This window comes from Variovorax raffinosi (assembly GCF_051216615.1).
GTDB lineage: Bacteria > Pseudomonadota > Gammaproteobacteria > Burkholderiales > Burkholderiaceae_C > Variovorax.
The window spans coordinates 57,672-171,935 of record NZ_JBPJZR010000013.1; the positions used below are offsets into that span (position 1 = coordinate 57,672).

97 protein-coding genes (2 of these 97 running past the window's edge) are annotated in these 114,264 nt (G+C 66.6%); 69 read left to right on the top strand and 28 right to left on the bottom strand.

Annotated elements, in window-relative coordinates; translation table 11 throughout:
* Positions 1-346, bottom strand: the 5' portion of a protein-coding gene (locus ACSFB7_RS30210) for an ABC transporter substrate-binding protein (RefSeq protein WP_435476013.1). Its footprint begins 728 nt before the window's first position; 346 of the gene's 1,074 nt are visible here — the first part of the coding sequence; the start codon lies at positions 344-346; its stop codon lies beyond the left edge, outside the window.
* A 348-nt stretch (positions 347-694) separates the two neighbouring features.
* On the opposite strand from ACSFB7_RS30210, the gene ACSFB7_RS30215 reads away from it, so the two are divergent.
* From ACSFB7_RS30215 to ACSFB7_RS30230, 4 genes are all read left to right on the top strand, one after another.
* Positions 695-2,317: a thiamine pyrophosphate-binding protein gene (locus ACSFB7_RS30215; RefSeq protein ID WP_435476014.1), complete on the top strand. Its 1,623-nt coding sequence runs from the start codon at positions 695-697 to the stop codon at positions 2,315-2,317.
* Positions 2,318-2,450: 133 nt separating this feature from the next.
* Entirely contained in the window at positions 2,451-3,269 is an 819-nt protein-coding gene (locus ACSFB7_RS30220; protein WP_435476015.1) for a MetQ/NlpA family ABC transporter substrate-binding protein, read from the top strand.
* Positions 3,266-4,354, top strand: a complete 1,089-nt coding sequence (locus tag ACSFB7_RS30225) for a methionine ABC transporter ATP-binding protein (RefSeq protein WP_435476165.1) — start codon at positions 3,266-3,268, stop codon at positions 4,352-4,354. The genes ACSFB7_RS30220 and ACSFB7_RS30225 overlap by 4 nt, the downstream gene beginning before the upstream one ends.
* Entirely contained in the window at positions 4,335-4,991 is a 657-nt protein-coding gene (locus tag ACSFB7_RS30230) for a methionine ABC transporter permease (protein ID WP_435476016.1), read from the top strand. Before ACSFB7_RS30225 ends, ACSFB7_RS30230 begins: the two co-directional genes overlap by 20 nt.
* Positions 4,992-4,997: 6 nt before the next feature.
* On the opposite strand, the gene ACSFB7_RS30235 is transcribed toward ACSFB7_RS30230, so the two are convergent.
* Both ACSFB7_RS30235 and ACSFB7_RS30240 read right to left on the bottom strand, forming a co-directional pair.
* Positions 4,998-6,368, bottom strand: a complete 1,371-nt coding sequence (locus ACSFB7_RS30235) for an LLM class flavin-dependent oxidoreductase (RefSeq protein WP_435476017.1) — start codon at positions 6,366-6,368, stop codon at positions 4,998-5,000.
* A 211-nt stretch (positions 6,369-6,579) separates the two neighbouring features.
* A complete protein-coding gene (locus tag ACSFB7_RS30240; protein WP_435476018.1) occupies positions 6,580-8,361 on the bottom strand; it encodes a tannase/feruloyl esterase family alpha/beta hydrolase in 1,782 nt (593 codons plus the stop codon).
* A gap of 238 nt (positions 8,362-8,599) precedes the next feature.
* Here ACSFB7_RS30240 and ACSFB7_RS30245 point away from each other — a divergent pair, with 238 nt between their 5' ends.
* Genes ACSFB7_RS30245 through ACSFB7_RS30260 form a run of 4 tightly spaced genes read left to right on the top strand, consistent with a single transcriptional unit; the run spans position 8,600 to position 12,354 of the window.
* Positions 8,600-9,775, top strand: coding sequence for an alpha/beta hydrolase family protein (locus ACSFB7_RS30245; RefSeq protein ID WP_435476019.1), 1,176 nt, complete (start codon positions 8,600-8,602; stop codon positions 9,773-9,775).
* A complete protein-coding gene (locus ACSFB7_RS30250) occupies positions 9,772-10,503 on the top strand; it encodes an enoyl-CoA hydratase/isomerase family protein (RefSeq protein ID WP_435476020.1) in 732 nt (243 codons plus the stop codon). Before ACSFB7_RS30245 ends, ACSFB7_RS30250 begins: the two co-directional genes overlap by 4 nt.
* Positions 10,504-10,556: 53 nt before the next feature.
* Positions 10,557-11,540, top strand: coding sequence for a Bug family tripartite tricarboxylate transporter substrate binding protein (locus tag ACSFB7_RS30255; protein ID WP_435476021.1), 984 nt, complete (start codon positions 10,557-10,559; stop codon positions 11,538-11,540).
* Between the two features lie 46 nt (positions 11,541-11,586).
* Positions 11,587-12,354 (top strand): alpha/beta fold hydrolase, encoded by a 768-nt coding sequence (locus ACSFB7_RS30260; RefSeq protein WP_435476022.1) that lies wholly within the window; start codon positions 11,587-11,589, stop codon positions 12,352-12,354.
* Between the two features lie 16 nt (positions 12,355-12,370).
* Here the strand turns inward: ACSFB7_RS30260 and ACSFB7_RS30265 are convergent, their stop codons facing one another.
* Complete coding sequence (locus ACSFB7_RS30265; RefSeq protein WP_435476023.1) at positions 12,371-13,144, bottom strand: IclR family transcriptional regulator; 774 nt, start codon at positions 13,142-13,144, stop codon at positions 12,371-12,373.
* A 180-nt stretch (positions 13,145-13,324) separates the two neighbouring features.
* On the opposite strand from ACSFB7_RS30265, the gene ACSFB7_RS30270 reads away from it, so the two are divergent.
* Genes ACSFB7_RS30270 through ACSFB7_RS30295 form a run of 6 tightly spaced genes read left to right on the top strand, consistent with a single transcriptional unit; the run spans position 13,325 to position 18,383 of the window.
* Positions 13,325-14,089 (top strand): SDR family NAD(P)-dependent oxidoreductase, encoded by a 765-nt coding sequence (locus ACSFB7_RS30270; RefSeq protein ID WP_435476024.1) that lies wholly within the window; start codon positions 13,325-13,327, stop codon positions 14,087-14,089.
* Positions 14,090-14,106: 17 nt separating this feature from the next.
* The gene (locus tag ACSFB7_RS30275; protein ID WP_435476025.1) at positions 14,107-14,430 is read left to right on the top strand and encodes an NIPSNAP family protein; all 324 of its coding nucleotides are present in this window, start codon (positions 14,107-14,109) and stop codon (positions 14,428-14,430) included.
* 22 nt (positions 14,431-14,452) lie between these two features.
* Entirely contained in the window at positions 14,453-15,763 is a 1,311-nt protein-coding gene (gene hmgA, locus ACSFB7_RS30280) for a homogentisate 1,2-dioxygenase (RefSeq protein WP_435476026.1), read from the top strand.
* A 25-nt stretch (positions 15,764-15,788) separates the two neighbouring features.
* Entirely contained in the window at positions 15,789-16,760 is a 972-nt protein-coding gene (locus ACSFB7_RS30285; protein ID WP_435476027.1) for a tripartite tricarboxylate transporter substrate binding protein, read from the top strand.
* Positions 16,757-17,356, top strand: coding sequence for an NADPH-dependent FMN reductase (locus ACSFB7_RS30290; protein ID WP_435476028.1), 600 nt, complete (start codon positions 16,757-16,759; stop codon positions 17,354-17,356). The genes ACSFB7_RS30285 and ACSFB7_RS30290 overlap by 4 nt, the downstream gene beginning before the upstream one ends.
* Positions 17,357-17,405: 49 nt before the next feature.
* A complete protein-coding gene (locus tag ACSFB7_RS30295) occupies positions 17,406-18,383 on the top strand; it encodes a Kelch repeat-containing protein (protein ID WP_435476029.1) in 978 nt (325 codons plus the stop codon).
* Positions 18,384-18,407: 24 nt separating this feature from the next.
* Here ACSFB7_RS30295 and ACSFB7_RS30300 read toward each other — a convergent pair whose 3' ends face one another.
* On the bottom strand, positions 18,408-19,988 hold the full coding sequence (locus ACSFB7_RS30300; protein WP_435476030.1) for a class I adenylate-forming enzyme family protein: 1,581 nt from the start codon (positions 19,986-19,988) through the stop codon (positions 18,408-18,410).
* Between the two features lie 32 nt (positions 19,989-20,020).
* On the bottom strand, positions 20,021-20,842 hold the full coding sequence (locus ACSFB7_RS30305) for an SDR family oxidoreductase (RefSeq protein WP_435476031.1): 822 nt from the start codon (positions 20,840-20,842) through the stop codon (positions 20,021-20,023).
* A 173-nt stretch (positions 20,843-21,015) separates the two neighbouring features.
* Between ACSFB7_RS30305 and ACSFB7_RS30310 the strand changes: the two genes are divergently transcribed.
* Entirely contained in the window at positions 21,016-21,717 is a 702-nt protein-coding gene (locus ACSFB7_RS30310; protein WP_435476032.1) for a glutathione S-transferase family protein, read from the top strand.
* 96 nt (positions 21,718-21,813) lie between these two features.
* Here ACSFB7_RS30310 and ACSFB7_RS30315 read toward each other — a convergent pair whose 3' ends face one another.
* The 6 genes from ACSFB7_RS30315 to ACSFB7_RS30340 form a co-directional block, all read right to left on the bottom strand.
* Complete coding sequence (locus ACSFB7_RS30315) at positions 21,814-22,788, bottom strand: tripartite tricarboxylate transporter substrate-binding protein (protein ID WP_435476033.1); 975 nt, start codon at positions 22,786-22,788, stop codon at positions 21,814-21,816.
* A gap of 24 nt (positions 22,789-22,812) precedes the next feature.
* The gene (locus ACSFB7_RS30320) at positions 22,813-24,180 is read right to left on the bottom strand and encodes an arylsulfatase (protein ID WP_435476034.1); all 1,368 of its coding nucleotides are present in this window, start codon (positions 24,178-24,180) and stop codon (positions 22,813-22,815) included.
* Between the two features lie 84 nt (positions 24,181-24,264).
* A complete protein-coding gene (locus ACSFB7_RS30325) occupies positions 24,265-25,176 on the bottom strand; it encodes a LysR family transcriptional regulator (protein ID WP_435476036.1) in 912 nt (303 codons plus the stop codon).
* Positions 25,177-25,247: 71 nt separating this feature from the next.
* Positions 25,248-26,555, bottom strand: coding sequence for a c-type cytochrome (locus tag ACSFB7_RS30330; RefSeq protein WP_435476037.1), 1,308 nt, complete (start codon positions 26,553-26,555; stop codon positions 25,248-25,250).
* Positions 26,552-28,813 (bottom strand): xanthine dehydrogenase family protein molybdopterin-binding subunit, encoded by a 2,262-nt coding sequence (locus ACSFB7_RS30335; RefSeq protein WP_435476038.1) that lies wholly within the window; start codon positions 28,811-28,813, stop codon positions 26,552-26,554. Before ACSFB7_RS30335 ends, ACSFB7_RS30330 begins: the two co-directional genes overlap by 4 nt.
* On the bottom strand, positions 28,810-29,313 hold the full coding sequence (locus ACSFB7_RS30340; protein ID WP_435476039.1) for a (2Fe-2S)-binding protein: 504 nt from the start codon (positions 29,311-29,313) through the stop codon (positions 28,810-28,812). The genes ACSFB7_RS30335 and ACSFB7_RS30340 overlap by 4 nt, the downstream gene beginning before the upstream one ends.
* Positions 29,314-29,440: 127 nt before the next feature.
* On the opposite strand from ACSFB7_RS30340, the gene ACSFB7_RS30345 reads away from it, so the two are divergent.
* Positions 29,441-29,869: a DUF2721 domain-containing protein gene (locus tag ACSFB7_RS30345; RefSeq protein ID WP_435476040.1), complete on the top strand. Its 429-nt coding sequence runs from the start codon at positions 29,441-29,443 to the stop codon at positions 29,867-29,869.
* A gap of 34 nt (positions 29,870-29,903) precedes the next feature.
* Here ACSFB7_RS30345 and ACSFB7_RS30350 read toward each other — a convergent pair whose 3' ends face one another.
* Both ACSFB7_RS30350 and ACSFB7_RS30355 read right to left on the bottom strand, forming a co-directional pair.
* Positions 29,904-30,374: a hypothetical protein gene (locus ACSFB7_RS30350; protein WP_435476041.1), complete on the bottom strand. Its 471-nt coding sequence runs from the start codon at positions 30,372-30,374 to the stop codon at positions 29,904-29,906.
* Positions 30,375-30,511: 137 nt separating this feature from the next.
* Positions 30,512-31,525 carry a LysR family transcriptional regulator gene (locus ACSFB7_RS30355; RefSeq protein WP_435476042.1) on the bottom strand — a complete coding sequence of 338 codons (1,014 nt, stop codon included), beginning with the start codon at positions 31,523-31,525 and terminating at the stop codon, positions 30,512-30,514.
* Between the two features lie 73 nt (positions 31,526-31,598).
* On the opposite strand from ACSFB7_RS30355, the gene ACSFB7_RS30360 reads away from it, so the two are divergent.
* From ACSFB7_RS30360 to ACSFB7_RS30390, 7 genes are all read left to right on the top strand, one after another.
* Positions 31,599-32,123, top strand: a complete 525-nt coding sequence (locus tag ACSFB7_RS30360) for a GAF domain-containing protein (RefSeq protein ID WP_435476043.1) — start codon at positions 31,599-31,601, stop codon at positions 32,121-32,123.
* A 12-nt stretch (positions 32,124-32,135) separates the two neighbouring features.
* Positions 32,136-32,543 (top strand): VOC family protein, encoded by a 408-nt coding sequence (locus ACSFB7_RS30365; protein ID WP_435476044.1) that lies wholly within the window; start codon positions 32,136-32,138, stop codon positions 32,541-32,543.
* Entirely contained in the window at positions 32,540-33,334 is a 795-nt protein-coding gene (locus ACSFB7_RS30370) for an alpha/beta fold hydrolase (RefSeq protein WP_435476046.1), read from the top strand. The genes ACSFB7_RS30365 and ACSFB7_RS30370 overlap by 4 nt, the downstream gene beginning before the upstream one ends.
* Positions 33,331-34,116, top strand: coding sequence for an ABC transporter ATP-binding protein (locus ACSFB7_RS30375; RefSeq protein ID WP_435476047.1), 786 nt, complete (start codon positions 33,331-33,333; stop codon positions 34,114-34,116). Before ACSFB7_RS30370 ends, ACSFB7_RS30375 begins: the two co-directional genes overlap by 4 nt.
* A 12-nt stretch (positions 34,117-34,128) precedes the next feature.
* On the top strand, positions 34,129-35,007 hold the full coding sequence (locus ACSFB7_RS30380) for an ABC transporter permease (RefSeq protein WP_435476048.1): 879 nt from the start codon (positions 34,129-34,131) through the stop codon (positions 35,005-35,007).
* 43 nt (positions 35,008-35,050) lie between these two features.
* Complete coding sequence (locus ACSFB7_RS30385) at positions 35,051-36,148, top strand: ABC transporter substrate-binding protein (RefSeq protein ID WP_435476049.1); 1,098 nt, start codon at positions 35,051-35,053, stop codon at positions 36,146-36,148.
* A gap of 61 nt (positions 36,149-36,209) precedes the next feature.
* Positions 36,210-37,352, top strand: a complete 1,143-nt coding sequence (locus ACSFB7_RS30390; protein ID WP_435476050.1) for an FAD-dependent monooxygenase — start codon at positions 36,210-36,212, stop codon at positions 37,350-37,352.
* A gap of 40 nt (positions 37,353-37,392) precedes the next feature.
* On the opposite strand, the gene ACSFB7_RS30395 is transcribed toward ACSFB7_RS30390, so the two are convergent.
* Positions 37,393-38,325, bottom strand: coding sequence for a LysR family transcriptional regulator (locus tag ACSFB7_RS30395; RefSeq protein ID WP_435476051.1), 933 nt, complete (start codon positions 38,323-38,325; stop codon positions 37,393-37,395).
* Positions 38,326-38,431: 106 nt separating this feature from the next.
* Between ACSFB7_RS30395 and ACSFB7_RS30400 the strand changes: the two genes are divergently transcribed.
* The 13 genes from ACSFB7_RS30400 (at position 38,432) to ACSFB7_RS30460 (ending at position 49,575) form a co-directional block, all read left to right on the top strand.
* Positions 38,432-38,968: a thiamine pyrophosphate-binding protein gene (locus ACSFB7_RS30400; RefSeq protein WP_435476052.1), complete on the top strand. Its 537-nt coding sequence runs from the start codon at positions 38,432-38,434 to the stop codon at positions 38,966-38,968.
* Between the two features lie 14 nt (positions 38,969-38,982).
* On the top strand, positions 38,983-39,564 hold the full coding sequence (locus ACSFB7_RS30405; protein WP_435476053.1) for a thiamine pyrophosphate-dependent enzyme: 582 nt from the start codon (positions 38,983-38,985) through the stop codon (positions 39,562-39,564).
* Complete coding sequence (locus ACSFB7_RS30410) at positions 39,564-41,042, top strand: aldehyde dehydrogenase (protein WP_435476054.1); 1,479 nt, start codon at positions 39,564-39,566, stop codon at positions 41,040-41,042. The genes ACSFB7_RS30405 and ACSFB7_RS30410 overlap by 1 nt, the downstream gene beginning before the upstream one ends.
* Before the next feature lie 43 nt (positions 41,043-41,085).
* The gene (locus ACSFB7_RS30415; RefSeq protein WP_435476055.1) at positions 41,086-41,892 is read left to right on the top strand and encodes an AraC family transcriptional regulator; all 807 of its coding nucleotides are present in this window, start codon (positions 41,086-41,088) and stop codon (positions 41,890-41,892) included.
* A 33-nt stretch (positions 41,893-41,925) separates the two neighbouring features.
* Complete coding sequence (locus ACSFB7_RS30420; RefSeq protein ID WP_435476056.1) at positions 41,926-42,744, top strand: NAD(P)H-dependent oxidoreductase; 819 nt, start codon at positions 41,926-41,928, stop codon at positions 42,742-42,744.
* 34 nt (positions 42,745-42,778) lie between these two features.
* Positions 42,779-43,954, top strand: coding sequence for an NAD(P)/FAD-dependent oxidoreductase (locus ACSFB7_RS30425; protein ID WP_435476057.1), 1,176 nt, complete (start codon positions 42,779-42,781; stop codon positions 43,952-43,954).
* Between the two features lie 16 nt (positions 43,955-43,970).
* Complete coding sequence (locus tag ACSFB7_RS30430) at positions 43,971-44,744, top strand: SDR family NAD(P)-dependent oxidoreductase (protein WP_435476058.1); 774 nt, start codon at positions 43,971-43,973, stop codon at positions 44,742-44,744.
* Between the two features lie 3 nt (positions 44,745-44,747).
* On the top strand, positions 44,748-45,200 hold the full coding sequence (locus ACSFB7_RS30435; protein ID WP_435476059.1) for a VOC family protein: 453 nt from the start codon (positions 44,748-44,750) through the stop codon (positions 45,198-45,200).
* Positions 45,201-45,224: 24 nt separating this feature from the next.
* Positions 45,225-45,983, top strand: coding sequence for a LamB/YcsF family protein (locus tag ACSFB7_RS30440; RefSeq protein ID WP_435476060.1), 759 nt, complete (start codon positions 45,225-45,227; stop codon positions 45,981-45,983).
* A gap of 21 nt (positions 45,984-46,004) precedes the next feature.
* The gene (locus ACSFB7_RS30445) at positions 46,005-46,706 is read left to right on the top strand and encodes a 5-oxoprolinase subunit B family protein (protein WP_435476061.1); all 702 of its coding nucleotides are present in this window, start codon (positions 46,005-46,007) and stop codon (positions 46,704-46,706) included.
* Between the two features lie 64 nt (positions 46,707-46,770).
* Positions 46,771-47,703 carry a 5-oxoprolinase subunit C family protein gene (locus ACSFB7_RS30450; RefSeq protein ID WP_435476166.1) on the top strand — a complete coding sequence of 311 codons (933 nt, stop codon included), beginning with the start codon at positions 46,771-46,773 and terminating at the stop codon, positions 47,701-47,703.
* A 435-nt stretch (positions 47,704-48,138) separates the two neighbouring features.
* Positions 48,139-48,318, top strand: coding sequence for a hypothetical protein (locus ACSFB7_RS30455; RefSeq protein WP_435476062.1), 180 nt, complete (start codon positions 48,139-48,141; stop codon positions 48,316-48,318).
* 93 nt (positions 48,319-48,411) lie between these two features.
* Positions 48,412-49,575: a calcium:cation antiporter gene (locus tag ACSFB7_RS30460; RefSeq protein WP_435476063.1), complete on the top strand. Its 1,164-nt coding sequence runs from the start codon at positions 48,412-48,414 to the stop codon at positions 49,573-49,575.
* Positions 49,576-49,589: 14 nt separating this feature from the next.
* Here the strand turns inward: ACSFB7_RS30460 and ACSFB7_RS30465 are convergent, their stop codons facing one another.
* The 3 genes from ACSFB7_RS30465 to ACSFB7_RS30475 form a co-directional block, all read right to left on the bottom strand.
* A complete protein-coding gene (locus tag ACSFB7_RS30465) occupies positions 49,590-50,036 on the bottom strand; it encodes an SRPBCC family protein (protein WP_435476064.1) in 447 nt (148 codons plus the stop codon).
* Between the two features lie 104 nt (positions 50,037-50,140).
* On the bottom strand, positions 50,141-51,106 hold the full coding sequence (locus ACSFB7_RS30470; protein ID WP_435476065.1) for a tripartite tricarboxylate transporter substrate binding protein: 966 nt from the start codon (positions 51,104-51,106) through the stop codon (positions 50,141-50,143).
* 123 nt (positions 51,107-51,229) lie between these two features.
* Positions 51,230-52,135: a LysR family transcriptional regulator gene (locus ACSFB7_RS30475; protein WP_435476066.1), complete on the bottom strand. Its 906-nt coding sequence runs from the start codon at positions 52,133-52,135 to the stop codon at positions 51,230-51,232.
* Between the two features lie 129 nt (positions 52,136-52,264).
* Between ACSFB7_RS30475 and ACSFB7_RS30480 the strand changes: the two genes are divergently transcribed.
* The 8 genes from ACSFB7_RS30480 (at position 52,265) to ACSFB7_RS30515 (ending at position 59,350) form a co-directional block, all read left to right on the top strand.
* Positions 52,265-53,173, top strand: a complete 909-nt coding sequence (locus tag ACSFB7_RS30480; RefSeq protein WP_435476067.1) for a ferritin family protein — start codon at positions 52,265-52,267, stop codon at positions 53,171-53,173.
* Positions 53,173-53,574, top strand: a complete 402-nt coding sequence (locus ACSFB7_RS30485) for a RidA family protein (RefSeq protein ID WP_435476068.1) — start codon at positions 53,173-53,175, stop codon at positions 53,572-53,574. Before ACSFB7_RS30480 ends, ACSFB7_RS30485 begins: the two co-directional genes overlap by 1 nt.
* A 13-nt stretch (positions 53,575-53,587) precedes the next feature.
* Positions 53,588-54,493: an alpha/beta hydrolase gene (locus ACSFB7_RS30490; RefSeq protein WP_435476069.1), complete on the top strand. Its 906-nt coding sequence runs from the start codon at positions 53,588-53,590 to the stop codon at positions 54,491-54,493.
* A gap of 168 nt (positions 54,494-54,661) precedes the next feature.
* A complete protein-coding gene (locus ACSFB7_RS30495; protein WP_435476070.1) occupies positions 54,662-55,306 on the top strand; it encodes a GntR family transcriptional regulator in 645 nt (214 codons plus the stop codon).
* A 118-nt stretch (positions 55,307-55,424) separates the two neighbouring features.
* A complete protein-coding gene (locus ACSFB7_RS30500) occupies positions 55,425-56,468 on the top strand; it encodes a taurine ABC transporter substrate-binding protein (protein ID WP_435476071.1) in 1,044 nt (347 codons plus the stop codon).
* 4 nt (positions 56,469-56,472) lie between these two features.
* On the top strand, positions 56,473-57,291 hold the full coding sequence (locus tag ACSFB7_RS30505; RefSeq protein ID WP_435476072.1) for an ABC transporter ATP-binding protein: 819 nt from the start codon (positions 56,473-56,475) through the stop codon (positions 57,289-57,291).
* On the top strand, positions 57,288-58,100 hold the full coding sequence (locus ACSFB7_RS30510) for an ABC transporter permease (RefSeq protein ID WP_435476073.1): 813 nt from the start codon (positions 57,288-57,290) through the stop codon (positions 58,098-58,100). Before ACSFB7_RS30505 ends, ACSFB7_RS30510 begins: the two co-directional genes overlap by 4 nt.
* 8 nt (positions 58,101-58,108) lie before the next feature.
* The gene (locus tag ACSFB7_RS30515) at positions 58,109-59,350 is read left to right on the top strand and encodes a pyridoxal phosphate-dependent decarboxylase family protein (RefSeq protein ID WP_435476074.1); all 1,242 of its coding nucleotides are present in this window, start codon (positions 58,109-58,111) and stop codon (positions 59,348-59,350) included.
* A gap of 3 nt (positions 59,351-59,353) precedes the next feature.
* Here ACSFB7_RS30515 and ACSFB7_RS30520 read toward each other — a convergent pair whose 3' ends face one another.
* Both ACSFB7_RS30520 and ACSFB7_RS30525 read right to left on the bottom strand, forming a co-directional pair.
* Positions 59,354-59,890: an SGNH/GDSL hydrolase family protein gene (locus ACSFB7_RS30520; protein ID WP_435476075.1), complete on the bottom strand. Its 537-nt coding sequence runs from the start codon at positions 59,888-59,890 to the stop codon at positions 59,354-59,356.
* Positions 59,891-59,898: 8 nt separating this feature from the next.
* Positions 59,899-60,537: a class I SAM-dependent methyltransferase gene (locus ACSFB7_RS30525; protein WP_435476076.1), complete on the bottom strand. Its 639-nt coding sequence runs from the start codon at positions 60,535-60,537 to the stop codon at positions 59,899-59,901.
* A gap of 219 nt (positions 60,538-60,756) precedes the next feature.
* On the opposite strand from ACSFB7_RS30525, the gene ACSFB7_RS30530 reads away from it, so the two are divergent.
* Positions 60,757-61,011 (top strand): hypothetical protein, encoded by a 255-nt coding sequence (locus ACSFB7_RS30530; RefSeq protein ID WP_435476077.1) that lies wholly within the window; start codon positions 60,757-60,759, stop codon positions 61,009-61,011.
* 148 nt (positions 61,012-61,159) lie between these two features.
* Here ACSFB7_RS30530 and ACSFB7_RS30535 read toward each other — a convergent pair whose 3' ends face one another.
* The gene (locus ACSFB7_RS30535) at positions 61,160-61,963 is read right to left on the bottom strand and encodes an alpha/beta hydrolase (RefSeq protein ID WP_435476078.1); all 804 of its coding nucleotides are present in this window, start codon (positions 61,961-61,963) and stop codon (positions 61,160-61,162) included.
* Positions 61,964-62,213: 250 nt separating this feature from the next.
* Here ACSFB7_RS30535 and ACSFB7_RS30540 point away from each other — a divergent pair, with 250 nt between their 5' ends.
* Positions 62,214-63,251: a cache domain-containing protein gene (locus ACSFB7_RS30540; RefSeq protein WP_435476079.1), complete on the top strand. Its 1,038-nt coding sequence runs from the start codon at positions 62,214-62,216 to the stop codon at positions 63,249-63,251.
* 324 nt (positions 63,252-63,575) lie between these two features.
* Here the strand turns inward: ACSFB7_RS30540 and ACSFB7_RS30545 are convergent, their stop codons facing one another.
* Entirely contained in the window at positions 63,576-63,797 is a 222-nt protein-coding gene (locus ACSFB7_RS30545; protein ID WP_435476080.1) for a hypothetical protein, read from the bottom strand.
* Here ACSFB7_RS30545 and ACSFB7_RS30550 point away from each other — a divergent pair.
* The 5 genes from ACSFB7_RS30550 (at position 63,781) to ACSFB7_RS30570 (ending at position 73,357) form a co-directional block, all read left to right on the top strand.
* A complete protein-coding gene (locus ACSFB7_RS30550) occupies positions 63,781-66,921 on the top strand; it encodes an autotransporter family protein (RefSeq protein WP_435476081.1) in 3,141 nt (1,046 codons plus the stop codon). The genes ACSFB7_RS30545 and ACSFB7_RS30550 overlap by 17 nt on opposite strands.
* A 761-nt stretch (positions 66,922-67,682) precedes the next feature.
* Positions 67,683-69,878 (top strand): hypothetical protein, encoded by a 2,196-nt coding sequence (locus tag ACSFB7_RS30555; RefSeq protein WP_435476082.1) that lies wholly within the window; start codon positions 67,683-67,685, stop codon positions 69,876-69,878.
* Between the two features lie 11 nt (positions 69,879-69,889).
* On the top strand, positions 69,890-70,186 hold the full coding sequence (locus ACSFB7_RS30560; protein ID WP_435476083.1) for a hypothetical protein: 297 nt from the start codon (positions 69,890-69,892) through the stop codon (positions 70,184-70,186).
* 49 nt (positions 70,187-70,235) lie between these two features.
* A complete protein-coding gene (locus ACSFB7_RS30565) occupies positions 70,236-72,386 on the top strand; it encodes a phosphocholine-specific phospholipase C (RefSeq protein WP_435476084.1) in 2,151 nt (716 codons plus the stop codon).
* 98 nt (positions 72,387-72,484) lie between these two features.
* Positions 72,485-73,357 (top strand): LysR substrate-binding domain-containing protein, encoded by an 873-nt coding sequence (locus ACSFB7_RS30570; protein ID WP_435476085.1) that lies wholly within the window; start codon positions 72,485-72,487, stop codon positions 73,355-73,357.
* Positions 73,358-73,387: 30 nt separating this feature from the next.
* Here the strand turns inward: ACSFB7_RS30570 and ACSFB7_RS30575 are convergent, their stop codons facing one another.
* Genes ACSFB7_RS30575 through ACSFB7_RS30585 form a run of 3 tightly spaced genes read right to left on the bottom strand, consistent with a single transcriptional unit; the run spans position 73,388 to position 76,310 of the window.
* The gene (locus ACSFB7_RS30575) at positions 73,388-74,074 is read right to left on the bottom strand and encodes an RraA family protein (protein WP_435476086.1); all 687 of its coding nucleotides are present in this window, start codon (positions 74,072-74,074) and stop codon (positions 73,388-73,390) included.
* Positions 74,075-74,088: 14 nt separating this feature from the next.
* Positions 74,089-75,084 carry a Bug family tripartite tricarboxylate transporter substrate binding protein gene (locus tag ACSFB7_RS30580; RefSeq protein WP_435476087.1) on the bottom strand — a complete coding sequence of 332 codons (996 nt, stop codon included), beginning with the start codon at positions 75,082-75,084 and terminating at the stop codon, positions 74,089-74,091.
* Positions 75,081-76,310, bottom strand: coding sequence for a pyridoxal phosphate-dependent aminotransferase (locus tag ACSFB7_RS30585; protein WP_435476088.1), 1,230 nt, complete (start codon positions 76,308-76,310; stop codon positions 75,081-75,083). Before ACSFB7_RS30585 ends, ACSFB7_RS30580 begins: the two co-directional genes overlap by 4 nt.
* Positions 76,311-76,391: 81 nt before the next feature.
* Between ACSFB7_RS30585 and ACSFB7_RS30590 the strand changes: the two genes are divergently transcribed.
* The 8 genes from ACSFB7_RS30590 (at position 76,392) to ACSFB7_RS30625 (ending at position 97,980) form a co-directional block, all read left to right on the top strand.
* Positions 76,392-77,420 carry a LysR family transcriptional regulator gene (locus ACSFB7_RS30590; RefSeq protein WP_435476089.1) on the top strand — a complete coding sequence of 343 codons (1,029 nt, stop codon included), beginning with the start codon at positions 76,392-76,394 and terminating at the stop codon, positions 77,418-77,420.
* Between the two features lie 212 nt (positions 77,421-77,632).
* Positions 77,633-78,382: a TonB family protein gene (locus ACSFB7_RS30595; protein WP_435476090.1), complete on the top strand. Its 750-nt coding sequence runs from the start codon at positions 77,633-77,635 to the stop codon at positions 78,380-78,382.
* Positions 78,383-78,394: 12 nt separating this feature from the next.
* On the top strand, positions 78,395-78,955 hold the full coding sequence (locus ACSFB7_RS30600; protein WP_435476091.1) for an RNA polymerase sigma factor: 561 nt from the start codon (positions 78,395-78,397) through the stop codon (positions 78,953-78,955).
* A 31-nt stretch (positions 78,956-78,986) separates the two neighbouring features.
* Positions 78,987-79,958, top strand: coding sequence for a FecR family protein (locus tag ACSFB7_RS30605; protein ID WP_435476092.1), 972 nt, complete (start codon positions 78,987-78,989; stop codon positions 79,956-79,958).
* 130 nt (positions 79,959-80,088) lie between these two features.
* A complete protein-coding gene (locus tag ACSFB7_RS30610) occupies positions 80,089-93,777 on the top strand; it encodes a filamentous haemagglutinin family protein (RefSeq protein ID WP_435476093.1) in 13,689 nt (4,562 codons plus the stop codon).
* 307 nt (positions 93,778-94,084) lie between these two features.
* Positions 94,085-95,926 (top strand): hypothetical protein, encoded by a 1,842-nt coding sequence (locus ACSFB7_RS30615; RefSeq protein ID WP_435476094.1) that lies wholly within the window; start codon positions 94,085-94,087, stop codon positions 95,924-95,926.
* A gap of 138 nt (positions 95,927-96,064) precedes the next feature.
* Complete coding sequence (locus tag ACSFB7_RS30620; RefSeq protein ID WP_435476095.1) at positions 96,065-96,604, top strand: hypothetical protein; 540 nt, start codon at positions 96,065-96,067, stop codon at positions 96,602-96,604.
* Between the two features lie 113 nt (positions 96,605-96,717).
* On the top strand, positions 96,718-97,980 hold the full coding sequence (locus tag ACSFB7_RS30625; protein WP_435476096.1) for an ankyrin repeat domain-containing protein: 1,263 nt from the start codon (positions 96,718-96,720) through the stop codon (positions 97,978-97,980).
* A gap of 198 nt (positions 97,981-98,178) precedes the next feature.
* On the opposite strand, the gene ACSFB7_RS30630 is transcribed toward ACSFB7_RS30625, so the two are convergent.
* Positions 98,179-98,826, bottom strand: a complete 648-nt coding sequence (locus ACSFB7_RS30630; protein ID WP_435476097.1) for a TetR/AcrR family transcriptional regulator — start codon at positions 98,824-98,826, stop codon at positions 98,179-98,181.
* Positions 98,827-99,121: 295 nt separating this feature from the next.
* Here ACSFB7_RS30630 and ACSFB7_RS30635 point away from each other — a divergent pair, with 295 nt between their 5' ends.
* The 7 genes from ACSFB7_RS30635 (at position 99,122) to ACSFB7_RS30665 (ending at position 108,707) form a co-directional block, all read left to right on the top strand.
* On the top strand, positions 99,122-100,936 hold the full coding sequence (locus tag ACSFB7_RS30635) for an ABC transporter ATP-binding protein (protein ID WP_435476098.1): 1,815 nt from the start codon (positions 99,122-99,124) through the stop codon (positions 100,934-100,936).
* Positions 100,930-102,699 (top strand): ABC transporter ATP-binding protein, encoded by a 1,770-nt coding sequence (locus tag ACSFB7_RS30640; protein ID WP_435476099.1) that lies wholly within the window; start codon positions 100,930-100,932, stop codon positions 102,697-102,699. Before ACSFB7_RS30635 ends, ACSFB7_RS30640 begins: the two co-directional genes overlap by 7 nt.
* Positions 102,699-103,640 carry an ABC transporter permease gene (locus tag ACSFB7_RS30645; protein ID WP_435476100.1) on the top strand — a complete coding sequence of 314 codons (942 nt, stop codon included), beginning with the start codon at positions 102,699-102,701 and terminating at the stop codon, positions 103,638-103,640. Before ACSFB7_RS30640 ends, ACSFB7_RS30645 begins: the two co-directional genes overlap by 1 nt.
* Positions 103,640-104,587, top strand: a complete 948-nt coding sequence (locus ACSFB7_RS30650) for an iron chelate uptake ABC transporter family permease subunit (protein ID WP_435476101.1) — start codon at positions 103,640-103,642, stop codon at positions 104,585-104,587. Before ACSFB7_RS30645 ends, ACSFB7_RS30650 begins: the two co-directional genes overlap by 1 nt.
* On the top strand, positions 104,584-105,360 hold the full coding sequence (locus ACSFB7_RS30655; RefSeq protein ID WP_435476102.1) for an iron ABC transporter ATP-binding protein: 777 nt from the start codon (positions 104,584-104,586) through the stop codon (positions 105,358-105,360). The genes ACSFB7_RS30650 and ACSFB7_RS30655 overlap by 4 nt, the downstream gene beginning before the upstream one ends.
* A complete protein-coding gene (locus ACSFB7_RS30660; protein ID WP_435476103.1) occupies positions 105,357-106,352 on the top strand; it encodes a siderophore ABC transporter substrate-binding protein in 996 nt (331 codons plus the stop codon). The genes ACSFB7_RS30655 and ACSFB7_RS30660 overlap by 4 nt, the downstream gene beginning before the upstream one ends.
* Before the next feature lie 132 nt (positions 106,353-106,484).
* On the top strand, positions 106,485-108,707 hold the full coding sequence (locus ACSFB7_RS30665; protein ID WP_435476104.1) for a TonB-dependent receptor: 2,223 nt from the start codon (positions 106,485-106,487) through the stop codon (positions 108,705-108,707).
* A 70-nt stretch (positions 108,708-108,777) separates the two neighbouring features.
* On the opposite strand, the gene ACSFB7_RS30670 is transcribed toward ACSFB7_RS30665, so the two are convergent.
* Positions 108,778-109,620, bottom strand: a complete 843-nt coding sequence (locus ACSFB7_RS30670) for a dienelactone hydrolase family protein (RefSeq protein WP_435476105.1) — start codon at positions 109,618-109,620, stop codon at positions 108,778-108,780.
* Positions 109,621-109,825: 205 nt separating this feature from the next.
* Between ACSFB7_RS30670 and ACSFB7_RS30675 the strand changes: the two genes are divergently transcribed.
* Positions 109,826-112,210 (top strand): DNA polymerase II, encoded by a 2,385-nt coding sequence (locus ACSFB7_RS30675; RefSeq protein WP_435476167.1) that lies wholly within the window; start codon positions 109,826-109,828, stop codon positions 112,208-112,210.
* Between the two features lie 234 nt (positions 112,211-112,444).
* Here the strand turns inward: ACSFB7_RS30675 and ACSFB7_RS30680 are convergent, their stop codons facing one another.
* Positions 112,445-112,900 carry a hypothetical protein gene (locus ACSFB7_RS30680; RefSeq protein WP_435476106.1) on the bottom strand — a complete coding sequence of 152 codons (456 nt, stop codon included), beginning with the start codon at positions 112,898-112,900 and terminating at the stop codon, positions 112,445-112,447.
* 291 nt (positions 112,901-113,191) lie between these two features.
* Between ACSFB7_RS30680 and ACSFB7_RS30685 the strand changes: the two genes are divergently transcribed.
* Together ACSFB7_RS30685 and ACSFB7_RS30690 are read left to right on the top strand one after the other, a co-directional pair.
* Positions 113,192-113,722, top strand: coding sequence for a hypothetical protein (locus ACSFB7_RS30685; protein ID WP_435476107.1), 531 nt, complete (start codon positions 113,192-113,194; stop codon positions 113,720-113,722).
* A 421-nt stretch (positions 113,723-114,143) separates the two neighbouring features.
* A protein-coding gene (locus ACSFB7_RS30690) for a hypothetical protein (RefSeq protein ID WP_435476108.1) crosses the window boundary here: on the top strand, positions 114,144-114,264 show its 5' portion. The gene runs 233 nt beyond the window's last position; 121 of the gene's 354 nt are visible here — the first part of the coding sequence; its start codon is at positions 114,144-114,146; its stop codon lies off the right edge, out of view.

A 114,264-nucleotide genomic window follows, 5' to 3' on the forward strand; every position in this document is an offset into this window, starting at 1 on the left:
GGCTGCCGAAGTCGATTTCGCCGGTGCCCACCAGCGGAATGATCTGGGGCGCGGCGATCTTGCCGACGTACTCGGGGCGGGTGTTGGTGCCCTCGAAGTAGCCGAGTTCGTCGGCCAGGTAGATCAGGTCGAACGAGGGGTTGTTCGGGTACTTGAACGCGACCTTGTCGCCGGTCTTCTTCACCACGGCCGGGCCGCCGGCCGATGCGGTGGCGCTTTTTTCTTCGCGCGAGCAGCCCGCAAGGGCGAGGCCACCGATGGCGGTCAGCGAGGCGAGGGTCTTGAGTGCGGCGCGCCTCGATGGCGCGGTGCGGGAGGTATGCAAGGGGAACGTCTCGGTGGGCATGGCGGTGTGCTCCGGCAGCGGAGCGGCTTGTCGGGTTGCGGAGCGCAGATCGTAGGAATGCCATCGCACCGCAGCAACGAAGAAAAACGGATCTGCGTATGCGGATTCCGTGCTTCGCTTCCTGCACCCCTGCCCGAAGAATGGCCCGACTTGCTTTCGAGGTGAGTGTCTCCTCGTCGTTCCCAGGGCGACGTTCGGCGGGCCCCACGGGGCCCGCTTCTTTTCGTGCCGCCTTGAGTGAACAGGGGGCGCCGCTACCATCGGCTGTGCGCGCGATATGCGATGCGCCATTCGGCGGTGTGGCCTGCGACGGGCCATGCGGCACTTCTCAAGCCAACTCACGAACCCATGACCCAGACTCCCGGCCACCGAGGCGCCGACGCGCTGATCCAGTCCCTGCAGACAGCGGGCGTGAAGCGCATCTTCACGCTGTCGGGCAATCACATCATGCCGGTGTTCGATGCGGCCTTCGGCTCCGGCATCGAGCTGGTCCACACCCGCCACGAAGCCAGCACGGTGCACATGGCCGACGCCTGGGCGCGCATCACGGGCGAGGTGGGCATCGCCCTCGTCACTGGTGGGCCGGGCCATGCGAATGCGGTGTCCGCGCTGTACACGGCGCAGATGGCCGAGGCGCCCGTGGTGCTGTTGTCGGGCCATGCGCCGAACGATCAGCTCGGGCAGGGCGCATTCCAGGAGATGCGCCAGGCCGAGATGGCAGCGCCGGTCTGCAAGGCCGCCTGGACATGCGCACATGCTGACGAGGTGGCCGCCGATGTCGCCAAGGCCATCCGCATTGCCCGATCGGGGCGGCCCGGTCCGGTGCACCTGAGCCTGCCGAGCGATGTGCTTGAAGGTGCCGCAGTGGCCAGCCTGTTGGCGGTGGACGCGTTCGAACCCGAGCCGGTGCCGCTTGATCCGTCTCTTGCGGCGCAGTTGGTCGAGTGCCTTGCGCAGGCGAAGCATCCGATGGTGCTCGTCGGGCCGTCCTGCATGACGCGGGATGGGCGCGCGCTGACCGAAGCTTTGGAAAAGGCGACAGGCGTTCCGGTGATCGGCATGGAGAGCCCGCGTGGCATTGCCGATGCGAGCCTCGGTGCGTTCACGCAATTGCTGGCCCGCGTGGACTGCCTGGTGCTCGTGGGCAAGCGGCTCGACTTCACGCTGAAGTTCGGCTCGGCCTTTCCCGCGACGACGCAGGTGCATCAGGTCGATGCGGAAGTCACCGAGATCGAGCGCAGCCGCCGCGCCCTCGGCGATCGGTTGCAGCTCACGGCGCAGGCCGATGCCTGGTCCGCGCTGCGCGTGCTGACCCAGGCAGCGCGCGAGGCGGCCGGCCCCGAGTGGCTGAACGAAGTGCGCAGCGCAGTGGCATACCGGCCCGCCGCATGGAGCGACGCACGCGCGCAAGTGCCCGACCGTCTGCATCCCGTGCAGATGCTGCGGCCGCTTCAAGCCTTGCTCGACAGTCATCCCGAATCGGTCCTCGTCTGCGACGGCGGCGAGATCGGCCAATGGGCCATGGCATGCCTGCGCGCGCCGCATCGCGTGAACAACGGCGTGGCCGGATCGATCGGCGCCGGATTGCCCTATGCACTGGCCGCACGCTGCGCCCAACCCGATGCGCCCGTCGTCGCGGTGATGGGCGACGGCACCGTCGGCTTTCACATCGCCGAGTTCGACACTGCGGTCCGCTACGGCTTGTCTTTCCTCGTGGTGGTGGGCAACGATGCGCGCTGGAATGCCGAATACCAGATCCAGCTTCGCGACTACGGCGCGCAGCGCCTGATCGGTTGCGAACTGCGGCCCACGCGCTACGACACGGTCGCGCAGGCCTTCGGCGCACATGGCGAATGCGTCACCGATGCCGCGTCGCTCCCGCAGGCGGCCGAGCGCGCGCTGGCCAGCGGCTTGCCGGCATGCCTGAACGTGATGATCGAAGGGGTGCCCGCGCCGCTGATCCGTCTGTAGGGGCGCTGGCCGGGTTGACGCGCAGTTCACTATGTCGCTGCGCGAGATTGCTTGTACGAAAAGTTTCTTTCTCTCCTGAACGCCGGTCTTTGAAGATCGGTCATCCATCCGGAGAGAAACGAAAGTAGAAGCAATGAAGAAACGCAATGTGTTCCGTGCCCTCGGCGCGGTTGTCCTTGTCTCGGCGAGCTTGTGGGTCCAGACCGCCGCCGTGGCGCAGTCCACGACGCTGCGGGTAGGCGTGCGCGGTGGCGTCGACGAGGAAATCTGGGAAGTGGTCGCCAAGGTCGCCAAACAGAACGGCCTGACCGTCAAGCCCGTGGTCATCACCGGCTCGGCCAGCCCGAACGAGGCGCTGAACAACGGCGACATCGAAGCCAACTCGTTCCAGCACATTCCCTTCCTGAACGACCAGATCAAGCAGCGCGGCTACAAGCTGGCCAACGTGGGCACGACCTACATTTCGCCCATCGCCTTCTACTCGAAGAAGTTCAAGTCTTTCAAGGATCTGCCCGAGGGCGCCAAGCTCGGCATTCCCGATGATCCGAGCAACCAGACGCGTGCGCTCGTCGTGCTGCGCGACCAGGGCGTGCTCACGCTGCGCGACGGCTTCGATCCCGCGCTGGGCACGGCCACGCTCAAGGACGTGACCTCCTACAAGAAGAAGGTGCAGCTCGTGGAGGCCGCCTCGGTGGTGCTCGCACGCTCGCTGGAGGACGTGGACGCGTCCGCCATCGTCAACACCTTCGCCTACCAGTCCGGCCTGATCGCCACGCGCGACGGCATCGCGGTCGAGAAGAAAGAAAACAACCCCTACGTGAACATCATCGTCGTGCGCGAGCAGGACAAGAACGCACCGTGGGTCAAGCCCTTGGTGAAGGCCTACCAGTCCGAAGAAGTGCGCAACTTCATCCAGACGAAGTACCAGGGCTCCGTCCTGCCCGTCTTCTGAGCGCCGCAACTGAAGGAGCCGCGCCGCCGCACATCGTCTTCGATCAGGTCCGCAAGGACTATGCAGGCTCGGCGGGGCCGGTGAGGGCACTGGAGGCTGTGTCTTTCTCGATCGCGCGCGGAGAAGTCTTCGGCATCATCGGGCGCAGCGGGGCGGGCAAGTCGACGCTGCTGCGCACCATCAATGCACTGGAAGACGCCAGCGGCGGCAGCGTGCATGTCGACGGTGTAGATGTAGGCAGCCTGGACGAAGACGCGCTGGTGCATCTGCGCCGCCGCATCGGCATGATCTTCCAGCACTTCAACCTGCTGTCGGCGAAGACGGTGCGCGACAACGTGGCGCTGCCGCTGAAGGTGGCGGGCGTTGCGCCGGCCCGCATTCGCGAGCGCGTCGATGCGCTGCTCGAACTGGTGGGGTTGAGCGACAAGGCCGAGGTCTATCCGGCGCAGCTTTCGGGCGGGCAGAAGCAGCGCGTGGGCATTGCGCGCGCGCTGGTGCACCAGCCGCAGATCCTGCTGTGCGACGAGGCGACTTCGGCGCTCGACCCCGAGACGACGCAGTCGATTCTTGCGCTGCTGCGCGACATCAACCGCAGGTTCGGCCTGACGGTGGTGCTCATCACGCACGACATGGCAGTGATCCGCGAGGTGTGCGACCGCGTGCTGGTGCTCGACGCGGGCCGTCTGGTCGAGCTGGGCGAGGTGTGGCGGGTGTTCGGCAAGCCCGAGGCCGACGCCACGCGGGCGCTGCTGCAACCGCTGCTGCACGACCTGCCGGCCGACCTGGCCGCGTCACTGGTGCCCGATGTCGAGAGCCTGCACGGCCGGCCGGGCCGGGTGGTGCTGAGCGTCGGCTTCGACGGTGCTTCGCGCCCGCAAGGCGTGCCCTTCGATGCGCTGGCCGCACTCGGGCCCGGAACCACGTGGCTGCACGGCGGGCTGGACCGCATTCGCGGGCATGCGCAGGGCCGGCTGCTCGTGGCCGTGCCGGCTGTTGCAGGGCTTCCCTTTGACCCGGAGGCGGCGCGGCTTGCGCTGTCGACCGACCGCATCGAGGTACTGGGCTATGTCCACACCGCTGATTGAAAAGTACGTGCAGGCGTTCTTCCAGACGCTGGCCATGGTGGGCGTGTCGGCCTTCATCGCCATTTCGCTCGGGCTGGTGCTGGCCGTGGTGCTCACGGTGACGGCGCCGCGCAACCTGTACCCGAGGCCGCGATTCCACAGGGCGCTGTCGATTGCGGTGAACGTCTGCCGGGCGGTCCCCTTCATCATCCTGCTGATCGCGCTGCTGCCGGTCACGCGCTTCATCGTCGGCACCACGCTGGGCACCTGGGCGGCGGTGGTGCCGCTGGCGGCCAACCTGATTCCGTTCTACGCGCGCATCGCACAGGTGAGCCTCAATGACGTGGACGGCGGGTTGATCGAAGCGGCGCGCGCCATGGGCTGCAAGCGCTGGCACATCGTGCGGCACGTGCTGCTGCCCGAGGCGCTGCCGGGGATCATCGGCGGCATGACGGTCAGCGTGATCGCCATGATCAACGCCTCGGCCATGGCCGGCGCGGTGGGCGCGGGCGGCCTGGGCGATCTTGCGATTCGCTACGGCTACGAGCGCTACGAGACCCGCGTGATGTTCGAGGTGATCCTGATCCTCATCGCGCTGGTGTCGGTGATCCAGTTCGCCGGCGAGCGGCTGGCGCGCAGGGTCGATCACCGGCGTTGAGATTGTTCAGTTCTGCACCTCGGCAATTGCCTTGCGCGCGGCCGGGGCAGGGTGCGCCGGCCGCTTCAGTCCGAGGTGCTCGCGCAGGGTACGGCCCTCGTACTCGTTGCGAAACAGGCCGCGGCGGCGCAGCTCCGGCAGCACCAGCGCGATGAAGTCGGTCAGGCCGCCGGGCAGCGTCGGCGCCATGATGTTGTAGCCGTCCGCGCCGTACTGCACGAAGCGCTCTTCGAGCTGGTCGACGATCTGCTCGGGCGTGCCCACCAGTTGCCAATGACCGCGCGCGCCGGCCACGCGCTGGTAGAGCTGGCGGATCGTGAGGTTCTCGCGGCGCGCCAGCTCGATCATCAATTGCTGGCGGCTCTTGCTCGCATTGGTGTCCGGCAGCGGTGGAATCGGTCCGTCGAGCGGATGGCCTGAAAGATCGAAGCCGCCGGTCAGGCCCGACACCAACGCGAGGCCGACGACCGGATCGATCAGCGACTGCAACTGTTCGAACTTCTCCTTCGCCTCGTTTTCGCTATGGCCCACCACCGGGAACACGCCCGGCAGGATCTTCAGATCGTCGGCCTCGCGGCCGTAGCCTGCAAGGCGCCCCTTGATATCGGCATAGAAGGCCACGGCATCTTCCAGCGTCTGCTGCGCGGTGAACACCGCTTCGGCGGTGCGCGCAGCCAGTTCTCTGCCGGCTTCGGACGAGCCGGCCTGCACGACCACCGGGTGGCCCTGCGGCGGGCGTGACACGTTGAGCGGCCCCTGCACCGAGAAATGCTTGCCGCGGTGGTGCAGCACATGGCGCTTGGCCGGGTCGTAGAAGCGGCCGGCGGCCTTGTCGCGCTCGAAGGCGTCGTCCTCCCAGCTGTCCCAAAGGCCTGTGACCACATCGGCGAATTCGCCTGCGCGCTCGTAGCGGTCCGCATGCGCGAAGTGTTCCTCGCGGTTGAAGTTGCGCGCTTCGTGCGCGCTGGACGACGTGACAAGGTTCCAGCCTGCGCGCCCGCCCGAGATGTGGTCGAGCGAGGCGAACTTGCGCGCCACGTGGTACGGCTCGTTGAAGCTGGTGGAAGCGGTGGCCACGAGGCCGATGCGCTGCGTCACGGCGGCCAGCGCCGACAGCAGCGTGATCGGCTCGAACTGCGCCTGGTAGCTGTGCGCCGTGCGGCTCAGGAACGCGACGTCGTCGCCCCGCGTGCCCACGCCGTCGGCCAGGAAGATCAGGTCGAACTTCGCGGCTTCGGCGGCACGTGCCAGCTCGACGTAATGCCGGAAGTCGATGCCGGCATCGGCCTTCGCTTCGGGATGGCGCCATGCGGCGATGTGGTGCCCACTCGGATAGAGAAAGGCGCCCAGGCTCAGGAAGCCCTTGCGTTGAGTCATGGAGGTGTGCTTCTTTGAGGCGAAAGGAACGGCGCAGGCTACGCGCGGCCTGCGTGCTTGCCAAAGAAGGCTTTTGGGATTGCTTAGCCGGCGCGTGCATAAGGTCATGCGGCACACCGCGACGCATGCGGGTGCGCATCCGTGTTGCGCGGCGATGCAAGCCGGCGGGGGACCGCCCCGCCGGCTTTGCGTGCTTTCTTTCCTCAGGCCGTCACAGCGTGCAAGTGAAGCTGGCCGCAGCGTTGACGTCGCCCGTGCCGTTGTAGCGCGGATACTTCGGCGCCTCGCAGACCGGCATCGCCCGGGCCGTGGCGCCGGCAATGAACTTGTAGGTCAACTGATCCGGCGCCTTGCTGCTCTCCACCCAGTCGATGATGGCGCTGAGCCAGTCGACCTGCGCGAAGCTGGCTCCCGCACCGTGGCTCGAAGCGGGAACGATGAACATGCGCGCGTTGCTGCGAGGGTCCGCCAAGCCCATTCCCTTGGCGGAGTTGGTCATGGTGGCGAAGTTGCGCGCGTGATCGTTGGCCGACAGCAATGGATCGCCGGCGTCATGCCATGAAATCAGCTTGCGGCCCGACGCCACGTAAGCCGCGATGGCGTTCTTGTCGTGGTCGGCGCCCAGGCGCTGAAGGCCGCTGCTGAAGAGGTAGTAGTCGAGGTTGATGTCGAAAGTCGCCAGGTTGGGAGCGGGCGTCGTGCTCGGGGGCGGCGCACCCAACCAAAGGGGATCGTTCGTCGCCAGGAACGCGAAGCCGCCGCCCAGCCCGCCATAGCTGGTCACGCCCAGCGCCGGCACGCCGGGAATGGTGGATGCGGGCGCGAAGTTGGTCCAGTTGTACTTGCTGTAGGCGGTGGCACCGCTGCTCAACGTCAGGTTGCCGAGCAGGCCCGCGAGCGTGGGAACCTGCGCCGCCGACAGGCACAGCGTGGGGTCGGCATTCGCGCCGGGCTGGCCGCATTGCAGCGATGCGGCGGGCAGGGTGCACGCACCTGGGTTCGCAAGGTAGCCGTCGGTCGCGCCGTCGGCGGCATCGCAGGATGCCACCGCGGCCGTGTAGGCGGCGGCGTACTGGGCTGGGCTGATCTCGGCCGGCGTGGCCGCCTTGGCGGCCGTGTTCATCAGGCCGGTGATGGCACCGCCCATGTCCATGGTTTCGCAGCCGGCGACGATGCCGTCGAATTCATCGGGCCAGCGCTGCGCGGCGATGTAGGCGTTGCGGCCACCGTTGGAGCAACCGTTGAAATAGCTGTGGCTCGGTGCCTGGCCGAAGAAGGCCTTGGCGACGGCCTTGCCGAAGCGCAGCGTGGTGCCGCCGGCGGCGTAGGCATAGTCGATGGCCGACTGCTGGGCATCGGGCGTGCCGCTCACCCACACGCCCGGCGCGGCCTGTGCGGGAACGCTGGCCCTGTTGCCGCCGTTGGAGGCCGCGTACACCGCGCCCTTGAGGGCGAGGGTGGCATCGACTGCAATCACGGCGCCGCCCGTGTCCGTCGTCACCGCAGAGGGGATGCGTCCGTCGAAGCCACCGCCGCCTTGCTGCCAGTAGCGTCCGGTCCAGTTGTCCGGCACATCGACCTCGATGTCCAGGAACGGTGCGCGCGTGCCGAGCACCTGGCAAAAGCCTGATGTGTAGAGAGGTGCCTTGGCCTCGAAGCGCGTGGTCTTCGTGACCGACACACCCGCGATGACCTGCCCGTTGAGCGTGTTGCATGTGCTCTTGAGCTGTTCGGCGGTGGGGCCCGCAGGTGGCGGTGATGCAGGGGGCGCCGGCGCGGGGGCGGGCGGCAGGATCGGAAGGAAGCCGCCGCCACCGCTGCCACCACCTCCGCAGGCTGCGAGCACGGCGCACAGCCCGCTCGCTGCCGCCCAGGCGCTTGCGCGCAAGACGGCGTGGGTGGTGAACACGGGAAGGACGCCGGGCGTGCGCGCCATGCGGATGCCGACGTCCGTCGATGCAGGGTGCTCCTGCGGCTTGTCTCTGCTTTTCATGCGGGCATCGTAGGCAAGGCTTTTCATATTCGGAAATACCTTTTAGTGCAGGTTTTCCATACGCTGTAGATATCGATGGGCTTCGCCATCCCCGTTGGGTCGGCTGCGGTTTTTCGAGGAGATCGCCTGCGCGTGCACCCCTTTGTCGATTCTCATGTTCACCTATCGGACAAACCCATGGCCTCGCAAGAGTGGTGCGCGAACAATCCGAACGGACACCACCCAACCGCTAAAGACCATGTTCTTCTACTTCCCCGAAAACTACCGCTGGTCTCTTGCCGTGCTCCGCGCCATTGCCGCGGGCGGGCTGTTCGGAGAGATCGACTGGGCGTGTTCCCGCCTGCGTGATGCCGCGCGCGTGCAACCCTCGGGCGATGTCGAGGCCTGGCATCGCACGTGGGGAGAGCTGGGGCGCCAGTTGGAGCAATCCGCGGCCGACGCGCTTGCACGTGGGCACCGCGTGAGTGCCAGCGATTTCTCCTTGCGCGCCTCGGTCTATCACCAGTGGGCCGAAGGGCTGCTGGACCCGGACGATCCGCGCGCCGAGCAAGCCTATGCCAGGCACCTGTCCTGCTTCGCGACCTTCGCGCAGCATCGCGATCCCGCGATCGAGCTGGTCGACATTCCCTTTGAATGCAGCGTGATCCCGGCTTACCTCGTGCCGGCCGTGGGACGTCGCGGCCCGGGGCCGGTGGCGCTGCTGTCGGACGGCCTGGACGCGAACAAGGAGGAGATGTTCTACGTGGCGCTGAATCTCGCGCGGCGCGGCATCACCACGCTCGCCTTCGACGGTCCGGGCCAGGGCTCGGCCCTGCGCGTGCATGGCTTGACCGCACGCCACGACTTCGAGAAGCCGGTGACAGCCTGCGTCGATTGGCTGCTGCAGCGCCCGGAAGTGGACCCTGCGCGCATCGGCCTGGTCGCAGCCAGTTGGGGCGGCTACTACGCACCGCGTGCCGTGGCCTTCGAGAAACGGATCAAGGCCTGCGCGGTGATGGGCGCGGTCTTCGACACCCATGCATGCATGGTGCGGCGTGTCGGCTACGTGCAGGGGCAGGGCGCCACCCAGTTGGGCAACAACGCGCCGCTGGGCACCACCGGCAAGCAGATCCTGCGAATACTCGGCGTGCCGGATTGGGAAAGCGCATTCCGCAAGCTGGAAGATTTCCGCCTGGAAGGCGTGGCCGGCCGCATCGAGTGCGACCTGTTCATCGTGCACGGCGCCAATGACCGGCATGCGCCGCCTTCGGAAGCGCAGCGCCTGCTGGAGGCAGTGAGTTCGCGCCACAAGCAACTGCGCGTGTTCACCGAGGAAGAGGGCGGCGCCGCCCATGTGAACCTCGATCGGCCGGAACCGGCACTGAGCCTGGTCTGCGACTGGATGGCCGAGCGCCTGCAGGAGAAAACGCCATGAGCACTTCCGAAGAAACTTCCTGGATCGGCCTCGAGCTGCAAGGCGAGGTGACCATCATTCGGCTGCAGCGCCCGCAGGCCAACAACCGGCTGACCAACCCCATGGCGCTGGCATTGGCCGAAGCGCTGGACGCCGCGCGCGAGAGCCGCGTGATCGTGCTGAGCGCGGAAGGCGCGGACTTCTGCCTCGGCCGCGAAATGGCACCTCCGCCGTTCGGTGCCGGAGTCAATGCAGCGGACGTTCTGCGCGACGACGCGGGCCCGATTCAGGTGCTGTACGAGGCCTTCGGACGTTGTCGCGCGCCAGTGCTTGGATTGGTGGCCGGGCGAGCCTGGGGTATCGGCCTGGTGCTGGCCGCCCGGTGCGACCTCACGCTGTGCGAAGAGGGCAGCAGCTTTGCGCTGCGCGAACTCGAACGCGGCATTCCGCCATGCATCGCCATGGCCCCGCTGCTGGACCGGATGCCGGCCAAGGCACTGGCGCATCTGGTCTTCGGCGCGGAGCCCATCGGCGCCCGCGATGCGCTGGCTGCGGGGATCGTGGGCCGGGTCGTCGAGAACGGACGCCTGCAGGCAGAGGGCGATGCGCTGGTGCAGCGCCTGCTGTCCTTCCCCGCACCTGCCGTGCAGGCCGTCAAACAGTACCTGGCGACCGCGCCGCGCCACCACGAACCCAACGCAGTGCTTTACGGAGCGGGCCTGCTGGCCAACGTGCTGGGCTCGCGCTGAACGGCGGCAGCGCCGGTGCGGCGCGCCCGGGAACATAACAAGGAGACATCGCCATGCGCCTTTCATTTCTCGCGCGCCTTTTCGCGCCCCTTGCTGTGGCCTTCGCACTGGCGAGCGCATGCGCGCCCGCCGTGTCCGCCACCTTCCCGGAAAAACCGATCCGCATCATCGTCGGCTTCCCGGCCGGCAGCACCGGCGACCTGATCGCGCGCGTTCTCGGTCCGCGCATGACACAAGGCCTCGGGCAGCCCGTGATTGTCGAAAACCGGCCAGGCGCGGGCAGCAGCATCGCCGCCGAAGCCGTGGCCCATGCGCCGCCGGACGGCTACACGCTGCTGCTGAGCACCACCGCGAATGTCATCAACACCAGCCTGTATCCGAATCTCCGGTTCAGCTTTACCAAAGACCTGACGCCGGTCACGCTGCTTGCCGAGGCACCCGCATTGCTGATCGCCCGCGCCGACCTGCCCAGCCGCACGGTCAAGGAACTGGTCGCCGCGGCAGCGGAAGCGCCCGGCAAGTTCAGCTATGGCTCGTCGGGCAACGGCACCTTCACGCATCTGTATGGCGAGCTGTTCAACCAGGTGGCCCAGGTGCGCCTGACCCACGTGCCCTACAAGGGAGGCGCACAGGCGCTCACCGATGTCATGGCCGGCCGGGTCGACCTGGCCTTCACGCCGGCGGCGCCGGTGCTGGCGCAGGTCAACGCCGGACGGGTCAAGGCGCTGGCGGTCATCGGCCGGCAGCGCATCGCAACGCTGCCGCAGGTGCCGACCTTTGCGCAATCGGGCATTGCCGACTTCGACTCGGCGCTCTGGTTCGGCCTGCATGCGCCCGCGGGTACGCCGGGCGCCGTTGTCGAACGACTGTCCTCCGAATTGCAGAAGGTGCTGGCCGACCCCGACGTCCGCCGGCAGTTGAACGACCAGACCGTCGAGGCCATCGGTGGCACACCGGCCCAGTTCGCGGGCATCATCGCGAACGAGTCGGCGAAATGGGGCCGGGTGATCGGCACCGCAGGCATCAAGATCGACTGATGCGGCACGCACGCATGCAAACACACAAAGGCAAAGGAGAACGCACATGAGTCTGGGCCACGAGATCCGGGGCAGCGGCCCCCAGCGGGTGATGGTTGCGCATGGCTGGTTCGGCGACCATGGCATATGGGCACCGATCTATCCGCTGCTGGACGAGGAGCGCTTCACATACGCCTTTCCTGACTACCGAGGCTACGGCGCCTCCCGCGCCATCCAGGGCGAGCACAGCATCGCCGAGATTGCCGCCGACATGCTCGCGCTGGCCGACCGCTTGGGGTGGGAGCGCTTTGCCTTGCTCGGCCACTCCATGGGGGGCATGGTGGTGCAGCGCATCGCCATCGATGCGCCCGACCGCATTCAGGCGGCGGTGTGCGTGACACCGGTGCCGGCCTCCGGCGTGCCGTTGCCTAAAGAGGTCGCGGCGGTGTTCGCGTCCGCAGGCAGGAGCGAGCAGGCGGCGCTGGGCGTGCTCGAAACCTCGCTGGGCTCGCGGCTGACGCCAGCCCTGGCCCGCTCGATCCTGGCCCATCAGCGCGGCACCTCCGACACGGTGGCCTTCGAGCACTACTTTCACGCCTTCTCCAAAACCGACTTCTCCGACAAGGCCGCCGCACTGCGTGCGCCGCTGCTGGTGCTGGTGGGCGAGCACGATGCGGGCGTGTCGTCGGACTTCGTGCAAGCCACCTTTCCGCGCTTGTATCCGCATGCGCAGATCGAGCTGCTGCCGAACAGCGGCCACTACCCGATGCTCGAAACGCCGGCCTACCTTGTGACGCGGATCGAAGCCTTCCTGCGGCAGCACAGCGGAGGTTGAAAGAGCCGCTGCTGCCTCAAGCCTTCCGCTTGCGCAGCAGGATTTCGACCGACTGCGTGGCGCCGCGCAGCATGTCGGCCACCTGGGCAATGCGCCGCTGGCTCAGGCGCTGCGACAGGGCCGCGACGCTCAGCGCGCCCACGGCTTGCCCCATCGAGTCCCTGAAGGGCACGCCGACCGCCTTGACCCCCAGGCTCACGCGGTTCTGGATCACCGCGGCACCCAGCGCGCGCGCCTGCACACAGGCTTCCGCCAGGTCCTGCGTCGACAGCTTCCCGAAGGCCGAGAGGCTGGGGCCGACCCGCTCGATGATGCTCGCGCGCTCTTCATCGTCGATGGCCGAAAGAATCGCCAGACCTCCCGCGCCCACGCCCAGCGGCCTGCGGCTGCCGACCTCCAGCACCAGCGCGCGGATGGGAAAGGTGCCCTCGCGGCGATGCATGCAGACCGCATCGAAACTGCTGCGCACGACCAGGTAGACGGTGTCGCCCGTCTCTCGCGCCAGCACGTCCATCGCGGGCTCGCACAGGTCGCGGATGTCATGCATGGTCGAGCTGGCCACACCCAGCTCGAACGCCAGCGGGCCGAGCTTGTAGCGCCGAAGCTCGTCGTTGAAGACCGCCAGCCGTTCCGCTGCGAGCTGGCCCAGGATGCGGTGCACCGACGGGTGCGGGATCTGCGATTTCTCTGACAGCTCGGTCAGCGCCAGTCCACGCGGGCCTGCGGTGGCCAGCAATTTGAGAATCACCACGCCTCGTTTCAGCGAGCCTGCATCGGAGGGCGTTTTCATGTTCGATTGATGGACAAACGACTGGTTTGAAGCGGCTCATTAGAAAACAATTCCCGCTGGAGCCATAGCGGTGCCCCGTCTATCGGACAGCAATCGTTCAAGGCAGCAAGGCACGTACATGCAACGCAACGACCAAGGGCATTCATTCATGAAGAACCGAGCGCATCGCGGGAGATTTCAATGAGCAGCACGGCACAGGACGGCGTCGGCGCGCTGCAAGGCAAGATCGCCGTCGTCACCGGGGGAAGCAGCGGCATCGGCGCGGCCTGCGTGCGCGCATTGGCGCAAGCCGGGGCCACGGTCGTCATCGGCTACAACGAAGGCGCGGCGCGTGCACAGGCGCTGCGCGACGAACTGCCGGGCAACGGCCACCGCACATTGCAGATTCCGCTGACCGATGCCGTGGCGCACGCGGCCATGGCGGAAGTGCTGCATCGCGACTTCGGCCGCGTCGACGTGCTGGTGAACTCGGCCGGCTTCACGCGGCGCATCGCGCACACCGACCTGAACGCGCTGGCACCAGCGCTGTTCGACGAGATACTCGCCGCCAACGTGGGCGGCCCCTACGCGATCACGCGTGCGCTCATGCCGCTGCTGAAAGCGTCCACCGATGCGGTCGTGGTCAACGTGTCGTCGGTATCCGCATTCACGGGGCTGGGCAGCAACATCGCCTACTGCGCGGCCAAGGCCGCGCTCGACACGATGACCGTGTCGATGGCAAGGGCCTTCGGCCCGGTGCGCTTCGTCAGCGTGTCGCCCGCTGCGGTCGACACCGATTTCGTGCAGGGCCGCAACCGCGATGAACTGGCGAAGAAGGCCGCCACCACGCCGCTCGGGCGCATCGTCACGCCGCAGGACGTGGCGCTTGCCGTGCTTGCATGCGCGACGCATCTGCGCACGGCCACGGGCACGCGCATCGTCATCGACGGAGGGCACAGCCTGTAAGGGCGACCCGACACACCATGCTCGTCGAACAACGCACCTACACCACCCATCCCGGCCAGTGGCGGGCCTACCTGTCGCTGTACGAGGCCAAGGGCCTGGCCATCCAGCGCCGCATCCTCGGCCGCATGGTCGGCTACTACCGCACCGAAACCGGCGCGCTCAACCAGGTGATCCACATGTGGGCCTACCTGGACATGAACGAACGCGCGCAGCGGCGGGAGCTGCTGATGGCCGATGCCGGATGGAAGGCCTACGTGACGGAAATGCTCCCGCTGCTGCAGAGCCAGGAATCGAAGATCCTGGTTCCGGCGACCTTCTTCACGCCCCAGTGGCAGGACTGACGACAAGAAAGAAGGAGACGCCATGGCAGCACACACCGCGCAGGACGACACAACGCCCGGCTACCAGAGCGGGTTCGGCAACCAGTTCGCCAGCGAAGCGATTCCGGGCGCGCTGCCGGTGGGCCGCAATTCGCCGCAGCAGGCGCCGCTGGGGCTGTACGCCGAGCTGCTGTCGGGCACGGCCTTCACGGCACCGCGCAACCACAACCTGCGAACCTGGATGTACAGGCGGCGCCCCAGCGCCATGCACGAGGCCTTCGCGCGCATCAACGACGGCGGCTGGCGCAGCGGTCCGTTCACCGAAGCGGAAACGCCGGCCAACCGGCTGCGCTGGAACCCCTGGCCGATGCCGGCCCAAGGCACGGACTTCATCGACGGCATGCTGACCATCGCCGGCAACGGCGAGCCGCACGCACAGGTCGGATCGGCGGTGCACGTCTATCGCGCGAACCGCTCGATGGACGGGCGCTACTTCGTCAATTCGGACGGCGAGCTGCTGATCGTGCCGCAGGCCGGCGCGTTGCAGCTCCACACCGAGCTGGGACGCCTGCACATCGCCCCCGGCGAAATCGCGCTGGTGCCGCGCGGCATGCGGCTGCGCGTCACGCTGCCGCAGGGCGAGGCCCGGGGCTACGTCTGCGAGAACTACGGCGCGCCGTTTCGCCTGCCCGAGCTGGGCCCGATCGGATCGAACGGGCTGGCCAATGCACGGGACTTCCTCGCGCCCGTCGCGGCCTTCGAGGAAGACGCCGGCCCCGTGCGCATCGTCAACAAGTTCATGGGCCACCTCTGGGAAGGCGGGCAGGCCCACACGCCGCTGGACGTGGTCGCATGGCACGGCAACCTGACGCCCTGCAAGTACGACCTGGCGCACTTCATGGCCATCGGCACGATCAGCTTCGACCACCCCGATCCGTCGATCTACACCGTGCTGACTTCCGGCAGCGACACGCCCGGCGTCGCCAACTGCGACTTCGTGATCTTCCCGCCGCGCTGGCTCGTGGCCGAAGACACCTTTCGCCCGCCCTGGTTTCACCGCAACGTGATGAGCGAGCTGATGGGGCTGGTGCGCGGCGTCTACGACGCCAAGGCCGAAGGCTTCGTGCCCGGCGGCGTGAGCCTGCACAACTGCATGCTGCCGCACGGCCCCGACGCCGCCACCTTCGAGCGGGCCAGCACCGCCGACCTCAAGCCGCATCGCCTGGACGACACGCTGGCCTTCATGTTCGAGAGCCGCCATGTGTTTCGCCCGACCGCGCAGGCGCTTTGCGCCGCCAACCTCCAGCCGGACTACGACACGGCATGGAAGGGGTTCAAGGCCGGCAACACATAAAACAACGACAGGAGACAAGACAACCATGAAGACATCGACCCGGCGCAGCTTCGTCGCCACCGCCGCCGCGCTCGCGCTGCTGCCTTCGGCGCGCGCGCAAGACGGCTACCCCAGCCGCCCGATCCAGTTGAACCACGGCTTCGGCGCGGGCGGCAATGCAGACGTGGTTTCGCGCCTGCTGGCGCAGAAGATGCAGGAGAAGCTCAAGCAGCCCGTGGTCGTCGAAATCAAGAGCGGGGCGGGCGGCCTGATTGCCACCGACTTCGTGGCCAAGGCCAAGCCCGACGGCTACAACATCGTCATGCTCACCGGCGCGCACACGGTCTCGGCCGTGCTGCGCAAGACGCTGCCCTATGACCCGGTGAAAGACTTCGCCTTCATCTCGACCGTGACGAGCTTTCCCTTCGTCATTGCCGTGCGCGCGGACCATCCGGCCCGCAATCTCGCCGAACTGCTTGCCACGGCGAAGCAGACGCCGGACCGGGTCACTTTCACATCGGTGGGCGTGGGCTCGACGCAGCACATGGTCGGCGAACTGCTGGGCGTCAGCGCGGGCGTCAAGCTGCTGCACGTGCCCTATCGCGGCGGCGGCGCGCCGGTGCAGGCGGTGATTGCCGGCGACGTCGATGTTCTTGCGGACACCCTGACTGTTGCGACGCCGCACATCCAGTCGGGCCGGCTGCGCGCGCTGGCGGTCACCAGCGCGCAACCCTGGCCGTCGATGCCGCAGGTGCCCCCCGTCGCGAGCGTGCTGAAGGGCTTCGAGATCCGGTCCTGGCTGGGACTCGCGGCGCCTCACGGCACGCCGCCGCAGGTGGTCGAGCTGCTAGAGCGCAACGTGCGCGTGGCGCTGGACGATGCCGGCGTCAAGGCCACGCTGGCATCCCTGGGCAGCGAGGCGGCCCCGTCTTCTCCGGCCCAGATGAAGTCGATGGTCGAGCGTGAAATCAGGCGCTGGAGCGAAGTCGTCGCCCAGGCCGGGATTGCCCAGCAATGAGCGCCGAAGCCAAGGCCGGGGCGGCCCTGCGCCCCATCGACGTCGTCGGGTTCTGCGGCAGCCTGCGCAGCGGATCACTCAACGGCATGGCGCTGCGCCTGGCCGGCGAGCGCATGCCGGCGTCAATGACGCTGGACGTGGTCGATTGGCGCGACATTCCGCCGTTCGATGCCGACGTGCTCGCGCATGGAATCCCTGCGCCCGTCGAAGCACTGCGCGATCGCATCCGGCGCGCGGACGCGGTCCTCATTGCAACGCCCGAATACAACTTCTCGATTCCGGGCATGCTGAAGAACATGCTCGACTGGGTGTCGCGCGGCACCGATCAGCCGCTGCGCCACAAGCCCGTCGCGGTTTTGAGTGCCGCGCCCGGCCCGGTCGGCGGTGCGCGCGTGCAGTACGAGCTGCGCAAGGTGCTGCTTTTCATGGACGCGATGGTCCTGTCGAAGCCCGAGGTCTTCATCGCCCACGCGGCGAGCAAGTTCGCACCGGACGGGGCGTGCAGCGACGAGACGACGCGCCGCTTCGTCACCGACCAGATGGCGGCATTCCGGCATTGGATCGATCAGGTCGACTTGATGCTGCAGCGGCGATAGAGGAAAGTGTCGACCTGAAACGGGGCAGTGGATCAAACAGGAAACGCCTATGCAGATGCCCGTATTTCTCGCCACACGCGCCATGGCCATCGTGCTCGGCATTGCCGCCCTGGCCGCACCTTGTCAGGCCGACCCGGCCGCCGGAACCTGGGTCCAGAAAGCGCCTATGCCCACGTCCCGCGCCGAGCTTTCGCTGGCGGAAGTCGGCGGCAAGCTCTACGCCCTGGGAGGGATGATCGACGGCAGCTCCGTGCCTCTCAATGAGGCCTACGACATCGCCACCGACACATGGCGTGTGCGCCGCCCCATGCCGCGTGCGCTCGACCATCTGGGCGTCGCGGTGGTGAACGGGAAGATCATCACCGTCGGCGGCTTTGTCGGCGCGGTGCACAAGGACGGCCAGGCAACGGTCCTCGAATATGACCCGGTCGCGGACACATGGCGAACGCTCGCGCCGATGAGTGCCGGTCGCGGCTCGGTGGGCGTGGCGGTGCTCGACGGCAAGGTGTATGCGATCGGCGGGCGCAATCCGGCCAACGCCACTGTGACTACCAACGAGGTGTACGACCCGGCCACGAACACATGGACGGCATTGGCGCCATTGCCGAAAGCGCGGGATCACGCGGCGGTGATTGCCGCCGGGGGCAAGATCCACGTGATCGGTGGCCGGTTCACCGGGCCGGGCGATCGAACCGATCTCCACGATATCTACGACCCGGCCAGCAACACCTGGACTTCGGGTCCGCCACTGCCCACTGCACGCAGTGGCCTGGCCTATGCCCTCTACAAAGGGCTCGCGGTGGTGCTGGGCGGTGAGTTCCCACAGGAGAAGCGGGCCTTCGCGGAGAACGAAGGATTCGACCTGAAGACGAACACCTGGCGAACGCTGACGCCCATGCCGCGCGGCCGCCATGCCGTCGGGGCTGCGAGCGATGGCAAGTCTCTCTATGTCGCCGGCGGCTTCTTCCTGCCCGGCGGCATGGGCGGCGAGACGACCAACGAACTCATGGCGTTCAGCCTGCCCTGAAGCGGCATCGAAACGCCGAGCTGCCTATCCCTGTGCCGACTCAAAGAGCGCCAGGTGGCCGTTGCGCAACTGGAACTTCTGCACCTTGCCCGTCGGCGTCATCGGCAGCGCACTGACGAAGCGGATCGACTTGGGCACCTCGAAGCGGCCCAGGCGCTCCTTGCAGAACGTGAGCAGTTCATCTTCGCCGCATGCACCATCGGCCTGGCGCAGCACCACGAACGCCGCGACCGCCTCACCCCAGTGCGGATGCGGCAGGCCCACCACGGCCGCTGCACCGACTGCGGGATGGGCCAGCAGCACCGCCTCCAGCTTGATGCTGGAGACGTTCTCGCCGCCCGACTTGATCATGTCCTTCTTGCGGTCCAGAAACAGCATCTGCCCATCGGCATCGAACATGCCGATGTCGCCCGTGTGGTGCCAGCCGAAGCGGCGCGCGGCAGCCGTGGCCTCGAGGTCCTTGAGGTAGCCCAGGAAGACATTGGGGCCGCGATGCACGATCTCGCCGATCTCGCCCGGCCCTAGCAGCTTGCCGTCGTCGTCCATGACGGCGGTTTCGACGCCCGCCACCGACACGCCCCAGCAGTTGCCGTCCTTGTCCGGGTGCTCGCTCGCTCGGTAGACCATGGTCGGCGGGTACATCTCGGTCTGGCCGGTGCCCAGGCGCACGTCGGCGCACATCTCGCGCTGGACGTCCGCAAGCAGATTCTTCGGCATCGGCGCCAGCCCGTACATGCACAGGCGCAGCGACGAAAGATCGGTCCTGGGGCGCTGCGGGTGCTTCATGAGCGCGTCGAACATCATCGGCAGGCATGAGAGCCAACTGATGCGCTCACGCTCGACCGCCGCCAGCATGGCCGCCGGATCAAAGCCGCTGGCCAGCCAGATCGTCGCGCCGGCCATCAACGCGCCCATGCTGATGGTGTGCTGCGCGCAGTGAAAGAGCGGCAGCACCGAGCCGACGACATCGCGTTCGGTGGCCTCGAAGCTCTGCGCGCAGCTCAGCAGCGCGCCGTGAATCGAGCGGTGCGAATGCATCACGCCTTTCTGCTTTCCCGTGGTGCCGCTGGTGTACATGATGAGCGCGAGGTCGTCGTCGCCCCCGGGGTCTGCCAGCGGCTGTGCGGGCGGGCGCGATGCCAGCGCGTCGAACTGCAGCGTGCCGGCGCTGGCTTCGCGCGCGCCGATCACGACCGTAGCCAGGCCCAGGCGCGCGACCAGTTCGCGCAGCGCGGGCACCTCGAACAGCACCGCGTCGATGAAGACGCCGCTGACTTCGGCATGGCTGAGCACATGCTCGATCGAGGCCGCGTCGAGCTGCACATTGACCGGCACCCAGACATTGCCCGACTTGTGGATGGCCTGGATGGCCGTCAGGTGCTCGATCGAGTTGATGCACATCGTCGCGACGCGGCGACCGGCCAGCCCGTGGTCGCGCAGCGCCTCGCCGACGCGCTCGCTCGCCGCGTCGAGCGCCGCGAAGCTGATCCGCCGGTCGCCCTGTATGACGGCTGTCTTGTGCGGGTTTCGCCGGGCGCTGCGCCGGATGATGTCCGCGAGAGAGATGCGGGCGATGCCCGTGCGTTCGATGTCGGCTGTCTGCATGCGATGGTCTCCTGAATGGGCTTGCAACCGGGTCACGGTTCCACGAAGAAGTCGATCAATGGCTCGACGCCCGGCGTCACCAGGTACGGCGCGAAGTCGGTCACGCCGACATCGCGCAGCACCTGCTCGTCGATCAGCAACTGGCCGGTGAGTTCGCGGCTCGGCCGGGTCAGGATGTGCCATGCGGCGTCCGCCATGATGGCCGGCACGCGCGCCTGTCCCGCGACCTCGGGCGCCGCGATCCGCAGGGCGCTGGTGGCGATCACGGTGCGCGGCCACAGCGAATTGCTCGCGATGCCGCGCTCGCGCAGCTCTTCGGCCAGGCCCCGGCTGAGCATGCTCATCGCGTACTTCGAGGTGGTGTAGGCCGCATGGCGCGCGAACCACTTGGGGTTCAGGTCCAGCGGCGGCGACAGGGTCAGGATGTGCGGGTTGGCCGCTTTTTCGAGATGGGGCAGGCAGGCCTGCGCGCACAGGTAGCTGCCCCGCGCGTTGATCTCGAACATCAGGTCGTAACGCTTCATCGGCGTGTGCTCGACCGTCTCCAGGTGGATCGCGCTGGCGTTGTTGACCAGGATGTCGATGCCGCCGAAGCGCGCCACGGCGGCATCGACGGCGGCGCGCACCTGGGCTTCGTCGCGCACATCGACCACCACCGCGAGCGCCTGTCCGCCGGCGGCGACGATTTCCTCGGCGGCGCTGTGGATGGTGCCGGGCAGGCGAGGGTCGGGCGTTGCCGTCTTCGCCGCGACCACGATGTTGGCGCCGTCGCGCGCGGCCCGCAGGGCAATGGCCTTGCCGATGCCGCGGCTGGCGCCGGTGATGAAGAGAGTTTTCGATTTCAAGGATGGCATGGGCACTCCGCAATCGCGATCCCCTGATCGCATGAGCCCGTCAGGCTATCCGCCGATGCGGCAAAAGACTTGCGTCGATTGGCTGCGCGCGCGCCAGCCAATCGACGCAAGGCGCAGCGGGGAGGGCGTGCGACGATCGGGGCCGCAACTCCTGGCGTCGAGCCCTCCATTCGATGATCACGCTCTACCACTGCCCGAATGCGCGCTCGTTCCGGGTGCTCTGGATGCTCGAAGAGCTTGGTGTTCCCTACCAGTTGGAGGTGCTTCCGTTTCCGCCACGGGTGCTGCACCGCGAATACCTGAAGCTCAACCCGCAGGGCACGGTGCCGCTGATGGTCGACGGCGAAACACGCATGACCGAGTCGGTGGCCATCTGCCAGTACCTGGCCGGCCGCCATGCGCCGACGCCGCTGAACGTGGAGCCCGACGAGGGCGCCTATGGGGCGTACCTGAACTGGCTCTGCTTCGGCGAAGCCTCACTGACCTTTCCGCTGACGGTGCTGCTTCGCTACGTGCTGCTGGAGCCCGAGGAACGCCGGCAGCCCCAGGCTGCGCACGACTACGCGCAGTTCTTTTACGGACGCCTGCGAACGCTGGAGAAGCTGCTGGAGGGGCAGGACTTCGCATGCGCCGGCCGGTTCACCGCCGCCGACATTTCGGTGGGCTACGCCTTGCTGCTGGCCAGAGTGCTGGGCCAGCAGGAGCGCTTCGGCCCGGCGGTGCAGCGCTACTGGGAGCACCTGAGTTCGCGCGCGGGCTTCGAGCGTGCGATGTCGGTGCAGGACACGGCCGCCGACCGATTGGGCATTCCACGCTTGCCGACGTCGGGGGTGGGACTGGGGGCGCGGCCGTCGAGCGCGTCAGGCGGACGGTGACGAGGGCCATGGGCCTCCAGGGAAGGTCGAGGCGGGAACACCGGCCGTCGAGGCTGGTGCTCATGCCAACGGTTCAGTGGCAGTCCCACGCCATCTTTACTCCAGGCTGAGACCGGACTTCTGCACCAGATCCTTCCACTTCCTGCTGTCGCGCGAAACGAAGCCCTGAAGATCCGCCGGCGAGCCCGGCCGTGGGTCCATGCCCGCTGCATCGACCGCCTTCCTGAAGGCCGGCAAGGTGACGATCTCGCGCAGCGCCGCATTCAGCTTCTGCACCGTCGCCGCAGGCGTCTTTGCCGGTACCGCGACGGCAAACCATTGCGTCGCCTCGTAGCCCGCAAAGCCCGATTCGGCAAAGGTGGGCACGTTGGGGAGGCTGGCGATGCGGCTGGGCGTCGTCACGGCGTAGGCCTTGAGCTTGCCGGCGAGAACGAAGGGAAGCACCGTGGAAGAGCCGAGGATGGCCAGCGGCACCTGTCCGCCCAGGACATCGTTGAGAGCGGCGCTGCCGCCCTTGTAGGGGATGTGCGCCATCTTCACGCCCGCCATCTGGTTCAGCAGTTCCCCCGCGAGGTGCTGGCCCGTCCCGTTGCCCGAGCTCGCATACGACCAGGCCGCAGGGTTCTTCTTCGCCTCGGAGATCACGTCCTTCAGCGATGGCAGCGCCTGCGATGCCGGGCCGACCAGGATCATCGGGCCATCGGCCAGTTGCATGACGGGTGCGAGTTCCGTGCCGATCTCGGGCTCGGGCCGGGGGAACAGGATGGGGCCGGGGACGGTGATCAACGTCGTTCCGTCGGGCGCGCTTCGGGCGGCGGCCTTCAGTGCGATGGCACCCGCCGCGCCGGGGCGGTTGTCCACCACGACAGACTGGCCCGTCTTCTTCGCCAACTGCTCGGCGGCCACCCGGGTCAGCACGTCCACCGTGCCGCCGGGCGGGAATCCGACGATCCAGGTGATGGGCTTCGCAGGCCAGGTGTCGGCCTGTTGTGCAAGAGCGGCTGGCGGGGCAAGGACCAGAAGTGCCGTGGAGGCGAGGATGCCGGCCCAGAGGGAAATGGCTTTGGTCATCGTGGTTTCTTTTTCTGAAGTCGCTCAGCTTGCGTTGCCGCGCTGCACTGGGGCCGTCGCGGGACCTTCGGGCGCACCCGGCGGCGTGTTCGGATGCGCGACAAAGCTCTGCTGGAAGTTGCGCACCAGGCGCAGGACGGGGCCGAACACCCAGGTGTTGAACACCCCCACGTCGGTTTCTTCCTTCGGGTCGCGCGTCAGGTTGAACAGATAGGGCGACTCCAGCCGTCCCTGGCCGCTGTTCACTTCGGGCTCCCAGAAGAAGTGGAGCTTCCAGTCGCGCCACTTGACCGCCCGCAGGTCGTTCTTGATGTAGAACGGAAAGCCCTCGCGGTTCGATTTCTCCTGCTGCCCCAGCAGGAAGGGCAATTGATCGACGCCATCGATCGGGCGGTCCGATGGCAACTCGGCGCCGCCCAGCAGGCTCAGCGTGGTGAAGAGGTCGGTCACATGCACGATCTCGTTGCTGACCCTGCCTGCCTGCACGTGCCCCGGCCAGCGCATGATGAAGGGCACGCGCAGGCTGCCTTCCATGGCCGTGTGGTACGTGCCGCGCCACGGGCCCGCGGTGCCGCGGTAGGGCGCGCGAAACTCGGGACCGTTGTCGCTGCAGAAGATGAACACCGTGTTCTCTGCGATGCCGAGCCGGTCGACCTCGTCGATGACCTGGCCCACGCGGTGGTCCATCTCCGCCATCGAATCGGCGAAATCTCCCGCGCCGGTCTTGCCGGCAAAGTCGGGGTGCGGCAGCGTCGGAAAGTGCAGGTGCACCAGCGGCAGGTACAGAAAGAACGGCCGCCGGGCCGCGTGCTGGCGGCGCATGAAATCGATGGAGCGCTCGGCCAGTTCTGCATCGATGTGGCGACGGCTGTCCAGGTCGTACACCTTCACCTGCTGCGACGGCTCGCCGCTGCGCCCCTGCATGATGTACGGCAGCTCCGCAACGCTCGGGTCGTAGCCAACCGAAGAGGTGAACTGGCTCTCGTCGGTGGTGCGCGGAATGCCGTACCACTCGTCGAAGCCCCGGTCGCTGGGGTAGCGGCCGGGCACGTCGCCCAGGTGCCATTTGCCGAAGTGCGCCGTTGCGTACCCCTGCCCCGAGAGTTGCTGTGCGAGCGTGATCTCCCCCGGCGTCAGGCCTTGCGGCAGGCCCGGCGGCACCGATTGCAGGCAGCCCGTGCGAATGGGATGGCGGCCGCTCATCAACGCGGAGCGCGTCGGCACGCAATCGCTCTCCACGTTGTAGTTCTGCAGCAGCAGTCCTTCGGCCGCGAGCCGGTCGATGCGCGGTGTCGGGGCGCCGCGCAGCGCGCCGCCGCCGTAGCAACCCAGCTCCCCCCAGCCGAGGTTGTCGGCCATGATGAAAACAATGTTGGGCGCGGGGTGCTTCATGGTTCGGACTCCAGTGAGATGCTTGCTTGCTGTCACTGTAGGCACAGGCAGGTGCCGGCGCGTGTCCCGAACCGATGGGTGGTCTTAACTTTTGTTCATGTCCTGGCCGGCCGACCGCAGCGCTTGCGCGAATTCGTCCATGAGCGGGGACCAATAGGCTTCGGGCCGGAAGAAGAGCGACACGGCGCGAACGAGGACGAGCTGCGCCAGCGGAACCGCAACGATGTGATGCGTGACCGGCGTGTCCATCAGCGAACTCGGGGCAAACGAAATCAGGTCGGTGGCACGCACGATCGACAGGGTCCAGGCCGAGCTGACATCGACCTCGATCGACACCTGGGGCGGCTTCAGGCCCACGCTTGCGAACAGTTCGTCGAGCCTTGTCCTTGCCGCCGAAGCGGCGCTCGGAAGAATCCAGGAGCAGGCGGACAGATCCGCAAGGCGCAGCCTTTGCATGTCCAGCAAGGGATGCCCCTCGCGAACCACCGGCACCAGCGAATCGCTTCCCACCACCAGTTGCTTCAGATCGGCCGGGACCGTGTCGTAGGTGGGCACGACGGCCATGTCGACATGGCCGTTGCGCAGTCGCTCGAGCATCACATCCGAGGCCGCGACGCTGACCTGCGCATGCATGGCAGGGCGCTTGGGTTGCAGCTTCGCCAACGCGGGCGCCACGAAGGTCTCCAGCATGGCGATGGAGGCCCCGATCCGCAGCAGCCCAGCGCGGCCCGTGCGCACATCGCTTGCGTGCCGCAGTGCTTCATCGTGCTCGACGCAGATGCGCCGCGCGCGCTCGACAAACGCGGTGCCGAAAGCCGTCAACTGCATGCCCTGGCCTGATCGCTCGAAGATGCGAAGGCCCAGTTCATCTTCGAGGCGCCGGATCGACTTGGACAAGGCCGCGGGCGTCAGGCCCAGGTTGCTCGCGGCCTGCGCCAGTTGCCCGACCTCGGCGACGGCCAGGAAGTACTCCACATCACGAATGGCGAGCGGCATTGTCGGAAAGAGAAGGTTCGGGCAAGGGGTGAAGAACGCAGTAGCCCGGCCATTCTCCGGCACTCGATGGACTACTGTGTTCGCTGCCTGGCCACGAACTCCGGCGTCACCGTGCCTTGCTTGTTGCCGAACTGCGCGATGACGTAGTTGGCCAGCGCGGCGACTTCGGTGTCGGTGTAGGCCTTGCCGAAGGCCGGCATGTAGACCTCCTGGTCGTGCACCCGCATCCTCACGCCCTGCAGGATCATCTGCGTGACGTTGGAACCGTCGGGGTCGTTCACGCCGCGCGTTCCCAGCAGCGACGCGTTGGCGCTCTGCTGGCCCTGTCCGTTCCACTGGTGGCAGCTCGCGCATGCCGCCGCGAAGAGCCGCAGCCCCTGCTCGTGGCCCTCGGCCGTGTTGGATGCGGGCGCCGCCGCGCTCGCGGCCACGGCCCAGGGCGCCTTGGCATCGATCTCGATCGGGTTCTTGCCCGGCTTCGCGGGCACGGTGCGCAGATAGCTCACCAGCGCCGCGGCGTCGTCCGGCTTCAGGTACTGCAGGCTGTGCTCCACCGCCTCGCCCATCGGGCCCGAGGCCGAGCCGCGGCCCGGTGCGTATCCGGTCGTCAGGTAGGCGGCAATCTCGGCGTCGCTCCAAGCGCCGATGCCGTTCTTTGCATCCGAGGTGATGTTGTAGGCGCGCCAGCCCTGTATCGATTCACCCGCGAGGTTGTTGCTGGTTTCCATCGCGAAGCCCACGTTGCGCGGCGTGTGGCATTCCGCGCAGTGGCCGAGCGCCGTGGCGAGGTACTTGCCCTGGTTCCATGCGGGCGGCTTCGACGGGTCGGGCTCGAAGCGGCTGCTCTTGAAGAAGGCCGCGTTCCAGAAGCCCATGGCCCAGCGCTGGTTGAACGGAAAGCCCAGGTCGGCTTCCTTGTTCGGCTGGTTCACCTTGGGCAGGCTGAAGATGTAGGCCTTGATGGCCAGCGCGTCGTTGCGGCTCAGCGCGGTGTACGAGGTGTACGGGAAGGCGGGGTACAGGCGCTTGCCGTCGGCACGCACGCCGTCATGCAGCGCGCGCACGAACTGGTCGTCGCTCCATTTGCCGATGCCTGTTTCAGGGTCGGCCGTGATGTTCGACGAGTAGATCGTGCCGAACGGCAGCACGAAGGGCAGTCCGCCCGCAAAGGGCTGCCCCTTGCCGCCGGGCACCGTGTGGCAGGCGATGCAGTCGGCCGCCTTGGTGAGGTACTCGCCGCGCACGAGCAGCGCCGCATCGGGCGCGGCACCGGCCAGCGCCGGCGCCTCGCCCTCGGACTTGTCGGTACGATTCAGAAAGAAGTACAGCGCCGCGCCGACGACGAACAGCACCACCAGCACCTTGAAGAGTCGCTTCATGCTGCGCTCCTTTCGCCGTGTTCACCGCGTTCGTTGGGCCCGGCACTGGCGATCTTTTTCTTCAGCGCTTCCTTGTCCTGCGCAAGCAGCGCGCGGTTCACCGGCAACGCGCGCAGCCGCACGCCGGTGGCCGCGAAGATCGCGTTCGCGAGCGCCGGTGCGGCGATGGCGGTGCCGACTTCGCCGAGGCCGCCAGGCGCTTCGCCGCTCTTGATGGTGTAGACCTCGATCGGCGGCGCCTCGTTGATGCGCAGCATCCGGTAGTCGTGGAAGTTGCTCTGCTCGATGGCGCCGTCGCGCAGCGTGATCTCGCTGAAGAGCGCGGCGCTCAGGCCGAACAGCAGGCCGCCCTGGAGCTGCGCCTCGATGGAGCTTGCGTTCACGGCAATGCCGCAGTCGAGCGTGACCACCGCGCGCCGCATGCGCACTTCGCCCTGCGGCGAGACTTCGACTTCGATCATGGCGCACACGCGGCTGCCGAAGGGATCACCCACCGCCACGCCGCGCCCGACACGCGCGGGCAACGCGCCCTTGCCCCAGCCCATCTTTTCGGCGGCCAGGTCGAGCACGGCCAGCGTGCGCGGGTTCTTCTTGAGCAAAGCCCGCCGGTAGGCGACCGGGTCTTTCTTGGCGCGCTGCGCCAGCTCGTCGATGAAGCTCTCCATGACGAAGAGGTTGTGCGTCGGGCCCACGCCGCGCCACCAGCCGACGTTCAGGCCCGGTGGCATGTCGTGCCGCACCCACTCGACCTTGAGGTTCGGCAGGTCGTAGCAGGGCTCGGCCACGCATTCGATCAGGTCGCCGTCCATGCCGTCCTTGCCCATGAAGGCGGGGGCCCAGCGGCCCAGCACGGTGCCGCCCGAGATGCGGTCGCCGAACCAGAGGATCTGCCCGTCACCGTCGACCACGGCCGAGATGTCGTCGTGGTACATGGGGCGCACGATGTCGTGGCGAATGTCTTCCTCGCGCGTCCACACCACCTTGAGCGGGTAGGGCACCTGCTTGGCGAAGGCCACCGCCTGCTCGACCGAGTCGGTCTCCAAACGCCGGCCGAAGCCGCCGCCCAGGTACTGGTTGTGCAGCACCACCTTGTCGGCGGCAAGGCCGGTGATCTTGGCCGCCACGCTCACGCAGCGCGTCGGCACCTGCGTGCCGACCCATATCTCGCACTGGTCGGGCCGCACGTGCACCGTGGTGTTGAGCGGCTCCATCGTCGCGTGGGCCAGCATCGGCAGGTCGTAGGTGGCCTGCACCAGCGTGCCCTCGGGCCGCTTGCCGGTTTCCTTGCCGATGATGGCCTTGTCCTTCGCCAGCGCATTGGCCAGCGCCGAGCGCAGCTCCTGCGTGGTGAGCGTGGCGTTCTGGCCCGGCGTCCACTGGATCGTCAACGCATCGAGGCCGCGCTTGGCCGCCCAGAAATGCTCGCCCACCACCGCGACCGCGTCCTTGATGCGCAGCACGTCGATCACGCCGGGAATCGCCCGCGCCGCCTTGTCGTCCACCGAGGCCAGCACGCCGCCGAGCGTGGGGCTGGCCCTGACCGTTGCCACCTTCATGCCCGGCAGGCGCACGTCGATGCCGAATTGCGTGGTGCCGTTGACCTTGTCGGCCGAATCGACGCGCCGCAGCGGCTGGCCGATGAGCTTGAAATCTTTCGGCTCCTTCAGCGTCACCTTTTCCGGCATCGGCAGCTTGGCAGCGGCACTGGAGAGCGCGCCGAAGCCCGACTGCCGGTTGGACGCGGCATGGCTCACCACGCCGCGCGCCACCGTGCAGCTCGCGGGGTCGACCTTCCATTGCGCGGCGGCCGCACTGACCAGCAGCGTGCGTGCCACGGCGCCCGCCTCGCGCAGCACGCCATAGGTGCCGCGCGTGCTGGTCGATCCGCCGGTGATCTGGCCGCCGAGCAGCGGCATGCCGTAGAGCGCCTCGTTCGGCGGCGAATGCTCCACGCGCACCTGGTCGAGTTCGACGCCCAGTTCCTCGGCCAGCAGCATCGCCGAGCCGGTGTAGATCGCCTGGCCCATCTCGACCATCGGCATCACGAGGCGCACGCCGCCATCGGCATCGATGCGAACGAAAGCATTCGGAGCGAATGCGGGGTTGCCATCCGCGAGCGCGGCGGCTGCGTCGCCCGGCTGCTGCCGGGGGCTGATCGCGGCGAAGGCCTTGCTGCTGCCGCCGACCCAGGTGAAGGCGAGCGCCAAACCACCGGCCTGCAGCGCGGCACGCCTGCTGATGCCTGCGGCCGGCTTCATGATGCGCTCCTGGCCGGCATCGCGACCACCGACTGCAGCACTTCGGCCTTGCCGGTCGCGGCCTGCTTGATGGCCGCGCGGATGCGCGAGTAGGTACAGCATCGACAGACGTTGCCCGACATGGCCATGTCGATGTCGGCGTCGCTCGGGTTGGGCGTGCGCTGGATCAGCGCGGCGGCGGACATGATCTGCCCCGACTGGCAGTAGCCGCACTGCACCACGTCGACGTCGAGCCAGGCTTTCTGGATGCTCTTGCCCGCAGGGGTCTGCGAGATGGCTTCGATGGTGGTGATGGCCTTCTTGCCGATCGTGCCGACCGGCAGCACGCATGAGCGCACGGGCTGGCCGTCCAGGTGCACGGTGCAGGCGCCGCATTGCGCGATGCCGCAGCCGAACTTGGTGCCGGTCAGACCGACGATGTCGCGCAGGGCCCAGAGCAGGGGCATGTCCTCTGGCGCGTTGACGGCAACGGACTTGCCGTTGATGTTGAGATCGATCATGGATCCTGCCTTTTTTCTGAGGTTCATCGTGGGCGGCACCGAACCATAACGCGACTTTGAAGAATGTGCTTGGGTCGCTTCGGCTGTGGATGGCGCCCGGCCCCGGCATCGGGTTACTCTCGCTTCCATGCTCAGCATCCACGCAGACACCTCCCATGTGATCCAGTTGGCCGTCGGGCCGTCGTTCATGCTGGCGGCGATCGGGGGCACTCTCACGGTCCTCACGAACCGGCTGGCACGGGTGAACGACCGCATGCACAAATGCCGCGACGAACGCGAGGGCGCCGTGCCCGCCAGGTGCACCGAACTCGACTCCGAACTTTCCATGCTCAACCGTCGGGCAAAGATCCTCAATGCAGCGGTCTCCACCGGCGCGCTGTGCGGCGTCATCGTCTGCCTGCTGATCGGTTCGCTGTTCGTGGCGAACGAGCTTGGGCTGGCCTTCGACCGGCCGGTGGCGGTTCTCTTCGTGGTGGCGATGCTCGCGCTGATCGCCACCTACGCGCTGCTGCTGGTCGAGGTTTTCGTGACGCAGCGCAGCATCAACCCGACCTAGCGTTCATGGCACAAGGCGCGGTGGGCGCGCCTGCTCAGCAGGGGTCCAGTGACGAGTCGTCGGCCTGCGCCTGCGCCTGGGTGCTGCGCCGCGACCGGGCACGCTGCACCAGCAGGCCGATCAGCAGCGCGGCCGCTGCGGAGCCGGCAAGGCCGCCCGAGCTGGTGAGCAGATGCGCGAGGCTGTCGACGGTCTCGACGCTCACCTGCTGCGCATGGTGGACCAGCGCCACCATGTCGGCGGCGTGGATGTTCTGGAGGTCGTCCACGCGCACGTTCAGCTCTTGCCCCGCGTTGCGGAACCTGATCTTCGCGAAGATGCCGTTGGCGATGGCCACAAGCGAGAGAACGCCCAGCGGCCGCAGCAGCGTTTCGACGAGGTGGCAGCGTTCCGCCGCGGGTGCCGATTCATAGACCTGCGCCACCAGCGTTGGAATCGCCAGCTCGGACTGGGTATCGAGAGATGCCGGGGTACTCCCGCCGGGTTGCAATGCAATGGATGTCATACCGTCTTCTTCCTTTGCGTCATGCGTCCCGGCAGCATCGGCCGACGAATCGACATCGGGCACCGGCTGCCGGTCACCCGGATGTTGGCGTTGCGGTGTGCGTTCCTTGATGAAGGAGCCGTAAAGCCCCGGTGACTTTACGCAAACGGAGGTGACTGCTGTTTGCCCTGGGTACGCGCCGATGAGCGTTGCTGCGTCATCTCGGCCGTGGCCTTCACGACCACGCCTTTCAATTCCCGCACCATGACGTTCTCTTGCAATGCAGCAGTGGTGAGAAAGCTCACTGGCGGAAGATTCCAACCCAGTTGGTAGGGCAGTGCCCGCCAGTGCCCTTTGGCCTCCATGTCGTCCACGACGTCACGGGAAAGAATCGAAATCGCGTTCGGCTCGTCGCGCAGGGCGGTCTCCAGGGTCCGGATGGACGTGGTCTCCAGCATGGGCACCGGCGGCTGCACGCCTGCGCCGACGAAGACCGCGTTGTAGGTCCGTCGCATCGGTGTGTTCGGCGGTGGAAGGATCCAGTCGAGCTTGGCCAGCCGGGCCCAATCCAGCGGACCACGCGAAAGCCTTCTTGCACTCTTGGCGGACACCACGAGGCATGGCGCCTGCTCGTAGAACGCCTCCTGCACGAGCCCGGTGGCGTCGCCGTCGTAGGAGCGGCCGATCGCGCAGTCGAGTTCCCGGGCCAGCAGCAGGCCCACCAACTCGTCGGTGGTGCCTTCGCGCACCATCGCCGTCACGCGCGGTGTGCGATGCAGCAGATGGTCCAGCAGGGCGGAGATGAATTTTTGCGGCACCTGCTGCGTGAGTCCGAGCCGCACGCGGCCGCCCCGGCCCGCTTCGTAGGATGAAAGAACCTGGGCGGTGGCTTCCAGCTCCGCCAGCCAGCGTTTCGCATAGGCCAGGACTGCTTCGCCCGAGGGCGTTGGCACGAGGCCGCGACTCGTGCGCTCGAAGATCGGGCTGCCGAAGATGTCCTCGACCTCCTTGAGCGCCTTGGTCACGGCGGGTTGGCTCAGCCGCATCTCGGCGGCGACCCGGCCCAGTGTTCGATGGCGATCGATGCGCTGCAGCAAGGCGAGTTGCCGCAGCTTCAGGCGGGAGAGCAGCGTCTGGTGCAGTGCAGCAGCGGGATCGTGAAAGAGCGCCAAGCCATAACTCCAGGGTTATCAGTTCATCAGTTTATAAGCGCTTCTTGTGAATTGCCTGACCTAGACTTTCTTCATGAAATCGTCATGCAGCCTCGAAGACCAGGACCTGGACGTTCTCGCGGCCTGCGCCACGCAGGAAGAGGGAATGCACACGCTCGACAGGCTCAGGCGCCGGATCGCCCCGCAGTCGATCTTCAGCATCCAGCGCAATGTGACGACCGCGCGCGATGCGGCGGGCGAAGTGCTTCTGCGTCGATTCCATTCGTCGGAGGCGGCCAGCTTTCCGGTCGACGGCACGAAGCGCAAGACGCTGACGCCCTGGGCCGAGTGCCTCTTCGTTCAGGGGCGCGTCTTCATCGGCGAGGGCGAGGATGTGCTCGCGCAGCACTTCGACGACTTCGATCAGATGCGCTCGCACAGGCTGCGCAGCGTGATCAACGTGCCGCTCATGCAGGGCACGCTCTGTTACGCCACCTTCAATGTCTTCGGCACCCGCGAGCGTTGGCTGCCGGAAGAAGTTTTCGGCATCCGGCTGCTGGCGCTCGCAGCCATGCGCTGGGTACCGGCCATGCCCGGGCTTTCCTACCGATTCGACTGAAGGAGCACTGCCATGCCCGTGACCGCCTTGCACCACTACACGATCCGCTGCGCGCCGGACGAGTTGCCCGAGCTGGTGGACTTCTACACCCGCGTGATGCGCCTGCAGGTCGGCGCACGGCCGGAGATTCCGGCGCCCGGTGCCTGGCTCTACGCGAACGGGCAGCCGATCGTGCACCTGTTCGCGCACCTTTCCACGCGGGATGCCGCGCCGCAACCGCCCACGGGGCATGTCGACCACATCTCCTTCCGTTCGCACGGCCTGGCCGAGATGCGCGCGCATCTGGGCGCGCTTGGCGTGCCCTTCAGCGAGGCACCGATCCCGGGCTGGGACATCCATCAGTTGTTCCTGCATGACCCGCGCGGACTGAAGGTGGAAATGACCTTCTGGCTGGCCGATGAAGCGGGAGGCGCCGCATGACGACGCACTTCCTGCAGGTGGGCGAGGTGCGCATCGCCTACGACCGCGAGGGCGACGGCCCGCCGCTCGTGCTCATGCATGGCGCAGAGGCCACGCGGCAGATGTTCGCAACGCTCGTGCCGCATCTGAGCCGCCACTTCACCGTGATCGCCTACGACCAGCGCGACTGCGGCGAAACCGAGGCCCCGGAACGCGCCTCCACGCTGTCGGATCTGGCGGACGATGCGCAGCGATTCATCGGCGCGCTGGGCTTCAAACGCGCGCATGTCTTCGGGTCGTCTTTCGGCGGCCGTGTGGCGCAGGCGCTGGCCTTGCTGTATCCGCGCGCTGTCGATCACCTGGTGCTGGGCAGCACATGGCCACTGCCCAGGCCCATCGAAGAGCTGTGCCCCGATGCGCGGCGTCTTGGCGAGTTGCGACGCGGTCTTCCAGGCACTGCGGAAGAGCTGGCGACCTGGTTCTTTCCCGAAGCCTTCCTGAAGCAAAGGCCGGAACTGCGGCGCATCTTCGCCAGTGCACGGCCCGAATCGGCACGGTCCGCACGCCGCCTCGCGACCGTGCAGACCGGCCTCGAATTCGGCGTGGCCGACATCGTCGCGCCCACGCTGTTGCTGGCCGGCGAGCTCGACCGCGTGGTGCCGCCGAGCGTGACGCTGGCGATGGCCGCTCGCATCCGTGGTGCCGACGCGGTGCTGATGCCGGGCGTCGGGCATGTGACGGCGCTGCAGGCACCCGAGGTGCTGGCCCGCCACATGGTTCGTTTTCTGGACCCCGCGGGAGCCATCGCATGAATGCACCGCTACGGCCCGACTACATCCGCATCGAGGGCCTGTCCAAGACCTTCGGCGGTGGCAGCGAAGGCGTGCTCGCGCTGAAAGACATCGATTGCAGCATCCAGCAGGGCAGCTTCGTCACCATCGTCGGGCCCAGCGGCTGCGGCAAGAGCACGCTGCTGCGCATCCTGGCCGGGCTGCTCGACTACAGCACCGGCTCGGTGATGCTCGACGGCCAGCCGATCCGCGGCACGCGGCGCGATGTGGGCGTGGTCTTCCAGAGTTCCATCCTGCTGCCCTGGCGCACCATTCTCGAAAACGTCATGCTGCCGGCCGAAGTGCTCGGGCTGGACGCGAAGAAGGCGCGCGAACGCGCCATGCAGTTGCTGCAGATGGTGCGGCTCGAAGGCTTCGAGCACAAGCTGCCGCGCCAGTTGAGCGGCGGCATGCAGCAGCGCGCATCGATCGCGCGGGCGCTGCTGCATGACCCCAAGATCCTCTTGATGGATGAGCCCTTCGGTGCGCTCGACGCCATGACGCGCGAGCGCATGAACCTGGAGTTGCAGCGCATCTGGATGGAAAGCGGCAAGACCGTGGTGCTCATCACGCATTCGATACCCGAGGCTGTGTTCCTGGGCGACAGGGTGTTCGTGATGTCGCCCCGCCCCGGCACGCTTGAGCGCGTGCTGCCCATCGACCTGCCGCGCCCGCGCTCGATGGACGCGATGTCCCACCCGACCTTCGCCGCGGCTTCCGCGTCGATCCGCGAGCGTTTCTCGCATGCCGCTTCGTTCGACTGAAAGGCAGTTTCCATGACCACCGCCATGATGACCTCCGCCTCGTCTGCACAGCCAGCCTCCGAAGCCGTGCCGCCGCCGCGTCGCAAGCGAGCCAATCCGCTGGCATCCACCCGCGTGCAATCGATCCTGCTGCTGGTCACGCTGCTCGGCTCGTGGGAAGCCGCCGTGCGCTTGTTCAAGGTGCCGGGGCACCTGGTGCCACCGGTCAGCGACATCGGCATTGCGCTGTGGCGCGGCCTGGCCACAGGGCCGATGGCGAAGGACGGCTTCTGGTACCACGGCGGCGTCACGCTCGCGGAGATCCTGCTCGGCTTTTTCATCGGTGGCGGCATCGGGCTGGCGATTGGCATCGTGATCTCCCAGATGCCCCGGCTGGAAGCGCTGCTGGAGCCCTACGTGGCGGCGCTGCAGAGCGTGCCCAAGGTGGCCGTGGCGCCGATCATCGTGGTCTGGCTGGGGTTCGGCATCAGCTCCAAGGTCGTGATCATCTGCCTGCTCACTTTCTTCCCCGTGCTGGTGACGAGCATCGCGGGCTTCAAGGCGGTGGACAGCGACCGCATCGACCTGTTGCGCTCGCTGTCCGCGACGCCCTGGCAGATCTTCCGCAAGGCCAAGTTCCCGGGGGCGCTGCCGTACATCTTCGCGGGCCTGAACATGGCTGCCGCCTTCAGCGTGGTGGGTGCCGTGGTCGGCGAGTTCGTGGGGGCACAGGCGGGGCTGGGCGTGCTGATCCTGCAGATGGAAGCGCAGGCCGACACCGGCGGCAGCTTCGCGGTGTGCGTCGTGCTCTCGGTGATCGGCATTCTGCTGACCTCGGTGCTGCGCCGCGTGCAGCGGCGGGTGCTGCACTGGATGCCGGCCGACGCTTCACAGCGCACGGTGAGCACCTGAGCCGATTGCAACCCCGGCTGTTTTTTTGATGAAGGAGCAGACCATGTTGACGCGACGTGATTTCGGCCTGGGCATGGGTGCCATGGGTCTTGGCGCCGGCCTGCCGGCACTGGCGCAGAGTGTGCGTGTGATGAAGCTGGCGAACACCGCGGCGGTGAACGATCCGCAGCAGAGCTTCTGCACTGCGGGCCAGCATCCCCGGCTCAACTTCTACAAGCCGAACGGCGTGGACGTGGAGTACGTCAACATGTCGAGCATGACGCAGGCGCTGCAGAGCCTGCGCGCCGGGCACGTGGATTTCGGTCCCGCGGTGCCGGGCATCCTGCTCCCCACGATGGCCAAAGATCCGTCGCTCGATCTGGTCAGCGTCTACAAATGGCTGCCCGGCAATGCGAATGTGATCGTGGTCAAGCCGGGCAGCCCGATCAAGTCGGTGGCGGACCTTGCCGGCAAGCGCATCGGCGTGCGCAGCCAGGGCGACGCCGGCATCGTCGTGACCAAGACCATGCTGGCCGAGCTGGGCCTGAAGGACGACAAGTGCGAGTACATCGCGATCGGTGACGGCGCACCCGCCGGAGCGGCAATCGACAACGACCGGGTGGACGCGATGGTGGCATTCGACACCGCGACCGCGCGCATCGAACTGGTCGGGACCAAGCTGCGCTACGTACCGCTCACGCCGAAGTTCGCGCAAACGGGCTCGGGCTGGTTGTGCGTGCCGCGCAAGCTGCTCAAGGATGAGCGCAAGGCGCTGGTGGCGCTGTTCCAGGGTCTTGCGAAGTCGACCATTTTCTCGAGCACCAACCTCGATGCGGCAATCAACCTGCATTGGGCGGTGTACCCCGAAAGCAAGCCGAAGGGCCGCAGCGAGGACGAGGCGCGCAAGGAGCTGGCCTTCATTCTCAAGGACCGCAAGAACAGCTGGATGCGTCGCCCGGACGATCCGGACCAGCGCATGGGCGCGTCGTCGCTGGCCGAATGGAATTCGAACATCGAGATGGCTGCGGAGAGCAGCAAGAACCCCAGGCTGGCGGAGGAACTCGGCAGTCCGAGCCGCCTGTTCACGAACGAGCTGATCGACGAGGTCAACAGCTTCGACAAGCAGGCGGTGATACGGATGGCCAGGGACTTCAAGCTTTAGGCATTGAGCCGGTGCAGTCCCGTCCTGGTTCCCACGCTCCCCAACACTCAGGAGTCGCACGATGAATGTCCTCATATCCGGCGCCAGCATGGCCGGCCTCTCGGCGGCCTACTGGTTTGCCAACCTCGGTCACAAAGTGACAGTGATCGAGCGCACCGATGGCCTGCGCCCCGGCGGTGCGCCGATCGATGTTCGCGGACGCGCGCTCGGGACCGCGGAGCGAATGGGCGTCCTCGGGAAGATCGATGAGCAAAAGGTCGTTATCTCGGACCCGGCACCGGTCCTCGATGGCACGGGTGCGCAAGTCGCGACCCTCGACCTGCGCTGGTTCGCGAACGAGACCGACGAGGACATCGAAATCTCGCGCGATCGGCTCAACCAGATCCTGCTGGGCGCCATACCGGGCGATGTGACGTTTCGCTTCAAGGCTTCCATCGCATCGATCGGCGACGGACCCCATGGCGTGGACGTGACCTTCGCGGACGGGCTGCAAGGCCGCTACGACCTGGTGGTCGGCGCCGACGGCCTTCACTCCAATGTGCGCAAGCTCGCCTTCGGGCCCGAGAAAGATTACGTGCGGCACTTCGGCTACTACGTCGCGCTCGTCGATCTACCGAACGATCGCCAATGGCGCCGGGGCCTGCTCAATGTGCCCGGCCTGATGATCGGCGTGCGCGATGCAGGCGACGGACCGCAGGCACTGATGCTCGCCGCCAGCCCCGAGATCGACTACGACTACCGCGATATGGCCGTTCACCGGAAGATCATCGATGGCTTCCTGTCGCGCGTCGACGCCTGGCAGGTGCCCGCGCTGCGCGCGGCGTTCGCGGACCCTGCCGCCAAGGGCTTCTATTTCGACTCGGTGAGCCAGACCCACATGCCGGAGTGGACCCGTGGCAACGTGGCCGTCATCGGCGATGCTGGCCACTGTGCCGCTCTGTTGTCGGGCATGGGCACCACATTGGCGATGGTGTCCGCGGAAACGCTTGCGAAAACCTGGACCGAATGCGGCGGCGACATGGGCGCTGCATCTCCCATCCATCACGAGCGCCTGCGCCCCTACGTGGAGCAATGCCAGGCGTTCGCTCAGGAGGGCGCTCCGATCATGGTGCCCATGACGCAGGAGGCGCTCGACCAGCGGAATGCGAGCTTCCGGATGCATGCGGCGAAGTTCGCGAAAGGTACAGCGCCCGTTCGCGCTTGAGAGGCAGGTCCGTCAGGCGAAACGGCGCCGCTCGACGCATTCATTTGCCCAACCATCGCCCCTGCGGCCACGCACCGGATTCGACCGCCTGCCGCATCTGCGCGATCAACAACTCGACCGCGCAGCGCACGTGGCGCCCCGAGGGCCGGTTGGCCGGCAGGGCCAACACGATGGTGCGCGCGACAGGTGGATCCGCGAGTGGGGCGCCCGACAGTTTTCCGGTCTGCAGGTCTTCCGCCACGGCGATGGGGGGCAGAATGGTCAGCCCGTGTCCACCCAGCACCAGGCTGCGTTGGACACTCAACGCATTGGTCTCAGCGGAGATGTCCAGCGTGACGTTGCTCACCGCACAGGCGTGCTCCACCAGCGCACGGATGCCGTGCGGCGCGCTCGGCAACACGAGCTTGCCGCCGGCAAGGCTGGCCAGCGAAACCGGCGTGTCGCTTCGCAGCCCGGCCTTTCGGGAGCCGATGACCCACAGCGGCTCTTCGATCAACGGCGTGGTCTGCACTTCGGGCGAGCGATCGGCACCGTACAGCAGCGCCGCATCGACTTCCCCGGAGACCAGCCAGCGCATCAACGTGCCGGCATAGCCCATCGCAATGCGGATGCGTATGCCCGGATAGGCGCTGGCCAGCGCAGCGACCAGCGGACTGGAGAGGGTGTCGACGGTGCTTGGCAGCAGGCCGAGCGTGACCAGCCCCGCCACGCCTGCACCCGTGCCGGCAATCTCCACGCGTGCCCTGTCGAGTTCCAGCATGGCACGTCGCGCATAGCCCACCAGCGCGTGGCCGGCATCGGTCAGGACCATGCCATGCCGCTCGCGCTCGAACAGCGGCGTGCCGATGTCTTCTTCGAGCAGGCGCAACTGGCGTGACACGGCGGGCTGCACCAGGTGCAGCACCTCGGCCGCGCGCGTCACGTTCCCGGTGTCGGCGACGGTCAGGAAGGCGCGCAGATGTTTCAGGTCCATGGGCAATGTCGGATCGTGATAGTGGAATGCTGAAATTCTATTTTCAGGTATTGGCCATCAAATTCTATGATTCCTCGGCCGATCCACTCCACGCCGTCTACAGCGCATGAATCACACACCCACACCGGCACCTGCCTGGCAGGAGACCGTCTTCAAGGTTCTCAAGGAGGGCGGCGTCGACCAGATCGCCTACGTGCCCGACGCCGGTCATTCGCACGTCATCCGCAGCGCCATCGCCGACCCGGACATCGAGGACATCGTCCTCACGACCGAGGAGGAGGGCGTCGCCATCGCTGCCGGCGCTTGGCTCGGCGGCAAGCGCGCCGTGCTGCTGATGCAAAGCAGCGGCGTCGGCAACTGCGTGAACATGTTCTCCTTGTTGCAGGCGGCAGACTTTCCGTTCTTCACGCTGGTCACGATGCGCGGCGAATACGCCGAATTCAATCCGTGGCAAGGCCCGATGGGCAAGGCCACGCAGGGCGCGCTCGAACTGATGGGCATCCACGTGCTGCGCGTGTCGCATCCCGACGAGGTTGGGGAAATCGTGAGCGCGGGCTACGACGCCGCATTCGAGGCCGGCGAGAAGGTCGCCGTGCTGCTGGGACAGAGCCTGATCGGGCGCAAGAAGTGGGAGCGCAAGTGATGAACCAGGCCGCAATGAAACCCCGTGCCGACCGTCGCGCCTTCGTGTCCCGGCTGCTGTCGCCTGTGCCGCAGGCACTGGTCGTCACGGGCCTGGGCTCCGCTTCCTACGACGTGTTCGCGGCCGGCGACCGTGACCTGAACTACTACCTCTGGGGCGCGATGGGCGGTGCCACGGCGCTCGGCCTCGGGCTTGCATTGGCCCAGCCCTCGCGCTCGGTGGTGGTGATCACCGGTGACGGCGAACAGCTCATGGGCATCGGCAGCCTTGCCACCATCGCGGCCAAGCAGCCGCGAAACCTGAGCATCGTTGTGCTGGACAACGGGCATTTCGGAGAGACCGGCATGCAGCGCAGCCACTCGAGCCTGGGGACGGACCTGGTGGCCGTTGCCAAGGGCTTCGGGATCACCGATGCCTTCACGACAGACAGCCTGGAAGGCTCGGACCAGGTCGCGCGGCGCATCCTGGCGCGCGACGGCGTGTCTTTTGCGCAGGTGTTCATCGAGGCCGACGAGCCACCCCGGGCGCTGCCGCCGCGCGACGGTCCGTTCATCAAGAACCGGTTTCGTGCTGCGCTCGGCCTGAGGCCGTTCTGATGCAGCGCTACCCATTGCGCATCGGCGGGAAGCCGGTTCCGCCGCAAGGCGAAGCCTGGTTCGAGAGCCAGAACCCGTACACCGGCCAGAGCTGGGCCGAGATTCCGCGCGGCGATGCGCGCGACGTAGATGCGGCCGTGCAGGCTGCGCATACGGCATTGACCAGCGGTCCCTGGACCGAGTTCACGGCCACGCAGCGCGGTGCGCTGCTGCGCCGTCTTGGCGACCTGATCGCTCGCGATGCCGTCAGGCTGGCGGCCACTGAGGTGCGCGACAACGGCAAGCTGCTCGCGGAGATGCAGGCGCAGCTCGACTACATCCCGCAGTGGTTCCACTACTACGGCGGGCTTGCCGACAAGGTGCAGGGCAGCACGCTGCCGCTCGACAAGAAGGGCTACTTCGCCTTCACTCGCCATGAGCCCGTGGGTGTCGTGGCCGCCATCACTCCGTGGAATTCGCCGCTGATGCTGTTGAGCTGGAAGGTCGCGCCCGCGCTGGCCGCGGGCTGCACCGTGGTCGTCAAGCCCTCGGAGTTCACTTCCGCCTCGACGCTCGAGTTTGCCGAGCTGTTCGACGAAGCGGGTTTTCCGCCCGGTGTGTTCAACGTCGTGACCGGTTTCGGCCCAGAGGTTGGCACACCGCTGGTCGAACACCCACTGGTCAGCAAGATCAGCTTTACCGGATCGGACGCGACGGGCCGCCTCATCAACGAGAAGGCCGGCCGGCAGCTCAAGCACACGGCGATGGAACTGGGCGGCAAGTCGCCCAACATCGTCTTCGACGACGCCGACATCGAGCAGGCTGTGTTCGGCGCGATCTCGGGCATCTTCGCGGCCACGGGGCAGACCTGCATTGCAGGTTCCCGGTTGTTGGTGCAGGACAGCATCCACGACGCATTCGTCGAGCGCCTGCTGGCGGTGGCGCGCACCGCGCGCATGGGCGACCCGATGGACCCCGACACCCAGGTCGGCCCGGTGACCACGCCGCCGCAGTACCAGAAGGTGCTGGAGTACATCGACATCGCGCGCAGCGAGGGCGCCACGGCGGTCCTTGGTGGCCACAAGGGCACGGCGCCCGAATGCGGCAAGGGCTGGTTCGTGGAGCCGACCATCTTCACCGGCGTGCGCAACGACATGCGCATCGCGCAGGAGGAGGTGTTCGGCCCGGTGCTGTCGGTGATCCGGTTCAAGGACGAGGCGGATGCACTGCGCATCGCCAACGGCGTGCGCTTCGGGCTGGCCGCAGCCGTCTGGACCCGCGACATCGGGCGTGCGATCCGCATGTCCGAGAAATTGCAGGCAGGCACTGTCTGGGTCAACACCTACAGGGCCGTGAGCTTCATGGCGCCGTTCGGCGGCTACAAGGACTCGGGGCTGGGGCGCGAGAACGGCATCGATGCCATCCGCGAGTACCTGCAGACCAAATGCGTCTGGATCAACACCGGCGCTGTCGCCGCCAACCCGTTCGTGATGCGCTGACCCTGCCGGTTTACATTGCGAGCCTGGGCCGATCCCATCGCGAATGGTCGCGCAGCAGGCTATGGAGCAAGGAAACCGGATGCGACTGGACGAACAGGTACAAGGGTGGCTCACGCGAACGCCCGGTCTGGTCGAGACACTTTTCGACAGGCTGCCCGACGTGCTGTTCTACGTCAAGGACGAGCAAGGCCGCTACCTTTGGGCCAACCAGACGCTGATTGACCGCGCCGGCCTGCAGGACGGGCAGAGCGTCGTGGGAAAGACGGCGGACCAGCTCTTTCCGGTGACCGGATTGAGCACGGTGGCGCAAGACCTCGAAGTCATCGGCAGCGGCCGTCCGATGCGCGAGCTGCTGCGCCTGTACCAGACCTACCGGGGCGACCGGTACTGGTGCCTCAGTTCCAAGTTCCCTTTGCTGGATGCCGGCAACCGCATCGTCGGATTGGCCGGGTTGTCACGCGACTTGCCGCGCCCCAACGAGCGCCATCACAGCTACCGCCGGTTGAAAAAGTTTTTGGACTTCATCGACGAAGGCCTGGATCGACCGGTCCTGATCACCGAGGCGGCGGACCACGCGTCGGTATCGATGGACACGCTCGGACGGCTGGTGCTCGAGGTTTTCCACGTGACGCCCAAGCAACTGCTGATGAAAAAGCGCATCGACAAGGCCTGCCAGTTGCTGGAGGAAACGTCGGCGTCCATCACGGAAGTGGCTGCGGCGTGCGGGTACGCGGATCACAGCGCCTTTTCGCGCCAGTTCAAGGTGGCGACGAACATGACGCCGGCGCAGTACCGCGCTTCGCGTCTCGACTATGCAGAAAACCGCAACCAGGTGCGTCGTGCGTTCTAGCTGAGCCCGCCTCTGCTGCGGACAATTTGCGGCATGAACTGCCTGATCGTTTATGCCCATCCCGAGCCTGCATCCTTCAACGGCGCGCTGAAAGACGTCGCCATCCGCGAACTGGAGCGGATGGGCCATACGGTGGTCGTCAGCGACCTCTACCGCATGGGCTGGAATCCGGCGCTGGGGCCCGCCGACTTCGACGGTGAGCGCGTCGACCCCGACTACCTGGACCTCTCCAGGGAACAGGAGCATGCATTCGCCACGGGCGGGCAGAGCCCGGACGTGCTGGCCGAGCAGGCCAAGGTCATGGCCGCCGACCTGGTGCTGCTGCACTTTCCGGTCTGGTGGTTTTCAATGCCCGCCATCCTCAAGGGATGGGTCGACCGCGTTCTCAGCCGGGGCTTTGCCTATTCGGCGGGGCGCAAATACGAAACCGGGCACTTCAAGGGCAAGCGCGCGATGCTCTGTATCACGACGGGCACGGCTTCCACGCTCTACGAGCCCAACGGCATCGACGGCGATCTTCATCACGTGCTCTGGCCCATTCACAACGGAATCCTGGGCTACACCGGATTCACCGTGCTGCCTCCCTTCGCCGCATGGATGCCTGCACGGGTGCAGCCGCAGGAGCGGCAGTCGTACCTGGGCGCGTATGTCGAGCGCTTGCGCAACCTCGAGCGGATCGAGCCGCTTTTCTTCCACCCCTGGAGCGACTACGACAAGTCGCAGCGGCTCAAGCCGAATGTTGCCGCGCGGTCGGGCGTTCAGTGGAACCCGAACGCCGGACAGACCTTCGAGGAATCCGCGTCGGAGTTCGCGCAACAGCAATCGCCGCGCGCGCCTGTGGCCGATGCCTGAAACCTCCGACCCACGAAACACTCAGCGATCGATCATGCCGTCTGCAAATTCAGCCCGCGTTGTCATTGTTGGCGGCGCCATCATGGGCAGCTTCTGTGCCTGGTCGTTGCGCAACGAGGGCTTCACGGGGCCGATCACCGTCGTGGAGAAAGATGCGTCGTACCAGCTTTCTTCGACGGCCCTTTCCGCCGCCTCGATACGCACCCAGTTCGCAACCGTCGTGAACATCCAGATGAGCCTTTTCGGGGCTCAAATGTTCCGCAGCATCAAGGCTGTGTTCGGGAATGAGGCGGACATCGGGTACAGGGAAAAAGGCTACCTGCTCCTTGGCGGCCACGATCAGGTCGCCGAGCGCATCGAGGCCGTGAGGCTGCAGCGCAGCCACGGCGCGGACATCCGGGTGCTCGATCCCGACGAACTCGGTGCGCGCTTTCCGGGCGTCAACGTTGAAGACGTTGGCATCGGAACGCTGGGCGTTCAGCACGAAGGCTGGTTCGATGCCTGGAGCCTGCTCTCCGAGGTGCGCCGCGCGGCGCGCCGGCTTGGCGTCGACTACGTGGAAGCAGCGGCCAACGGGTTCAAGACAAATGGCGCGAGAGTCACCGGGGTCGAGTTGTCGAACGGAGACTCGCTGGTGTGCGACTTCTGCGTTCTGGCCGCAGGGGCGCTGTCCGGTCGCCTGGTGGCATCGCTCGGCATCGAACTGCCGGTCGTGCCGAAGAAGCGCACGGTGTTCTCCTTCAAGACGCCTTTCAGGCTGAATGATTTCCCGATGCTGTTCGACTCGAGCGGCATCTGGGTCAGGCCCGAAGGGGAGGGCTACATCGGCGGCATCCAGCCGCCGGCGGAAATCGACGTGGACGCCGATGGCGACTTCGAGCCTCATCACGAGCTGATGGACGAGCTGTTCTGGCCTTTGCTCGCCAGGCGCATTCCGGCCATGGAAGAGCTGCGCCTGAACCGGGCGTGGGCTGGCCACTATGAAGTCAACACGCTGGACCACAACGGCGTCGTCGGCGCCCATGACGAGTTGAACAACCTGATCTTCGCGACGGGGTTTTCCGGCCATGGCGTCATGCATGCGCCAGCGGTCGGCCGGGGCGTGGCGGAACTGATCACGGCCGGCGAGTTCCGGTCCATCGACATGACCCCGTTGGGTTGGGCGCGCATCCGCAGCTCGACGCCATTGTTTGAATCCATCGTTTACTGACCAAGAGGAAATCGAAATGAGGCTTGCAGGCAAAGTTGCGGTTGTGACAGGGGCTGCGCGAGGCATCGGGCGCGCGACGGCCGAACGCCTTCTGTCCGAGGGCGCGAAAGTGGTCGTCTCCGACATCGATGCGCAGACGCTGACAAAGACGGCCGGGGAGATCGGTACGGCCGCCGATGTCTTCGCAGTGCGCGCGGACGTTTCGAAAAAGAGCGAAGTGGTCAGCCTTGTCGAGGCCGCTGTGCGGCATTTCGGTGCCATCGACATCATGGTGAACAACGCCGGCATCGCGCCTGTGGTGGAGTTCCTGGACGTCACCGAAGAAATGCTCAGCCGCGTGCTGGACGTGAATCTCAAAGGGGCCTTCTACGGCACGCAGGCGGCAGGCCGCGAGATGATCGGCCGCGGCAAGGGCGGGGTGATCATCAACATGTCGTCCATCAACTCCGGCCTTGCGAACCCCAACGTTGCGCCGTACGCGATTTCCAAGGGCGGCATGAACCAGGTGACGTCCACCGCGGCGGTGGCGTTTGCGCCGCATGGCATCCGGGTTGTGGGTGTCGGGCCAGGGACCATCATGACCGACATGGTTGCCGGGGCGTTTGTCCAGAGCGCGGGCAACCATGCCATCCTCTCGCGGACCCCGCTCGGCCGCTACGGCCAGCCGTCTGAAATTGCATCGGTCGTCGCATTCCTTGCGAGTGACGATGCGTCGTACATCACCGGAGAAACCATGTACGTGGACGGTGGACGGCGTGTTCTGAACTATGTCGTTCCAGTGAAGGGTTGAGCCATGTCACATCCACTCAGCAAGCTTCACCACATCTGCATCGTGGTGCACGACATCGACAAGACGCAGGCCTACTACGAATCGATCGGCGTCGGCCCCTGGGCCGAGTACCCGCCCTTGTCTGAATACGAAGAACTGAGCGTGCCCAGCGAGGCGGGTTTTCGCACGCTCAAGTACAGGATGTGCAACTTGCCGAACGTGCAGATCCAGCTTTGCGAGCCCAACGACGAGCCATCGCCCCAGCGTCTTCATCTGGACAGCAAGGGAGAGGGGGTCTTCCACATCGGGTTCGAGGTTCCGGATGCCGATGCGGCAGAGGCGCAAGCCGCAACCCTGGGGCTGCCCGTGCTGATGCGAGGGCGTCGAACGAACCGGACAGGCTTTACCTACTACGCTTCGGCCGACGGTGCAGGCGTCACGCTGCTCACCCGGGCAACGAATCTCCCCGGCAAGTAGAAACAACAAGGCGAGGACGCAAGGATGCGGATCGATCTGAATTCCGACCTGGGTGAGGGCTACGGCCCGTGGGTCATGGGCAACGACGCGCTGATCCTCGACTGCGTCACCAGCGCGAACATTGCCTGCGGCGGTCATGCCGGTGATGCGGAGACGATGTACAAGACCTTGCGACTGGCGGCCGACCGTGGCGTGAAGGTCGGCGCCCATCCCGGCTATGCGGACCGCGAAGGGTTCGGGCGGCGCGTGATACCGATGCAGCCCGCCGAGATCGGCCGCATGGTTGCGGTGCAGGTCGGCGCCCTTGTGGCAATGGCTCGTCTGGCGGGCACCCGGGTGCGCTACGTCAAGCCGCACGGCGCACTGGGTAACCTCGCCGCGGCAGACATGGCCGTTGCCAAGGCCATTGTCTCGGTGGTCAAGACGATCGATCCCGCTCTTGCGATTCTTGCCATCTCGGGCACGAGCCTGGAACACGCCGCTCGCGAGCAGGCGCTTCAGGTCTTCTCGGAGGTCTTCGCCGATCGTGCGTACCTGCCCACTGGCCAGTTGGTGCCGCGCAGCCAGGAGGGCGCGGTGCTGCACGATGCAAAGAGTGCGGCGGATCGCTTGATCGGTTTCCTGAAGACCGGAAGGATGCCTGTCTTGGGTGCCGATCCGATCTTGTTGAAGGCTGAATCGATCTGTGTCCACGGCGACAACGCGCAGTCTGTCGAGATGGCCCGCCACGTGCAGATGCGATTGGAGGCCGAAGGGGTCACGCTGGTCTCGTTTCTCGACTAGCGGCCGGCACGAGGACGATTGATGCTGGAGCAAGAATGGCCAAGGTACGTGCCTGTCGCGGACCACGCGCTGCTGGTTTCCTTTGGAGAGGTGATCACCGACCATGCCAGCGCAGCAGTGCTCGCGCTCGACCGGGCCTTGGCCCAGTCACCGCCCGAAGGAATGGTCGAATGCATCCCGGCATTTGTCAGCTTGCTGATCGACTTTGATCCCCTGGTCACGGATCACACCCGCATTCGAGAGGCTGCTGAAGGCCTGCAGCAAGATCCTCCGGCTGGCCAGATTGAAGGAGCCCTGCGCGAGGTCGAGGTTTGCTACGAAGAAGATTTCTCGCCCGACCTTGCGGCGGTGGCCCAGGCATCAGGCCTTTGCATCGATGAAGTGATCCATCATCACCTGCAGGGCGACTACCAGGTTCGCATGTATGGATTCGCGCCGGGCTATGCGTACATGTCGGGCGTGCCGGGCGAGATCCAGGTGCCGCGCAAGCCTTCGGCGCTTCGGGACATCGCAGCCGGAAGCGTGCTCATTGCGGGGCCGCAATGCCTTGTCACGACACTCAGGATGCCCACGGGCTGGTCCAGCATCGGGCGATCGCCCACCCGGATACTGACCGGCGATGAACGCGCGCCCTTTCTCTTCGGCGTGGGAGACAGGGTGAGGTTCAAGCGCATCGACTTGGCGCAGTACGAAGCACGGCGCGAACGTGGCAACCATGGCTGAGGCCCGGTTGCTGGTCAGGGCCTGCGGCCCGTTGGTCTCGTACCAGGATGGCGGGCGACCGGGCATGCTGAGGTTCGGTGTTCCCGCCTCGGGCCCCATGGACCGGCTTGCACATGCCGCGGCCAATGTCGCGCTGGGATGCCCCGAAGCATCGACCGCCATCGAAATCTCCGTGGGCGGACTGGAAGTGATGTGCGAATCGGGCGAGGTGACGTGCTGCGTTTCCGGGGGAGATTTCCAGGTCCGCCATTCAGACGCCTTGACCAGGTCCTGGTGCGTGCGAACCCTCCGTGCGGGAGACGTGCTGTCGGTTCGTCCCGGCAGTTGGGGAAGCTGGGCCTACCTGGCGTTCTGTGGCGAACTGGTGTGCAGTCAGTGGGCAGGGCACACGGCAACGCATTCGACGTCTGGTCTGGGTGGCGGAAGTCTTGGTGCTGGTGCTGCAGTCCTGCTGCGCAACACCAGTGTTGCGCAAGAGCGCGAGGGTGATCTGCCAGTTCCCGCGTTTGCCTATTTGCGCAAGCCTGCACGGGTTGTGCTGGGGCCACAGACTGAAAAATTCGAACCCGAGTCGATGGCCGCGCTTCTTCACGAGAGTTTTTCGGTCACCCCGGCCTATGACCGGATGGGGATGCGCCTTTCCGGCCCGAAGTTGGCTCTGAAAGACGCCTTGTCCATTCCCTCGGAGCCGATCGTGCGAGGCTCGATACAGGTCGGGGGTGATGGCGTGGCTTCGATATTGTTGGCCGACCACCAGACCACCGGCGGATACCCGAAGATCGCCACGGTCCTGTCTTTGGATCTCGATGGCTTGTCTCAACTTCGACCGCATGACCGCCTGGGTTTTCAGGCTGTGGAGGCATTGGAGGCGATCCGGTTGGCGCGCTTGGAAGCATCACTGAGAAGTCGCTTCCTCAAAGAGATCGCAAGCCCGTTGGGCAGCTTTGAAACCCGGTTGATGAAAGCGAATTTGATCAGCGGGTTCGTTCTGGCGTGACGTGAGGCCTGTTCAAAAAGCGCGTTCGTGACCGAGGCTTCAACAGCGTTTGACCCGCTCTGTCAGGCGAAAAGTTTGCAGACGGCATGACTGCTGCGATGCCGGAGCGGCGGTGGGTTTCATGCTAATCTCAACCACCGCCGCGCGCCTTGCAGCGGGCCTGACCGAGGACGGCCTCGGCTCTGGAATACATCCGAGGGACGGCCCTTCAACCTCTTGAAGGTGTGCCGTGGCCAATCTTCTTCTCGCGTTTCTGCGACCTGTTTTTCTTCCCCTTCTTCGAATCCTGCGTCAGCAGGAAGTCTCGCGGCATCGCGATGCCTGCACCTCAGGCTTCCATCTCGATGTCGCACGCTGGCGCATCCACGTAGCACCCGGCCTCGGCAGGCTTATCTATCGCCTGCATACGACGCCACACGCCAGAGGTGCGAATTGATGGGCGCCGAAGTCTGGATCGGTCTCGCCTTCACGGCCGCCATGGCCTATGGCGCATGGTCCGCGAAGAAGCAGGGGTGCGAGGCGCGCGACGTCAAGGCGCTGGCGGCCGCAGGCGCGATCTCCCTGCTTGCCAGTGCGGTCCTGGGCGTGTCGGGTGTTCTGTTGCCACCCGGTTGAAGCCAGCGCCATGAAGCTTGGCGCGTCATTCGCATTTCCATCGAAGCTATCGCATCATGGCCCCTGCCATGGCGCTGCAAAGGATTTCCCAGCATGCAATCTGCATCCCATCAAAGACTCATCCCCGGCGTGACCTGGTTCCGGTTGATCTGGTCCTGGGCGGTGGTCGGGCTCTTCATCTTCTTCGGGGATGCATGGCTCGCGGAACCGCTCACTCCGACCATCGCAGCCGCGACGTTTGTCCTGCTGTTCGGCACCATCATCGCCGCTTCCTTCGGCGTGGTGCGCGAGGCCGACCATCTGGCCCATCAGTTGGGTGAGCCCTACGGCACGCTGATCCTCACGCTGTCCATCGTGCTGATCGAAGTCATCCTGATCGCCTCGGTACTGCTGGGGCCGGGCGACTTTCCCACTATCGGGCGCGACTCGATCTTCGCGGTGATGATGATCATCGTGAACCTCGTGATGGGCGTCTGCCTGCTGGCAGGCGGCCTGCGCCACGGCGAGCAGGAATTCAACGTGCAGGGGACCATCGCCTACCTGTCGATGATCGTCCTGCTGACCGGCACGGCGCTGGTGCTGCCCAACTACACCTCGGGCGCCGGAGAGTTCACCTTCAGCCAGGCCGTCGCCGTGGCCGCCCTGACGGCCGTGCTCTATGGCGTGTTCCTCGCCATGCAGATGGGCGGCCACCGCAGGCTCTTCGTGCAGCCCCGGCCGGGCATGCTGGTGGTTCCGTTCTCGGCCTCGGGCAATGAGGAGGAGGGCGCCGCCGCACAGAACGCCGGCGACGCAGGCGGCAAGCGCGCCATGCTGGTCCGCTCCGGCGTGCTGCTGGCGATGATTCTTCCCATCGTCCTGCTGGCGCACTACCTGGCCATCGTGATCGACTACGGAATCGCCGCCTCGGGCGCACCGGTCGCCCTCGGGGGCGTGCTGATCGCAATCATCGTCTTCACCCCGGAGTCCATCACGGCCGTCAAGGCCGCGCTCAACAACGAGATGCAGCGCGCCATCAACCTCTGCCTGGGGGCGTTCGTCTCCACCGTGGGGCTCACGGTGCCCGCGGTGCTGGTGATCGGCCTGGTGACCGGCAAGCAGGTGACGATGGGCATTTCTCCCATCGAAACCGTGCTGTTCATCGTGACGGCGGCGCTCAGCGCGCTGACCTTCAATGGCCAGCGGACGTCAGCGCTTCAGGGGCTGATGCACATCGTGCTGTTCGCGATCTTCGGGTTGCTGCTGTTCAACCCTTGAGGCGGGGCAGGCCGTCAGCCCGGAATGTTCGGCTCGACCAACTGGGCCAGGGCGACAAGCGATTCCTGCCAGCCCAGGTAGCACATCTCGACGGGAATCACGTCGGGAATGCCTTCCTGCACGACGGACATTTCCGTGCCGCAGGACACCGGCGTCAGGCTCACGGTGGTCTTCATGGTGCCTGGAAGATTGGCGTCGTCGAAGGTCGCGTCGTAGGCGATGCGCTGGCCGGGGATGAGTTCGAGGTACTTCCCGCCGAACGAGTGGCCGTGGCCGGTGCCGAAGTTGGTGAAAGACATGCGCCATACGCCGCCCACCACCGGCTCCATGGTGTGAACCTTGCCGGTGAATCCGAAGGGCGGCAGCCAGCGCTCGAAGGCGCCGGGCTCGGTGAAGGCACGGTAGAGCCGGTCTGGCGAGGTGCGCAGAACGCGGTGCAGGCGGACGGTGTTGGTTGCCATGGTGGATTGCTCCTGAAGAAAAAGAGGAAGGCCCTCAATGGATACGTCGAACGAGCCTGCTCGAAATCGACACGCATCCCAGCGCCCCCCGATCCTCTCCGAAATCAGGGCGCCAATCCCGCCGTCTTCACCACCGCCGCGTACTTGCCGGCTTCCTCGGCCACGTAGGCCGAGAACTGCGCCGCATTGCGCGCATCGGGCTCGGCGCCGAGGTCGCGCAGCCGTTGCGCAAGCACCGGGTCTTCGAGCACGCGGGCCATGGCGGCGGAGAGCTTCTTCACTACCGGCGCCGGCACCTTGGCGGGCGCGAACACGCCGAACCACGCGCTGACCTCGAAACCGGGCAGGCCGCTTTCGGCGACGGTCGGCACGCCCGGGAGCAAGGGGCTGCGCTGGCTGCTGGTCACGGCCAGCGCCTTGAGCTTGCGCGTCGCGATGTTCGGCAGCGAAGTGGTCTGCAGGTCGAACATCAGCGGCACATGGCCCGCGAGCACGTCGGCCAGCGCGGGCGCACTGCCCTTGTAGGGCACGTGCAGCAGCCTGATCTTCGCGGCCGACGCGAGCATCTCGCCGGCCAGGTGGTTGGACGTGCCGGGCCCGGCGGACGCATAGCCGATCGATCCCGGCCCCTGCCTGGCGGCCGCGATCAGGTCGCCCACGCTGGCGTACGCCACGCCCGGGTTGGCCACCAGCACGAAGGGGATGGAGGCCAGCGCGCTGACCGGCACGAAGTCCTTCACCGGGTCGTAGCCGACCTTCGACATGGCCGGGTTGATGGCTTGCGAACTCACCGTGCCCAGCAGCAGCGTGTAGCCGTCAGGCTTTGCTTCCGCGACGAAGCGCGCGCCGATGGCGGTTCCCGCACCGGCCCTGTTCTCGACGATCACCGGCTGGTCGAGCTGCACCGACAGCTTCTGGCCGACCGTGCGCGCAAGGATGTCGGCCGAGCCGCCGGCGGGGTAGGGCACGACGATCGTGACGGGCCGCTCGGGGTAGCCCTCGGCCAGCGCCGGCACGGCGGTGCTGGCGGCGAGCAGCAGAACGGCAAGCAACTGGCGAAACGATTTCATCGGCTGGCTCCATGTGGGAAAGCCCATGGTGCGAACGGCGGTGCCCATCTGTCCAATACGTTCATTGGCGGTGGCTCATACATGGCGTGAATCACCACGGCTTTGCGACATGGTTGGCGCGGACTACCGCTCCACCAGTTCGACCGTCTTGCGCGCCACCGCGAGAAAGGACTGCACCACCGGGTTGTCGTTGTGGCTGGTGTGGGCAAACATGAGCTGGTAGGTGGGCGGAGCGCGGGTGTCGACGATTTCGAGGAAGACGACATCGGCCATGGCCAGCGTGCGCATCGATGCCGGCACCAGCGCGATGCCCAGCCCACCGGCCACGAGCGTCAGGATCGACTGCATCTGCGCAGCCTCCTGCACAACCTTCGGCAGGAAGCCGGCCGACTGGCAGGCGCCCAGCAACGCGGCGACGAAGCCCGCGCCCTCCGAGGCCGGAAACGAGATGAACGGTTCCGCCGCCAGCTCCTTGATCTTCACCGAGCTGCGGCTCGCCAGCGGATGGCTGCGCGGCACCGCGATCACGAACTTCTGCGCCTGCAGGTCGACCAGCACCAGGTCGCGCGCCTCATACACCGGGCCCACCACCAGCGCGAGTTCGACCTCGCCCTTGCGCAGGTCTTCGAGCTGGCGCGCGGTGGTCTCGGCGGTCAGGCGCAGTTGCACGGTCGGGTAGTCGTGCTGGAAGCGCTTGAAGATCGCGGGCAGCACATTGAGCGCCGCGCTTGGCACGAAGGACAGGCGCAGCGAGCCTTCGAGCCCTTGCGCCGCGCGGCGCGCGCGCTCGGTGGCCGCCTGCGCCTGCTGCAGCAGGCGTTGCGCATCCTTGTGGAAGACCTGGCCGGCGGGCGTCAAGCGCACGTGGTGCCGGCTGCGGTCGAACAGCATGGCGCCGACCTGCGCCTCCAGGTTGCGCATGGCCACGCTCAGCGGTGGCTGCGACATGTGGAGCCGGATGGCGGCGCGGCCGAAGTTCAGCTCTTCGGCGAGCACCACGAACTGGCGCAGTTGCCTGAATTCGATCATGGGCGTGGAGATACCTGCGGCGAATGACGAGCCACTTTAAACAGTATTGGATGTATGAGCACGGCCTTCCTAGCATGGCCGTTCGTCTTGCCACCTCGCCACCCCATCCATCCACGACGGACATTGCCCATGCAGCCTTCATTGCTCGAAGAAATCCCCTCGGTGCCCAACCCCTACCCGGTGGTCTCGCAGATGGAATACCCCGAGGTCTGGCGCCTGTGCACCCAGGCGCGCGAGCTGGCCTGGGACCCGGCGGCCGACATCGACTACACCGACCTGCGGCAGGCCGACCTGCCGCCCGAGGTCCGCCAGGCGGGCGCCGAATGGTGGAGCCTGCGCGCCTGGATGGAGCACGGCGCGACGCCCTACGGCGCGGAGCGGCTGCGCGATGCGATCTTTGGGCACCAGCCCTTCGAGATCAAGCAGCACATCACGAACTTCATTGCCGAAGAGTTCCGCCACCACGAAGCGAGCTTTCGCATTGCCGAGCACCTGGGGGCGTACGAGCCCACGCCGCGCGCCGACTACTTCCGGGACATCATTCCGCGCTTTCACGACGAAAAAGACGAGCGGGCGATGAGCTTCTTCGCCGGCCTCTCGGTCAACACGCTGTTCGAGCAACTGTCGGGCGAGCTGCTGCAGGCGCGCTACGAAAACGCGCGCTTCGATTCGATCCGCGAGGCCTGCCGTCTGATCCTGCGCGACGAGGCGCGGCACATTCAGTTCGGCCGCATCATCATGCGGCGCTTTTTCAGCGAACTGCCGGCCGACGAGAAGAAGACCATCGGCATCAAGGTCGCGAAGAAGCTGCGCGGCAGCCTGCTCAACGGTGTCTATGCGGTCGTGAACCTGCCCGAGGACGAGCGCCGGCGCTCCGGCCGCAACCGGGCGCTGGCGGCGGACCACGGGCTCGGCGCCACCCATCCCGACGAAGAGATGGGCATCATCAAGCGCGGTGTCGACAAGATCCGCGAGGACATCGGCGTCTACGGCGTCGAGATTCCGTTCATTCCCGAACTCGACGGGGCGGTGCACTGATGACTGCCACGCTCGCCACCCGCATCGTGCTGCCCGATGTCCCACCGCCCGGCGGCCCCTACAGCCACGGCATCGCGGTGAGCGGCCCCGGCACCTGGCTGCACATCGCCGGACAGGTCGGCATGGCCCTCGACGGCAGTGTGCCCAACGACTTCGAGGCCCAGGCCCAACTGGCCTGGACCCACCTTGTGGCGGTGCTGCGCGCTGCGGACATGGATGTGTCGCACCTCGTGAAGGTGACGACCTTCCTGACCGATGGCAGCGACGTGCGGCGGCTCGGTTCGGTGCGCGCCATGTTCCTGGGCGAGGCGCGTCCGGCATCGACCTTGCTGGTCGTCAGGGCGCTGGCCCATCCGGCGTGGCGCGTGGAAGTCGAGGCTTCGGCTTTCCGGCCCGGCTGAGCGCGGGACTGAAATGCCGATAGCCAGGCCCAGGCCCGACGCGATCGAGCAGTTGCTGCGCGAGACCGGTCCGGCGTGGCAGCGGGACATTCGCGCGGCCGGCGATCGCGTCAAGGCTGCGTACCTGCCGCTGCTCATGGCGGCGCCGAATGACGGCTACGAGGTGATCCGCGATCTGCCCTATGGCGCGCATCCGCGGCAGGTGCTCGATGTCTACCGGCCGCATGGCGCACGGCATGCGCCCGTGGTGATGTTCGTCCATGGCGGCGCCTTCGTGCGCGGCAGCAAGGACATCAACGCGGCGATGTACGGCAACGTGCTCGCGTGGTTCGCGCGGCAGGGCTGCGTGGGCATCAATGTCGAGTACCGGCTCGCGCCCGAGGCCGCGCATCCGGAAGGTGCGCGCGATGTGGGCAGGGCCTGCGAATGGGTCGCGCGCCATGCGGCCGAACACGGCGGCGATGCCGATGCCATCTGCCTCGTCGGGCACTCGGCGGGCGGCACCCATGCGGCGAGCTACGCCTGCGACCCCGCGCTCGGCTTCATGGGCCGGCACCTGTGCTGCCTGGTGCTGGTGTCGGCGCGCCTGCGGGCGGATGTGCTGCCCGAGAACCCGAACGCGGCCGGCGTTCGCGCGTACTTCGGCGACGACATGACAGCCTACGGACATCAGTCGCCGATGGCGCATGCGCACCGGCTCGAGATGCCCACCTTCATCGCGCATGCCCAGTACGAAAACCCGCTGCTGGATGTCTATGCGACCGAGTTCGCGTGGCGCATGGCCAAGGCAAGGCGCATCGCGCCGCGGCACCTGAGCCTGGCCGGGCACAACCATGTGTCGGTCATGGCGCACTTCAACAGCGGCGAGCAGTTGCTCGGCGAACAGGTCCTCGAGTTCTTCGAGGCGGCGAGCCGTTGATGCGGTCTTCATCGCCGTATCTGGGCGAGGGGCGCGTGCCTGAGTGTGAGGATTTCGGCAGAGTATATTCAAGCGTATCCTCCGCCCACGATGCCTCCTTCAATGCCCAAGCCGTCTTCGATATCCAGCCGCCCGTCGAAACGCCCCGCGGCGGCAGCGGCAGCAGCCGTGACGTCCTCCGACACCCTGACCGACCGGACCTACCAGAAGCTGCGCCAGGCCTTGATGACCGGCGCCCTGTTGCCCGAGCAGGTGCTCACGGTACGCGGCGTGGCCGAGGACTTCGGCGTGAGCCTCACGCCGGTGCGAGAGGCCGTGCAGCGTCTGGTGGTCGAGCATGGGCTGGAGGTGGTCAACGGCCGCACCATCCGCGTTCCCCGGCTGGGTGTGGAGACCTACCGCGAGATCTTGAAGATCCGGATGGAACTCGAATGCCTGGCGGCCAAGGAGGCGGCGCCACGCATTTCCAATGAAGAGATCGAACGTCTCGACGCCGTGATGCAGGCGCACCTTGCCGCGATCAAGGCGGGCGACGCGCACCAGACCTTGGTGCAGAACTCGGAGTTTCATCTTTCAATATATCGGGCGTCGGGCCAGCCCATACTGATCCGCATCATCGAGAGCCTGTGGCTGCGCGTCGGTCCCACGCTCAACCTGTTGTTTCCCCAATATTGCGGCAGCCTGACCGGCCACGAGACGCATCTGGTCGCCGTGGATGCGCTGCGTCGGCGCGACGGCGATGCCCTCGGGCAGGCCATGCGTGACGATCTGGCGCACGGCTCCCGCTTCCTGATTCGCCTGCTCAAACCCTGAGATTCGCGCGTGGGTGGGTTTTGGAGCATTCTGAATATATTCAAGCGCTCCTAAACTGCCGGCCGGGCCCGCCATGCGGTGGGTTTCGTTCTTCCTTCGTCCCAGGAAAGGCCGCCCCATGAAGCTGAATCTCTCTCGTCGTGAGTTCCATCTGACCGCCGCGAACATGCTGCTGGCATCGTCCGCCGGCAGCGTGTTGCTGGGCAGTGCCGGCCCCGCGTTCGCGCAGTCGCGCTCGGTGAAGCTCGGCACCTTCGGTGCGATCGACGCGCAGAACTACATCCGCGCGAAGAACCTGACGCCCAGGACATTCGGGCAGGGCGTCAGCAGCGACTTCGTGACGGTGCGCGCGGGCTCCGAGGTGATCTCGGCCATGGCCGGTGGCAGCCTGGACATGTGCAACATCGGCTCCAGCCCGATGATGGTGGGCTACGCCAATGGGCTCAAGGCCTCGATGGTGTACGTCTACAAGAACATCGTGGACAGCGAATGCCTGGTGGTGCAGGGCAACTCCGGCATCACCACCGTGGCCGGCCTCAAGGGCAAGAAGATCGGCCTGCCGTTCAACACCTCGGTGCACTTCGCGGCCGTTGCCGCACTCAAGTTCGCGGGCCTGGGGCTGAACGACGTGCAGCTCATCAACATGCGCGCCGACCAGATCGTTTCCGCCTGGCAGCGTCGGGACATCGACGCGAGCTACATCTGGGTGCCCGTGCTGCCGCGCCTGACCGACGACGGCGGCAAGATCATCTTCAAGACGGGCGACCTGAATCGCCAGAGCCTGCTGATCTTCGATGGCCTGCTGGTGCGCGACGAGTTCAAGCAGAAGTCGCCGGACCTCGTGCTCGCCTTCCTCAAGGACTACGAGCAGATCGCGCGCGGCTTCAAGCAGGAGCCGAAGGACGTGGTGGACACCATGACCAAGTTCCTGAATGTCGACGAGGCAACGGTGATGCGGTCGCTCAACACTTTTTATCCTGTGCCCGCCAGCGAGCAGCTCAGCAGCCGATGGATGGGCAAGCCCGGCGAGAAGGACACGGGCGTGTTCAAGACGCTGCAGACGCAGGCGCAGTTCTTGTTCGAGTCCGGCCAGATCACGGCCATGCCCAAGGACGTGGGCGGACTGGTCGATTCGAGCTTCGTCGCCAAGATGGTGGCCTGAAGCGATGCCACCGGCAGAACGCACGAACGACGATGCGCCTAAGGTCCGCTTCGAGCAGGTGAGCAAGCGGTTCGGGCAGGGCGCCGATGCCGTGCAGGCCCTGGAGCCGATCACGCTGGACATCGCAGAAGGCGAGTTCACTTGCCTGCTGGGCCCTTCGGGCTGCGGCAAGAGCACGCTGCTCAACATTCTTGCGGGCTTCGAGCGGCCCACCAGCGGCCGGGTGCTGATGGATGGCCTGCCGGTGCGCGGCCCCGACCCGCGGCGCGGCGTGGTGTTTCAGCAGGGCGCGCTGTTCACCTGGATGAGCGTGCGCGACAACGTGGCATTCGGGCCGCTGGCCACCGGCAAGCCGAAGGTGGAGGCCGAGCGCATCGCGGCGCACTATCTGGAGATGGTCGGGCTCACCGGTTTCGCCAGGCGCTATCCCTACGAACTCTCGGGCGGCATGCAGCAGCGCGTGGGCATTGCACGCGCGCTGGCCAACGACCCCGAGATCTTGCTGATGGACGAGCCCTTCGCCGCACTCGACGCACAGACGCGCGAGCTGCTGCAGGAAGAAATCAAGCGCATCTGGCAAGAGACCCACAAGACGGTGCTGTGGATCACGCACAGCATCGACGAGGCGCTGTTCCTGGCCACCGAGGTTGTGGTGATGTCGGCGCGGCCAGGGCGCATCAAGGCGAGCTTTCGGCCCCAGTTCGCGCAGAGCGCCGACCCGGCGGTGGTCACGAGCGCGGAGTTCGCGCGCATGAAGGCCGAGATCTTCGGCCTGCTGCGCGAAGAGGCGCTGACGGCGCAGCGCCAGGAGAGCGAGCGATGAGCGCCTCCGCCTACGCGCCGGGCGCCAAGGGCCGTTCGCGCTGGATCAACCTGGGTTCTTTCGCGGTGCTGCTGGCGCTGTGGTTCCTGATCACCACGCCGCTGGTGGGCGACAAGCCGCTCGTCGCGCCGCTGTTCCTGCCGTCACCGGTGTCGGTCTGGCAGACCTTCCTGCAGCTCATGCAGAACGGCTACCAGGGCAAGACGCTGGCGCACCACCTGGGCATCAGCCTGTTTCGCTTCGGGCTGGCGTTCGTGCTCACCGTGGTGGTTGCCGTTCCGCTGGGGCTGTGGATGGGCATGAACGAAACGGTCAAGGCCGTGCTCGATCCGCCCATCGAGATCTCGCGGCCGATGCCCAAGCTCGCGTTGCTGCCGCTGCTGATCATCTGGTTCGGCATCGGCGAGGTCGCCAAGATCGTGATCATCGTGCTCGCGCTGTTCCCGATCCTGTCGATCAGCGCGATGCAGGCGGTGCGTGGCGTGGGCCGGCGCAAGGTGCAGGCGGCGATGGCGCTCGGTGCCTCGCGCACCATGATCTTCCGGCGCGTGATCTTTCCGGCCAGCCTGCCGGGCATCTTCACCAGCATCCGCGTGAGCATCGGCATCGGCGTGACGATGCTGGTGGGCGCCGAGATGATCGCCACCAACGCGGGCATTGCCTACATGGCGATGTCGGCCTCGGACTTTCTGCTCACCAATGTCGTGATCGTCGGCGCGCTGATCATGGCGGTGCTGGGCTATGCGCTCGACCTGCTGGCGCGCGCACTCGAAAACAAGGTCGTCCACTGGGGCGGCAAGGAAGGATGACGCCCACCATGACCACCCGACTTCCCGACCATGGCATTGCATGGGACGAACTGCAGCGCCAGCTGAAGGACGCCAGCAGCAACGACGCCGACTGGCGCGGCGGCCGCGTGCCGATGTTCATTCACTACGCGGGCGAAGACGTGCTCGAGGTGGCCAAGCAGGCCTACCTGATGTACTTCTCGGAGAACGGCCTGGGGCCGCGCGCCTTCGGCAGCCTTGCGAAGTTCGAGAAGGAAGTCGTGGACATGGGCCTCGGCCTGTTGCATGGCGGCCCGCAGGCCTGCGGCGCGATGACCACCGGCGGCACCGAGAGCATCTTCCTGGCCGTCAAGTGCGCGCGCGACCGGGCGCTGGCGCGCCGCCCCGGCATGGGCAAGCCACGGATCGTGATGCCGCAGAGCGCGCATCCGGCCTTCGACAAGGCCGCTTACTTCCTGGGGCTGGAGCCGGTGCGCACGCCGCTGGGCGCGGACTTTCGCGCCGACGTGGCCGCGATGCGCGCGGCCTTGACGCCCGACACGGCAATGCTTGTCGGCTCGGCGCCGGCGTTTCCGCACGGCGTGGTCGATCCGATTCCCGAACTCGCCGCACAGGCGCGCGAGCAGGGCACCTGGATGCACGTGGATGCCTGCGTCGGCGGCTATTTCGCGCCGTTCGCGCGCGAGCTTGGCGCCGACATTCCGGACTTCGATTTCGTGGTGGAGGGCGTGACCTCGATCTCGGCCGACCTGCACAAGTACGGCTACACGGCCAAGGGTGCTTCCACGCTGTTCTTTGCCGATCCCGAGGCCTTCGCGCTGATGGGCTACTACTTCGACAACTGGCCGCGCGGCCAGTACTTCACGCACACGCTCGTCGGCACGCGCGCCGGCGGCGCGATCGCTGCCGCATGGGCCGTGATGAACTACCTGGGCAAGGACGGCTACCTGCGCGTCACGCAGCGCGTGCTGGCCACGCGGCGTGCCATGCAGGCGGGGCTGGATGCGCTCGGCCTGCCCACATTGGGAAATCCGGCGCTGTGCATCTTCGCCTTCGGCTCGCCGTCGCGCGACATGGCGGCTGTCGGAAAAGGAATGACCGCGCGTGGATGGACCGTGGGCTATGTGAACGACCCGCCGGGCATTCACCACATGCTCAACCTCACGCATGAGCCGGTGGTCGGGCAGTACCTGAGCGACATGGCGGCGGTGCTCGAGGGGCCGGAGACGAAGGCGTCGGCCGGGTCTGGCCGGGTGGAGGCCCAGTACTAGGTACTACTGCGGCTGCGCGAGCGTCTCCATGAGCCGGGTGACGAGGCGCTCTGCCATGGCCGCGTCAGGGTGTATCAGGTCTTCGGACGAATATGCGACACCGTTCCAGCTTGCGTGCGCGCACTGCAGGTCGGCGGCAAGTTTCCTGATGTCGTCGTTTGCCCGCTGCCAACTGTATGCACAGGGCAATTCGCGGTGCGTGATGCCTGTGAACATGACACGGCGGCCCTCGGCCATCGCGTGCTTCGCCATGCGGCGCAGGTACGGCACCGGGTCGCGCCCCGCGGAGAGGTCGTTCGTGCCGTGTTGAAGGACGACGGTCTGCATGGTGCGCAGGTCATAGGCGAAGCGGCGCCATGCGTTGGCGGCCGAATCTCCGGACTGGGACAGGTCGTTGACCACCACGCCCGCAGCCTGCAGGCGGTGCGCGATGCCGTTCGCCATGATGCTGTCGCCGTAGAGGGCCACGCCCGGCACGAGAAAGCCATTCGGCGTGGCCGAGGGCATCAGGAAGGCACGTATCGGATCGAAAGGGGTCATCAACTGCATCACCTCTTGCAGGCCACGATGCAAGGACGGTTGTCGTTGCCCGTGGTCCCGTGGCTTTCATTGGCAAGAACGTCGAAGCCCGCTGCGGTCAAGTGCTGGCTCAGCTCCGTTGCTCGGAAGACGCCAGCATAGGGTGCGCTTCCGATTGCGCGCATCGCGGGCAACAAGGCAAGCCGGATGAGTGGGTTCATGTCCCCGAGGCAGGGTGTCTTGGAGATGAACAGGCCCTTCGTCGGGAGCAGGGCGTGAATGCAGCGCAAGGTGCCAGGCAGGTCGCGGACCAGATGGAGATAGTTGAATCCCAGAACGGCATCAAACTGCGCCGCGCCAGACGCGATCGATTCCGCGGTTGCGGTGCGGAAGGCAAGGGACCGGATCGGGCTGGCCGCGTGCCTCTCGTTGGCAATCGTGATCATTCCATCGGAAATATCTGTCGCAAGATAGTCCTGGACATCGCCTGCGAGCTGAAGCGCCGTTGTTCCTGTTCCACAGCCGAGTTCCAACACCCTGTCGCTGGCTTTCAGCAGGGCTCGGGTCCGCTCCAGCGTGCGCTCATATCCGGCCTGATCCGCGATCGGGTTCTTGGCATAGCTTCGTGAGGTCCGGTTCCAGAAACTGGCGTCGCTCGCTGTGCTCATGATGCGCTTTCGGTGGGGGGACGCTGACCGCCATCGGGGGCCTTGCGTGTCGTGCATGGCATCGATCACTCACCCCCAAACGCGGTGCTAGACTGATTATTCTTGCTCGAAACCTTGGCGCCGAGTCCCTACTCGAACAGACTGCCCAACGGGCATTGGTAAGCCGAGGTTGCGTTTCTCCCCTGTGACAGCGCTCGAAGACCGCCACAAAGGACCCGAATGAACGCGATTAAGAAAGCACGCCAGATCATCACGGCCGAGCCGAACAGCGAGGAATCGCTGGCCTTGGCACGGCTCGTTCTGGCGTTGGAGTCGGACACCGACTTCCCCCTTGCCAGCCTCTACACGTTGAACCTCAACACCTTCGGGCTTGCGCTCGAGATCCTGAAGGAGTGGCGCCTGGACCGCTACTACGCGCAGAAGGGAAAGCTGTTGGACGTGTCGTACCAGGCGAGCGTCCTGGCCGCGCACTGATTCCGAAAAAAACGAGCCTTTGCGAGTTCGATCTCGCACTTGACGCCGGCTTCGCGGCCTTGAAAGAACTGACGCGCGAGCACAGCCATCGACTGTGCCCGCGCTGCCGGGGAGGGCGGCAGGATCAGTGGTGCGAAGCGCGACGCGTTCAGTTGGCGGCAACCGCCACCTTGTCGGCCGCGCGCTTGATCAATGCGGCGACGGCCTTGGGGTTCGAGACATAGATGGCGTGGCTGCCGGGCGTTTCGACAACCACCGCACCCGCGCGCTTGGACATGCCGCGCTGCGCTGCTGGCGGGATCATCTTGTCATCCTTGCTCACGAGATACCAGCTCGGCTTGGACTTCCACGCCGGCTCGCTCACCGCACCGCCCAGGGCGGCAACGCCCCATGGCACTTGTGAATTCGCCATGAAGGCGGCCGTGCCGCTCTTCACGTCCCCTGCGAAGGAGGCGGCGAACTTCGTCTTGTCGAGCATCAGGAAGCCGTCATGCGGCGGCAGGATCGGGGGCACCGGAGCGCCGGGGGCGGGGTTCTTGATCAACGAATCGACCGACTCGCCCTTGTCGGGCGCGAACGCGGCGATGTAGACAAGGCCCGCGACCTTGTCGTCGTTGCCGGCCTCGGTGATGACCACGCCACCATAGGAATGGCCGACGAGAACGACCGGCCCCTTCTGATTCGCGATCGCACGCTTTGTGACCGCCACGTCGTCGGCCAGCGAGATGGTCGGATTCTGGACGATGGTGACGTCATACCCGTCCTTCGACAGGATCTTGTAGACGCCTTCCCAACCCGACCCGTCGACGAAGCCACCGTGCACCAGAACGATGCTGGGCTTGGCCGCCGTGGCGGCCGCTGCGGTGGTGAGCCCACCGGCCCCGCTGGCGGCGACGACTGCGGCGCCGAAAGCGGCGGTGGAGAAGAACCTGGCGATCTTGAGCATGGACATTTGCGACTCCTGAGTGCGCGTGTTGGCGCGCGGTTTGAACGAGTGCGTAAGAGGTGATGCCACCGAGAGCCGCACACGAAGCTCTCGCGGCGACGTAAATTTATGACTGAATTGTTTAAGTGTCAACTATTTATTTTGGAATCAAATTCGGGTCATGCTGCGGGCATCGCTCATGGCGCTTCGCCCACACACCCCGGCCTGATACTTGCTGCGCGGTGGAAAGCAACAGCTATCCACTCGAGGCCGCACCATGTCGAATCCACAGGAAATCGTCGAACTCACTCACCAGGTCAAGAAGCTGGCCACCGGGAAAATTTCCGACATCAACGACATCAACCGGGAGACCACCTTCCTTGCGCTCAACGCGCTGATCGAAGCCGCGCGAGCGGGTGACGCAGGCAAGGGCTTCGCGGTCGTCGCCAACCAGGTCAAGCAGGTGTCGGTGCGCATTTCCGACATCACCACCGGGCTCAACAAGGAACTCGCCGGCTCGCTGTCGAAGCTGACCGACCTGGGCGACAGCATGATCGAGCGGCTGCGCTCACACGAAGGGCAGCGCTGCGCCGACCTGGCACTGAACATGATCGACATCGTCGATCGCAACCTGTACGAGCGCTCGTGCGATGTGCGCTGGTGGGCCACCGATTCATCGGTGGTCGACTGTCTCTCCGGTGGCGGGGTGCCGGAGCGTGAACACGCGTCACGCCGGCTGTCGGTGATTCTCGACAGCTACACCGTGTACCTGGACCTGTGGATCGTGGACGCCTCGGGCACGGTGGTCGCGAACGGCCGGCCGCAAAGCTACGCGGTCGCCGGCCGCAACATCGCCGGCGCGCGTTGGTTCAAGGACGCGATGAAAACGCCGTCGGGCGCGGACTTCGTCGCCGGTGACGTCGAAGCGTTGCCGCTGTTGAAGAGCGCGCACGTCGCCACGTATGCCACCGCGATCCGCGAGCGCGGCGCTGTGAACGGCCGGCCGCTCGGCGCGCTGGTGATCTTCTTCGACTGGGCCGCACAGGCCTCGGCGGTGGTCAAGGGCGTGCGGCTCAGCGACGAGGAATGGCGGCGCACGCGCTGTCTGATCGTCGACTCCGAGTTTCGCGTCATCGCGAGTTCGGACAAGGCAGACACGCTCAACGAGCATTTCCGCCTCGTCACCGAAGGGCGTCGCGCCGGCTTCTATCGCACGGCGGACGGGCGCACCGTGTCGTTCGCGGCGACGCCGGGATACGAGAGCTATCGCGGGCTGGGCTGGTACGGCGTCGTCGTGCAAGGGCCGGCCGCGTAGCGCACGCCTCGCATATCTCACCGCCTCATGCCATTCGTCATGGGGCCACTCCGGTGAGCCGCGCCAGTCGGCGTTGGCACTCCTGAGTACCTTTGCCGCAATAATCTCAATTTCTCATACTGCTTAAGTAGCAGGCCGTAGAGGCGCGCGCGTACCAATCGCGCAACAAGAGCAATAGCCTGTAACGAGGCTGTACGGGTTGCATTGGAATTGTTAATTTTGGGCAACAAAGTTAACAATCATGTACTACCCAATCCGGTACCAGTTCGTTGCTTCTGCTGCCTATGCGCTCTTGCTGTTCTCAGCCTTGAAACCAGGGGATGCCTATGCGGCATGCACCGTGTCCGGGCTGACGACGAACTGCGATACGACGGCGCCCAATCCTTGGACCTCGACCATCGGCATTGGACCGACCACACCATCGGGATCGATCGTCACAGTGGGACCCAATGCGCAGGTTGCCGTGGGGAACGCGAACGCGATCAGCCTGGGTGACAACGCAAACATCACGATTCGAAGCGGCGCGATCGTGCGAAACAGTGCCACGAATACCAATGGCCTTTATGTCGCCGGCGGCAACACCATCGAGTTCAGGAACAACAGCACGCTGACGGTGGAGCAGGGCGCGCAGGTCATCGCGGGCGGATCGCAAGGGAACGGGGAGGCGGTGAACCCGATCGGCAGCGGCAACACCATCATCAACAACGGAACCATCCGCAGCGTCAACGCAGCCGCCATCTGGTTCGAGAACTCCAGCGGACTGAACACGGTCATCAACAACGAGACCGGCATCATCCAGGCGCCCGGCAACGTGATCGGCGCCTCTGGCAACGGCTCGGTCGATTTCAGCAACAAGGGCCAGGTCATCGGCAACCTCGTGTTTGCCGGCGGCAACGACACGCTGCGGCTGTACACCGGCTCCGTCATCACAGGCAACTTCGATGGCGGCGGCGGGAACAACACCATCTTCCTGAGCGGCACGGGGAGCGCATCGCTGCCCGGGAACATGGTCAATTTCACGACGCTCTACAAGAACGACCCGGGCATCTGGACATTGACCGGCACGATCGCCGGGGTCACGGTGGCGCAGGTACAGCAGGGCACGCTCGTGCTGACGGGCAACAACAGCCAGTACACGGGCAAGGTGATCGTCGATCCGGCGGGCACGCTCGAAGCGCGCGCGCAGAGTTTGCCGCCCACCGTGACTGACAACGGACTGGTGCGCTTCGCACAGCCCGACAACGGCACATACACGGGCCTGATCTCGGGCACCGGCTCGGTCGAGAAGACGCAGGTCGGCACGCTGGTGCTCGCACCCTCGGCCGCCGGTGGCAACACCTATTCGGGCGGCACGACGATCACGGCGGGCACCATTGCCCTGAGTGCCGACAATGCCCTGGGCGCGAACACGGGCGGGCTCACATTCAATGGCGGCACGCTCCAGCTTCAGCAGAACCTCGACCTGGCCGCATCCCGCGCAGTCACGCTGAACGCACCGGGCGGCACGATAGACACGCAAGGGTTCACGTCCACGCTGACACAAGGCATGACAGGGCCCGGTGCATTCACGAAGGCCGGCACCGGCAGCCTGACATTGACGGGCGCCAACGCCTACGCGGGCGGCACGACGATCTCGGCGGGCACGCTGCAACTGGGCAACGGTGGCACCAGCGGAAGCATCACGGGCGACGTGGCCAACAACGGTTCGCTCGTGTTCAACCGATCCGACACGGTGGTCTTTCCCGGTGCGGTTTCCGGTACAGGCTCGGTGACCCAGGCGGGCAGCGGCACCACGGTGCTGACGGCCAACAACAGCTACAGCGGCGGCACCACGATCTCGGCCGGGACGCTGCAACTCGGCAACGGGGGCACGACCGGCGCGATCGTCGGTGACGTGAAGAACAACGGCTCGCTGGTCTTCAACCGATCCGACAACGTGATCTTTCCCGGAACGATCTCGGGCACGGGAACGGTCACCCAGGCAGGCAGCGGCATGACGGTCCTGAATGCGAACAACACCTACAGCGGCGTCACCACGGTCGCCACCGGCACGCTCGCCGTGGGCGATGCCGCGCATCCCGGCGCGGCGCTTTCCGGCGGCGGCAACACGAATGTCTCGCCGGGTGCCACGCTGGGCGGCTACGGCAGCGTCACCGGCAAGGTCACCAACAACGGAACGGTCGCTGTGGCCGACGGCCTGCCGCAATTCGCGGGCTCGGGGATGGGCACCTTCACGATCAACGGACAATTGATCAACGCAGGGCTGGCGCAGGTCGGTGGCCTGGGCGTGGGCAACCGGCTCAACGTCGTGGGCAACTATGTGGGCCAGAACGGCGTCATCGGCCTGAACACCTATGTGGCGGGAGACGGTGCGCCGTCCGACCGGCTGGTGGTCGATGGCGGAAAGGCGAGCGGAACGTCCAGCCTGCGCATCCGCAATGTCGGCGGCGGGGGCGCGCAGACGCTCGCCGATGGCATCCAGGTGGTCCAGACGACCAACGGAGCGACGACCGATGCGAGCGCCTTCAGGCTCGCGGGCCCGGTCAAGGCCGGTGCCTACTCCTACTACCTCGCCAAGGGCGGCGTGAACGGCGGTACGTCGCAGAACTGGTACCTGCGCAACGTGGTGCCGCCTGTGCCAGGTGGCGACACCGAAACCCCCACGCCATCCGACGACACGCCACCGCTCCCGCCTTCGGGGATCTTGCCCATTCCGCTGTACCGGCCGGAGGTTGCGATCTATGCCGAATTGCCGGCCATCGCCCGCCAGATCGGCATTCAGCAACTCGACAACTTCCATCAGCGGCAGGGTGACCAGTCGCTGTTGACGGCGGATGGCAAATTGCCGGCCGCATGGGGACGCGTGTGGGGCGGCCGCACCACGCTGCGCCAGGACGGCACCGTCAACCCCGGATACAAGGGATCGATCGCAGGCTTGCAGACCGGTCTGGACATCTATGCGGATTCCAACGCCAGCGGCCATCGCAACCACTTCGGGGTCTTCGTCGGCTACGCGCGCGCAAGCGGCGATGTCAATGGCTTTGCAATGGGCTGGCAGGGCTCCGCCGTCGGCCGCCTCGCGATCGATGCGTACAGCCTGGGCGGCTATTGGACGCACATCGGGCCGGGAGGCTGGTACACGGATGCGGTGTTGATGGGAAGTTCGCTGTCCATCGACACGAACTCGCGCGACGGCCTTGGCACCTCGGTGCACGGCAAGTCGTTCAGCGGCTCCATCGAAGGCGGCTGGCCGATCGCGTTGAGCGAGAACCTGACGATCGAGCCGCAGGCGCAGTTGCTCTGGCAGAAGGTGTCGATCAACGACCTGAACGACACGGCATCCACGGTCGCATTCAACAGCGGCAACACCTTTCTCGGCCGCGTGGGCGTGCGCTTGCAGGGCCGCTTCGACACGCCGGGCGTCGTCTGGCAGCCCTATGTGCGCTTGAACCTGTTGCGAAATTTCGGTTCGAGCGACAACGCAGTCTTCGGCGGCGCGACGGCCATCACGACGAGCGTGAGCCAGTCGGCCGCGCAAATCAACGCGGGCCTGGTCGCCAGGATCAACAAGTCGACCAGCGCGTTCGTGACCGCAGGCTATACCGCCAACCTCGGTGGAAAGCGCCAGCGAACGGTGATGGGCAACGCCGGGATACGCTGGACCTGGTAGCCCGGCAAACGGATAGACGCTGGCCGGGTCGCGAGCGCTGAGTTCGTGGCAGTGCGCAAGGGCAACCTCGACGTAGCGTAAGCAACTGCGCAACACACCGCTTCCCGGGCCGCGCCCGCGCAGGCCCTTCAGCGCGGGTGCGGCAAAGACTCCCGACGCGTGCGCTAGCACGACGTCGTGCGCATCGGCATGCGCGCTTTCCCCGTGATCGCACAAGCGAATTCCATCCATCGGTTTTCGACCACACCAGCGTCAGAAATGCGATTGGACGGGGGCAGCGGTCGGCTTTGACACTTGCATCCATTCAGGAACGCGCGGCACAGCGCGATGCAAGAACAAACAAGCAGACAACCACGCGAGACAAAGCCGATGCCCCACGTCATGCACACGAGCGTTCCTTCTCGTCCCTCGGGTCGACGACCAGACCAGCCCGAGAGAGCCGGGATCAACAGGCGGGATTGCGCCTGCCCGACCAGTCATTGCGCCCCAAGCCATCCAACGATGGCGGATGCGGTCGCCACGAAATGGATCGAACGCTATGCACCGCCGCTGCTGGTGCGCACACGCCCTCCGATCTGACGAAAAAGCCGACAGGAGTATCGAAATACCCATGGGCTTTCGTCTCTGGCACGTCACCTCACTCTTCTGTAATTCGACCACTCCACCCACCAAAGACCGTCGAAAAAATGCCAGTCGAGCAACTCACTCCCCACGCCGTTCCGGATGCCGCGACGCAGGCGCGCCATCGACAAAAACCTTCCATGCCGCGTAAAGCCTCGGGCTCCAGTGGACCACTGCAATGCGCCGCCGGATGGACGCGCGCCTTCGCACTGACGGCGACGCTGGCCGTGGCGTTGAGCGGCTGCGGTGGTGGCGGCGGAGGCGGTGCAGCATTGGCCTTGCCAACCCCGCCGCCTCCTGCAAGCGCAGGCGCAACACCCGACACACCGCCGCCTCCGGTTGCAAACCGGGCACTGGTCATCGACCTCGACGGTGCCACCTACAGCGCCGTGCAGAGCGGCATCGCCGCGGGCACGCTGCCGAACCTTGCCAAGCTGGAGATCAGGCTGGCCTACAGCGGCGGCGTTGCCGGCACGCCCAGCCAGCAACCCACGCTGGATACGCCCGGCTGGGCCACGCTGCTGACCGGCACCTGGGCCAGCCGTCATCAGGTGATGTCGGAGGCCCCCAGGCAAGCGCTTCGAACCGGCACCTTGTTCCAGATGGCCCGCCAGAAGAACACCGGATTGAACGGCGCCGCTGTCGCCTCCGCCGGCCTGGCTCAATTGCTGTCGTCGGACCATGACAGCGGCTACCTCGACGCGCTCACCGACTGCTCCAAGGATGCGACCGCCACCGATTGCGTGACCACGCAGGCCGCGCAACTGATCGGCAGCGACTACGCGACGGTGCTGGCGCAGTACCGCTCGACCAAGGATGCCGCGCTCGACTTCGGGCTCGGCTCCAACCAGTACGCGGGCACCTTGGCCAATCTGGACAAGGCGGTCGGCACTCTCGTGGCCGCCACCGCGAAGCGCGAGAACAGCCGATGGCTGATCGTGGTGACCGGCAACCACGGCTTCAGCGCGAACAGCCAGGACGACGGGTTGCCGCTGGTGCCTGAGTCGAGCACCTTCATCGGTCTCAACCAGGCGGCCAACATCGCAGCGCAAGGCGTCGGCGCCCCGGTGCCTGCGAAGCTGGCCGACCTGTATGCCTACGCCAGCATCGCCGACGTGGCACCGACCGTGCTCGGCCATCTGGGCGCGTTGCCGGACACCAAGACCTATGCGATGGATGGCGGCCGATTGGTCGGCGCGCAGCCCGTGTCGCAACTGGCCGCATCTGTTGCCAGCAACAATTCCTCCGACGCGAACGTGGTGCTGAACTGGACGGTGCCATCGACCGGCGCGATCACGGTGCTGCGTGACGGGCAGGTCATTGCGTCGAAGCTGCCGGCCGGCACCGCGTCGTACACCGACAACCAGCTCTCGCAGGTCCTGAGCGCCAAAGGCACCTACCAGTTCAGCTACACCGTGCAGGCCGGCGACGATGCGGCCGCTGCATCGAAAGCCGTGCTTTCGCCACCGGTGTCCTACGTTCCTCCGGTGCCGCTGGCGCCGACGCTGAAGAACGGACTGGTCTCCTACTACCCGTTCAGCGCCACGCTGCCGCCCATCGATGCCATGGCCCACAGCACGATGGGACCGGCCGCGAACGATCTTCCGGCAGCGGCCGGGCTCGTCGTGCCTGGGCCATTCGCGGGCAGCAACGGCCTGCTGGTGGACACGAACTTCGTCAACACCAACGGTTTCGAGGGCTACAGGCTCACGCCGGCCAGCGGTTTCGACATCTCCACCGGCAGCGCGCCGCAGTTCACGATCGGGCTCTGGTTCAAGACGCCCTCGTGCATTGCCACGAACAACGTGACGATCATCTCGAACAAGAACTACGTCAGCGGCGCCAACGCCGGCGTCGCGATCGGTCTGTTCGCCAGTTCGGGCAACCAGTGCGGCGTGGCTTTCAACATCGGGTCGGGCGGGGGCGTGCGTGCGGACGGGCCGACCAGCCCCTACACGCAGATCACCGTCAACCGCTGGGTGTACATCGCCTTCTCGGTCGACGGCGTGGCCAAGACCATGAACATGGTCGTGTTCGATCCGGTGACGAGCACCACCAACCGCGTGGCTGTCGGCAAGTCGACCGGCGCCGTCGACCTCTCGAAGCTCTCCCCGTATCCGCAATGGGGCATCGGCGACGACGGCACCGGCACCTTCCTCATGAACAAGTGCGGTGGCAGCGTCACGCCGCCGTACGTCGCCGGCAAATGCGCGACTGCGCCCACGTACCAGCATCACTTCGGCGATCTGGCGATGTGGAACCGCGTACTGACCGATGCCGAGCTGCAATCGATCTTCCTGTCGAACAGGCCGCTGTCGACGCTGCCGGTCAACTGAGGGTGCGCGCAATGACGTTCAAACATTCCATGGGATGGCGTGGCGCCATGCGGGCGGCGGGCACGGCATGCGTTGCATGCCTGCTGATCGCCGGATGCGGCGGTGGCGGCAGCGGCGGTGGTGGGGGAGGGCTGCCCTTGGCGGCGATGCTCCCCAACGCGCCTGCAGCGTCCGTCGCGTCCGGCGATGGCGCCGCAACTGCCGAGGTACCGATCACCGCACCGCCCACGCCCGGCAATTGCGCCGCGTGCGGCCCCGACGCGCAGCCCGCGCCCGTTCTGAACTCGAAGCTCGACTGCGCGCCGTGACCGCACGGATGCAGCCGTACATTCCCCACCGCCGCCCTCCAAAAAAACAATGACCACATTCAACCGCCGAACCTTCCTGCGCGCCGCCGCGGCCAGCGCCGCGCTCGGTCCGTTTCCGCCCGCCATCCAGCGCGCGCTGGCCATCCCGGCCAACAACGCGACAGGCACCATCAACGACGTCGAGCACGTCATCATCCTGATGCAGGAGAACCGCTCGTTCGACCACTACTACGGCACCATGCCCGGTGTGCGGGGCTTCAGCGACCGCTTCACCATCCCGATGGCTTCGGGCAAGCCGGTGTGGCTGCAGCAAGGCACAGCCGACACCGTGCAGCCGTACTACCTCGATGCGACCAAGGGCAATGCGTTGCGCACCGGCGGTGCGCACGACTGGAGCAACCAGCAAGCCGCATGGGACGGCGGGCGCATGGCGGCATGGCCGAAGGCCAAGAACACCAAGGTCTCTATGGGCTATCTGCAGCAATCGGATCTTCCGTTCCACTGGGCACTGGCCAATGCATTCACGATCTGCGATGCGTATCACACGTCGATCCATACGGGCACTTTTACCAACCGCATGTTCCTGTGGAGCGGCACGAACGGTGCCAACGTCGCGGGCCAGGCGTGCGTCACCAATGCCAACTGGGGCGGCCTGGGTCCTTCGACCGATGGCCTGACGTGGACGACTTATCCCGAGCGCCTTCAGGCGGCCGGCGTGAGCTGGAAGGTCTACACCAGGCCGGGCAACAACAGCAACAACAACCAGCTGGTCGCGTTCGCGTCCTACCGCGCCGTCGATGAACAGCTTCGGTCGCAGGGCTCGCCCAATGCGGTGTACACGCCGGCGATGGAGGCGCAGTCGCCGCTGTACAAGGGGTTCGGCAACACCATGCCGGACGGCGGCTACCTGCAGGCCGTGGCCGACGACATCGCGGCGGGCACGCTGCCGCAAGTCAGCTGGATCGTCGCGCCGGGGCCCTACAGCGAGCATCCGAGCATGTCGATTCCGGGGCAGGGCGCCTGGTACATGCAGACGCTGCTCGACATGCTCACCGCGAATCCGGACGTCTGGAGCAAGACGGTGCTGATCGTTAACTTCGACGAGAACGACTGCTTCTTCGACCACATGCCGCCGCCGGACCCGCCCTGGCGCAATGCGGATGGCACCCTTGCCGGAAAGTCGACGGTGGACATCGGCAGCGAGTACTACACGATGCCGGCGCCTCCCGGCGACACGAGCAAGGTCACGCCCGACGGCAAGCCCTTCGGTGCCGGCGTGCGCGTGCCGATGCTGGTGATCTCGCCTTGGAGCGTCGGGGGCTGGGTCAACTCCCAGGTGTTCGATCACACCTCGACCCTGCGCTTTCTCGAACAGCGCTTCGGCGTGCGCGAAACCAATATCAGCCCCTGGCGCCGCACGGTGTTCGGCGACCTGATGTCGTGCTTCGATTTCCGCAACCCGAACAGCGCCAAGCCCGCGCTGGCGACGGCGCCGACCAAGGCACAGGCAGACGCCACGTACACGCAGCAGGTGGCTTCGCCTGCCGTGCCCGTGCCGGCGGCGGGCACCGTGCCGCTACCGACACAAGCGCTTGCCGTGCGGCCTTCGCGCGCATTGCCCTATCGCCTGCACACCAGCGCCAACGTCGAGCTGGCCAACGGCCAGGTCTGGCTGACCTTCAGCAACACCGGAGCCCAGGGCGCCGTGTTCCATGTGTACGACGAGCTGAACCTGTCGCGCTACCCCCGGCGCTACACCGTGGAAGCCGGCAAGATGGCTTCCGATGCATGGGCCGCGGTCGCGGACAACGCGGGCAAGTACAGCCTCTGGGTGTTGGGGCCGAACGGCTACCACCGGCGCTTCAAGGGCGATCTGGGCGCGCTGGCGAGCGGGCCGAACCCGGAGGTGCGCGTCTGCTACGACCCCGACGGCAATTCGGTCTACCTGACGATCATGAACATGGGCAACGCACCGGCCACGCTGACCGTGAACTCCAACGCGTACCGCACTGACGGGCCCTGGACCTACACCGTGGCGCCCGGCATGCAGGTGGAGCCGTCGTGGACGCTGGCGGGCACCCATAGCTGGTATGACTTCACGCTGACCATGGGCAACAGCTTCGAGCGGCGCTTCGCGGGGCGGCTGGAGACCGGCAAGGACGGCACGAGCGACCCGGCCATGGGCGTCGCCGCCGCATAGCGCGCGGCGGATCCAAGGGCTTACACACGGCCATCATGATCGGCCGGCATGATTTCCCGCTTTGACTTCAGACGATCAGAAGCCCGGGAGACCTTGCATTGACGCTCAACCAGATACGCGCATTCATCGCGGTCGCGCACGACGGTGGTTTCACCGCCGCCGCGCGCACGCTGGGCATGAGCCACAGCACGCTCAATTCGCAGATACAGATGATGGAGCGCGAGTACGGCGCCGAGCTGTTCCATCGCCGTGGCCGGCGCGTGGAACTGTCCGCGCTGGGACTGGAAATGCTGCCGCTGGCCAGGCGGATGATTGCGCTCGAAGGCGACATGAGTTCGCTGCTGGACGAAAGCGGCAAGCTGCACCGGGGATCGTTGAAGGTCGGTGCGGTGGGGCCCTTTCATGTCACCGAAATGATCGAGGCCTATCACGCCATCCATCCGCGCATCAAGCTTTCCGTCACGCTCGGGAATTCCGAGGTGGTCCTGAGTGCGCTCGACAAATACGTGAGCGACGTGGCGGTGGTGGCGAGCTGGTTTCCGGACGAGCGCTACCACATGCAGCTCTATGCGCGGTATCCGGTGATCGCATTCGTGCATGTCGACCATCCGTTTGCCAAGCGTGAATCCATCGCGCTGAAAGAGCTGTCGGGGCAACCGCTGCTGATGCGCGAGGCGGGCTCGACCACCCGCAAGGCACTTGAGGAAGCACTGCTCCAACAGGGCGTGACAATTCAGGTCGCGATGGAAATCGGAAGCCGCGAAGCACTGCGCGAGGCCGTCGCCAGGGGGCTGGGCGTCGGCACGGTCTCCCAGTCCGAATACGTGCCCGATCCGCGCCTGAGGCCCGTGCGCATAGAGGGCGACGTCGTCTCCACGCACATCCACGTGTGCTGCCTGCGCGAGCGGCGGGAGAGCCGGCTCATATCGTCATTCTTCGAGGCTATCGAGGGGCGTCAGTTGTGCAGTTGACCTGACGGCGCGAGGCCACACGCGACACTGCTACAGCTTCTCGCCTTCCTTCAGCACCCCCGCATTGCGCAGGGCCGCATCCAACCACTTGGCCGCCGTGTTGCCTTGCTTGATGGCATCGATGCGCGCGGCTTCGTCCTCGACCTTCTTTTCCGCCGCCTGAAGAAGCATCTCGACCTTCTCCCGCTCGACGATCACCACGCCATCGGCATCGCCGATGACGAGATCGCCAGCACGAACGCTGACGCCGCCGACGGACACCGGATGCCCGATCCGTCCAGAGGCCAGTTTCGTCGGGCCATTGGGGTTGGTGCCAACCGAGAAAACCGGAAAGTCCATCTCGTCGATCTCGATGCTGTCGCGTACCGCACCGTCGATCACCACGCCGGCAATGCCGACCTGCCGGCAGGCGTTCATCATGATCGTGCCCATGAGCGCGGCGCTCTGGTCGCCCTTGCCGTCGATCACCAGCACGTCGCCCGGTCTTGCCAGTGCGATGGCGGCGTGGATCATCAGGTTGTCGCCGGGCCGCACTTCCACCGTGAGCGCGCTGCCCACCAGCGTCATGCGATGGCGCAGCGCCTGGATGCGGCCGTGCAGGGCGCCCCTGCGGCCATTGACGTCGGCAAGAATGGCCGGCTGGAACGCAGAGGCCTGCCGGACCAGATCGGAGGGAACGCGCTCGAAGTCGCGAACGATGTCGGGAAACTGGTTCATCGCGTGTTTCTTTCTTACTCGGCCTTGACGTCGGCATCCTTCACGACGCGGCCCCATTTGCGTTTGTCGGCTGCCAGGAAGGCGCGGAACTGCTCGGGCGTGCTCCCCACGGGCTCCAGGCCGTCGGCGGCGAGCCGCTTGGCGATTTCGGGCATCGCCAGCACCTTGGCGACTTCGCGCTGGATGCGCTCGACCACGGCGGGCGGCGTGTTCTTCGCCGCGCAGATGCCGGCCCAGGTCACGGGGTCGAAGTCAGGCACGCCGGCTTCGGTCACGGTCGGAATGTCCGGAAAGGCCGCCAGCCGGTGCGGGCTGGCCACTGCCAGCGCGCGCAGCTTGCCCGCGCGGGCGTACTGCATCGAGCTGACGGGCTGGTCGAAGATCATCGAGACCTGGCCCGCGATGAGGTCCGTCATCGCCTGGCCGGTGCCCTTGTAGGCCACGTGCACGATGTCGATGCCCGCGCGGCTCTTCAGCATTTCACCGGCAAGATGCCCGCCGGTGCCCGTGCCCGAAGAAGCGAAGTTGATCTCGCCGGGCTTCTGCTTGGCGTAGGCAACGAGTTCCTTGACGTTCTTCACCGGCAGGCTTGCATTGACCAACAGCATGTAGGGCGCGTTGACGACCTGCGTGACCGGCGCGATGTCCTTCTCGGGGTCGAAGGGCATGCTCTTGAGGATGAACGGCTGGATCGACAGCGTTCCCGTGGTGCACATCAGCAGCGTGTGCCCGTCCGCCGGCGCGCCAAGCATCGTCGAGGCCGCGATGTTGCCGCCGGCTCCGGGCCGGTTTTCGACCAGGACCTGCTGCCCGAGCCCTTCGGCCAGCTTCGGTGCGATCAGGCGTGCAACGACGTCGTTGGAACCACCGGGCGAGAAGCCGACGAGGATCTTCACGGGCTTTGTCGGGAAGGCATCGGCGGCCCATGCGTGGGTGGCGCCGAGGCAAACGATGCCGGCGGCAAGGGCTGGCAGCAGCTTGAGAAGATCGAGAAGAGGGCGAAGTTTCATTGCGGTTCCTGGTTGATGGCTTGGCCCGAGAGTTCGCCGCGCGCCCGCGCGATGCGGCGGCAGCCCTCCAGCAGTTGCTCGGTGCTGGCGGCAAAGGAAAGGCGGAAATGCGTCGGCACGCCGTAGGCGCTGCCTTGCAACGCCGCGAGGTCCTGTGAATCGAGCAGGTGCATCACCCAGTCGTCGCTGGTCTCGATCACTGTGCCTTTGTCCGTGCGAAGGCCGAACAGCGCGCTGCACGACGCGAAGACGTAGAAGGCGCCATCGGGCACATCGCAACGGATACCGTCGATGGCATTGAGCGCTGCAACCACCGTGTCTCGGCGCTTCTGGTATTCGCGCCGGTTCGTGGCGATGGTGTCCTGCGGCCCGGTGAGCGCCGCGACGGCCGCCGCCTGGGCGATCGAGTTCGGGCCGGAAGTGCTTTGCGACTGCAGCTTGACCATCGCCTTGATCAGCGCAGAAGGCCCCGCGCCGTAGCCGATGCGCCAGCCCGTCATCGCGTAGGCCTTGGACACGCCGTTCACCGTCAGCGTGCGGTCCTTGAGGTCGGGCGCCACCTGGGCCATGGTGGCGAACTCGATGTCGCCATAGATCAGGTGCTCGTAGATGTCGTCGGTCAACACCCAGACGTGCGGGTGGCGCCGCAGCACCTCGGCCAGTGCCTGCAGCTCGGCGCGCGTGTAGGTCGCGCCGCTCGGGTTGTTCGGCGAGTTGAGCATCAGCCAGCGTGTCTTGCCGGTGATGGCACGCTCCAGGTCCGCGGGCTGCAGCTTGAAGCCTGCCGCCGCAGGGCAGTCGACGAAGACCGGCACGCCGCCGGCCAGCAGGGCGATGTCCGGGTAGGACACCCAGTAGGGCGCCGGCACGATGACTTCGTCGCCCGCCGCGACCGTGCACATCAGCGCGTTGAAGATCACCTGCTTGGCGCCGGTGCCGACGATGATCTCGCCCGGCGCATAGGCCAGTCCGTTCTCGTCGAGCAGCTTGCCGGCAATGGCCTCCTTGAGCAGCGGCGTGCCGCCGACGTCGGTGTAGCGGGTCTGTCCGGCCGCCATGGCGCGGATGGCGGCCTCCTTGATGTGATCGGGCGTCTCGAAGTCCGGCTCGCCGGCGGTCAGGCTCAGGATGTCCCGGCCCATCGCGCGCAGCTCGCGCGCTCTCTGGCCGGCCATGGAGCTGGGGGATGGTTTGATCCGATTCAGGCGTGGTGCGATGTGAAGCATGCAGGCAGTATCAAAGTGCGTGCACCGCAGGACAAACGAGAAATCGGAGCAGCGCGGTATTCCTTTTTCTCCTGGCTGCCCATGGGCGTACATTCCGCAGCCATGAACTTCACCTTCAAGCAGCTCGAGGCCTTTCTCTTCAGCGCCAGGCTCCAGAGCTTCAGCGCCGCGGCGGTGAAGCTGCACACCACGCAGTCGGCCATCTCCAAGCGGCTGGCGGAGCTGGAGGAATCACTGGGCGGCCCCTTGCTGCATCGCACCTCCCACGGCCTGGAGCTGGCCCATGCAGGCCGTGAGCTGCTGCCGCTCGCGGAAGAAGCCCAGCGCCTGTGGCAGCGCATCCATCACGACATCAGCGTCGACAAGACACTGCGCGGCACCTTCCGCGTGGGCGTGACGGAACTCATCGCCATGACCTGGCTCACGCGCCTGATCCAGCTTCTGCAGAAGCTGCACCCCGAGGTGACGCTGGAGCCGGTGGTGGACGGAGGGCTGACGCTCTTCGAGCGCCTCGAAGCCAACAAGCTCGACCTGTCCATCATGCCCGGCACCTTCTGGGGACAGGCCTTCGAATCGATCAAGGTGGGGCAGGTCGACCAGGCCTGGATCGCGAGCCCGCGGCTGGACATTCCCCATCGGGCACTGAAGCCGCATGAGTTTGCCGACTACCCGGTGATCGAGCAGCCCGCCGGGGCGTCGAAGAACAGGTTCTACGAAGCCTGGCGCGCGGAGCACGGCTTCCGCTTCGGCAAGGTCCTGCTGACCAACAGCACGACTGTCTTGCGCGAACTGACGATCAGCGGTTTCGGCATCAGCCAGCAGGCACTCGACTATGTGCGGCCGGACATCAAGAGCGGCTTGCTGCGCATCGTCAAGAGCGACCCCATGCCGCCGCCGCTGGTGTACAGCGCGGTCTACCGGCGCGACAACGCCAGTCCCGCGCTGGCGCGAATCGTCGAGCTGGCCGTGAAGACCTGTGACTTCACCCTGCGGGCGAGCCAGCACGATGTGGCGGTCCCGGCGCGCGCATCGCGAGGTTCAGGCCCGCCCCAGCGGCAGCGGGCGCTGCGCCAGGGGGCGAAGAAGCCTGTGAGGAAGGCCCTGAGATAGGAGCGCCTCGAATTCGAGGCATGAGGGTGAGCGCACGAATGCGGACGTCAATGGAAACTCAGGCGGCCCGCGATGACGCTTCGCGTGTAAACAAAACGTCACATCTCGGTCATTGACCGTTGTTAGCCTCCGGCACAAGCACCAACGAGGCGGATTCCAGACGGCCGCGGGCGCCGGATTCCACAAGTCTTCTCGCCATTGACCTCCGCCACATGACACGCAGTTCCGCACCCGGCGGCGCATTGACCTTGCCCTGGTGCCTCTTCGTCCTCGCGCTGATGATCGGTGCGCGCATGGCGGCGGCGCAGAACGTGGTGGCGTCGGAGGACGTCAACAACGACAAGGTGCTGCACTTCGACCTGCAGGTCCAGTCCCTCGAAACGGCGCTGGCCTTGTTCGGAAACATCACAGGCCATTCGGTCCTTGTGGCCGGCAGCCTGATATCCGGTCGTCGGTCCGCTGTTGTCCAGGGCGACTTCGCGCCGCGCCAGGCCTTGCGCCGCATGCTCGACGGCACAGGGCTTGTGGCGAGATACAGCGCCGCCAACGCTTTCACGCTGATACCCGAGCCCGAGGCGGAGGCCGCCTCGGCCGAAGGCCGCGCCTCTTCAGGCGTTGCCACGCCTGCGGACACGCGCGCGCAGTCTGCCTATGCACATGTGCTCCAGAACTCGATCACCCGCGTGCTCTGCATCGCCCAGCCCGACGCATTCGGCCGCTACCGCCTGGGCATCCAGTTGTGGATCGACCCCACCGGGCGGGTCGAGAACGCGCGCCTGCTCGAAGGCAGCGGCATTGCCGAACGCGACGCCGCCGTGCTGTCCAGCCTGCGCAAGCTGGAGATGGACACGCCACCGCCGGGCGCAATGGCGCAGCCCGTGACCATCCTGCTGACTCCGCGTGCCGATCCGGCGCGCGAATGCCGCCCCTTCGGTCCGAGAACGCCGTCGCGCGCGGGCTGAGGGGCACACGGCATGCCGGATTCGATCAGAGCCTCGCTGCGCGCGCTGTTCCTTGCGCGCTACGCCCAGTTCAGGAAGCACTTGCAGATCCGGCTGGGCTCGGAAGACCTGGCCAACGATGCGTTGCAGGAAGCCTATCTGCGCGTGGAAAACACCACCGTGCGCAGCGAGGTGCGCTATCCCTCGGCCTATCTGTTCCGCATTGCGCTGAACGCGGCGGAAGACCAGCGCAAGAGCAATGCCCGCCTGCTGAACGCCGGCGAGGTCGAAGAGCTGTACGACATGGCCGACGAGATGGCCGATCCCGCGCGCGGCGCCGAGGCACGCAACGAACTCGAGGCGCTCGAACGCGCGATGGCCGAGTTGCCACGCCGCCGGCGCGCGATTGTGTATGCGGCGCGCGTGGACGAAATGCCGCACAAGGACATCGCCGTGCGCTACGGCATCTCGGTGCGCACGGTCGAGAAGGAATTGCGCGCCGGCCTCGAGCACTGCTGCGAGCGGCTGGGAAGAGATTTCATCCAGCGCTTCGGTCCTGGCGCGGGAAAACCGTCTAAGCGTGATGGCAACTGAGGAATCGGAACAACCCGGAGATGGCGAAGCGATGAAGACCATGCAACGCGAAGCGCAGGCGTGGGTGGTGCGGCTCGGCTCGCGCCTGGCGACCGAAGACGACGCACGCGCCTTCAGGCGCTGGTGCGCGCAAAGCCGTGCGCACGCGCAGGCTTTCACGCGGGCACGCGAGGTCTGGCAATCGATGGCGCCGGCCGCGTTGCGCGTGCGCCAGGAAGAAGAACGGGCCGCGCATCGCCGCGCGCCTTCGGTGGGGCGTCGCGCGCTGCTGGGTGGCGCGGTGGCTGCGTCGGTCGCCTACCTCGCGGTGTCGCCGCCGCTCGGGCTCTGGGCCCCGGCGGTCGAGTGGGGCGCGGACTACCGTACCGCCACGGGCGAGCAGCGCGAAGTGGCCGTTGCCGATGGCGTGATGCTGCAGATGAACACGCAGACGCGCGTCAACATGCAGCGCGAAGGCGACGGCCGCGAGCATGCCGGGACCATCGAACTCCTGGCCGGCGAGGCGGAAGTCGTGGCCGACACATCGGGTGTCTCGGGCATCTCGCGCGTCAGCGTCACAGCGGCGGGTGGCGTCGTGTCGGCAACGCGGGCTCGCTTCAACATTCGCAACATCGACGACGAAGTCTGCGTGACCTGCCTGTCGGGCCAGGTCGAAGTCACGCGGGGCGCGCAGCGGGAGCGGCTCGACGCGGGCCGTCAGTTGCGCTACGGGCCCGCCGGCCTGGGCGTGGTCGCGGCGGTCGACACGGGCGCGGTCAGTGCGTGGCGGCGGCGCCAACTGGTGTTCAACCAGGTCCCGCTGGCCGAAGTGGTGGCCGAGGTCAACCGCTACCGGCGCGGCCGGCTCGTGATCACCAGCGAGGCGCTCGGGCGCAGCAAGGTGCAGGCGAGCTTCTCGATCGACCGGCTCGACGACGTGGCCTTCCTCGTGCGCGACGTGTACGGCGCCGAACTGACGCAATTGCCCGGTGGCATCGTGCTGTTGGGCATGGCGCGGGCGTGAACCCGCGCGCAAATCCTTCCGTGAAGATTTCGTGACATGGTGCAGTCGCGCCGCTGCTTCGCTGTCATAGCTCGGTAGACCACGGGCCGTCCGCCTTCCGGGCGCGGGCTTCGTGGCATCGATTCGAGCAATGAAAAACGAACCCATGGAAGTCCGCATGCAACGCAGCAGCACGGTGTCCCAGCGCAATCCGGCCCCCTCTTTCTTCTTTCCGCAGGCACGGCTCACGCCGCTGGTCCATGCCATTGCGCTGATGCTGGCGGCCAGCGCCGCAACCGAGAACGCGCATGCGCAGCAGGCCTTCAGCGGCGCCTGGATGGCGCAGAAGAACATGGCGCAGAACACCGCCATTGCCACCGGCCGGCTGCCCAACGGCATGCCCGCGTCGATGCTCACCAGCCCGCAGGCCCAGCAGCAGCGCGCGGCCGACCAGCTGCAGCGCTCCATCGGCAACCTGAACATTGCCGCGCGCGGCATCGCGGCGCAGCAAGCGGCGCAAGAGGCGGCACGGCGCGCTGCGCTCGAAGGCGGGCAGGGCGTGCCCGACGGCCTGGCCGAAGGCGGCCTTCGCGTGGACACCGCCAGCCTCACGGCAGGCTGGGCCAACGCCAATGCACCGGTGCAGACGCAGGAGGGAGGTCGCACGCAGGTCGTCGTCACGCAGACCGGCGAGCGCGCCATCCTGAACTGGGAAACCTTCAACGTCGGGCGCAACACCACGCTCAAGTTCGAGCAGCAGCCCAGCTGGGCGGTGCTCAATCGCGTGAACGATCCGAAGGCGCGCCCTTCGCAGATCCAGGGCCAAATTCAGGCGGACGGCACCGTGATGGTGGTCAACCGCAACGGGATCGTGTTCAGCGGCAGCAGCCAGGTCGATACGCGCAACCTGCTTGCAGCGGCCGTCGGCATGACCGACGACCAGTTCAAGCGCGGCCTGTACAGCCAGGCACTCGGCGCGGGCTTTGTGCCCACGCTGGCCAACGACCTGAACGCGACGGCCTCGGGCTCGTCGAACGGCAATGCCACGGGCGACGTGACGGTCGAGGCCGGCGCGCGCATCTCCACGCGCGCGCCGCAGTCCGTCACCGAGGGTGGCGGCTATGTGCTGCTGGCCGGACGCGAAGCGCACAACCACGGCACCATCGTCACGCCAAGCGGTCAGACCCTGCTTGCGGCCGGCGACAGCTTCGTGATCCGCAGGGGCGTGGGTACCGACAGCAACCAGCAGTCGAGCACGCGCGGCAACGAGGTCACCGTGGCGCGCAATGCCGACGGCACGGCCGGCCGCGTGTCCAACACGGGCCTGATCCAGGCGCTCACCGGGGACATCACGCTGAGCGGCCACACGGTCGAGCAGTCGGGCGTGCTGTTGTCCAGCACCAGCGTCAACACGCGCGGCACGCTGCACCTGAGCGCCACCGGCGACGCCGATGCGCGCGTGACGCTGGCAGCGGGCGGCGTCAACGCCGTGCTGCTGGACAACAGCAATGCGACCGCGCTCGATGTGCAGCGCGACGCGCTCATCAAGGATTCGGCCCTGCTCTCGGACGGTGCCTACAACCGGCGCGACCAGTCACTGGTGCAGATCGCATCGAGCGGCGACGTGGCTTTCCTGTCCGATTCGATGACGCTGGCCACCGGCGGCCAGGTCAATGTGAACGCGGTGCGGCGCATCCAGGTGGCCGAGCGGGCCGCCATCGACGTTGCGGGTGCGGTGGGCGTGAGCGTGGCCATGGCGTCGAACAACATCGAGGTCAACGTCCAGGGCAACGAGCAGCGCGACGCGCCGGGCAACCGGGACAGCAAGAACCTCAACAACGCCAACCTGTGGATCGATCGCCGCTACCTTGTGCGCGTGCCCGCCGGCACCAACGGCTACACCACCGATCGCTGGTACACCGGCGGCGGCCTGCTCGAAGTCGGCGGCTACCTGAACACCGGCGCGCACGGCATCGGGGAATGGGCCGCGTCGGGTGGCACGGTGGCCTTCGGCGGCGGTGAGCTGGTGACGCGTGCCGGCTCGGCCATCAACGTGTCGGGCGGCTCGATCGACGTGCAGACCGGCATGCTCAAGCAGAGCTGGCTCATGGGCCAGGACGGCCGGCTCTACAACCTCTCGACGGCGCCGGGCGACGTGCTCTACGCCGGCGTGTACCGCGGCTTCGAGAATCCGCACGAGCGCTGGGGAAAGAACACCACCGAGTACTTCTACAACCCGCTGATCGGTGCGCGCGAGCGGCTCGAAAGCGGCTACACCGTGGGCCGCGACGCCGGCCGGGTGATCGTCGGCACCAAATCGGCGGTGCTCGAAGGCGACATCGAGGCCACGGTTTTCCAGGGTGACCGGCAGCGCAATGCGCCCGACGTCGCGCTCGACGGCTACAGGCAATCGCAGACGGCCGCGCCGCGCGGCGGACGACTCGTCATCGGGCAACTGCAGCAGATGTTCAACACCGACACCGGCCTGCTGCGCGACAACCCGAGCGCGCTTGTCGAGCGCGTGGACATCGGCGCGGTGCAGCGCATCGCGCAAGACCTGGCGCTCGAAGACGCAATGCCCGAAGACCGCCAGGGCCGGCTGCGGATCGACGCCGGCTGGCTCAACGGCCTGCATCTGGGGGGCTTCACGGCCTACGCCAGGGGCGGCATCACGGTCGACGGCGACGTGGCCGTGGCCAACGGCGGCCGCATCGCGCTGCATGCGACGCAGGTGGACGTCAACGCCAACCTCAGCGCGCGCGGCGGCAGCATTGCGCTGGGCGACATGGTCGGCCGGCTGTTGCCCGGCAGCATCACCAACTGGGCCGAACAGCCGATCGCCGCCACGCCGCTCGACGGCTACGCACGGCGCGTGGACGTGGCCGGCGGCGTGCTGCTCGACACGCACGGCCTGTGGACCAACCTGCGCAACAACCCCGGCGACATCGGCGGCCTGCCGTACATGAACGGCGGCAGCGTGGTCATCAGCAGCTCCGGCGACGTGCGCCTGCATGGCGGCACGGTGATCGACACATCGTCGGGCGCGGCCTTGATGGCCGATGCATCGCTGCAGGGCGGGCGCGGCGGCGACATCACGCTGCGCTCGAACCAGGGTGACGCGAACGGCCTGGGCGCGGGCGCCTTGCTGCTCGAAGGCGAACTGCGCGGCCATGGCGTCAAGGGCGGCGGCACGCTGACCATCGATACGGGCATTGGCGTGGCGCTGGGCGGCGGGCTGCTGGCCAACCCCGGGATCCTGCGGGCCGGCGAATCGGTGCCGGTGCACCTGACGCTGGCCGAAGCCTTCACCATTCCCGCCGGCACCGTGTTGCCGCAGGACTTCAGCTACGTCACCAATGTCGTCGCGCCGGGCGAGGCGATGAAGATCATGCCGGTGTTCACCGCCGCGCGTTCCTACACGCTGCCGGCCGAGTGGGTGGTGCCCGCTCCGTCGGTCCCGTGGGAATACGTGTTCGTCTTCAGCAAGGCCGGCAACATGTACATGAACGGCTCCACGGTGCCGGCGGGCACCGAGCTGGTCAACATCACCGGCACGATGGCGCCGGGCTACGTGGTGCCCGCGGCGGCATTCCCCAAGGGCATGCCGGTGTCCGACTACACCGCCACGGTGTCCGCCGGCACGCCGTTCGCACACGACGTGATGCTGGGCGAGGGTGCGCTGCTGCTGGCCGGCAACCGCCTTCCCACCAGCGTGGCGGTCAAGCCGCTGCTGGTGCTGGACAAGAGCGTGTTCCAGGGCGGCTTCTCGCGCTATGCGGTGAGCGCGCAGCAGGGCGTGCAGGTGGCCAACGGCGCGAACGTCGAAGTCACGATGCCGCTGCTGCGCGCGGACATGGACGCGGCGCGCGCCACGCCCACCGGGGCCGATCCCTCGGCCGTGCTGCAGCGCTGGCTGCCACCGCTGTGGCAGGAGGCACCGCTCAAGGGCGTGCTCACGCAGCGAGCCGGCGCCGACCTTGCGCTGGGCGCCGGCTCGATCTATCGGCAGGCGCCGGTGGTGGTGGGCGAGGGCGCGACGCTTTCGGTCGACCCCGGCCGCTCGCTCACGCTCACCGGCAATGCGCAGATCACCATCGACGGCACGCTCAATGCCTGGAGCGGCCGAATCGGCCTGCTGCCAGGCAGCTTCGGCACCGGCAACGATGCGGACCGCCCCAGCGGCACGCCCGACGCCACCTCGATCTGGATCGGCAGCAAGGCGGTGCTCGACGTGGCCGGACGCGCCGACACCGCCGTCGACTCGCAAGGCCATGTGTACGGCCATGTGGGCGACGGCGGGCGCATCGAGATCGGCGCGGCCTACAGCGCCAATGCGCGCATGGTGAACCCGGCCGACGCCTTCGTGGTCGTGCGCCCGGGCGCGCGGCTCGAAGCCTCGGGCGCCGCCGCGCGGCTCGACCTGCCCGGGCGCGGCACGGTCGAAGTGGCCGGCAACGGCGGCGTGATCTCGCTGGCCTCCTACCGCGGCCTCTTTCTCGACGGCAGCATGCGTGCCGCGGCGGGTGGCGCGGGCGCGGCCGGCGGCACGCTCGCGCTGGCGCTGGAAACGCCGAACTACGGCGTGGTCGACAAGCTCAGCCTGAAGGGCGTCAATGTCGACGACGCCGTGCGCGTGTCGCGCGAACTGGTGCTGGCGCAGGTGCAGGGCGACAGCGGCCTTTCGGCGGACCTGAAGGTCGGCAACCGTGAAGATGCCCTGGCCTATGGCCGTGCACGCATCGGCGTGGACCGCATCGCGCAGGGCGGCTTCGACAACCTCTCGCTGCTGGCCAATGGCCTGCTGAGCTTCGACGGCAACGTCGACCTGCGCATGGGCCAGAGCCTGGGCCTCACGGCCAGCACGTTCGACCTGGCGTTGAACGCCGCGCCGGCGGTGCAGGTCAGGCTCGCGGCGCCCTACATCCGGATGGCGGGCACCACACGCCTGCAGGACGACGGCTACATCATGCCGAACCCGGTGCGGGGTTCGAAGAACGGCGGCAACGGTGGCGGCGCGCTCGGCCTGCCGCTCGTGGACGACGGCGCGCACCTGCAACTCGATGCGCAGTTGATCGACATCGCGGGGCTGGTGAACACCGGCGCGCGCGGCGCCATCGTGCAGAACGCGGGCGATCCGCTGAAGGTGGAGCGCCTGGCTTTCGGGCAGATCACGATGCGCTCGGGCGGCGACCTGCGCCTGTCGCAGGCGATGCAGTTCTACACACCCGGCAGCCTGACGCTCGCGGCCTCGCAGATCTACCCCGCGATGAACGACAGCGGCGCCTTCATGGTGGGCGAGCGCGGCGTCTTCGACAAGTACGGCACCCTGAATCGCGAGTTCGACCCGGCGCGCAGCTTGAACATCGAGCGCATCGATCCCTCGGCGCCGCTGCCGGCGCAGCCCTATTCGGCATTCGGCAAGCTGAGCTTCGCCTCGGCCGTGGTGAACCAGGGCGGCGTGGTGCGCGCGCCGCTGGGCGAGATCACGCTGGGCGCGAGCGGGGCAGCCTGGCCCACGGGCGAGGTCAACCTGCTGCCCGGCAGCGTCACCTCGGTCAGCGCCAAGGGCCTCGCGATGCCGTACGGCGGCACGCTCGACGGCCTGAGCTACCTGCAGGACGGCAAGGACGTGGTGTTCAAGGGCGTGGGCAACGACCCCGTGGTCACGCTGGCCGCGCACGCGGTGAACGTGCGCGAAGGCGCGGTGCTCGATCTTTCGGGCGGCGGCGAACTCACGGGGGCCGCCTTCCTGGGCGGGCGCGGCGGCTCGACCGACGCGCGGCTGAATCCGCTGGTGCAGACCACCGCGCGCGGCAGCTTCACGCTGCCCGGGCTGGCCACCAATCCGGTGTATGCCATCGTGCCCGGCGCGCAGGCGGGCTATGCGCCGCTGGTCAACGAGCACGGCGCCGGCGATCCGGCGCTGGGCCGCCAGGTCACCATCGGCGCGGGCGTGCCCGGGTTGCCGCCGGGCACCTACACGCTGCTGCCTTCGACCTTCGCGCTGCTGCCCGGCGCCTTCCGCGTCGAACTCAACGGGCTGGCGCCGAACCTGCCGCCCTCGGGCGTGACGATCCCGATGCGCAACGGCTCCTACGCCGCGGCGGCGCAGTTTGGCGTGGTCAACACCGGCATCCGCGACACGTTGCCGACGCAAGTGTTCCTGACCCCGGGCAACGTGCTGCGCAGCTACTCGCAATACAACGAGACCAGCTATGCCGACTTCGCCATCGCGCAGGCCGAGCGCAACGGCGTGCCCCGGCCGCTGCTGGAGCGCGACGCGAAGATGCTGCGCTTCGACCTGGCGCTGCCGACGAGCGCCGGCGCGCTGCACCCCGCCGGCAGCACGCCGGCGCTGAGCTTTGCCGGACTGGCCGATTTTTCCGCAGCGGCGGGTGGCTATGGCGGCAGCGCGCTGGTGGACGGCCGCTTCAGCGGCAGCATCGAGGTGCTGGGCGACGGCGCCTCGCCCACGCCGGGCTTCAAGGGCGTGTCGGTGGCCGCCAGCGCGCTCAATGCCATCGCCGCGCCGCGCCTGGGCATCGGCGGCCTGCCGAGCGTGACCTACGTGGACAACACCGGCAGTTCGCAGCGCGCCAACATCGCGGGCTTCAGCTCCGCGGCCGGCAGCATCGTGCTGCGCGCAGGCGCGGTGCTCAAGGCCGGCGAGGTGTACCTCGTCACCAACGTGAAGACCGGCAGCATCGTGGTGGAGCAGGGCGCCGGCATCAACACGCTGGGCCGCGGCAAGGCAGCCTGGGATTCGCGGGACGGCTTCGTCTTCGCGCCGGGGATCTTCAGCGTGGTGGCCGTGTCCAACGGCTGGCTCGACCTGCTGGCGCCGGCCTTCAGCGGCGCCAGCCAAAACGGCCCGGGCCGCATCGACATCGGCGCATGCAACAGCGCGTCGCTGTGCCGCGGCGTCACGCAGCTCTATTCCGAAGGCACCATCGCGGCCTCCACCGACCAGAGCTTCGAGCTGCGCGACTCGGCCCGCTACGGCACGCGCAACCTGGTGCTGTCGGTGGGCGGCATCAACGCCGGCAGCGAAGCCGCGCTGGCCGACGCCGCTGCTCGCCGGGCCTTGCCGCCGGGTCTCACGCTGAACCAGGGCATCCTCGACCGCCTGTTGCGCGGCGACACGGCGGCCGGCGCGCCGGCACTCGAGAACCTGGTGCTCACGGCGCGCGATGCGATCAATTTCTACGACTCGGTCCAGCTCTCGACCATCGATCCCGCCACCGGCCGCTCGTCGCTCGAGCGGCTGGTGCTCACGGCGCCCGCGTTCTACGGTGCGGGCAATGCCGATGCACTGGCGAGCATCCGCACCGGCACCCTGGTGTGGAACGGCTCGGTCACGCCACCGGGCCTGACCGCCGCGGGTGGCGCGGGCACCGGCAGCGGCAGGCTGCGGATCGACGCCGACCGGATCGAATTCGGCTTTGGCCCGGGCAGCCGGCCCGACACCATCCACAGCATGGACCGGCTGATCCTGGGCTTCGGCGAAGTGGAGTTCAACGCCAGCGAACGCATCACGGCCAACCACACGGGCTCGCTCGTGGTCTACCAGTCGCGCGGCGCATGGGACGACGCGATCAAGGGCTACGCCTTCAGCGGCGGCAACCTGCGCCTGCAGACGCCGCTGCTCACCGGGCAGGCCGGTTCGGTCAACAAGATCAAGGCGGGCGGCGACATCGTCGTGACCGCCCCCGCCGGCGGCGCGGCGCCCGCGCTTTCCGGCAAGGCGCTGGCCGACGCGCTCGGCGCCGAGATCGGGCTCGATGCCGCCGGCAGCCTCACGCTGGACAGCCGCATCGCGCTGCCCAGCGGCAAGCTCACCGCCTCGGCGCAACGCGACCTGCAGCTTGCCGACGGCGCGCAGCTTGACCTGGCGGGCCGGAAGATCGATTTCTTCGACGTCGCCAAGTACAGCTGGGGCGGCGACGTGATGCTGGAAAGCCGCGCCGGCAACGTGCGCCAGTCGGCCGGCTCGCGCATCGACCTGTCGGCCGACCACAACCGCGGCGGCAAGCTCACGGTGCTCGCGCTGGGCGAGGGCGCCGGCAGCATCGAGCTGCGCGGCGCCATCGCAGGCGGTGCCAGCGGCCAGTACGACGCGGGCGGCACCCTGGTGCCGTACGCAGCGGGCGGCGCGGACATCCGCGGCCAGCGCATCGACGACTTCGCGGGCCTGAACCGCCGCCTGACCGAAGGCGGCGTGCTCGGCAGCCGCAGCTTCCAGCTCAAGCAGGGCGACCTGGTGGTGGGCGATGAACTCAAGGCACGCGAGATCAACCTGTCGGTGGACGGCGGCCGCCTGGTGGTCAACGGCACGGTCGACGCCAGCGGCGACCAGGCCGGCAGCATCCGCCTGGCGGCGCGCGACGGCGTTGTCATCGGCGGTGCAGCCGTGCTCGACGCGCACAGCCGCGTGCTGCGCGTGGACAGCTATGGCCAGGTGATCGAGGCGCCGAACCGCGCGAGCATCGAGATCGACAGCGGCAGCGGACGCCTGGTGCTGCAGGACGGCGCACGGCTGGACGTGCGCGCCGGCACCAATGGCAACGCGCAGTCGCTGGGCACGATCGAGCTCAGTGCGAAGCGCATCGGCGGCGAGCGCGGCAACGACATCGCCATCGACGCAGGCGGCAAGCTGCGGATCGACGGCGCGCGCGCGATCACGGTCAACGGCTTCTGGTCGTACAACGACGCGGCGTACGGCACCGACCCGTCGGTCGACGGCCGGCCCTACCAGGTGGTGAACCAGGCGTATCTCGACTGCAAGCATGCGGACAGCGTGGCCTTCATGGGCAACGCGCTGGCCAATGGCGACCTGATGAACAACCGCCTGGCCGGCCTGCGCGCCCATGGCGATGCCTTCCACCTGCGCCCCGGCGTGGCCATCGTCAGCGCCACGCCGGATGGCGACCTGCATGTCGACGGCGACATCGACCTGTCGGGCTACCGCTATGCGAGCGTCAACCCCCGCACGCAGCGCAGCGGCGTCTATGGCTCGGGCGAAGCGGGCGCGCTGGTGCTGCGCGCCGGCGGCAACCTGCAGGTGTATGGCAGCATCACGGACGGCTTCGACACCTCGGTGCTGCCCGCGACGCCGGGCGACCAGGGCTGGGTGCTGGTCAAGGGCCACGTGCCCTGGGGCGGCGACGTGGTGATTCCGCGCGGCAACCTGGTCGAGCTGGCCGCAGGCACTTTCTTCCAGTCCGGCCGCACGCTCAACTACGACCTGCCGATGAAGGCCATGACGCTGAAGGCCGGCACGGTGCTGGCTGCTCCCGCTGTGCTTTCGGGCAAGTTCGTGCTGCCCATGGGCACCGTGCTCGGCGGCGCGGTGCGCGATGCGGCGGGCAATGTGCTGTATGCGGCGGGCACAGTGCTGTCGCAGGCCGTCACGCTGCAGGCAGGCATGAAGCTCGACGCGGGCAACCGGCTGCCCGGCAATGCCGGCGTCAAGGCCATGACCTGGCCGGCCGGGGTGCCGCTGCCGTTCCCCCCGGGCATCGTCAGCGACAACTTCGACGGCAACGGCCGGGTCAACGGCGTGGTGCTCGCGGGCTCGCTCAAGCTGGCCAAGGGCGCGATCATTCCCGCCGAAACCCTGGTGGTGCTGCCCGGCGGTGTGACCTCGGTGAACCTGCGCCCGGCCGACGCCGATGGCAACCAGGGCCGCAACCTCGCACTGGCGCCGATGCTGGCGCCGGGCTCGCAGTCGTGGTCGATGCGCCTGGTGGCCGGCGCCGACACGCAGGCGGCCGACACCCGCGCGCTGCGCCCCCGCGACGCCCACGGCCAATTGATCCTGGCCGACACGCACTACGGCATGGGCTCGGCGCCGCTGTTCATGGCGCCCGCGCCCGGCGTGGAGGGCGTCTACTACTGGATGGGCAATTCGCAGGGCGTGATCGGCAGCGCGCCGGGTACCGCCATCAACCTCGACGAATGGGGCGGCGAGGAGGCGGTGCAGGACATCAACAACTGGGGCTACGGCAACCTCGTGACCTGGGCACCGCTGGGCTCGCGGCCGAAGACCGAGGCGCTGCCGGCCACGCAACAGCTCTTCAGCGTGCTGCGCACCGGCACCGGCGACCTCGACCTGCTGGCCGGCGGCAACTTCACGATGAACTCGCTGTACGGCGTGTACACGGCGGGCACGCAGTCGGCAGGCGTGGGCGCGGCCTACAACCAGCCTCGCGCGAGGATCGACGGCACGGTGCTGGGCGCCGGCGGCGTGGACTACGAGCCTTTCGTCGACGGCGGCGGCAAGAGCCTGTATCGCGCCTGGTATCCGGAGCACGGCGGCAACGTGCTGCTGCGCGCGCAGGGCGACGTGCGCGGTGACCTGATCGGCGCCGCACTCTCGTCCCGCAAGGATGCGATCGGCAGCCTGCATTCGACCGGCGCGAGCGTCGACGTGGGCAATTGGCTGTGGCGCCAGGGCACGGGCAGCGCGGTGGCCGGCAGCGAAGGCCTGCCCGCGGCATGGTGGATCAACTTCGGCAGCTATGTGCCCGGCTCCGCGACTTCCGGGGATCTGTTCGCCAGCGCGCCTTCGATGCTGGGCTTCATCGGCATCGGTACGCTCGGCGGCGGCAATCTCGTGCTGGAGGCCGGCGGCAATGCCGGCATGCTGACGCAGCGTTCCGACCGCGGGGTCATCTATGCGCCCCGCAGCACCGGCCTCAACCTGGTGGTGGCCAGCACCGGCCGCGTGTCGGCCGACGGGCGGCAGCTCACGCTCACCGGCGGCGGCGACCTCGACGTGCGCATCGGTGGCGGGCTCAACCCGGTGGTTGAACTGCGGTCCGTTCCGGACACGAGCTCCGACACGCCGCAGACGAACTACGCCGGCAACCGGTCCGACCTGAACAGCAACTTCGTCAACCTGCGCGGCGCGCTGCGCATCGAGGCAGGCTCGGTCGGGGGTATCGAGCTGCGCTTCGACAGGGCCGACCCCGAGGAGTCGCGCGCCTACCAGGTCTACACCGCCACCTCGTCGGTCGCGGGCGGCGGCCCGGTGCTGATGCCGGGCGATTCGGGCGTGCGCATCGATGCGCGCGGCGACCTGGTGCTCGGCGGCGTGGGCGACCCGGGCCGGGTGAGCCTGCGCAGCGGCGGCACGCCGTTCAGCGCCAACGGCGCCCAGTTCCAGGGCGACGGCTATAGCTGGTTCTCGCTGTGGACACCGGGCAGCGCCATCGACCTGTTCAGCGCCGGCGGCAATCTCACGCCGAACAACAGCACGACCGAGGCGTTCTCCCGCGGCAACGGCCAGGCGACCGACGGCCGCTTCGTGATGCCGTCGGTGCTGCGCGCAGTGGCCGCCAGCGGCAGCATCTACTACGGCAACTCCGCCACCGGCGCCATCGACGGCAGCAACAAGCCGGTGCAGTCGCCCGTCGGGCTCATGCTGGCGCCATCGCCCGTGGGCGCGCTGTTCGCGAAGGCCGGCACGGGCCAGCTCGAGCTGCTGGCGTCGGACTCGATCTACGCCGGCGGATACAGCGTGACCCAGTCGGGCGCCGACCCCACGGCCCTGCCGAACCCGCTCAACCCGGGCTTCAGCGGCACCGTGGAGCAGGCCTGGTATGGCGCACGCAAGCTCAGCAACGTCAACCCCGATGCGCTGGCGCCCAGCGTGTTCCTGGACGCGCTCGATCCGAGCGGCAGCTTGCAGCTCTACCCGCTCTTCAGCCTCACGCCGCCGACCGCATCGGGCTACCAGGTGCAGGGGCAGCCGCCGGCGCGCTTCTATGCGAGCGAGGGCGACGTGATCGGCGTGCGCACCGGCTCCATCATCACGCGCGGGCTGGGCGGCGTCGGCAACCTGCCCACCTGGTATGAAGGCGGCGGGCCGGTGGCGATCCGCGCGGGGCGCGACATCGTCAACTCGGGCACCGGCCTCGGCAAGTCGGAGCTGATGCCGGAGGAAGGAATGGGCTGGACCAGCCAGCCCTACAACGGCAACCCCAGCGCGCCGCCGAAGCCCGTCACGCTCACGCAGGGCAGCGCGCGCGGCAACCTGATCGTGCACAACAACCCCGACGACGTGTCCGTGGTCCAGGCCGGTCGCGACGTGCGCTACAGCACCTTCTACGTGGCCGGCCCCGGCCTGCTCGAAGTGACGGCGGGGCGCGACGTGTACATGGCCGACAGGGCGGAGCTCAAGAGCATCGGCCCGGTCGCCAACATCACGCCGGGTGACCGCAGCAGCGGCGCGGGCATCGCGGTGGCTGCCGGCGTGGGCCGCAGCGGGCCCGACTTCGCGGCCTTTGCCGCGCGCTACCTCGATCCGGCCAACCTCGCTGCAAACGGCCAGGCGCTGGCCGAGCAACCCGGCAAGGCGGTTGCCGTGTACGGCGACCGGCTCACGCTGTCGCGCTGGCTCGGCGAACAGTTCGGCTACAGCGGCGACGAGGCCGGCGCCCCGGCTTACCTGGCGAGCAAGCAGGCCGAGATCGACAGCGCGCGCAAGCAGTCCGCCGGTGCGCCCAGCCGCGACCTGCAGCGCGAGTACGGGCTGAGCGGCCAACTGCACCTGGTCAACTGGCTCGAGGCGCGTTTCGGCGACGGCAAGCGCAACGGCCTGGGCCTGCACTTCGACGCCGCGTCGATGGACGCGCGGGCCTTCTTCGCGGCGCTGCCGGCGGAGCAGCAGCGCGCCTTCCTGCGTCCGGTGTACTACGCCGAACTCAAGGCCGCGGGCCGCGAGTACAACGCCGTGGGCGGTCCGCGTGAAGGCAGCTACCTGCGCGGTCGCGAGGCCATCGCCACGCTGTTCCCGGCGAAGGACGCGCAGGGCAACGCCAACGACTACCAGGGCGACCTGACCATGTTCAGCAGCGCGCTGTACTACGACGACATCAAGGGCACGGGGATCGTGCAGGTCGCGACGCGGCCCCGCGCGGGCGTGAAGTACATGACCAAGGAGGAATGGATCGCCGCCGGCCGAGAGAGCTACAAGACCGCGCACTACGAGGTACAGGACGCGGGCGTGCACACCGACTTCGGCGGCGACATCCGGCTCATGGTGCCGGGCGGGCGCACGCTGGTCGGCGTGGACGGCGGCTTCGTGCCGGGCGAGGGCTCGGGCGTGCTGACGCAGGGCGCGGGCGAGATCGAGATCTTCTCGAACGGCAGCATCCTGCTCGGCCAGAGCCGCATCTTCACCACCTTCGGCGGCAACGTGCTCGCATGGTCGGCGCAGGGCGACATCAACGCCGGACGCGGCTCGAAGTCGACCGTGGTCTACACGCCGCAACGCCGCGTGTATGACGACGTGGGCCTGGTCACGCTCTCGCCCAACACGCCGAACACGGGCGCGGGCATTGCCACGCTCAACCCGGTTCCGGAAATTCCGCCGGGCGACGTCGACCTGATCGCGCCGCTGGGCACCATCGACGCGGGCGAGGCGGGCATCCGCGTGTCCGGCAACGTGAACCTGGCGGCTCTGCGCGTGGTGAACGCGGAGAACATCCAGGTCAAGGGGCAGTCGGTGGGCATTCCGGTGATCGCGGCAGTGAACGTGGGGGCGCTCACCAACGCGAGCGCCGCTGCATCGCAGGCGGCTTCCGCCGCGCAGGACGCCGTGCAGCGCGAACGCGCGGCGCAGCGCCAGGCGCTGCCCTCGGTGTTCACGGTGCGCGTGCTCGGCTTCGGCAACGAAGGCGAGGGCGGCGGCGGCAACAACAGCGCGCCGAAGGAACGCGACCAGCGCGCGGCCTATGACCCCAAGGGTGTTGTGCAGGTGTTGGGCGCCGGCACGCTGACGGCCGCGCAGAGGCAGTCGCTGACGCCGGGGGAGCAGCGTGCGCTGAATCAGTGAGGCCAAGCATGAAGCCGACGCTGATTTCAGGGCATCCGCCGTGGGGTCCCGGCGCGGCCGAGTGAACGCGATGCCGTCGCCCGCGGGGCGCGGCATCCCGATAGCGATGTTGCAGCGGTATCTCTTCGAGCTTTGGATCGAGGTGAGTTCGGCGTTGGTGAGCCGGCTAACCAGCACACCCTATTTCGATGCGCCCACTGTTCGTTTGCGCTAGGCCGTCTTGCGAATAGGCGCCGCACAAGGCGGCACCTAGACTCTCCCGCGAAGTCTGCCCAGTCCACAGCAATCAACCATTGAGGGGGATACCATGGCCGAGACACGGAAGATCGCCATTCTGCGGGGCCGTCACGACACAAGTGCGATTGCTCTGACCCCTGCGCTCGACGAGGCCTGCACCAGGATGCTCGTCACCAGCGCCAACCCGAAAGGTGACGCCGTCCTCGAATACTGGACCGAGAACACCGACGGCCTTTTGAACTTCGAGGTGACGATGGCGCCTTGGGTGGATGTCACATTCAGCGTCGCTGATGTCACGCCGAGCCTCGGCAAGATCAGTCGGGACACGGCCTTCAGCAAGATTTCCGCTGCGACACGGTTGCTGCAAGGATTCTCCGATCTCTCCATCTACGACGGATTCATTTGTCTCGTAGCGCCTGGCACGGATTTGCCAAATCCGAATGCCGCGCAAGCCAACCAGCCGGCCACCTATCCTTTCGATGGAGGTAGCAGTAGAGGCTCGTACTGTGTATACCCGCTTGCCCCGTCATCGTTCTTGTCCTCGTCGTCGCACACATTCATGTGTCATGAGTTCGGCCACGTATTGGGCTTGTTCGACGACGATGGTTTGCCATGGGGCCCAGGTGGGAGTACCGGTTACGGAGACCCGCTCGACATCATGTCGGCCGAAGCGTTCGCGGGATCGTGGCCCATGTTCACAGGCATCCCCGTGCCTAACTGGCCAAACCCGAATGCCAAGGATCGCATGGGGCCGGCACCATCCCGCGCGGTGGTCCACTACTGGAATCCCGACGCGCAGCGCAAGACCTTCGTGAAGTCGCTGACCGTGCCAGATGACTCGGTGCCTCCAGTTCGACTCTATGCCGCATACACCGACATCGGTGCGCCGAGGCTCCTTGTCATCGAAGCAGACGCGCCACAACCCTACGCCATCGGGCGGGCCTACCTCGAGTACAGGGACACACAGAAATGGGACCGTGGGCTCGAGATCGCCGGCAGAACGCTTGACCGACGCAGTGTGGTTGCGCATGTCGCTGCGATGCGGCCGGCACCCGATTTTGGCGCTGGAGATACGATCGGAAACCGCTGCTTCTATCGAGGCCAGATTCTTGTGCCAGTCGAGATTGACAGTGATCTGAAGATACTGGGCACGCCATACACGGTGCGTGTCGTCGACGAGAACCTGGACGAGGCCTGGGTCGACGTGAAGCTCACACGCTCCAACCCACTTGGCTTCGAGATCGAGGTCGTGAGATCGGAGGAGATCGCAGGGGCTGACGGTCCGATCGAAACGCGCTACACGCCCTGCCGCGATGCATTGCACTACGCGACGTGGCTCTTGATTGCTCACCATGCGTTTCGACCCGTCGTTTGGGGCCTTGGAGGCACGGGCTCGGCGACCAGCACACCGGCCGTCCCGCCCATCGTGCGATGGACCGTCGGCGGAGTAGCGATTCCCGCGAGATCGTCCGGCGGCACGCTCATTGGCTGTCAGTCGCCAACAGGCGTGTTCAACGTCAACTACGTGCTGGACGCAACCGGCACGTTGCACCTTTCAAGCACGACGCCCGGTCAGGCCTACCAAATGATCATCGCAGCGACCGCGACCGATCCAGTGACCGCCGAGAGCGTATCGGCGCAGTCGACGTTCGTGCCGCGCGGCCGCTTTCATGGGTTGCCCTGGAATGAGCAGACGGCGATCCTGCGCTGCTTGCAGCGCACCGTGGCTGTGTTCCCGCCGAACCTGCGAGATCTGTGGCCATCGAGCGATCGACCTCGCCCGAACTGGAGCGAGCTCGCAACCCACGTGCTCGAACGCTCGGGACTGCAGGTGGGCCGCTATGGCACCGAGCGCAGGGCGCTTGAGCAATTGCTGGAACTCAGCAGGCTGGCTCGTGAGCAGTTCAGGTAGGAACAGCGTGTGCTTTTTTGCAATGGAGATCTCTGCAAATGGTGACCGCAGACGACTACGCCTGGGCTTGGCTCCACGCGAGATCAGGTCGCCAACTTTGTGCCTTGCGTTTGAAGCGCGCCGAAAAACGAGGTCAAGATGCCGATGAAATTCACGCCCGATGAACTTGCAGCCTTGCCTTCAATATTCGAGGGCAGGGAGGCGATTATCTTTTCGCCGGTGCGCGTGGCCAGAGTGCGAGTCTTCGGCGTGAAGGCAAACGATCGTGCGGTTTTTGGGCAATATCAGTGCCTCGAAACACTTGGACTTAACCATGCACAAGCTGCGGCCGACTTTTCGGCGCCCGTCAGCGAACTCTGCGCGACCCCCACCTTTTTAGCGGGTTATCACAACGATGGCCGCTTCTTCTTCGACCCAGTCGTCATCGAGCGCGTTCGTGCGATCGTTTCGGTACTGGCGCCGGGCCTTATCTACAGGGATGACTACACCAGCGGCCCCCCGTCAACAAAGCCGGGGGTGCTCTTCGGCACTGTTGCCATGCTGCCCGGGCCTTGTGCTTCAAAACTGACTGCCTACCTGCGCAGGCAGGCTTTGATCGAGGACCCGGATGACGCTGAAATTCTTGCGTATCTGCTCAAGAAAGAGTCAAACGAGGGAATGAGTCCCGACGAACGGTAACCCCACGCGCGTGTGCGACAGCCGCGCCGTCTACGACAGCGTGATCAAGCTCCAGCAGCGCAAACTGGCGAGCTGCGCCACACATGCCCCAACATTGGCCTGAAAATCCGGCCATGGTTCAACAAGGTTCGTTAGTGGCTGCGGTCGTCGCAGGAGATGAAGCACGTGTACGGGAGCTTCTGCAATCGGGAGCATCTGTCCGTGAGGAGGCAAGCTCAGGCCCCTTTCTCCAGGAGTCGGCCCCGGCCGCCGACGAGACAAGATTGGGGGGCGGCGTCATCGCTAGCAGTTGGCAACCGCTCCATATCGCGGCGTGGTTAGGGCACGTGGAGATTGCCGGGCTGCTGCTGTTGGCAGGAGCGGATCCAAATGCCCCAACTCCCCAGATGTGGCGGCCAGTCCTGGCTGCCGCCCGTCAAGGGCATCTCCCGTTGGTGGAGTTGCTCGTCGAGCATGGCGCAGACCCGGGCGTACTCGAAGAAACCCTCGGCGCACCGCTGGAGGTAGCCAGCTTCCAGGGGTACGAAGGTGTCGTCAGGTTTCTACTCGCGCGAGGCGCCGATCTGAACCGCACTCGTCGCAATGGTCGTTCCCCATTGATCGCCGCTGTGATCGGTGGGAGGGACACCGTTGCTCGCGAGCTGATTGCTTGCGGTGCGAATCCCATTCACGCTGACGACAAGCAATGGACCGCGCGCATGCATGCCGTCTGGTACGCCAGATACGGTCTTGCTTCCGCTCTCTCCAAACCCGGACTCTCACTTCATCTGGCGGATGCGGCAGCGAGCGGGGACCTCGTGCAGATCGGCGTCCACCTCGCAGCCGGCAGCCCGGTCGATCAACTTGATGGCTACGGAGATTCCCCGCTGGTGTGGGCCTGCCGGGCCGGACATCGCGCTGCAGTTGAGCGCTTGCTCGATGCGGGGGCAAGCCTCCGTGCGGACGGCCTCGGTGGAGCCCCGATTGAGCCAGCAGCAGAGCGTGGTCACCTCGCAGTGGTCGAAATGCTTCTCGCGCGTGGTGCAGATCCTCAGATCGCACTCCGCCAGGCTGCGCAGGCGGGTCAATTGAAGATCGTGCGGCTTCTCGTGAGTGCGGGTGCAAGCGCAGACGTCAAAGCTCTGGTCGCCACGGTCGCGGCCGAACATCTGGAGAGCGTTCGGCTTCTCATCGAATTGGGTGCACCGGTCAATGAACGGAACGGGGCCGGATTCACCGGGCTGCACTGCGCGGCATACAGCGGGAACACGGACATCGTGGCGCTGCTTCTGGCGCAAGGCGCCGACCCGTCGATCATTGACCAACATGGCAAGACCGCCACTCAAATTGCTGAAGAAGAGGGTTGGGATGAACTCGTCGCGATTCTCAAGCGTTAGAGAAATACCATGCCGCTTTCAAGCCCGAAGAGGCGCGAGACCAAGTACAAAAAAGAGCGGTGCATCATCCTAGGGCGACGTCAAAAATTCGAGAAACGCCGGCAGCGCAGCGCTCTTGTGGCTGCGATGTGGGGTACGAGTGGTTGATCAAGTACGGCACGTGCGATGACGGCGCGCCGCGCGGCCTGGCGCGTCAAGCTATGACTTGACCCGCTTCGCCCGGCTGTCCCGGTGGATCTCTTCCTCCAGCATGGCCAGCGCACCGACGATGAGCGCGTTCATGCCCTGAACGAGTTCGGTCTCCATCTCGGCTTCTTCCGCCGCGCGGTCTGCACCTTCGAGCGGCTCTCGGCCTGCCACGGAGTACACGGTGTCGGCTACGGCGATGCAGTGGAACGCCACGGTTGCCAGCAACCATTGCGCATGCTCCTTGGAGATGCCGTATGCCTTCGCGATATGGCTCTGGTGCCCATCGATCTTGGCGATCATGGGCTGCGTCGCGGCCAACCTGCGGATCACGAACGGCGTGAGTCCGGGATGCGCCTTGACGAACTCGCGTGCCGACGTGGTGAACACGGTCAGGTACGCCTTCAACTCGTCACGCCCGGTGCCGCATGCCTGCGGAATCTGCCATCGGCTGAAGATCTCCTCGGCGACCAGGCGCTTGAGCGCCTCCAGACTCGGAACGTGCTTGTAGAGCGCCATATGGCTGACCCCGAGCGCCGCTGCAACACCGACGAAGGTGATGTTGGGCAGGCCGATCCCGATGCCCGCTTCGACGATGCGCTCGCGTGTGATGGTGGGTGGGCGCCCGCGCGTCGCAGGTGGTGTTGGTGGCGGTTTCATGTGTTTTTCCTTGATCGGTGGTGAGCGCCATGCAGCCGTCTTGCCTCGTGTACGACAATTAGTTTATAGTCATGCAACTAATTCTCGTTTCGATTCGCAAGCGCCCGTCATGACCGATCCATCGTGTGCCTCGCAAGGCAGCAATCCCTGGGCCGCCATTCTGCTTGGTGCCGCTCGCCGCCTTGGCGTGGGTGAGGTCGACGCGACCTAGCGATCCGCCCGGACGGGTCTCGCCTTCCTGTTTTAGGACAGGCCGGAACCGATCCCTTTTTTGAATTTCTGAAGTTCGTTTTTCATGAGCACTCGTGACGCGGCCGCGGCCACTTCCAAGGGGCCTGGCCCGATCGCTTCGGTACTGGGGCCCATCCGCGGGCGACTGATCGTTGCAGCAGGGTTGGCCGGCGTGGGCACCATGCTCACGCTGGTGCCGCTGGCGGGCATCGCGCATGTCGCGAAGATCGTCCTCGGCGCTGGCGACCTGGGCAGCATCGCCAACACGGCTGCAGCGCAGCGCGACATCTGGTGGACCGTCATCGCCAGCGTGGCGAGCGTGTTCATGGGCATGGCGCTGGTGTCCGCGGGCGAACTGGTCTCGCACCTGGCCGACAACCGCATCACCCATCACCTGCGCCTGGCGGCTGCGAAGCGGCTGGCCCGTGTGCCGCTGGGCTGGTTCACCAGCCGGGCGTCGGGCGAGGTCAAGCAGGCGATGCAGGACGACATCGGCACGCTGCACAGCCTGACCGCGCACTTCTACACCACGGCAGGGCGCGCAGCGGGCGCGATCCTAATCTCGGTCCTCTACATGTTCGCGATGGACTGGCGCATGGCCATCGTGTCGGTCCTTTCGTTTCCCGGCTTCTTCCTGTTCTTCGGCAGGGCGATGAAGGCCAGCGAAGCGAACATGAAGGCATTCGTCGACGGCATGGGGCGCATCAACAACGCGGTGGTCGAGTTCGTCAACGGCATTCCGGTGGTCAAGTCCTTCGGGGCTGGCGGCAAGGCGCACGGCGGCTATCGCCAGGCGGTCGATGCGTTCGCTGACGCCTTCGCCGGTTTCACGCGCCCGCTGGTGGGCTCGATGGCCAATGCCAACGCGATGATCGCGCCGGTGGCGGTGCTGGGCGTGGTGCTGGTCTTCGGCACGTTGTTCGTGAGCCTGGGCTGGATCGCGCCGGTGGACGTGCTGCCGTTCGCGCTGGTGGCGCCGGGCCTGTCCGCGCCGCTGCAACTGCTGCACTACATCACCCACGACCTGGGCAACGCGGGCAGTGCCGCCCGGCGTGTGCAGGCGCTGCTGGAGACACCCGTGCTCGAACAACCCGCGCCCGACATGCGGCAGTTTCCCGTGGGCTCGGAGATCCGCGTCGAGCGCATCGGTTATGCGTACGACGCACGGCATCCGGTGCTGTCGGATGTGAGTTTCACGCTCGCGCCCGGCACGGTGACCGCCATCGTCGGCGCCTCCGGTGCCGGCAAATCGACCCTGGCCCGGCTGCTGCTGCGCTTCTTCGACCCGACCGAAGGGCGCATCACGCTCGGCGGCGCGGACCTGCGGCAGATCGCGACCTCGGACCTGTACCGGCACATCGGCTTCGTGCTGCAGGAGGTGCGCCTCATCCACGCCAGCGTGCGCGAGAACATCGCCCTGGGCCGGCCCACAGCCAGCCTGCAAGAGATCGAGGATGCCGCGCGCGCGGCCAACATCCATGAGCGCATCCTGGGCCTGCCGCGCGGCTACGACTCGGTGGTCGGCGAGGACGCCCAGCTCTCCGGTGGCGAGCAGCAACGGGTGAGCATCGCCCGCGCCGTGCTGCTCGATCCGCCCGTGCTCGTGCTCGACGAGCCCACGGCGGCCGCCGATGCCGAGAATGAAGTGGCCATCCAGGACGCGCTCTCGCGCTTCGCGCAGGGCCGCACGCTGCTGGTGATCGCGCACCGGCTCGACACCGTGATGCATGCCGATCACATCCTCGTGGTCGAGAACGGCACGGTCCGGGAGCAGGGCAGGCATGCCGAACTCCTTGCGCGCCAGGGCCGTTACGCGCGGCTGTGGGCGCTCGGCGGCTACGGAGAACGCCTGGAAGAAGCGGTGGTGTCGTCATGCTGAAGACCTTCGTTCAATTGCTGGGCGCCGATGCGCTCGTCTTTCGCCGCTACGCCTGGATGGCCGTGCTCTACGGACTGCTCAGCGGGCTGACCATCACCGCGCTGGTGCCCGTGCTCAGCCACCTCCTGGCGGGGGACGCGCGCGCCGCGGCGTTGTGGCTCGTCGCGCTGCTGGCCGGCATGGCGGCCTGCTGGGCCTGGCGGCGCAAGGTGGAGCGGGCCGGCGTGCGCGTGGGCGTTGCCGTGCTGCAGGGCGGGCGCCATCGCATCGGCGACCACGTGGCACGCCTGCCGGTCGGCTGGTTCACGCCGGACAACACCGCCCGGCTGGGCCACGTCATCACGCAGGGCATGATGGCCACGGCCCAGCTTCCCGCGCACGTGTTCACGCCGGTGATCAGCGGCGCTGTAACGCCGCTGGTGATCGTGGTGGCGCTGTTCGTGCTGCACTGGCCGCTGGGCCTGATCGCACTGGCCGCGCTGCCCGTGCTGGCCGGCTCGTTCCTGGTCACGTCGCGCCTGGGCCGGCGCGCCGACCGGGCCTTTCACCGCCACTTCGCCGATGCCAGCCAGCGCATGGTCGAATTCGCGCAGGTCCAGTCGGTGCTGCGTGCGTTCAACGGCGAGGGCAGCGCCGCGCGCTGGCTCGAAGAAGCGATCGACCGGCAACGTGCGTCCGCTGCGCGGGCGATCTGCCAGTCATCGCTGTCGACCGTGCTCAACGCCTGGGTCGTGCAGGCCGCTTTCGCCGCCTTGCTGATCGCCGCCGCGCTGTGGTTCGATGCGCGCCTGGGCGGCACGCTGCAGGCAGGCTCGGTCGTGGCCGTCATCGTTTCGCTGCTGCTGGTCAACCGCTACATCGATCCGCTGCTGGAAGTGGCTGGCTATGGCGAGGTCCTGCGGGGTACGCGTGAAGCCCTCGATGCGGTGCGCCAGATCCTTGCGGCCGAGCCCTTGCCGCAGCCCGACCGGCCGCAGGTGCCGCGCGATGCGTCGGTCGAACTGCGTGACGTGCGCTTTGGCTATGCGCCCGATGATCGCGAGGTGCTGCGCGGCGTGAGCCTGCGCATCGAACCGGGCCGCATGACCGCGCTGATCGGCGCCTCGGGCTCGGGCAAGACGACGCTGGTGCGGCTGATCGCGCGCTTCTTCGACGTGAGCCACGGCAGTGTGCTCGTGGGCGGCGTGGACGTGCGCCAGATGTCCGGCGAGCAACTGGCCGGCCAGATCAGCCAGATCTTCCAGGACACCTACCTGTTCCAGGGCAGCATCGCCGACAACATCCGCGTCGGCAAGCCCGGCGCCAGCGATGCCGAGGTGCGCGAGGCCGCGCGACAGGCCGGCGTGAGCGAGATCGTCGAGCGGCTGCCACAGGGCATCGACACGCCGGTCGGCGAAGGCGGCGCACGCCTGTCGGGCGGCGAGCGCCAGCGCGTCGCGATCGCGCGGGCGCTGATCAAGGACGCACCGATCCTGCTGGTCGACGAGGCCACGGCCGCGCTGGACGCGGAGAACCAGGCCGCCATTGCCGACGCGCTGGCGCGCCTGCGCGGCAAGTGCACGCTGATCGTCATCGCGCACCAGCTCTCGACGGTGGCCATGGCCGACCAGATCGTGGTGCTCGACGACGGCAAGGTCTGCGAGCAGGGCACGCCCGCGCAACTGCGCGCCAGCCAGGGGCGCTATGCGCATTTCCTGGCCCAGCGCGAGGCCGCGAAAGGCTGGCGCATTGCGCCGGCGGCACCCGGCGGAGTGCGTTCCTGATGCGTGCACGCCTGGCCTGCCTGTTCATCGTCTTGTGCGGAGCCTCGTTGCTGGTGGGCGCGCGGCAGATGGCGTGGTCGCAGGCGCTCACGCCGTCGGGCGATGCCTGGCTGACGCTGACCGCGAGCCGACTGCCCCGGCTGGTGGCGCTGGTGCTGACCGGTGTGGGCCTGTCCGTCTGCGGCGTGATTCTTCAGCACATCGTGCGCAACAAGTTCGTGGAGCCGGCCACCTCGGGCGGGCTGGATGCTGCAAAGCTCGGCATCCTGGTGTCGCTGACGCTGGTGCCCACCGCCGGCGCGATGGGCCGGATGCTGTTCGCACTGGTCTTCTGCTTCGCCGCGAGCCTGGTCTTCGTCGCGGTCATCCGCCGCATCCGGTTCAAGAACACGGTGCTGGTGCCAGTCATCGGCCTCATGTATGGCGGCGTGCTGAGTGCCGTGGCCGAGTTCTACGCGTACCAGAACAACCTGCTGCAAAGCATGCAGGGCTGGCTGCTGGGCGACTTCTCCAGGGTGGTGCAGGGCAACTACGAAATCGTCTACCTGATCCTGCCGATCATCGCGCTCACCTACCTGTATGCGCATCGCTTCACCGTGCTCGGCATGGGGGAGGGCATAGCCACGGGCCTGGGGTTGAACTACCCGGCCACGGTCGCATTGGGCTTGATGCTCGTGGCCGTCACCGTGTCCGCCACGGTCATCACCGTCGGCTCGATCCCCTTCGTCGGGCTGGTCATTCCCAATCTGGTCGCGCTGCGCTACGGCGACAACCTGAGCCGCACGCTGCCCGTCGTGGCGCTGGGCGGTGCGTCGTTGCTGCTGGCCTGCGACATCCTCGGGCGCCTGCTCATCCATCCGTTCGAGGTGCCCGTCGGCCTGATGGCGGGCGGTGTGGGTGGCGTGCTGTTCCTCGCACTGATCGCCTGGAGGAGGCGGTGATGCGCGCGGCAACCCGGCACGCGGTCTGGGGCGTGGTCGTGGCGCTGGCGACGGCCTTCGTGTTCATTCGCTCCGGCTTCGACTTCGACTACGTCATCCCCAAGCGGCTCGCCCGGCTGGCCACCATGGTCATCGGCGGCATCTGCATCGCCTGGTCGTCGATCTCGTTCCAGACCCTCACGGGCAACCGCGTGCTGACGCCGTCGATCATGGGCTACGAGGCGGTCTATCTGCTGCTGCAGGCGGTGCTGATCCTGGCCATGGGCACGCAGAGCCTGGTGGTGCTCGGCGCGAACGGCAACTTCTTCCTGTCCGTGGTGCTGATGCTCGCCTACTCGTGGGCCCTGCATCGCTGGCTGTTTCGCGACGGCAGGAACAACGTGTACTTCCTGCTCCTGCTGGGACTCGTGCTGACGATGGTCATCGGCACGTTCACCCAGTTCGTCCAGCTGCGGATCAGCCCCGGCGAATTCTCCGTGCTGCTGGGTTTCAGCCAGGCCTCTTTCAACAGGGCGCAACCGCAGCAGCTGCTTTATGCGGGGCTGCTCGTCGCGGCGGTGTGCGTGGCGGCCATCAGGACCTTGCCCACGCTCGACGTGCTCTCGCTGGGCCGCGAGCAGGCGATGTCGCTCGGGGTCGACTTTCAACGGACGGTGCGATTGCATCTCGCACTGATCGCCGCACTGGTGGCGGTGTCGACCAGCCTGCTCGGGCCGACGGCCTTCATGGGCATCTTCGTGGCCAACATCACTTACGCGGTGGCCCGCACCTTCAGGCACCGGGTCACGCTGCCCCTGGGCTGCGCCATTGCCATCGGCCTGTTCATCCTCGCCCAGTTGCTGGTCGAGCACGTTTTCAACTACCGGACGACCGTGGGAATTCTTGTCAACCTGGTGTGTGGCACCTACTTTCTTGCGCTCATGGTTCGCACGCGAGGCAACGCATGATCACGGTCAACGACCTGCACAAGGCCTATGGCACCCGGAGCGTGCTGTCCGGCGTGAGCGCGCGGTTCCCGGCGCAGCAACTGAGCTCGCTCATCGGGCCCAACGGCGCGGGCAAGACGACGCTGCTGATGATGATCGCGCGGCTGCTCGCGCCGACGCGCGGAGAGATCCTGCTCGAGGGCCGCAGCGTGGCCGGCATGCGTGCCACCGACTATGCGCGGCGCGTGGCCACCTTGCGCCAGTCGCCCGACTTCAACCTGCGCCTGACGGTCGACGAGCTGGTGGCCTTCGGACGCTTTCCCCACAGCCGCGGCGCGCTGACGCACGAGGACCACGGGGCGATCGACGAGGCGATCTCGTTCCTGTCGCTGGAGCCGCTGCGCGGGGCCTACCTCGACGAACTCAGCGGAGGGCAGCGCCAGATGGCCTTCCTGGCCATGACCATCGCCCAGCAGACGGACTGCCTGCTGCTCGACGAGCCGCTGAACAACCTCGACATCAAGCATGCCGTGCAGATCATGCGCGCGCTTCGCCGGCTGTGCGATGAACACGGGCGCACCGTGATCCTGGTGGTTCACGACATCAACTTTGCCGCCAACTATTCCGACCACATCGTCGCGATGAAGGGTGGGGCGGTGCATTGCGCCGGCACCGTGGCGCAGGTCGTGACCGAGGCCCGGCTGCAGGCGCTGTACGGACTGGACTTCGAGGTCACGCACAGCGAACGCGGGTGCCTGTGCAACTACTTCAACCCGTCAGGAGAACTGAAATGAACTGGAATCACGCAAGCACACGGTGGAGGTTCGGCCTGCTGATGGTCGCGGCTGTCGCGCTGCTGGGGTGCGACCGGAAGTTGGCCGCATCGCCACAGGCCGCCCCGCGGGAGGTCGCATCCAAGGAGGCTTTTGTGCCCGTCACGGTGCAGCACAAGCTGGGAACGACCGTGGTCCGGCAACTGCCGCAACGCACGGTCGCGCTGGACATGAACGAGGTCGACTTTCTCGACGAACTGGGCGTTCCTGTCGCGGGCATGCCGAAGGATTTTGTTCCGCGCTTCCTCGCCAAGTACAAGGACGCGCCAGGCGTCCAGGACATGGGCTCGATCGTGCAGCCCAACCTGGAGCAGGTGCATGCGGCCAAGCCGGACCTGATCCTGATCACCTCGCTGCAGGCGAACCACTACAAGGAGCTGAGCGAGATCGCGCCGACGATCCATTTCGACGTGGACTACCGTGACAGCCAGGTCCAGCACATCGAGGTCATCAAGGCGCACCTGCTGACCCTGGGGCGCATCTTCCACAAGGAAGACCTCGCCCGCAGCAAAGCCGCCGAGCTGGACGCCAAGGTCGAGGAGGCCCGGCGCGTGACCAGGGACCGTCCCGAGAAAGCGCTGGTCGTGCTGCACAACAACGGCGCCTTCAGCTCCCTCGGCGTGCAGTCGCGCTACGGCTTCGTCTTCAATGCCCTGGGCGTGAAGCCGGCCAGCCCGACCGTCGAGGCCGGCCTGCATGGCCAGCCGATCTCCAGCGAGTTCATCCAGCAGACCAACCCCGACATCCTCTACGTGGTGGACCGCACGGCCGTGATGCAACGCCGTCCGGTCATGGATGCCGAGAGCATGGGCAACCCGCTGCTGCGCCAGACCAATGCCTGGAAGAACGGCCGCGTGGTCTTCGTCGACGCCGAGGCCTGGTACGTCACCGCCGCCAGCGTGAACTCTCTGAAGCTCGTGATCGACGACGTCATCAAGGGCTACCGGAACTGATGCATTCCGGGGCGCGCCCCCCGGTTCCCCATTTCAAAGCGACATGCCCCTCTGTTCGGCAGAGCGGAGCTTGCCTGCGCGCTCGCCAGACCCGGCACGCGCCCACCTCATCCCAACTGAAAGCAGTCTGACATGACCCAACGTCACTCCAACCTTCGCATCCCGCGCCCTGCACGGCAGGCAACGCACCCACACCCCACCTTTGCCCTGAACCGTACGGCAGCCGCCGTGCACACGATGCTGCTGCTGGGCCTGACCCTGCTGGCCGCTTCGCCGGCACATGCACAGAGCGCCGCGCCAGAAGACGTCGCGACGCTGCCGGGCGTGACGGTGCGGGAACAGGCGGGTTCCGCAACCCAGCCGTACGCGGGCGGCCAGGTGTCGTCCGGCGGGCGCATGGGGCTGCTGGGCAACAAGGACTTCATGGAAACGCCGTTCAGCACCATCAGCTACACGGACAAGTTCGTCGAAGACCGGCAGGCCAAGGACATCACCGACGTGATCACCGCCACCGACCCCACCGTGTTCAGCAACGGCATCACCGGTTCATGGAGCGAGAACTACGCCATTCGCGGCTTCTCCTCCAACAGCAGCGACATCAGCATCAACGGCCTGTTCGGCATGGCGCCGTACTACCGCACCACGCCCGAGATGTTCGAGCGCATCGAGGTGCTGAAAGGCCCGTCGGCCCTGCTCAACGGCATGCCTCCGGGCGGCTCGGTGGGCGGCACCGTCAACCTGGTGCCCAAGCGCGCGGGCGATGAGCCGCTGACGCGCCTGACGGGAACCTACATGTCCGGTTCGCAGTTCGGCGGGCATGTGGACCTGGGGCGGCGCTTCGGCGAGAACAAGCAGTTCGGCATCCGCGTCAACAGCGTCTACCGGGACGGCGAAGGGCCGGTCGACCAGCAGAAGAAGAAATCCCAGCTGTTGTCCGTCGGCCTGGACTGGCGCGGCGAGCGCGCGCGCGTTTCCGCCGACCTCTACAGCAGCGACGACCGCGTGAACGGCGTGGCTCGCGGCATCAACCTGGCGCCCGGCGTCGCGGTGCCCCGGCCGCCCAAGCCCACGACGCTGCTGAACCCGGACTGGTCCTTCGTGCACAACGAGGACAAGGGCGCGATGGTTCGCGGCGAATTCGACCTGAACGACCAGCTGACGGCGTACGCAGCCTTCGGCACCAGCAAGACCCGCTACATGTACAACGGCGCCATGTCGGCCCTGGTGCTCGATGCGGCGGGCAACTTCCGCACCTCCATGGGCCAGTTGTCCTTCGACATCGAGAAGACATCGGGGGAGGTGGGCGTGAAAGGGCGCTTCCAGACCGGCAGCGTCAAGCACCAATGGGCCCTGAACGCCACGCGCTACTCGGACACCGAGCGTGACTACGGCCGCAGGTCGGTGCCGGGCGCGGACTGGACCAGCAACATCTACCGCCCGGTCTGGGGCCCGGCCGCCGGCATCAGTTGGCCGCCGACCCTTCACGCGGAAACCCGCCTGACCAGCTACGGCCTGGCGGACACCCTGTCTTTTGCACAGGACAAGGTGCAGCTGACCTTGGGCGTGCGTCGCCAGGAAGTGGTCAGCGACACCTTCAGCCTGACGAGCGGTGCGCGCAGTGCCCGCTATGGCGCCAGTGCCACGACGCCCGCGGCCGCGCTGCTGATCAAGGCCACGGACCATGTCTCCGTGTATGCCAACTACATCGAAGGGCTGAGCAAGGGCGCCACCGCGCCCGCCACGGCCGCCAATGCGGGAGAGCTGTTCCCGCCCTACAAGACCAAGCAGAAGGAAGTCGGCCTGAAGTTCGATCTCGGCGAATTCGCCCACACGGTCAGCGTGTATGAGATCGTGCGGCCCAACAGCTACACCGATATTTCAACCAACGTCTTTTCGTTCGGCGGCGAGCAGCGCAACCGGGGTGTCGAATGGGGTTTCTTCGGCTCGCCGCTGCGCGGCGTGCGCCTGATGGGCGGCATCGCCTATGTGCAACCCAAGCTCACCAAGACCACCCGGGGCATCAACCAGGGCAAGCTGGCCACCGGATTGCCCAAGTTGCAAGGCAAGCTCGGCGTGGAGTGGGACACACCCGCCGTGCCGGGCCTGACGCTGACCGCCAACGTGACCGCGGCATCCAGGCAGTACATCAGCGCCGACAACGCGCTGTCGGTACCGGGCCGCACGGTGTATGACCTGGGCGCACGCTATGCCACCAAGGTCGCCAACCATCCGCTGGTCTTGCGGGCGAGCGTGACCAATGTGACCAACAAGGCGTATTGGGGCATGCCGCTGCTGTCCAGCCTGGGGCTGGGGGCGCCGCGCACCTTCCAGCTCTCGGCTTCGGTGGATTTCTGAACGGCGCATGCGCATGCGCCTCTGGCGCTGCGCGTGCCCAAACCCCGATGGCGCGCTGTGCTGCGATCGATCAGGCCAGTGCCGTGCTGAATGTCGCCAGCAGGCGCGCCCAGGCGCGCTCGGCCTGGGTGGCATCGTAGACCTGGGTGTCGGGCGGGCACCAGCCGTGGGCGGCTGGGTACACCTCGACCTCGGCCGACAGCTTCGCGCTGTCGAATGCGGTGCGCAGCGTGACCTTGGCTTCGGGATCCTTGGTGTCGTCGTTCTCGGCCACTGCGATCAGGTAGCGCGCCTGCGTCTGGGCCACCAGGCGATGGGGGCTGTCGGGCGCTGCGGTCACCATGGCGGCGCCGTGGAAGGTTCCGACCGCGCCCACGCGGCCAGGAGCCACGGTGGCAGTGCGCACCGCGATCGGGCCGCCCATGCAATAGCCGGTGGTACCCAGCTTGCGCGCCTTGTCCACCTCTTTTTGGGCATCGAGCCAGGTCACGAAGGCTTTTCCGTCGCTCAGATGCATCGCCGGCGTCAGGGCCTGCATCAGCGGCATCACCTCGGCGATAGGCGTCCGGCCGCCCTGTGCTGCGGTGGGCGCCTTCTTCTGCCTGTAGAAGGGATTCACCACCAGCACGCTGTAGCCTGACTCGGCCAGCCGCCGACCCATTTGCCTGAAGGCCGAGCGAAGGCCGAATATGTCGGGCCACACCAGCACACCGGGTGCCGGCCCCGATGTAGGTGCGACAAAGTACGCGTCGCAACTGCCATCTGCGGTGGCGATGCTCACCTCGCGTTCGGCAACGGCCGCGGCGTTGGCCACGGTGGGCAACGCGGTCAGCAGGCCGGCGGATGCGGCCCACGTACCGAAATCGCGGCGGGTGTATTTCTTGAGCTCTTCCTGGTCGTTCAGATCACACACGGTTGTTTACCTCATGGGTTGGGATGACATCACACGCCAGCTTGTGCCACGAATCGCAACGGCCAGCAAGCAGGTGCTCGATTCCTGGAGGCCAACTCCCTGCGGCGGAGCGCATGAGCGGCTGAGCATCGAGCATGAGCAGGCGAAAATCGCCGATGCCCATGCCAAAGTCCGCCCGCCGCTCGATCCGACTCTCCAAGCTCTCGTGACATCCACTGAATTCAAGGGCTTCATCCTCACGCGCCACTGGCGGGATGCTCCCGCCGGCACGGAGATCGAGTATTGGCTGGCAACCGACGCAGGGCCAAGAAAAGTGGTCCTGACCTCCCGCAGCAGCGTCGCGTTCGCAGCCACCCGGCACAGGGCGGCGGTGGAAGCTCATCTCGCGACCATGCCGGGCGTGCAGTTGCGTGAGCTGGAACTCAAGACCTTCCATCAGGAAGCTGTCTTCGGTGTCTATGCGAAGCACTTTCGCCAGCTCGGCCGGTTGGCACGCGCCTTCCAGGCGCAGGGCATTCCTCTGCTCGAAGCCGACGTGCGCCCACACGACCGCTACCTGATGGAACGCTTCATCACCGCCGGCGTCCTGGTGGAAGGAGGGCAGGCAGAGCGCTCCACCATCGTCGACTGCAGGCTCAAGCCCGCGCCCGAGTTCCGGCCGACGCTGAAGGTCGTGTCGCTGGACATCGAGACGAGCCAGAACGAAGCGCTTTATTCCATTGCGTTGGACGGCATGCAGGAGCGTGTCGTCTTCATGCTGGGCGACGCGCCACCGGAGCCGCCATCCGGGTCGGATGAGCCCATGGCCTTCTCGCTGATCTATTGCCCAACCCGCAAGGCCATCATCGAGAGGCTCAACGACTGGTTCGAGCGGAACGACCCGGACGTCATCATCGGCTGGAACGTCATCCAGTTCGACCTGCGCGTGCTTCAGAAGACAGCCAACGACTGTGGCGTGCCGCTCCTCCTGGGGCGGGAGCGTCGCCCCATCGCATGGCGAACCCATCCGGGCAAGCAGGGCTATCTGTTCGCGCCCACGCCGGGCCGGGTCATCATCGATGGCATCGATGCACTCAAGGCCGCGGTGTGGAGCTTTCCGTCCTTCAGCCTAGAGACCGTCTCGCAAGCGATGCTGGGCGAGGGCAAGGCCATCGGCGACGAGTACGACAAGATGGCGGAGATCGAGCGGCGCTACCAGGAAGACAAGCCTGCGCTTGCGCTCTACAACATCCGCGACTGCGAGCTGGTCCTGCGCATCTTCGACAAGGCGAAGCTGCTGCAGTTCGCGATGGAGCGGGCCCAGACCACAGGCCTGCAGATCGACCACTTCGGCGGCTCCATTGCCGCGTTCAGCCACCATTACCTGCCGCGAATGCATCGCCTGGGCTACGTGGCGCCGAATGTGGGAGAGATTCCGAGCAAGGCCTATCCCGGCGGTTACGTGATGGACTCGAAGCCGGGGTTCTATGACTCTGTCGTGGTGCTGGATTACAAGAGCCTCTACCCCTCGATCATCCGGACCTTCCTTGTCGATCCGGTGGGCCTCATTGAAGGCTCGAACGCCAGCGACCCGTCGGTGCTCGTCAAGGGACCACAGGGGACTGTCTTCTCGCGCGACAAGCACTGCCTGCCAGAGATCGTGACCACGCTTTGGCGCGCACGGGACGAAGCCAAGCGGGTGAAGAACGAGCCGCTGTCCCAGGCCCTGAAGCTGCTCATGAACTCTTTTGCCGGCGTGCTGGGTGCGTCCGAGTGCCGGTTCTTCAATCCCAAGCTGGTGTCCGCCGTCACCCTTCGTGGGCACGAAATGATGAGGCTCACGCGCGAATTCGTGGAGAAGCGGGGTTACGAGGCCATCTACGGCGACACCGATTCCATCTTCATCTGGCTCAGGCGCACCCACACCAACGAGGAGGCGCATGCCGTCGCGGCAAGCCTGGCCGCCGATATCAATGACTGGTGGACGCGCACGCTGCGCGAGGAGCAGGGCCTGCAGAGCTTTCTGGAAATCGAGGTCGACACCCACTACAGAAAGTTCTTCATGCCCACCATTCGTGGCTCGGAGGTCGGCAGCAAGAAGCGCTACGCGGGCCTGAGTGCGGATGCCACGGGCAAGGAGGAGATGGTGTATCGCGGCCTCGAGATGGCGCGCAGCGACTGGACCCCGTTGGCACGCCAGTTCCAGGAGGGGCTGCTTTCACGCATCTTTCAGGGCGAGCCCTACAAGGAGTTCGTGACCGACTACGCGAGATCGACGCTGGCTGGCACCAAGGATGACCTGCTCATCTACCGAAAGCGCCTGCGCCATCAGCTCGATGCCTACCTGGTCAACGTGCCGCCGCAGGTCCGCGCTGCTCGCATCGCCGACGAACACAACGGCCGGATCGGTCGACCCAAGCAGTATCAGAAAGGCGGCTGGATTCAATACGTCATGACCCAGAACGGGCCAGAGCCGCTGGAAACCCGCCATTCGCGCATTGACTACGAACACTATCTGACCAAGCAGCTTCAACCGCTTGCCGATGCCATTCTTCAGCCTATTGGAGAAAGCTTCATGGCTTTGACGACGTCGCAGCGCGGGCTCTTCTAGCTGATCTGTCTCTCGCCCGCGCAGACGGCAACTTGGCATGGCCAAGCGAAGATAGGCCAAGCCAAGTCCATTCTCTCGCTCTACCTCATGGACACCGGTCGTCTCGTATAAAACGGCGTCGTGCGGCCAAAACTGGACTCTCGTCCGTGTCGGCCAGTTTTCCCGCCGCGGCGCGCTGACGGCGTTCTCCGACGAAGACTGCAGCTTGGCTGGGCAGGCACTCCTCGCTACAAATCAGAACTTTCGCTTGGTCGTTTCATTCTTCGCACATTGACCATTCGCCTCGGTGCTCGATGCACGCTGACCCGCGATCAGGGCCACCTTTCTGTACTCGAGTCGCCCGGATCGCCGCGAGATGCTCAGTGTCGTCGCGGTTTCCAGTTTGGCGTTCCCACTCTTCCGCTCAATCCTCCATTCATCGGAAGTGGCCGATCCCGTGAACCCTGGTTCGCCGGTAGATACCAGGTGGTCCTTGAACTCCGATCCGTTCAGTTCCACGGCGAAGGCATCCTTGTCGTACGTCTTGACGCGGACCTCGACTTCCTCGTTGAACGACCGCTGGACCGGTGTCACCTCAACAAAGTCACCTGTGACGATTTTCAGCTTGCACTGCAAGGTTACGGTACTCATCGAATGAGCCAAGCTGGGAATCAGGACGGCCGCGGCGACCAAGGAGATGATTTTTTTCATTTGACAGATTATCTTCGGCCCGCAAGCGCTGGCTCTGGCCGTCCCACCTAGATGCCGCGGTAGTAGCAAGGCAACTGCCAGCGCTACCACTCGCGGCGCCAGCAGCGAAGCGGCGCCGGGTACCTGGATTGGCGAGTGGCACGGTGTGTTGGCTGTATCTGAGCGCACGGATGGATGTAAGAGTGCGGCCAGAATCAGACGCTCGGTGCTGAGGCAGAATTTGGGCCAGAAGCCGACAGTTGACGATGCTTGGTTTCGGGCAGCGTTCATAAATGCGATCTGAGAGCCATAGTGACCGAACTGCTAGAAAATTTGGACCTGTTGAGGTCGCCATTACTCAGCCTGAATGAGTTGACAATTTCCGGTGTCGGCTACGGCTCCAAAGCTGGCGAATTTCCGATTGAGCGTGTCGTCGAAGTCTCGCTGGCGTCCATCGTGAAAGGGCAGTCTTTCTCTAGGGAACAAGGCCATGTATATCGAGATGGGAGTAGCCGGGAGCTTTCACTCGCGGAAGTGATCGCCGACGTGCTCGAACACGGTGGCGTCCTGCACTTCGGTGAGGAGGTTAGTTTCAAGATCGAAGATGGAGCTGTTGCCGGATTCGCTATCTACGGACCTCACCTCGACGCTTTTCAATACATCACATCACAAGAGCATTTGGTCAAAGAGTTCGGCAGGCCGGACGTAGTGGAGCCGAATGAGGCTTATGGAGACCTCATGGGCTACTTCAACTTCTGGAACGCCTCGCAAAAGTTAGTTGCCTGGGACGACTGGAAGAAGAGCATCTGCTTGATCAACATCGGTATGAAGCGCTCCGGGTGATGCCCTTTTTATCGGCGGCTTTAGCGCAAGCATCCCTGACGCCTGAGAGACCGCAAGGAGCCCGCTTACGACGGCAGTGGGATCTCATAGGCGAGGGGGCACTAAGTAAATGATTTCCGCGGCCAGCGGCGGCAGGCAGAATGCGGCCGCAACCGGGCATTCAGGACTTCATGCGAAATACGTTGAATAAGGTGACACGGAAGCGTCGAACATGGCTTGAAAGGACAGGCTATGTTCTAGCCGGCGTTGGCGTCTTGCTGCTGATACTGCTTAGCGTTGTCCTACCAATCCACCTTTTCGGTGGACAGCATCACTATTACCGCGTGGTGCCAGCCGAGAGCGGTTGGATCATGGCTGCAGCTCTCTCTGCATTCGGAATTTTGCTGGTGCTGATCGGACGTGCGCGACGCGCCAGAAGTCGTTGACGACGGTCGACCAGAAGCTGGACATCGCGATGCCCAACCAAATGAATTTAGCAAGTAGCGCAGAAACGCTTTGGCTTGCAACCCTTTCCGATGACGATTGCATTCGATTCATGTCGC

What these genes read in the sequence shown, in the direction of transcription:
- ACSFB7_RS30450 (WP_435476166.1), top strand. Translation starts at nt 46,771, where the DNA reads ATGCTGAGGTTCGGTGTTCCCGCCTCGGGCCCCATGGACCGGCTTGCA.
- ACSFB7_RS30540 (WP_435476079.1), top strand. Translation starts at nt 62,214, where the DNA reads ATGTCGAATCCACAGGAAATCGTCGAACTCACTCACCAGGTCAAGAAG.
- ACSFB7_RS30300 (WP_435476030.1), bottom strand. Translation starts at nt 19,988, where the DNA reads ATGCAGACAGCCGACATCGAACGCACGGGCATCGCCCGCATCTCTCTC.
- ACSFB7_RS30215 (WP_435476014.1), top strand. Translation starts at nt 695, where the DNA reads ATGACCCAGACTCCCGGCCACCGAGGCGCCGACGCGCTGATCCAGTCC.
- ACSFB7_RS30565 (WP_435476084.1), top strand. Translation starts at nt 70,236, where the DNA reads ATGACCACATTCAACCGCCGAACCTTCCTGCGCGCCGCCGCGGCCAGC.
- ACSFB7_RS30645 (WP_435476100.1), top strand. Translation starts at nt 102,699, where the DNA reads ATGCGTGCACGCCTGGCCTGCCTGTTCATCGTCTTGTGCGGAGCCTCG.
- ACSFB7_RS30255 (WP_435476021.1), top strand. Translation starts at nt 10,557, where the DNA reads ATGCGCCTTTCATTTCTCGCGCGCCTTTTCGCGCCCCTTGCTGTGGCC.
- ACSFB7_RS30470 (WP_435476065.1), bottom strand. Translation starts at nt 51,106, where the DNA reads ATGAAATCGTTTCGCCAGTTGCTTGCCGTTCTGCTGCTCGCCGCCAGC.
- ACSFB7_RS30590 (WP_435476089.1), top strand. Translation starts at nt 76,392, where the DNA reads ATGGGCGTACATTCCGCAGCCATGAACTTCACCTTCAAGCAGCTCGAG.
- ACSFB7_RS30640 (WP_435476099.1), top strand. Translation starts at nt 100,930, where the DNA reads ATGCTGAAGACCTTCGTTCAATTGCTGGGCGCCGATGCGCTCGTCTTT.
- ACSFB7_RS30680 (WP_435476106.1), bottom strand. Translation starts at nt 112,900, where the DNA reads ATGAAAAAAATCATCTCCTTGGTCGCCGCGGCCGTCCTGATTCCCAGC.
- ACSFB7_RS30275 (WP_435476025.1), top strand. Translation starts at nt 14,107, where the DNA reads ATGCTCGTCGAACAACGCACCTACACCACCCATCCCGGCCAGTGGCGG.
- ACSFB7_RS30415 (WP_435476055.1), top strand. Translation starts at nt 41,086, where the DNA reads ATGGTCGCGCAGCAGGCTATGGAGCAAGGAAACCGGATGCGACTGGAC.
- ACSFB7_RS30260 (WP_435476022.1), top strand. Translation starts at nt 11,587, where the DNA reads ATGAGTCTGGGCCACGAGATCCGGGGCAGCGGCCCCCAGCGGGTGATG.
- ACSFB7_RS30400 (WP_435476052.1), top strand. Translation starts at nt 38,432, where the DNA reads ATGAATCACACACCCACACCGGCACCTGCCTGGCAGGAGACCGTCTTC.
- ACSFB7_RS30500 (WP_435476071.1), top strand. Translation starts at nt 55,425, where the DNA reads ATGAAGCTGAATCTCTCTCGTCGTGAGTTCCATCTGACCGCCGCGAAC.
- ACSFB7_RS30480 (WP_435476067.1), top strand. Translation starts at nt 52,265, where the DNA reads ATGCAGCCTTCATTGCTCGAAGAAATCCCCTCGGTGCCCAACCCCTAC.
- ACSFB7_RS30620 (WP_435476095.1), top strand. Translation starts at nt 96,065, where the DNA reads ATGCCGATGAAATTCACGCCCGATGAACTTGCAGCCTTGCCTTCAATA.
- ACSFB7_RS30320 (WP_435476034.1), bottom strand. Translation starts at nt 24,180, where the DNA reads ATGAAGCACCCCGCGCCCAACATTGTTTTCATCATGGCCGACAACCTC.
- ACSFB7_RS30435 (WP_435476059.1), top strand. Translation starts at nt 44,748, where the DNA reads ATGTCACATCCACTCAGCAAGCTTCACCACATCTGCATCGTGGTGCAC.
- ACSFB7_RS30510 (WP_435476073.1), top strand. Translation starts at nt 57,288, where the DNA reads ATGAGCGCCTCCGCCTACGCGCCGGGCGCCAAGGGCCGTTCGCGCTGG.
- ACSFB7_RS30375 (WP_435476047.1), top strand. Translation starts at nt 33,331, where the DNA reads ATGAATGCACCGCTACGGCCCGACTACATCCGCATCGAGGGCCTGTCC.
- ACSFB7_RS30250 (WP_435476020.1), top strand. Translation starts at nt 9,772, where the DNA reads ATGAGCACTTCCGAAGAAACTTCCTGGATCGGCCTCGAGCTGCAAGGC.
- ACSFB7_RS30295 (WP_435476029.1), top strand. Translation starts at nt 17,406, where the DNA reads ATGCAGATGCCCGTATTTCTCGCCACACGCGCCATGGCCATCGTGCTC.
- ACSFB7_RS30340 (WP_435476039.1), bottom strand. Translation starts at nt 29,313, where the DNA reads ATGATCGATCTCAACATCAACGGCAAGTCCGTTGCCGTCAACGCGCCA.
- ACSFB7_RS30610 (WP_435476093.1), top strand. Translation starts at nt 80,089, where the DNA reads ATGAAAAACGAACCCATGGAAGTCCGCATGCAACGCAGCAGCACGGTG.
- ACSFB7_RS30345 (WP_435476040.1), top strand. Translation starts at nt 29,441, where the DNA reads ATGCTCAGCATCCACGCAGACACCTCCCATGTGATCCAGTTGGCCGTC.
- ACSFB7_RS30605 (WP_435476092.1), top strand. Translation starts at nt 78,987, where the DNA reads ATGAAGACCATGCAACGCGAAGCGCAGGCGTGGGTGGTGCGGCTCGGC.
- ACSFB7_RS30420 (WP_435476056.1), top strand. Translation starts at nt 41,926, where the DNA reads ATGAACTGCCTGATCGTTTATGCCCATCCCGAGCCTGCATCCTTCAAC.
- ACSFB7_RS30520 (WP_435476075.1), bottom strand. Translation starts at nt 59,890, where the DNA reads ATGACCCCTTTCGATCCGATACGTGCCTTCCTGATGCCCTCGGCCACG.
- ACSFB7_RS30490 (WP_435476069.1), top strand. Translation starts at nt 53,588, where the DNA reads ATGCCGATAGCCAGGCCCAGGCCCGACGCGATCGAGCAGTTGCTGCGC.
- ACSFB7_RS30625 (WP_435476096.1), top strand. Translation starts at nt 96,718, where the DNA reads ATGGTTCAACAAGGTTCGTTAGTGGCTGCGGTCGTCGCAGGAGATGAA.
- ACSFB7_RS30660 (WP_435476103.1), top strand. Translation starts at nt 105,357, where the DNA reads ATGAACTGGAATCACGCAAGCACACGGTGGAGGTTCGGCCTGCTGATG.
- hmgA (WP_435476026.1), top strand. Translation starts at nt 14,453, where the DNA reads ATGGCAGCACACACCGCGCAGGACGACACAACGCCCGGCTACCAGAGC.
- ACSFB7_RS30650 (WP_435476101.1), top strand. Translation starts at nt 103,640, where the DNA reads ATGCGCGCGGCAACCCGGCACGCGGTCTGGGGCGTGGTCGTGGCGCTG.
- ACSFB7_RS30555 (WP_435476082.1), top strand. Translation starts at nt 67,683, where the DNA reads ATGCCGCGTAAAGCCTCGGGCTCCAGTGGACCACTGCAATGCGCCGCC.
- ACSFB7_RS30270 (WP_435476024.1), top strand. Translation starts at nt 13,325, where the DNA reads ATGAGCAGCACGGCACAGGACGGCGTCGGCGCGCTGCAAGGCAAGATC.
- ACSFB7_RS30245 (WP_435476019.1), top strand. Translation starts at nt 8,600, where the DNA reads ATGTTCTTCTACTTCCCCGAAAACTACCGCTGGTCTCTTGCCGTGCTC.
- ACSFB7_RS30325 (WP_435476036.1), bottom strand. Translation starts at nt 25,176, where the DNA reads ATGCCGCTCGCCATTCGTGATGTGGAGTACTTCCTGGCCGTCGCCGAG.
- ACSFB7_RS30230 (WP_435476016.1), top strand. Translation starts at nt 4,335, where the DNA reads ATGTCCACACCGCTGATTGAAAAGTACGTGCAGGCGTTCTTCCAGACG.
- ACSFB7_RS30575 (WP_435476086.1), bottom strand. Translation starts at nt 74,074, where the DNA reads ATGAACCAGTTTCCCGACATCGTTCGCGACTTCGAGCGCGTTCCCTCC.
- ACSFB7_RS30350 (WP_435476041.1), bottom strand. Translation starts at nt 30,374, where the DNA reads ATGACATCCATTGCATTGCAACCCGGCGGGAGTACCCCGGCATCTCTC.
- ACSFB7_RS30220 (WP_435476015.1), top strand. Translation starts at nt 2,451, where the DNA reads ATGAAGAAACGCAATGTGTTCCGTGCCCTCGGCGCGGTTGTCCTTGTC.
- ACSFB7_RS30315 (WP_435476033.1), bottom strand. Translation starts at nt 22,788, where the DNA reads ATGACCAAAGCCATTTCCCTCTGGGCCGGCATCCTCGCCTCCACGGCA.
- ACSFB7_RS30485 (WP_435476068.1), top strand. Translation starts at nt 53,173, where the DNA reads ATGACTGCCACGCTCGCCACCCGCATCGTGCTGCCCGATGTCCCACCG.
- ACSFB7_RS30240 (WP_435476018.1), bottom strand. Translation starts at nt 8,361, where the DNA reads ATGAAAAGCAGAGACAAGCCGCAGGAGCACCCTGCATCGACGGACGTC.
- ACSFB7_RS30475 (WP_435476066.1), bottom strand. Translation starts at nt 52,135, where the DNA reads ATGATCGAATTCAGGCAACTGCGCCAGTTCGTGGTGCTCGCCGAAGAG.
- ACSFB7_RS30665 (WP_435476104.1), top strand. Translation starts at nt 106,485, where the DNA reads ATGACCCAACGTCACTCCAACCTTCGCATCCCGCGCCCTGCACGGCAG.
- ACSFB7_RS30505 (WP_435476072.1), top strand. Translation starts at nt 56,473, where the DNA reads ATGCCACCGGCAGAACGCACGAACGACGATGCGCCTAAGGTCCGCTTC.
- ACSFB7_RS30515 (WP_435476074.1), top strand. Translation starts at nt 58,109, where the DNA reads ATGACCACCCGACTTCCCGACCATGGCATTGCATGGGACGAACTGCAG.
- ACSFB7_RS30535 (WP_435476078.1), bottom strand. Translation starts at nt 61,963, where the DNA reads ATGTCCATGCTCAAGATCGCCAGGTTCTTCTCCACCGCCGCTTTCGGC.
- ACSFB7_RS30460 (WP_435476063.1), top strand. Translation starts at nt 48,412, where the DNA reads ATGCAATCTGCATCCCATCAAAGACTCATCCCCGGCGTGACCTGGTTC.
- ACSFB7_RS30560 (WP_435476083.1), top strand. Translation starts at nt 69,890, where the DNA reads ATGACGTTCAAACATTCCATGGGATGGCGTGGCGCCATGCGGGCGGCG.
- ACSFB7_RS30410 (WP_435476054.1), top strand. Translation starts at nt 39,564, where the DNA reads ATGCAGCGCTACCCATTGCGCATCGGCGGGAAGCCGGTTCCGCCGCAA.
- ACSFB7_RS30290 (WP_435476028.1), top strand. Translation starts at nt 16,757, where the DNA reads ATGAGCGCCGAAGCCAAGGCCGGGGCGGCCCTGCGCCCCATCGACGTC.
- ACSFB7_RS30235 (WP_435476017.1), bottom strand. Translation starts at nt 6,368, where the DNA reads ATGACTCAACGCAAGGGCTTCCTGAGCCTGGGCGCCTTTCTCTATCCG.
- ACSFB7_RS30445 (WP_435476061.1), top strand. Translation starts at nt 46,005, where the DNA reads ATGCTGGAGCAAGAATGGCCAAGGTACGTGCCTGTCGCGGACCACGCG.
- ACSFB7_RS30405 (WP_435476053.1), top strand. Translation starts at nt 38,983, where the DNA reads ATGAAACCCCGTGCCGACCGTCGCGCCTTCGTGTCCCGGCTGCTGTCG.
- ACSFB7_RS30310 (WP_435476032.1), top strand. Translation starts at nt 21,016, where the DNA reads ATGATCACGCTCTACCACTGCCCGAATGCGCGCTCGTTCCGGGTGCTC.
- ACSFB7_RS30395 (WP_435476051.1), bottom strand. Translation starts at nt 38,325, where the DNA reads ATGGACCTGAAACATCTGCGCGCCTTCCTGACCGTCGCCGACACCGGG.
- ACSFB7_RS30585 (WP_435476088.1), bottom strand. Translation starts at nt 76,310, where the DNA reads ATGCTTCACATCGCACCACGCCTGAATCGGATCAAACCATCCCCCAGC.
- ACSFB7_RS30630 (WP_435476097.1), bottom strand. Translation starts at nt 98,826, where the DNA reads ATGAAACCGCCACCAACACCACCTGCGACGCGCGGGCGCCCACCCACC.
- ACSFB7_RS30265 (WP_435476023.1), bottom strand. Translation starts at nt 13,144, where the DNA reads ATGAAAACGCCCTCCGATGCAGGCTCGCTGAAACGAGGCGTGGTGATT.
- ACSFB7_RS30525 (WP_435476076.1), bottom strand. Translation starts at nt 60,537, where the DNA reads ATGAGCACAGCGAGCGACGCCAGTTTCTGGAACCGGACCTCACGAAGC.
- ACSFB7_RS30360 (WP_435476043.1), top strand. Translation starts at nt 31,599, where the DNA reads ATGAAATCGTCATGCAGCCTCGAAGACCAGGACCTGGACGTTCTCGCG.
- ACSFB7_RS30285 (WP_435476027.1), top strand. Translation starts at nt 15,789, where the DNA reads ATGAAGACATCGACCCGGCGCAGCTTCGTCGCCACCGCCGCCGCGCTC.
- ACSFB7_RS30440 (WP_435476060.1), top strand. Translation starts at nt 45,225, where the DNA reads ATGCGGATCGATCTGAATTCCGACCTGGGTGAGGGCTACGGCCCGTGG.
- ACSFB7_RS30455 (WP_435476062.1), top strand. Translation starts at nt 48,139, where the DNA reads ATGGGCGCCGAAGTCTGGATCGGTCTCGCCTTCACGGCCGCCATGGCC.
- ACSFB7_RS30465 (WP_435476064.1), bottom strand. Translation starts at nt 50,036, where the DNA reads ATGGCAACCAACACCGTCCGCCTGCACCGCGTTCTGCGCACCTCGCCA.
- ACSFB7_RS30365 (WP_435476044.1), top strand. Translation starts at nt 32,136, where the DNA reads ATGCCCGTGACCGCCTTGCACCACTACACGATCCGCTGCGCGCCGGAC.
- ACSFB7_RS30390 (WP_435476050.1), top strand. Translation starts at nt 36,210, where the DNA reads ATGAATGTCCTCATATCCGGCGCCAGCATGGCCGGCCTCTCGGCGGCC.
- ACSFB7_RS30335 (WP_435476038.1), bottom strand. Translation starts at nt 28,813, where the DNA reads ATGAAGCCGGCCGCAGGCATCAGCAGGCGTGCCGCGCTGCAGGCCGGT.
- ACSFB7_RS30580 (WP_435476087.1), bottom strand. Translation starts at nt 75,084, where the DNA reads ATGAAACTTCGCCCTCTTCTCGATCTTCTCAAGCTGCTGCCAGCCCTT.
- ACSFB7_RS30530 (WP_435476077.1), top strand. Translation starts at nt 60,757, where the DNA reads ATGAACGCGATTAAGAAAGCACGCCAGATCATCACGGCCGAGCCGAAC.
- ACSFB7_RS30600 (WP_435476091.1), top strand. Translation starts at nt 78,395, where the DNA reads ATGCCGGATTCGATCAGAGCCTCGCTGCGCGCGCTGTTCCTTGCGCGC.
- ACSFB7_RS30595 (WP_435476090.1), top strand. Translation starts at nt 77,633, where the DNA reads ATGACACGCAGTTCCGCACCCGGCGGCGCATTGACCTTGCCCTGGTGC.
- ACSFB7_RS30615 (WP_435476094.1), top strand. Translation starts at nt 94,085, where the DNA reads ATGGCCGAGACACGGAAGATCGCCATTCTGCGGGGCCGTCACGACACA.
- ACSFB7_RS30385 (WP_435476049.1), top strand. Translation starts at nt 35,051, where the DNA reads ATGTTGACGCGACGTGATTTCGGCCTGGGCATGGGTGCCATGGGTCTT.
- ACSFB7_RS30380 (WP_435476048.1), top strand. Translation starts at nt 34,129, where the DNA reads ATGACCACCGCCATGATGACCTCCGCCTCGTCTGCACAGCCAGCCTCC.
- ACSFB7_RS30425 (WP_435476057.1), top strand. Translation starts at nt 42,779, where the DNA reads ATGCCGTCTGCAAATTCAGCCCGCGTTGTCATTGTTGGCGGCGCCATC.
- ACSFB7_RS30330 (WP_435476037.1), bottom strand. Translation starts at nt 26,555, where the DNA reads ATGAAGCGACTCTTCAAGGTGCTGGTGGTGCTGTTCGTCGTCGGCGCG.
- ACSFB7_RS30635 (WP_435476098.1), top strand. Translation starts at nt 99,122, where the DNA reads ATGAGCACTCGTGACGCGGCCGCGGCCACTTCCAAGGGGCCTGGCCCG.
- ACSFB7_RS30655 (WP_435476102.1), top strand. Translation starts at nt 104,584, where the DNA reads ATGATCACGGTCAACGACCTGCACAAGGCCTATGGCACCCGGAGCGTG.
- ACSFB7_RS30430 (WP_435476058.1), top strand. Translation starts at nt 43,971, where the DNA reads ATGAGGCTTGCAGGCAAAGTTGCGGTTGTGACAGGGGCTGCGCGAGGC.
- ACSFB7_RS30305 (WP_435476031.1), bottom strand. Translation starts at nt 20,842, where the DNA reads ATGCCATCCTTGAAATCGAAAACTCTCTTCATCACCGGCGCCAGCCGC.
- ACSFB7_RS30370 (WP_435476046.1), top strand. Translation starts at nt 32,540, where the DNA reads ATGACGACGCACTTCCTGCAGGTGGGCGAGGTGCGCATCGCCTACGAC.